This is a genomic window from Bacillus sp. FSL K6-1000, assembly GCF_038630785.1.
GTDB classification, from domain to species: domain Bacteria; phylum Bacillota; class Bacilli; order Bacillales; family Bacillaceae; genus Bacillus; species Bacillus safensis.
On record NZ_CP152042.1, the window covers coordinates 1,439,789 to 1,555,131 of the forward strand.

At 42.4% G+C, this 115,343-nt stretch carries 115 protein-coding genes and 1 riboswitch (2 of these 116 running past the window's edge); of the genes, 110 read left to right on the plus strand and 5 right to left on the minus strand.

Annotated elements, in window-relative coordinates:
* The 3 genes from MHI46_RS07330 to coaD form a co-directional block, all read left to right on the plus strand.
* A protein-coding gene (locus tag MHI46_RS07330; RefSeq protein WP_003212137.1) for a YlbG family protein crosses the window boundary here: on the plus strand, positions 1-244 show its 3' portion. It extends 29 nt beyond the left edge of the window; the window shows 244 of its 273 coding nt (coding positions 30-273); its start codon lies off the left edge, out of view; it ends in the stop codon at positions 242-244.
* A gap of 280 nt (positions 245-524) precedes the next feature.
* A complete protein-coding gene (rsmD, locus tag MHI46_RS07335; RefSeq protein WP_257218367.1) occupies positions 525-1,112 on the plus strand; it encodes a 16S rRNA (guanine(966)-N(2))-methyltransferase RsmD in 588 nt (195 codons plus the stop codon).
* Position 1,113: 1 nt separating this feature from the next.
* Positions 1,114-1,596, plus strand: a complete 483-nt coding sequence (gene coaD, locus MHI46_RS07340; RefSeq protein ID WP_024426917.1) for a pantetheine-phosphate adenylyltransferase — start codon at positions 1,114-1,116, stop codon at positions 1,594-1,596.
* Between the two features lie 13 nt (positions 1,597-1,609).
* On the opposite strand, the gene ylbJ is transcribed toward coaD, so the two are convergent.
* Positions 1,610-2,818 carry a sporulation integral membrane protein YlbJ gene (ylbJ, locus tag MHI46_RS07345; protein WP_313902622.1) on the minus strand — a complete coding sequence of 403 codons (1,209 nt, stop codon included), beginning with the start codon at positions 2,816-2,818 and terminating at the stop codon, positions 1,610-1,612.
* Positions 2,819-2,966: 148 nt separating this feature from the next.
* Between ylbJ and MHI46_RS07350 the strand changes: the two genes are divergently transcribed.
* Both MHI46_RS07350 and MHI46_RS07355 read left to right on the plus strand, forming a co-directional pair.
* On the plus strand, positions 2,967-3,746 hold the full coding sequence (locus tag MHI46_RS07350) for a patatin-like phospholipase family protein (RefSeq protein WP_041084940.1): 780 nt from the start codon (positions 2,967-2,969) through the stop codon (positions 3,744-3,746).
* 4 nt (positions 3,747-3,750) lie between these two features.
* The gene (locus tag MHI46_RS07355) at positions 3,751-4,779 is read left to right on the plus strand and encodes a SepM family pheromone-processing serine protease (RefSeq protein ID WP_260775906.1); all 1,029 of its coding nucleotides are present in this window, start codon (positions 3,751-3,753) and stop codon (positions 4,777-4,779) included.
* Between the two features lie 40 nt (positions 4,780-4,819).
* Here MHI46_RS07355 and MHI46_RS07360 read toward each other — a convergent pair whose 3' ends face one another.
* Positions 4,820-6,064 (minus strand): nucleotidyltransferase, encoded by a 1,245-nt coding sequence (locus MHI46_RS07360; protein WP_342503195.1) that lies wholly within the window; start codon positions 6,062-6,064, stop codon positions 4,820-4,822.
* Positions 6,065-6,270: 206 nt separating this feature from the next.
* Here MHI46_RS07360 and MHI46_RS07365 point away from each other — a divergent pair, with 206 nt between their 5' ends.
* The 3 genes from MHI46_RS07365 to gerR all read left to right on the plus strand — a co-directional run bounded on the left by MHI46_RS07365 (position 6,271) and on the right by gerR (position 7,662).
* On the plus strand, positions 6,271-6,789 hold the full coding sequence (locus tag MHI46_RS07365) for a DUF177 domain-containing protein (protein ID WP_019743276.1): 519 nt from the start codon (positions 6,271-6,273) through the stop codon (positions 6,787-6,789).
* A gap of 21 nt (positions 6,790-6,810) precedes the next feature.
* Positions 6,811-6,984: a 50S ribosomal protein L32 gene (rpmF, locus tag MHI46_RS07370; RefSeq protein ID WP_008354700.1), complete on the plus strand. Its 174-nt coding sequence runs from the start codon at positions 6,811-6,813 to the stop codon at positions 6,982-6,984.
* A 138-nt stretch (positions 6,985-7,122) separates the two neighbouring features.
* Positions 7,123-7,662: a sporulation-specific transcriptional regulator GerR gene (gene gerR / locus MHI46_RS07375; protein WP_039178316.1), complete on the plus strand. Its 540-nt coding sequence runs from the start codon at positions 7,123-7,125 to the stop codon at positions 7,660-7,662.
* A 45-nt stretch (positions 7,663-7,707) separates the two neighbouring features.
* Here the strand turns inward: gerR and MHI46_RS07380 are convergent, their stop codons facing one another.
* Complete coding sequence (locus MHI46_RS07380; protein ID WP_007499784.1) at positions 7,708-8,187, minus strand: N-acetyltransferase; 480 nt, start codon at positions 8,185-8,187, stop codon at positions 7,708-7,710.
* 210 nt (positions 8,188-8,397) lie between these two features.
* Here MHI46_RS07380 and MHI46_RS07385 point away from each other — a divergent pair, with 210 nt between their 5' ends.
* From MHI46_RS07385 to MHI46_RS07675, 59 genes are all read left to right on the plus strand, one after another.
* The gene (locus tag MHI46_RS07385) at positions 8,398-9,297 is read left to right on the plus strand and encodes a 2-dehydropantoate 2-reductase (RefSeq protein WP_285858157.1); all 900 of its coding nucleotides are present in this window, start codon (positions 8,398-8,400) and stop codon (positions 9,295-9,297) included.
* Positions 9,298-9,362: 65 nt separating this feature from the next.
* Complete coding sequence (bshC, locus tag MHI46_RS07390; protein WP_342503196.1) at positions 9,363-10,982, plus strand: bacillithiol biosynthesis cysteine-adding enzyme BshC; 1,620 nt, start codon at positions 9,363-9,365, stop codon at positions 10,980-10,982.
* 128 nt (positions 10,983-11,110) lie between these two features.
* Positions 11,111-11,542, plus strand: a complete 432-nt coding sequence (gene mraZ, locus MHI46_RS07395; protein ID WP_003211163.1) for a division/cell wall cluster transcriptional repressor MraZ — start codon at positions 11,111-11,113, stop codon at positions 11,540-11,542.
* 66 nt (positions 11,543-11,608) lie between these two features.
* Positions 11,609-12,541, plus strand: a complete 933-nt coding sequence (rsmH, locus tag MHI46_RS07400; RefSeq protein ID WP_024426925.1) for a 16S rRNA (cytosine(1402)-N(4))-methyltransferase RsmH — start codon at positions 11,609-11,611, stop codon at positions 12,539-12,541.
* 37 nt (positions 12,542-12,578) lie between these two features.
* A complete protein-coding gene (gene ftsL / locus MHI46_RS07405; RefSeq protein ID WP_039178324.1) occupies positions 12,579-12,926 on the plus strand; it encodes a cell division protein FtsL in 348 nt (115 codons plus the stop codon).
* Positions 12,927-12,933: 7 nt separating this feature from the next.
* Complete coding sequence (locus tag MHI46_RS07410; protein WP_342503244.1) at positions 12,934-15,084, plus strand: penicillin-binding protein; 2,151 nt, start codon at positions 12,934-12,936, stop codon at positions 15,082-15,084.
* A gap of 128 nt (positions 15,085-15,212) precedes the next feature.
* Positions 15,213-17,132 (plus strand): stage V sporulation protein D, encoded by a 1,920-nt coding sequence (locus tag MHI46_RS07415; RefSeq protein ID WP_039178327.1) that lies wholly within the window; start codon positions 15,213-15,215, stop codon positions 17,130-17,132.
* Between the two features lie 211 nt (positions 17,133-17,343).
* The gene (locus MHI46_RS07420; RefSeq protein WP_058837742.1) at positions 17,344-18,819 is read left to right on the plus strand and encodes a UDP-N-acetylmuramoyl-L-alanyl-D-glutamate--2,6-diaminopimelate ligase; all 1,476 of its coding nucleotides are present in this window, start codon (positions 17,344-17,346) and stop codon (positions 18,817-18,819) included.
* A gap of 135 nt (positions 18,820-18,954) precedes the next feature.
* Positions 18,955-19,929 carry a phospho-N-acetylmuramoyl-pentapeptide-transferase gene (mraY, locus tag MHI46_RS07425; protein WP_003211854.1) on the plus strand — a complete coding sequence of 325 codons (975 nt, stop codon included), beginning with the start codon at positions 18,955-18,957 and terminating at the stop codon, positions 19,927-19,929.
* Positions 19,930-21,285, plus strand: a complete 1,356-nt coding sequence (gene murD, locus MHI46_RS07430; protein ID WP_039178338.1) for a UDP-N-acetylmuramoyl-L-alanine--D-glutamate ligase — start codon at positions 19,930-19,932, stop codon at positions 21,283-21,285.
* Between the two features lie 59 nt (positions 21,286-21,344).
* Entirely contained in the window at positions 21,345-22,445 is a 1,101-nt protein-coding gene (spoVE, locus tag MHI46_RS07435) for a stage V sporulation protein E (protein ID WP_024424259.1), read from the plus strand.
* Positions 22,446-22,644: 199 nt separating this feature from the next.
* Positions 22,645-23,739: an undecaprenyldiphospho-muramoylpentapeptide beta-N-acetylglucosaminyltransferase gene (gene murG / locus MHI46_RS07440; protein ID WP_058837741.1), complete on the plus strand. Its 1,095-nt coding sequence runs from the start codon at positions 22,645-22,647 to the stop codon at positions 23,737-23,739.
* Positions 23,740-23,770: 31 nt separating this feature from the next.
* Positions 23,771-24,682 carry a UDP-N-acetylmuramate dehydrogenase gene (gene murB / locus MHI46_RS07445; protein ID WP_041084933.1) on the plus strand — a complete coding sequence of 304 codons (912 nt, stop codon included), beginning with the start codon at positions 23,771-23,773 and terminating at the stop codon, positions 24,680-24,682.
* 127 nt (positions 24,683-24,809) lie between these two features.
* Positions 24,810-25,589, plus strand: a complete 780-nt coding sequence (locus MHI46_RS07450) for a cell division protein FtsQ/DivIB (RefSeq protein WP_342503197.1) — start codon at positions 24,810-24,812, stop codon at positions 25,587-25,589.
* The gene (locus MHI46_RS07455) at positions 25,586-26,275 is read left to right on the plus strand and encodes a DUF881 domain-containing protein (protein WP_039178348.1); all 690 of its coding nucleotides are present in this window, start codon (positions 25,586-25,588) and stop codon (positions 26,273-26,275) included. The genes MHI46_RS07450 and MHI46_RS07455 overlap by 4 nt, the downstream gene beginning before the upstream one ends.
* A gap of 20 nt (positions 26,276-26,295) precedes the next feature.
* Positions 26,296-27,021, plus strand: coding sequence for a DUF881 domain-containing protein (locus MHI46_RS07460; RefSeq protein WP_059377066.1), 726 nt, complete (start codon positions 26,296-26,298; stop codon positions 27,019-27,021).
* Positions 27,021-27,389: a small basic family protein gene (locus tag MHI46_RS07465; RefSeq protein WP_003210988.1), complete on the plus strand. Its 369-nt coding sequence runs from the start codon at positions 27,021-27,023 to the stop codon at positions 27,387-27,389. The genes MHI46_RS07460 and MHI46_RS07465 overlap by 1 nt, the downstream gene beginning before the upstream one ends.
* Before the next feature lie 159 nt (positions 27,390-27,548).
* Positions 27,549-28,871, plus strand: coding sequence for a cell division protein FtsA (ftsA, locus tag MHI46_RS07470; protein ID WP_039178353.1), 1,323 nt, complete (start codon positions 27,549-27,551; stop codon positions 28,869-28,871).
* Between the two features lie 33 nt (positions 28,872-28,904).
* The gene (ftsZ, locus tag MHI46_RS07475; RefSeq protein WP_024424252.1) at positions 28,905-30,050 is read left to right on the plus strand and encodes a cell division protein FtsZ; all 1,146 of its coding nucleotides are present in this window, start codon (positions 28,905-28,907) and stop codon (positions 30,048-30,050) included.
* A gap of 308 nt (positions 30,051-30,358) precedes the next feature.
* Positions 30,359-34,669 carry a S8 family serine peptidase gene (locus MHI46_RS07480; protein WP_342503245.1) on the plus strand — a complete coding sequence of 1,437 codons (4,311 nt, stop codon included), beginning with the start codon at positions 30,359-30,361 and terminating at the stop codon, positions 34,667-34,669.
* Positions 34,670-34,918: 249 nt separating this feature from the next.
* Positions 34,919-35,848, plus strand: a complete 930-nt coding sequence (gene spoIIGA, locus MHI46_RS07485) for a sigma-E processing peptidase SpoIIGA (protein ID WP_064498414.1) — start codon at positions 34,919-34,921, stop codon at positions 35,846-35,848.
* Positions 35,849-35,906: 58 nt separating this feature from the next.
* Positions 35,907-36,626, plus strand: coding sequence for an RNA polymerase sporulation sigma factor SigE (gene sigE / locus MHI46_RS07490; protein WP_007499746.1), 720 nt, complete (start codon positions 35,907-35,909; stop codon positions 36,624-36,626).
* 143 nt (positions 36,627-36,769) lie between these two features.
* The gene (gene sigG / locus MHI46_RS07495) at positions 36,770-37,549 is read left to right on the plus strand and encodes an RNA polymerase sporulation sigma factor SigG (protein ID WP_024424250.1); all 780 of its coding nucleotides are present in this window, start codon (positions 36,770-36,772) and stop codon (positions 37,547-37,549) included.
* 151 nt (positions 37,550-37,700) lie between these two features.
* Positions 37,701-38,639 carry a sugar-binding transcriptional regulator gene (locus MHI46_RS07500; protein WP_039178363.1) on the plus strand — a complete coding sequence of 313 codons (939 nt, stop codon included), beginning with the start codon at positions 37,701-37,703 and terminating at the stop codon, positions 38,637-38,639.
* Between the two features lie 244 nt (positions 38,640-38,883).
* Positions 38,884-40,128, plus strand: coding sequence for an SAF domain-containing protein (locus MHI46_RS07505; protein ID WP_039178366.1), 1,245 nt, complete (start codon positions 38,884-38,886; stop codon positions 40,126-40,128).
* Between the two features lie 12 nt (positions 40,129-40,140).
* Positions 40,141-40,572 (plus strand): transcriptional regulator GutM, encoded by a 432-nt coding sequence (locus MHI46_RS07510; protein ID WP_041084924.1) that lies wholly within the window; start codon positions 40,141-40,143, stop codon positions 40,570-40,572.
* A gap of 18 nt (positions 40,573-40,590) precedes the next feature.
* Positions 40,591-41,118: a PTS glucitol/sorbitol transporter subunit IIC gene (locus MHI46_RS07515; RefSeq protein ID WP_047202115.1), complete on the plus strand. Its 528-nt coding sequence runs from the start codon at positions 40,591-40,593 to the stop codon at positions 41,116-41,118.
* A 16-nt stretch (positions 41,119-41,134) separates the two neighbouring features.
* Positions 41,135-42,145 carry a PTS glucitol/sorbitol transporter subunit IIB gene (locus MHI46_RS07520; RefSeq protein ID WP_024426936.1) on the plus strand — a complete coding sequence of 337 codons (1,011 nt, stop codon included), beginning with the start codon at positions 41,135-41,137 and terminating at the stop codon, positions 42,143-42,145.
* Between the two features lie 26 nt (positions 42,146-42,171).
* On the plus strand, positions 42,172-42,528 hold the full coding sequence (locus tag MHI46_RS07525) for a PTS glucitol/sorbitol transporter subunit IIA (protein WP_007499733.1): 357 nt from the start codon (positions 42,172-42,174) through the stop codon (positions 42,526-42,528).
* A gap of 130 nt (positions 42,529-42,658) precedes the next feature.
* Positions 42,659-43,435 (plus strand): ABC transporter ATP-binding protein, encoded by a 777-nt coding sequence (locus MHI46_RS07530; RefSeq protein WP_342503198.1) that lies wholly within the window; start codon positions 42,659-42,661, stop codon positions 43,433-43,435.
* Positions 43,436-43,514: 79 nt separating this feature from the next.
* Complete coding sequence (locus tag MHI46_RS07535; RefSeq protein ID WP_008344958.1) at positions 43,515-43,751, plus strand: YlmC/YmxH family sporulation protein; 237 nt, start codon at positions 43,515-43,517, stop codon at positions 43,749-43,751.
* Between the two features lie 235 nt (positions 43,752-43,986).
* Positions 43,987-44,826 (plus strand): peptidoglycan editing factor PgeF, encoded by an 840-nt coding sequence (pgeF, locus tag MHI46_RS07540; protein WP_342503199.1) that lies wholly within the window; start codon positions 43,987-43,989, stop codon positions 44,824-44,826.
* A gap of 6 nt (positions 44,827-44,832) precedes the next feature.
* Positions 44,833-45,522 carry a YggS family pyridoxal phosphate-dependent enzyme gene (locus MHI46_RS07545; protein WP_342503200.1) on the plus strand — a complete coding sequence of 230 codons (690 nt, stop codon included), beginning with the start codon at positions 44,833-44,835 and terminating at the stop codon, positions 45,520-45,522.
* A 1-nt stretch (position 45,523) separates the two neighbouring features.
* The gene (gene sepF / locus MHI46_RS07550) at positions 45,524-45,982 is read left to right on the plus strand and encodes a cell division protein SepF (protein WP_024424241.1); all 459 of its coding nucleotides are present in this window, start codon (positions 45,524-45,526) and stop codon (positions 45,980-45,982) included.
* A gap of 6 nt (positions 45,983-45,988) precedes the next feature.
* On the plus strand, positions 45,989-46,270 hold the full coding sequence (locus MHI46_RS07555) for a YggT family protein (RefSeq protein WP_024424240.1): 282 nt from the start codon (positions 45,989-45,991) through the stop codon (positions 46,268-46,270).
* A gap of 53 nt (positions 46,271-46,323) precedes the next feature.
* Positions 46,324-47,100: an RNA-binding protein gene (locus MHI46_RS07560; RefSeq protein ID WP_039178378.1), complete on the plus strand. Its 777-nt coding sequence runs from the start codon at positions 46,324-46,326 to the stop codon at positions 47,098-47,100.
* 26 nt (positions 47,101-47,126) lie between these two features.
* Positions 47,127-47,621: a DivIVA domain-containing protein gene (locus tag MHI46_RS07565; RefSeq protein ID WP_008344947.1), complete on the plus strand. Its 495-nt coding sequence runs from the start codon at positions 47,127-47,129 to the stop codon at positions 47,619-47,621.
* A gap of 356 nt (positions 47,622-47,977) precedes the next feature.
* On the plus strand, positions 47,978-50,743 hold the full coding sequence (gene ileS / locus MHI46_RS07570; RefSeq protein ID WP_342503201.1) for an isoleucine--tRNA ligase: 2,766 nt from the start codon (positions 47,978-47,980) through the stop codon (positions 50,741-50,743).
* Positions 50,744-50,903: 160 nt separating this feature from the next.
* Positions 50,904-51,278, plus strand: coding sequence for a hypothetical protein (locus MHI46_RS07575; protein ID WP_039178384.1), 375 nt, complete (start codon positions 50,904-50,906; stop codon positions 51,276-51,278).
* A gap of 94 nt (positions 51,279-51,372) precedes the next feature.
* Positions 51,373-51,840 carry a signal peptidase II gene (gene lspA / locus MHI46_RS07580; RefSeq protein ID WP_342503202.1) on the plus strand — a complete coding sequence of 156 codons (468 nt, stop codon included), beginning with the start codon at positions 51,373-51,375 and terminating at the stop codon, positions 51,838-51,840.
* Complete coding sequence (locus tag MHI46_RS07585; RefSeq protein WP_041084915.1) at positions 51,837-52,751, plus strand: RluA family pseudouridine synthase; 915 nt, start codon at positions 51,837-51,839, stop codon at positions 52,749-52,751. Before lspA ends, MHI46_RS07585 begins: the two co-directional genes overlap by 4 nt.
* A gap of 170 nt (positions 52,752-52,921) precedes the next feature.
* Positions 52,922-53,464, plus strand: coding sequence for a bifunctional pyr operon transcriptional regulator/uracil phosphoribosyltransferase PyrR (gene pyrR / locus MHI46_RS07590; protein WP_024424234.1), 543 nt, complete (start codon positions 52,922-52,924; stop codon positions 53,462-53,464).
* Positions 53,465-53,619: 155 nt separating this feature from the next.
* Positions 53,620-54,948 (plus strand): solute carrier family 23 protein, encoded by a 1,329-nt coding sequence (locus MHI46_RS07595; protein ID WP_039178389.1) that lies wholly within the window; start codon positions 53,620-53,622, stop codon positions 54,946-54,948.
* Positions 54,949-55,078: 130 nt separating this feature from the next.
* Positions 55,079-56,002, plus strand: coding sequence for an aspartate carbamoyltransferase catalytic subunit (locus MHI46_RS07600; RefSeq protein ID WP_024424232.1), 924 nt, complete (start codon positions 55,079-55,081; stop codon positions 56,000-56,002).
* On the plus strand, positions 55,986-57,272 hold the full coding sequence (locus MHI46_RS07605) for a dihydroorotase (protein ID WP_024424231.1): 1,287 nt from the start codon (positions 55,986-55,988) through the stop codon (positions 57,270-57,272). The genes MHI46_RS07600 and MHI46_RS07605 overlap by 17 nt, the downstream gene beginning before the upstream one ends.
* Positions 57,269-58,363, plus strand: a complete 1,095-nt coding sequence (locus MHI46_RS07610; protein WP_260775911.1) for a carbamoyl phosphate synthase small subunit — start codon at positions 57,269-57,271, stop codon at positions 58,361-58,363. The genes MHI46_RS07605 and MHI46_RS07610 overlap by 4 nt, the downstream gene beginning before the upstream one ends.
* Positions 58,348-61,563, plus strand: a complete 3,216-nt coding sequence (gene carB, locus MHI46_RS07615; RefSeq protein ID WP_342503203.1) for a carbamoyl-phosphate synthase (glutamine-hydrolyzing) large subunit — start codon at positions 58,348-58,350, stop codon at positions 61,561-61,563. Before MHI46_RS07610 ends, carB begins: the two co-directional genes overlap by 16 nt.
* Positions 61,560-62,336, plus strand: coding sequence for a dihydroorotate dehydrogenase electron transfer subunit (locus tag MHI46_RS07620; protein ID WP_260775912.1), 777 nt, complete (start codon positions 61,560-61,562; stop codon positions 62,334-62,336). The genes carB and MHI46_RS07620 overlap by 4 nt, the downstream gene beginning before the upstream one ends.
* Positions 62,330-63,262, plus strand: coding sequence for a dihydroorotate dehydrogenase (locus MHI46_RS07625; RefSeq protein ID WP_260775913.1), 933 nt, complete (start codon positions 62,330-62,332; stop codon positions 63,260-63,262). Before MHI46_RS07620 ends, MHI46_RS07625 begins: the two co-directional genes overlap by 7 nt.
* Entirely contained in the window at positions 63,234-63,938 is a 705-nt protein-coding gene (gene pyrF, locus MHI46_RS07630; RefSeq protein ID WP_260775914.1) for an orotidine-5'-phosphate decarboxylase, read from the plus strand. The genes MHI46_RS07625 and pyrF overlap by 29 nt, the downstream gene beginning before the upstream one ends.
* A gap of 7 nt (positions 63,939-63,945) precedes the next feature.
* Positions 63,946-64,584, plus strand: a complete 639-nt coding sequence (gene pyrE, locus MHI46_RS07635) for an orotate phosphoribosyltransferase (RefSeq protein WP_039178408.1) — start codon at positions 63,946-63,948, stop codon at positions 64,582-64,584.
* A 162-nt stretch (positions 64,585-64,746) separates the two neighbouring features.
* Positions 64,747-64,849, plus strand: a riboswitch (SAM riboswitch).
* Between the two features lie 74 nt (positions 64,850-64,923).
* Positions 64,924-65,070, plus strand: coding sequence for a YezD family protein (locus tag MHI46_RS07640; RefSeq protein WP_073205135.1), 147 nt, complete (start codon positions 64,924-64,926; stop codon positions 65,068-65,070).
* 45 nt (positions 65,071-65,115) lie between these two features.
* Positions 65,116-65,817: a phosphoadenylyl-sulfate reductase gene (locus MHI46_RS07645; RefSeq protein ID WP_047202129.1), complete on the plus strand. Its 702-nt coding sequence runs from the start codon at positions 65,116-65,118 to the stop codon at positions 65,815-65,817.
* Between the two features lie 13 nt (positions 65,818-65,830).
* The gene (locus tag MHI46_RS07650) at positions 65,831-66,895 is read left to right on the plus strand and encodes an inorganic phosphate transporter (RefSeq protein ID WP_039178413.1); all 1,065 of its coding nucleotides are present in this window, start codon (positions 65,831-65,833) and stop codon (positions 66,893-66,895) included.
* Between the two features lie 57 nt (positions 66,896-66,952).
* The gene (sat, locus tag MHI46_RS07655; RefSeq protein WP_039178416.1) at positions 66,953-68,089 is read left to right on the plus strand and encodes a sulfate adenylyltransferase; all 1,137 of its coding nucleotides are present in this window, start codon (positions 66,953-66,955) and stop codon (positions 68,087-68,089) included.
* A 14-nt stretch (positions 68,090-68,103) separates the two neighbouring features.
* The gene (gene cysC / locus MHI46_RS07660; RefSeq protein ID WP_126681790.1) at positions 68,104-68,697 is read left to right on the plus strand and encodes an adenylyl-sulfate kinase; all 594 of its coding nucleotides are present in this window, start codon (positions 68,104-68,106) and stop codon (positions 68,695-68,697) included.
* A 29-nt stretch (positions 68,698-68,726) separates the two neighbouring features.
* Positions 68,727-69,482: a uroporphyrinogen-III C-methyltransferase gene (gene cobA, locus MHI46_RS07665; RefSeq protein WP_047202132.1), complete on the plus strand. Its 756-nt coding sequence runs from the start codon at positions 68,727-68,729 to the stop codon at positions 69,480-69,482.
* Positions 69,483-69,555: 73 nt separating this feature from the next.
* Positions 69,556-70,341 (plus strand): sirohydrochlorin chelatase, encoded by a 786-nt coding sequence (locus MHI46_RS07670; protein WP_260775915.1) that lies wholly within the window; start codon positions 69,556-69,558, stop codon positions 70,339-70,341.
* Complete coding sequence (locus tag MHI46_RS07675) at positions 70,322-70,825, plus strand: bifunctional precorrin-2 dehydrogenase/sirohydrochlorin ferrochelatase (protein ID WP_260775916.1); 504 nt, start codon at positions 70,322-70,324, stop codon at positions 70,823-70,825. Before MHI46_RS07670 ends, MHI46_RS07675 begins: the two co-directional genes overlap by 20 nt.
* Positions 70,826-70,859: 34 nt before the next feature.
* Here the strand turns inward: MHI46_RS07675 and MHI46_RS07680 are convergent, their stop codons facing one another.
* Positions 70,860-72,569, minus strand: a complete 1,710-nt coding sequence (locus tag MHI46_RS07680; protein ID WP_342503204.1) for an NFACT RNA binding domain-containing protein — start codon at positions 72,567-72,569, stop codon at positions 70,860-70,862.
* Between the two features lie 165 nt (positions 72,570-72,734).
* Between MHI46_RS07680 and MHI46_RS07685 the strand changes: the two genes are divergently transcribed.
* The 17 genes from MHI46_RS07685 (at position 72,735) to spoVM (ending at position 90,302) form a co-directional block, all read left to right on the plus strand.
* A complete protein-coding gene (locus tag MHI46_RS07685; RefSeq protein WP_126681793.1) occupies positions 72,735-75,410 on the plus strand; it encodes a calcium-translocating P-type ATPase, SERCA-type in 2,676 nt (891 codons plus the stop codon).
* 83 nt (positions 75,411-75,493) lie between these two features.
* Complete coding sequence (locus MHI46_RS07690; RefSeq protein ID WP_058837724.1) at positions 75,494-76,369, plus strand: YicC/YloC family endoribonuclease; 876 nt, start codon at positions 75,494-75,496, stop codon at positions 76,367-76,369.
* 76 nt (positions 76,370-76,445) lie between these two features.
* A complete protein-coding gene (remA, locus tag MHI46_RS07695) occupies positions 76,446-76,715 on the plus strand; it encodes an extracellular matrix/biofilm regulator RemA (RefSeq protein WP_008344898.1) in 270 nt (89 codons plus the stop codon).
* Positions 76,716-76,724: 9 nt separating this feature from the next.
* On the plus strand, positions 76,725-77,339 hold the full coding sequence (gmk, locus tag MHI46_RS07700) for a guanylate kinase (RefSeq protein WP_024424214.1): 615 nt from the start codon (positions 76,725-76,727) through the stop codon (positions 77,337-77,339).
* 3 nt (positions 77,340-77,342) lie between these two features.
* Positions 77,343-77,546, plus strand: a complete 204-nt coding sequence (rpoZ, locus tag MHI46_RS07705) for a DNA-directed RNA polymerase subunit omega (protein WP_003211647.1) — start codon at positions 77,343-77,345, stop codon at positions 77,544-77,546.
* A 117-nt stretch (positions 77,547-77,663) separates the two neighbouring features.
* The gene (gene coaBC, locus MHI46_RS07710; RefSeq protein ID WP_059375053.1) at positions 77,664-78,881 is read left to right on the plus strand and encodes a bifunctional phosphopantothenoylcysteine decarboxylase/phosphopantothenate--cysteine ligase CoaBC; all 1,218 of its coding nucleotides are present in this window, start codon (positions 77,664-77,666) and stop codon (positions 78,879-78,881) included.
* On the plus strand, positions 78,878-81,286 hold the full coding sequence (gene priA, locus MHI46_RS07715; protein ID WP_342503205.1) for a primosomal protein N': 2,409 nt from the start codon (positions 78,878-78,880) through the stop codon (positions 81,284-81,286). Before coaBC ends, priA begins: the two co-directional genes overlap by 4 nt.
* A 15-nt stretch (positions 81,287-81,301) precedes the next feature.
* The gene (gene def, locus MHI46_RS07720; protein WP_039178446.1) at positions 81,302-81,784 is read left to right on the plus strand and encodes a peptide deformylase; all 483 of its coding nucleotides are present in this window, start codon (positions 81,302-81,304) and stop codon (positions 81,782-81,784) included.
* 5 nt (positions 81,785-81,789) lie between these two features.
* Entirely contained in the window at positions 81,790-82,743 is a 954-nt protein-coding gene (fmt, locus tag MHI46_RS07725; RefSeq protein ID WP_342503206.1) for a methionyl-tRNA formyltransferase, read from the plus strand.
* On the plus strand, positions 82,730-84,073 hold the full coding sequence (gene rsmB / locus MHI46_RS07730; protein ID WP_251180736.1) for a 16S rRNA (cytosine(967)-C(5))-methyltransferase RsmB: 1,344 nt from the start codon (positions 82,730-82,732) through the stop codon (positions 84,071-84,073). The genes fmt and rsmB overlap by 14 nt, the downstream gene beginning before the upstream one ends.
* Positions 84,074-84,076: 3 nt before the next feature.
* A complete protein-coding gene (rlmN, locus tag MHI46_RS07735; protein ID WP_251180737.1) occupies positions 84,077-85,159 on the plus strand; it encodes a 23S rRNA (adenine(2503)-C(2))-methyltransferase RlmN in 1,083 nt (360 codons plus the stop codon).
* 3 nt (positions 85,160-85,162) lie between these two features.
* Positions 85,163-85,933 (plus strand): Stp1/IreP family PP2C-type Ser/Thr phosphatase, encoded by a 771-nt coding sequence (locus MHI46_RS07740; RefSeq protein ID WP_029706534.1) that lies wholly within the window; start codon positions 85,163-85,165, stop codon positions 85,931-85,933.
* Positions 85,927-87,882 carry a Stk1 family PASTA domain-containing Ser/Thr kinase gene (gene pknB / locus MHI46_RS07745; protein WP_342503207.1) on the plus strand — a complete coding sequence of 652 codons (1,956 nt, stop codon included), beginning with the start codon at positions 85,927-85,929 and terminating at the stop codon, positions 87,880-87,882. The genes MHI46_RS07740 and pknB overlap by 7 nt, the downstream gene beginning before the upstream one ends.
* 12 nt (positions 87,883-87,894) lie before the next feature.
* Complete coding sequence (rsgA, locus tag MHI46_RS07750; protein WP_342503208.1) at positions 87,895-88,791, plus strand: ribosome small subunit-dependent GTPase A; 897 nt, start codon at positions 87,895-87,897, stop codon at positions 88,789-88,791.
* Between the two features lie 3 nt (positions 88,792-88,794).
* Entirely contained in the window at positions 88,795-89,445 is a 651-nt protein-coding gene (rpe, locus tag MHI46_RS07755) for a ribulose-phosphate 3-epimerase (protein ID WP_058837718.1), read from the plus strand.
* 60 nt (positions 89,446-89,505) lie between these two features.
* The gene (locus tag MHI46_RS07760) at positions 89,506-90,150 is read left to right on the plus strand and encodes a thiamine diphosphokinase (protein ID WP_058837717.1); all 645 of its coding nucleotides are present in this window, start codon (positions 89,506-89,508) and stop codon (positions 90,148-90,150) included.
* A 71-nt stretch (positions 90,151-90,221) separates the two neighbouring features.
* Entirely contained in the window at positions 90,222-90,302 is an 81-nt protein-coding gene (gene spoVM / locus MHI46_RS07765) for a stage V sporulation protein SpoVM (RefSeq protein ID WP_008354550.1), read from the plus strand.
* A gap of 69 nt (positions 90,303-90,371) precedes the next feature.
* Here spoVM and rpmB read toward each other — a convergent pair whose 3' ends face one another.
* Positions 90,372-90,560 (minus strand): 50S ribosomal protein L28, encoded by a 189-nt coding sequence (gene rpmB / locus MHI46_RS07770; protein ID WP_003212514.1) that lies wholly within the window; start codon positions 90,558-90,560, stop codon positions 90,372-90,374.
* A gap of 271 nt (positions 90,561-90,831) precedes the next feature.
* Between rpmB and MHI46_RS07775 the strand changes: the two genes are divergently transcribed.
* The 26 genes from MHI46_RS07775 to sucC form a co-directional block, all read left to right on the plus strand.
* On the plus strand, positions 90,832-91,194 hold the full coding sequence (locus MHI46_RS07775) for an Asp23/Gls24 family envelope stress response protein (protein WP_008344871.1): 363 nt from the start codon (positions 90,832-90,834) through the stop codon (positions 91,192-91,194).
* 15 nt (positions 91,195-91,209) lie between these two features.
* Complete coding sequence (locus MHI46_RS07780) at positions 91,210-92,901, plus strand: DAK2 domain-containing protein (protein WP_342503209.1); 1,692 nt, start codon at positions 91,210-91,212, stop codon at positions 92,899-92,901.
* Between the two features lie 148 nt (positions 92,902-93,049).
* Positions 93,050-93,712 (plus strand): L-serine ammonia-lyase, iron-sulfur-dependent subunit beta, encoded by a 663-nt coding sequence (sdaAB, locus tag MHI46_RS07785; RefSeq protein ID WP_024424201.1) that lies wholly within the window; start codon positions 93,050-93,052, stop codon positions 93,710-93,712.
* Between the two features lie 20 nt (positions 93,713-93,732).
* Positions 93,733-94,635 carry an L-serine ammonia-lyase, iron-sulfur-dependent, subunit alpha gene (sdaAA, locus tag MHI46_RS07790; protein WP_342503246.1) on the plus strand — a complete coding sequence of 301 codons (903 nt, stop codon included), beginning with the start codon at positions 93,733-93,735 and terminating at the stop codon, positions 94,633-94,635.
* Positions 94,613-96,661: an ATP-dependent DNA helicase RecG gene (gene recG, locus MHI46_RS07795; RefSeq protein WP_064498432.1), complete on the plus strand. Its 2,049-nt coding sequence runs from the start codon at positions 94,613-94,615 to the stop codon at positions 96,659-96,661. The genes sdaAA and recG overlap by 23 nt, the downstream gene beginning before the upstream one ends.
* A gap of 112 nt (positions 96,662-96,773) precedes the next feature.
* Positions 96,774-97,340, plus strand: coding sequence for a transcription factor FapR (gene fapR / locus MHI46_RS07800; protein ID WP_064498433.1), 567 nt, complete (start codon positions 96,774-96,776; stop codon positions 97,338-97,340).
* Positions 97,341-97,355: 15 nt separating this feature from the next.
* On the plus strand, positions 97,356-98,354 hold the full coding sequence (gene plsX, locus MHI46_RS07805) for a phosphate acyltransferase PlsX (protein ID WP_034281756.1): 999 nt from the start codon (positions 97,356-97,358) through the stop codon (positions 98,352-98,354).
* A gap of 15 nt (positions 98,355-98,369) precedes the next feature.
* Positions 98,370-99,314 carry an ACP S-malonyltransferase gene (gene fabD / locus MHI46_RS07810; RefSeq protein ID WP_047202149.1) on the plus strand — a complete coding sequence of 315 codons (945 nt, stop codon included), beginning with the start codon at positions 98,370-98,372 and terminating at the stop codon, positions 99,312-99,314.
* Positions 99,314-100,057 (plus strand): 3-oxoacyl-[acyl-carrier-protein] reductase, encoded by a 744-nt coding sequence (fabG, locus tag MHI46_RS07815; RefSeq protein WP_039178486.1) that lies wholly within the window; start codon positions 99,314-99,316, stop codon positions 100,055-100,057. The genes fabD and fabG overlap by 1 nt, the downstream gene beginning before the upstream one ends.
* A gap of 81 nt (positions 100,058-100,138) precedes the next feature.
* Positions 100,139-100,372, plus strand: a complete 234-nt coding sequence (gene acpP / locus MHI46_RS07820) for an acyl carrier protein (protein WP_008344853.1) — start codon at positions 100,139-100,141, stop codon at positions 100,370-100,372.
* A gap of 181 nt (positions 100,373-100,553) precedes the next feature.
* A complete protein-coding gene (gene rnc / locus MHI46_RS07825; RefSeq protein ID WP_008344850.1) occupies positions 100,554-101,297 on the plus strand; it encodes a ribonuclease III in 744 nt (247 codons plus the stop codon).
* Between the two features lie 105 nt (positions 101,298-101,402).
* Positions 101,403-104,963 carry a chromosome segregation protein SMC gene (smc, locus tag MHI46_RS07830; RefSeq protein ID WP_342503210.1) on the plus strand — a complete coding sequence of 1,187 codons (3,561 nt, stop codon included), beginning with the start codon at positions 101,403-101,405 and terminating at the stop codon, positions 104,961-104,963.
* A gap of 21 nt (positions 104,964-104,984) precedes the next feature.
* Positions 104,985-105,971, plus strand: coding sequence for a signal recognition particle-docking protein FtsY (gene ftsY, locus MHI46_RS07835; protein WP_024424194.1), 987 nt, complete (start codon positions 104,985-104,987; stop codon positions 105,969-105,971).
* 143 nt (positions 105,972-106,114) lie between these two features.
* On the plus strand, positions 106,115-106,447 hold the full coding sequence (locus MHI46_RS07840) for a putative DNA-binding protein (RefSeq protein ID WP_012009935.1): 333 nt from the start codon (positions 106,115-106,117) through the stop codon (positions 106,445-106,447).
* A 13-nt stretch (positions 106,448-106,460) separates the two neighbouring features.
* Positions 106,461-107,801 (plus strand): signal recognition particle protein, encoded by a 1,341-nt coding sequence (gene ffh / locus MHI46_RS07845; protein ID WP_024426967.1) that lies wholly within the window; start codon positions 106,461-106,463, stop codon positions 107,799-107,801.
* A 105-nt stretch (positions 107,802-107,906) separates the two neighbouring features.
* The gene (gene rpsP, locus MHI46_RS07850; RefSeq protein WP_008344841.1) at positions 107,907-108,179 is read left to right on the plus strand and encodes a 30S ribosomal protein S16; all 273 of its coding nucleotides are present in this window, start codon (positions 107,907-107,909) and stop codon (positions 108,177-108,179) included.
* Positions 108,179-108,424, plus strand: coding sequence for a KH domain-containing protein (locus MHI46_RS07855; RefSeq protein ID WP_024424192.1), 246 nt, complete (start codon positions 108,179-108,181; stop codon positions 108,422-108,424). The genes rpsP and MHI46_RS07855 overlap by 1 nt, the downstream gene beginning before the upstream one ends.
* Positions 108,425-108,527: 103 nt before the next feature.
* Positions 108,528-108,914, plus strand: coding sequence for a YlqD family protein (locus MHI46_RS07860; protein ID WP_342503211.1), 387 nt, complete (start codon positions 108,528-108,530; stop codon positions 108,912-108,914).
* Between the two features lie 8 nt (positions 108,915-108,922).
* Entirely contained in the window at positions 108,923-109,447 is a 525-nt protein-coding gene (rimM, locus tag MHI46_RS07865; RefSeq protein WP_268464629.1) for a ribosome maturation factor RimM, read from the plus strand.
* Entirely contained in the window at positions 109,444-110,178 is a 735-nt protein-coding gene (gene trmD, locus MHI46_RS07870) for a tRNA (guanosine(37)-N1)-methyltransferase TrmD (RefSeq protein WP_047202152.1), read from the plus strand. The genes rimM and trmD overlap by 4 nt, the downstream gene beginning before the upstream one ends.
* A 137-nt stretch (positions 110,179-110,315) precedes the next feature.
* Positions 110,316-110,663 (plus strand): 50S ribosomal protein L19, encoded by a 348-nt coding sequence (rplS, locus tag MHI46_RS07875; RefSeq protein ID WP_008354510.1) that lies wholly within the window; start codon positions 110,316-110,318, stop codon positions 110,661-110,663.
* Positions 110,664-110,753: 90 nt separating this feature from the next.
* Positions 110,754-111,602: a ribosome biogenesis GTPase YlqF gene (gene ylqF, locus MHI46_RS07880; protein ID WP_024424188.1), complete on the plus strand. Its 849-nt coding sequence runs from the start codon at positions 110,754-110,756 to the stop codon at positions 111,600-111,602.
* A gap of 76 nt (positions 111,603-111,678) precedes the next feature.
* Complete coding sequence (locus MHI46_RS07885; RefSeq protein WP_260775927.1) at positions 111,679-112,443, plus strand: ribonuclease HII; 765 nt, start codon at positions 111,679-111,681, stop codon at positions 112,441-112,443.
* Positions 112,444-112,469: 26 nt separating this feature from the next.
* A complete protein-coding gene (locus MHI46_RS07890) occupies positions 112,470-114,209 on the plus strand; it encodes a glycosyltransferase (RefSeq protein WP_260775928.1) in 1,740 nt (579 codons plus the stop codon).
* Complete coding sequence (locus tag MHI46_RS07895) at positions 114,206-114,481, plus strand: FlhB-like flagellar biosynthesis protein (protein WP_003211418.1); 276 nt, start codon at positions 114,206-114,208, stop codon at positions 114,479-114,481. The genes MHI46_RS07890 and MHI46_RS07895 overlap by 4 nt, the downstream gene beginning before the upstream one ends.
* 176 nt (positions 114,482-114,657) lie before the next feature.
* On the plus strand, positions 114,658-115,343 hold the 5' portion of the coding sequence (gene sucC, locus MHI46_RS07900; protein WP_024426972.1) for an ADP-forming succinate--CoA ligase subunit beta. Its footprint extends 475 nt past the window's final position; 686 of the gene's 1,161 nt are visible here — the first part of the coding sequence; it begins with the start codon at positions 114,658-114,660; its stop codon lies off the right edge, out of view.

Genomic DNA, 115,343 nt, shown 5'->3' on the forward strand with positions numbered 1-115,343 from the left:
CTGGCTGCATTCGTTAAAGCAGTCAAAAGCGCTAAGAAAATTCGGGAATGTTCACTATATTTCAAGGAAAATGAAATATGCGGTGATCTATTGTGATATGAATGATCTTGAGCGCCATATGGCTAAGCTCAGCTCGTTACCATTTGTGAAACGTGTTGAGCCTTCATATAAACCTTTTATTAAATTAGAGTACGAATCCAAATTGGACAAAGCAAAAGAGTATGATTATAAGGTGGGCTTTTAAAGACACAAAAAAATCCCCGCGGCATCACCCGCGGGGTCCTTCTATTCTTAATGATTCATTAAGGAGAAGGCAAAGGGAGAGGAGAAACCGGAGGAAGAACTTATGGGGAAACGTAAGTCTTCTCCGCGGTTGGCAACAGCACCACATCAGATGCTGTTATAAATAGTATGACCCCGGATTTCTTGATCTATACATAGAAAATGAATGAAAATCCGCGCATTGTTCCTTGAGGAGTGATGTGGTAAGATAATGTTGAATTTTTTGTCATCAACAATGACCAATAGAAGCAAGCAGAAAAAGTGGTGGAAAAATGAGAGTCATCTCTGGAACGAGAAAAGGCCGCACACTTAAAGCGGTACCAGGTCAATCAACAAGACCGACGACAGATAAAGTAAAAGAATCGATATTTAATATGATCGGCCCGTATTTCGATGGCGGATGGGCCCTTGATTTATTTGCAGGAAGCGGTGGTTTAGGAATTGAAGCGCTTTCTAGAGGATTCGATCATTGCATATTTGTTGATCGAGATATGAAGGCGATTCAGACGATTAAAGGCAACTTGAATCAATTGTCGCTAATGGATCAAAGTGAAGTGTTTCGAAATGAAGCAAAGCGTGCACTCGCAGCTGTTGTGAAACGAGAGGAATCCTTTCAAGCCATTTTCCTTGATCCGCCCTATAAAGATCAACAGCTAAAAGCACTTCTTGAAATGATTGACGAGCACGCCTTGTTAACAGATGACGGCGTGATCGTGTGTGAGCACGACAAAGATGTGAAGCTGCCAGAAGAAGCAGGACAACTTCACATCACAAGACAGGAACTGTACGGATTGACTGGTATTACGATCTATAGAAAGCGGGGAAATTAATATGGGGAACATAGCCGTTTGTCCGGGCAGCTTCGATCCAGTCACATTGGGGCATTTGGATATCATCAAAAGAGGTGCAAAGATTTTTGATGAAGTGTATGTATGTGTATTAAATAATTCATCTAAAAAACCGTTATTTACTGTTGAAGAACGGTGTGAGCTTATTCGCCAAGCGACGAAGGAGCTGCCAAATATCAAAGTTGAATCCTTTCACGGCCTTCTCGTTGATTATGCGAAGCAAAAAGAAGCTAAAGTCATTTTACGCGGACTAAGAGCTGTGACGGACTTTGAGTATGAGATGCAAGGCACCTCAATGAACAAAGTGTTAGACGATGAAATTGAAACGTTTTTTATGATGACCAACAATCAATATTCCTTCTTAAGCTCCAGCATTGTCAAAGAAGTAGCGAAATATCATGGGGCAGTCAAAGATCTTGTACCAAAAGAGGTAGAAGCAGCGCTGAAGGAAAAATTTAATGGATGAGTGCACCTGGCACTCATCCATTTTTTAATTTCCGATAGTATAGCGCGATATACACAATCAAGCTGCAAAGTGTGATCAAAGGACCAGCTGTCACAAGCTGATTCCAAAGCACGCTGCTGAACATGACGACCTGCTGGCCTGCATCAAAGGCACCCGCCGGGAGAGCGATGTCTGATCGAGAGACATAAAGAGGCTTGAATAATAAAAAGGCAAAAACAGCTGCATAAATCCCGTGAAGCAAACGGGCGAAGAAAAATGGTTTAAAGCGGATATCGGTTGCCGCTAGAATGCCGGCGACTTGGGCTTGAACAGAAAACCCGCTGAATCCTAAAATAAAGCTGACGACAATGGTTTTAGCGAGAAGGGTGACTTCCTGCGACCCTGTCATCTGGCTTCCTAATGTGATTTCAAATAAACCAGCAATCATGGCAAGGTCTAATTCTGGCGGAAGGTGCATCGTTTGCAGCATATATCCGAGCCCTATGGATAAAAGGTCTGTCACATGGACAACTGACAGCATTTTACTAAACACAGAAAATAAGATAATAAAGCCGCCAATCATAAAGAGTGTTTGGACTGATGACATGACTGCATCACTTAAAATTTGGCCGAGCGGTCTTTTCTCTGCGAGTCTTGCTGTATGAAGAGCATTGAAAGCCTCTTTAAACGGCGGGATTAAAAATTTCTTGCGGCTTCTTAGATGCGCATCATGCCGCGCTTTATATCCCCGCATCGTCACACCAACAGCAAGGTTCCCTAAATAATGTGCGCTTGCCAATACAATGCCTAAAGCTGGGTGATGAAAAAAACCAACAGCCACCGCACCGAAAATAAACAATGGATTCGATGAATTTGTAAAGGAAACGAGACGCTCTGCTTCGATCCGCGTCAGCTGCCTTTCCTGCCTCAGTCTTGTCGTTAATTTCGCACCGGAAGGAAACCCTGAAGCCATTCCCATTGCTAGGACAAATCCGCCTACACCTGGCACCCGGAAGATGGGGCGCATAAATGGCTCTAATAATACTCCGACAAATCTGACAATCCCAAAACTAATTAATAGCTCGGACAAAATAAAAAAAGGAAGCAATGATGGAAACACAACCTCCCACCACATTGCAAGTCCATTTTTCGACGCTTGCAAAGAGGCTTGTGGGTGTGTAATCACAGTGGCTGTTAAAAAAATAAAAAAAGCAGCGATGAACAGAGTGTTCCATTTTTTCATGGAGATTTCGCCCCTTGCCGTTATGATCTATTGGCGAGCTCGTGATAAGAAATTTGCCGAGCCTGTCTTCTATTACTATACGAGCAGTAGGGGCATGTTTAGACCTATAGATTCGTATATATGCATAGAAAGAGGAGGGTGGATTTTCATGAAGCGACCGATCATCGGGCTTGCACTAGGCTCCGGGGGTGCGAGGGGAATGGCGCATATCGGGGTTTTGTCTAGTCTTGAGAAGCAAGGGATACAGGTAGATATGATCGCAGGAAGCAGTATTGGCGCACTTGTTGGGAGCTTTTATGCGGCAGGACAAGACGTAGAAAAAATGAAAAAACTTGCACTTGTCTTCAGAAGAAAGTATTATGCTGACTATACACTGCCAAAAATCGGTCTTTTAAAAGGAAATCGAATTTTGCAGCTGATTCACACGTTTACATATGGGAAAACATTCGAAGAATTAAGAATGCCCCTTGCGGTGGTCGCCTGTGACCTCGAAACAGGGGAAAAGGTTGTGTTTAAAGAAGGGTCTGTCTCACAAGCAGTCAGAGCAAGCATCAGCATTCCAGGCGTGTTTGTTCCTCACGAAATGGGCGGCAGACAGCTAGTGGATGGAGCGGTTGTTGACCGCATTCCTGTGTCTGTGTTAAAAGAAATGGGCGCAGACCTTATCATCGCCTCTGATGTATCAAGGGTGAAAAAAACAGAAAAGGCGACGAGATTATCGGATGTGATTATGCAAAGTTTGGACATCCTTCAAAATGAATTGGTCCGTCATCAAACCATTCATGCAGATCTCATGATTCGGCCGAGGCTTGAAACATTTAGCTCTAGTTCGTTCACACAGGTTCAGGAGATGATTGAAGCTGGGGAGCTCGCCGCAGACCAATTAACAGGTAAACTGAAAGATGTCATTGATAAATGGGAGTGTTAATCGAATGAAAAAATTGAATATTCGCTGGCTCAGCTTTTTTGTCGTTGTTCTTATCTTATTTGGCTTAACTTTTGTCAAACTGCCGTATTACGTGACAAAGCCGGGTGATGCAACAGAAATTGCCCCACACATTCAAGTGGACGGTGGATACGGTGAGAAGGGCAGCTTCTCTCTTATGACGATTAAAGTAGGTCCAGCCAATCCGTATACGTATTTGCTTGCGAAAATGAATAAATATGACGAAATCGTCCCAGAAGAAAATATTAAAGCGGACGGAGAGTCGGATGAAGATTATATGAAAAGACAGCTTCAGCTAATGAAAAGCTCTCAAGAAAATGCCATGATTGCCGCGTATACAAAAGCAGGTAAAAAAGTAGATTATACGTTTAATGGGGTATATGCGAGCTACGTCATGAAAGGCATGCCTGCTTATGGCAAAATTGAAGTGGGTGACCGGATTAAAAGCGTTGATGGCAAGACGTATGACTCTGCTGATAAAATGGTGTCGTATATCAGCCGTCAAAAAGCTGGTACATCTGTCCGTTTTGTCCTTGAACGAAACGGCAAGGATATCACGCAGCAAGTGAAGTTAAAACCTTTTAAAGAAGAGCCGAATCGAGTCGGAATTGGCGTATCATTATTTACAGACCGAAATGTGAAAGTCTCGCCGTCTATTAAGGTGGATATTGAAAATATCGGCGGCCCGTCGGCAGGTTTAATGATGTCACTTGAAATTTATAACCAGCTAACAAAGGAAGACGAAACTCATGGCTATGCGATTGCAGGGACCGGAACGATTGACGCAGATGGCACGGTCGGGCCAATTGGCGGCATTGATCAAAAGGTCGTTGCAGCAGATAAAGCAGGAAAAGATATCTTCTTTGCACCAAACGATAAAGGTGATCCAAACTCAGACTACAAAAATGCAGTGAAAACAGCGAAAGATATTAAAAGTGATATGAAAATCGTTCCTGTGGACACAATGCAGGACGCACTGAACTATTTAAACAAGTTAAAAGAGAAAGCATCTTAACTAAAAAAAGAGCAGCCTTCATCAAAGGCTGCTCTTTTTATCAAGATTGGAAGAGACCAGTCTCTTCATCATAGCGGATCGGTGAGGTTTTAAATTCTGCTTCTGTTAACTTTGTTTGCATTGGTTCGCTGATGGGAAGGCTGAAGACGCGGGAAGCACGAATGTCAAGATCAAGGGCAGGGTGTGAAAAGGAAGACAGCTTGCTGATGAGCGGTACGTCCAATTCTTTTTTGACAAGTGATAAGTATTGCTGTCCTTTCTTTGACATACCAAGTAAACGAATGTATGGCGTGTGTTTCTCGTTTAGCAGCTCATGCATCACAGTTTTCTTTACCCTCATTAAAAGGTGCGTATTCATCCGCTGCAGCCTTGTCCACGTATATCGTTTTGTTTTCAAAAGTGATAGATATTCCTCGTAGGAGGACGCATGCGTGATCGCCTTTTGCATGCGGTGTTCGATGCCTTCTTCAATTTCATAGATGCCTTCTAATTCTGCTGTATCCATTGTGTGAAACACATGTTTTAAGAAGCTGAAATAGTCTTCTTGTGTATGTAAAAGATCATAAGAAGAATAATAGTCATGTAATTGCTTAAGCGAAGCTTCCGGAAGATAAGAGGCGACAGTTTCAAATGACCCATTCTCTTTTAACGCTTTTCGGATGCTTGTTGCGCTTGCGATTTTCTGATGTTTAGGAAGCTCTTGATCATGATAACCTGATGCAATTCTTTGAGAGGTAAAGGGCTCTATGTGAGGAGATCTCTCTAAGATCGCTTTGACATAATGGAAGCCTAAAATGTTATTGGGCTTAGACAGATCCAGTAAGTGTTTAGGATCAATGATCTCTTGAAACGCAGCGGCAGAGGCAGCTGGATAACTAAGCCCTTCTTTGACCTTTGCTTTTGTGAAAAGATCAATTTCTTCTTTTTTCTCATGCCAAGCGTGAGCTGTTCGTTCAAATGTTTTGATATCTCCATCCTCGCTTCCGAAAAAAAGGGAGCGGCATTTTAAAGCGTCTAAAATGGACACAGCGCCGTTTGCAAAGATTTCTGCCTTTTGCACTGCATAGATGTATGGAAGCTCACATACGATGTCTACACCGTTTTGTAATGCCATTTTAGTACGTGCCCATTTGGAGACGATGGCAGGCTCTCCGCGCTGGAGGAAGGAACCGCTCATGACGGCAATGGCTACATCTGAGGAGGTATGTGTTTTCGCCTGACGAACATGATAGGCATGTCCATAATGAAATGGATTGTACTCGACAACAACTCCTGTTGCTTTCAATAGATGTTCCGCCTTTCTTGCTATGGTTAAATGGTCTATGCTACAGTAGCATAAGGGAAAAATGAAGCCCATTTTTTTCAGTGTAGGCATTCCGTGAACTGATGTCAAACAACGCTCTGACATCACAAAGGACTGTAAAGAAAAAATATTGACAAATAGCATGATGAAAGCTATAATCATGTTTGTTGCTCTTAGAGGTGATACAATTGAAATGGACAGTTTATCAGTTACATCAAAAAGCTAAAAACAGCTTCGATTTTCATGAGACGGTTGACTTAAATGAACTTACTAGCCTTCATTCAGATATACGTCGCATTTCACCAGTAGAGGTGAAAGGGACTGGAGTGATCGAATCAAAGCAAGTCGCATTTGATTTAACCATCACAGGTGAAATGACATTGCCTTGTTCAAGAACGCTTGTTGATGTAAATTATCCATTTGCGATTTCAACGAAAGAACTATTTGTACTTCATAAGACAGACGATATAGAAGATGAAGACGTATCTGTTGTAGAAGACGATATCATCGACTTAACGCCTATAGTCAAGGAAGAAATTCTTCTTGAAGTGCCGATGCAAATCTTTTGCGACCAAACAGACGTAAAAGGTGCTGCACCACAGGAAGGGAATGACTGGGCGGTCATTTCGGAAGATGCACATCAAAACCGAATTGATCCGCGTCTGGAAGGCTTGAAGAAGCTCTTAGAAGAAAATAATGAATCTTAACTCTTTAAGGAGGTGGGAATAATGGCTGTACCTTTTAGAAGAACTTCTAAAATGAAAAAAAGATTGCGTCGTACGCATTTCAAACTACAAGTACCTGGTATGGTAGCTTGCCCAGAATGCGGTGAAATGAAAATTTCTCATCGTGTCTGCAAATCTTGCGGAACATACAAAGGCAAAGACGTAAAAAGCAACTAATGCTTGATAAAAAAGCGTAAGGGAATCTTCCCTTGCGTTTTTTTATTTGTCTATTTTTTAGGTTTCTCTCCTGCAAATAGTCTATCTACTCTAGTAAGCGCATATGATGTGGTATTCAGATTCAGGGGGGATGATCAATTGACGATTACAAGGCAGGATGCATGGACACAAGATGAAGATTTACTTTTAGCAGAAGTCGTCTTAAGACACATTCGAGATGGAGGAACGCAGCTTTCCGCATTTGAGGAAGTCGGGAAAGCATTGTCAAGAACAGCTGCAGCATGTGGATTCAGATGGAACTCATACGTTAGAAAACAATATCAGGCAGGCATTGAGCTGGCGAAAAAACAGCGAAAAGAACTGCGTAAAAAGATTGGAATTCATTCCTCAGGTTTACCGCAAAATACGTTAACGATAGAAGAGAAGACATCTTCAGATCAGACTGAATTAACCTTGCGAGAAGTGATTCAGTTTTTAGAGCAGCTTGAAAAAGAACCTGCTGGCTCTGCTTATTTACGCGAAGAACTAGCGGATGCACAGCATCAACTGAAGTCGCTCACGGAAGAAAATGAACATTTGAAGCGGCAATTAAAAATGACAGAAGAAGATTACCGGGCACTCATTGGGATTGTTGAAAGAGTCAAACAGAATATCAACTTAAAAGAATATGCTAAATAAGAAAACGCCCCTCACAGAGAAAGGAGGGGCGTTTTGCCATCAGTATTAAGCAGATTCACCTGTATTCTTTTGAATATGGGCGGGCTCCCAGATGAGTGGATTTTCACCTTTGTCGCGTTCCATATCATATTTCACCGCTTCAAAGCCCATTTTATCCCAAAAACCGGCAGATTTGACGCGTGGATTGGTTCGGATAGGCAACCCGAAAGATTTGGCGAAATCAACAAGTGCCTCGCCGTACCCTTTACGCTGATACCCAGGAAGCACTTCCAGCTTCCACAGCTCTAAATAATCATGATTGTGGTCAAAATACGTTGTCGTCGAGCCGTCCACTTGATAAAGGCTCATACGTGCAACCAGCTTATCTCCAAAATAAATCCCGTAAAATGGAGAGTTGCTGTCATTTTCTATCATATTACTTTCAAGGTCTTCAAGCATGGATAGTTCTTGTATGCCATATTCCTTAAATTGTTTAAATTCCTCTAAAGTTTTGTAATTGATTAGAAGTCGCTTTACTTGTGTCATATGATCTTCCCCCTTACACACATAATGTTGACAGTGATGTCGTTGAAGGCGTTTTCATCCCATCCGCCTCAAAAAGTTTTTACACTTATTATTATAGTTTTTAAATTAAAAAAATTCAATCGCGGCGCGCCATCTGCTTTTTGCATCGCGGCATGAAACTGTTAAAATGGTTGATATGATGAAGTAAACAGAAAAAGGGAAGTGCGGCAGTTGAACATTGGAATCATTGGCGGCGGTGCGATTGGTCTGCTTTGTGCTAGTTATTTATCACAGCATCATGACATCACTGTTTTGACAAGAAGAAAAGAACAGGCAGAGGAGATTCGAACATCAGGAATTAAGCGAACGGTAAAAGGAGAGACATTCTGGTCGTCTGCTGAGGCACGGGCAGGGATTACAGGAGGATTTGATCTGCTGATTGTGACGGTGAAATATCATCATTTGCAAGAGGTGCTTGATGACCTATCGACATTACCTCGTCAGCGAATCTTATTTTTACAAAATGGCATGGCCCACTTATTAGATTTAGAAAACTGGAAAACGGCGCATACAATATATATAGGTGTCGTAGAGCACGGGGCGATGAAGGTATCAGATCATGCGGTAAACCATACAGGGATTGGTGTCATCAAGTGGGGGGCTTTTCATCCTGAGGATGTAGCTGATGTGAGAAATGCTTTAAACGAAACGCCGGCTCATTTTCAGATGATTTATACGGATGAATGGAAAAAAGTGCTGGAGGAAAAACTGCTAGTCAATGTATGCATTAACCCGCTCACGGCTTTATTGCATGTGAAAAATGGGGAATTGATTGCAAATCCTTCATATGAATACATGATGAAATGTGCATTTGAAGAAGCATTGTCCATTTTAGGTCTGGATGAAAAAGAGCAGCTCTGGTCACACGTCGTTTCAATTTGTAAGAAAACGGCCGCCAATCAATCGTCGATGCTTCAAGATATCGTCAAAGGCCGTGAAACCGAAAGAAAAGCCATCGTTGGCTATCTTTTAAAAAAGGCTCAAGCTCAAGAGATTCTGGCGCCACATCTTACTTTCTTCAATCGAAGCTTGGAAGTATTGGAAAAAAAGCAAACAAAATCTTTTGAGTGAGCTCATTTACATGCTATACTTTTTTCGGGAAACTAACTATTTATTGAAGAAAGGAAGTTCTAAACATGCAATTGACTGAACTTTCCATCCGAAGTCAGAATTTATTCATACGTGATTATATAGAAGAAAAAAAAGAGATGACTGCTTTTTTTGATTATGATATACATTCTGAGCACACATGGAAAAAGAGATACGACGATCTCATGGAAATGAGCTTCCCGCGCGAGGCTTTAGCAGATTATATGAGCGCATACCATGCAAAGTTTGAATCGGCAGCGATGCGTCAGAACATTGAAAAGATCCGTGACAAGCGGAGTGTCATGGTGGTTGGAGGGCAGCAGGCAGGCCTACTTTCAGGACCGCTTTATACCATACATAAAATCATATCCATTATTCAGTTCGCAAAAGAAAAAGAATCAGCGCTTGGCGTTCCTGTGATTCCAGTCTTTTGGGTAGCAGGTGAGGATCATGACGTAGATGAAATTAATTTTGTCTACACATCTGGCGACAAAGGTCCAGTCAAGCAAAAGCTGCCATTACATAACGTTAAAAAAACTGCTGCAAAAAGAACACCGCTGCATCAAGAAAAAACAGAGAAATGGCTACGTGACGTGTTTTCAACGTATGAGGAATCTGCATATACAAATGACTTGCTTGATCAGCTTCTTCGATGTTTACGCAAATCACAAACGTTTACGGATTTCTTTGAATGGATTGTATGCGACCTTTTTGAAGAAGATGGACTTCTTCTATTTAATTCAGGAGACTTAGGCGTTAAACCACTTGAGCGTACGCTGTTCAAGCACATTGTCGAGACAAATGATGCGGTCACAGCTCGTTTGAATGAAACGCAGGCTGCCATGAAACGAGCGGGATATCAGCCGATCATTGAAGCTGGTGACAATCAGGCGAACCTGTTTTACGAATATGATGAGGAGCGTTTCCTTATTGAAAAAGAAAACGGCCAGTTTTCTATATCAGAAGTGGGGCTTACATGGACAAAAGAAGAGCTTTTGCAGGAAATTGAGGAGCACGCAGAACGGTTCAGCAACAATGTGGTGACGCGCCCCTTAATGCAGGAAACCCTTCTTCCGACACTTGCTTTTATGGCAGGACACGGTGAAGTCAACTATTGGGGAGAGCTGAAAGGAATCTTTGAGCATTTTAAATTAAAGATGGCACCTGTTCTTCCAAGACTGCATGTGACCATTCTTGAAAGGCATATCGATAAGAAGCTCCCGGTCAGAGAACTTTCTGTAGAAGAAGTGCTCACAAGCGGAGTAAAAGAAAAGAAAGAGGCTCACTTTGAGCAAAGCCTTCCAGACAGCTTTGTTCAAGCCGTTGATCATGCGAAACGTGAATTAGCGAATGTCCACGGTGTATTGAGAAAAGAAGCACTGGAGGTTGAACCAAACTTCGAGCAGCTGCTAGATAAAAATGCCAAATTTATCGAAGACCAGCTTCAATTTGTTTATCAAAAGGTGGCGCAGCGTGTGGAAGAGAAGGAAGGATATATCCTTCGGGATTTTGAACGGATTGAAAACAGCTTAAAACCACTAGATGCCCCGCAAGAAAGAATTTGGAATATCATGTACTTTTTAAACAAATATGGTCCAGAATTCTTCAAAACGTTCAAAAATCTGCCATTTTCATTTCAAAACAAGCAGCAAATTGTCAAACTTTGAAATAAAGTTTTAATGAACCCTGACTAGTTCAGGGTTTTTTTTTATGTAGAAACAGTGTAAAATAAGTTTTGTGGAGAGAAGTGGTGGATAGTGGAGAGTAAGGGTGAGAAAGTGGGGCTCTGATTATCATGTTCATGGGTGAATACCAACATACGATTGATACAAAAGGGCGCATGATCATCCCTGCTAAATTTAGAGACGGTCTCGGAGAACAGTTTGTACTGACGAGAGGGCTTGATCAATGTTTATTTGGCTACCCTATGAGTGAGTGGAAACTAATTGAAGAGAAACTCAAAGCACTGCCGCTAACGAAAAAAGATGCACGTGCGTTTACCCGGTTCTTCTTCTCCGGCGCAGTTGAATGCGATCTGGACAAGCAGGGGCGCATTAACATCGCATCAAACCTACTCCAATATGCAAAACTCGAAAAAGAATGTGTGGTCATCGGCGTTTCAAATCGAATTGAGTTGTGGAGTAAGTCGATCTGGGAACAATATACAGAAGAGCAAGAAGATTCTTTTGCTGAAATTGCTGAAAACATGATTGGGTTTGATATATAATAATCCCTTGTGCAGCAAGCTTTCTACACATTCATTTCTATTTGAAAAAGGTGGGACCATAACATCATGTTTCAACATGAGACAGTATTATTAAAAGAAACAGTTGACGGTTTAAACGTCAAAGAAGACGGTACATATGTAGACTGCACGCTGGGCGGAGCAGGTCATAGCTCATATTTACTATCTCAACTATCAGAAAAAGGTACATTGATTGGATTTGACCAAGACGATGCTGCACTGGATCATGCACGAGAGAAGCTCGCGGATTCTAAAGCGAACATTCTTTTCATAAAAAGCAACTTCCGATATTTAAAAGAACGTCTGAATGAACAAGGCATTACAAGCGTAGACGGTGTGATTTTTGATCTTGGGGTTTCATCTCCTCAGCTCGACACACCAGAGAGAGGCTTTAGTTATCACCATGATGCACCTCTTGACATGCGAATGGATCAAACAGCCGCATTGTCGGCAAAGCAAGTGGTGAATGAATGGCCATTTGAAGATCTAGTTCGGATTTTCTACAAATATGGGGAAGAAAAATTCAGCAAGCAAATCGCACGCAAAATTGAAGAAGCTAGAAAAAAAGCGCCAATTGAAACAACAGGGGAGCTTGTCGACATTATCAAAGAAGGAATTCCCGCACCTGCAAGACGAACTGGCGGACATCCAGCAAAAAGAGTGTTTCAAGCGATCCGAATTGCCGTAAATGATGAATTGAAAGTTTTTGAAGAAGCACTAGAACAAGCAATAGAGTTACTCAATCCGAAGGGGAGAATTTCTGTCATTACATTCCATTCACTTGAAGACCGGATTTGTAAAAGTACATTTAAAGAAATGTCTTCTCTTCCAGAACTTCCGCACGGACTACCAGTGATTCCAGAAGGACTTGAACCAAAGCTGAAGCTGATCACGAGAAAACCAATCGTTGCATCAGAACAAGAGCTGGAACATAACAACCGTGCCCGTTCAGCGAAGCTCCGAATTGCAGAAAAAAAGTAAAACGACACCATAGATGATGATAAAAAGGAGGTTTCTTATGAGTAATTTGGCTTACCAAAGAGAAGTAAAACAATATCAAACAGAGCAGCAAGGCCAATCGGTTGTTATTAAAAGAAGAGGTTCTATCACACTTGGTGAAAAAATCTTACTTGTCATGTTTGTCATGGCTCTTATGTGCAGCTCTATTCTCATCATTTCTAAAGCCTTTGCTGTCTATCACGCCAATATCGAGGTGCAGAAATTAGAGCAGCAAGTATCTTTAGAATCGAAGAAGATTACTGAGCTTCAAAAGGAAAAAGACTTGCTGAGTGAACCAGAAAGAATCATTGAAGCTGCGAAAAAAGCAGGCTTAAGCATTTCGAAAGATGTTAAGAAGGTCGATTAAGATGGCGATGCCTAAAAAGAATAAAATGATGAACAGAGGCGCGGCAATTGCGAGTATTTGCTTCGCCCTGTTTTTCTTTATCATCCTTGCACGTTTTATTTATATTCAGATTACAGGAACGGTCGATGGTCAAGTGTTAGCTGCAAAGGCAAATGAACAATATCAATCGAAGAAAACACTTGAAGCCAAAAGAGGATCTATTTTAGACCGAAATGGGAATGTGATTGCCGAGGATACATCTGTCTATAAGCTGATTGCGATCATGAGCAAGAAAATGACGGTCGATCCAAAGCACCCAATGCATGTCGTTGACAAAGAAAAGACAGCAAAAGAGCTGTCAAAAGTAATTGATATGAGCGAAAGCGAAATTTTAAAGCGTCTGAATACAAAAGATGCGTTCCAAGTTGAGTTTGGTAAAGCTGGGAAAGACATCAGTTTTTCAACAAAGGAAAAAATTGAAAAGCTGAAGCTTCCAGGAATCGCATTTGAAAAAGACACGAAGCGATATTATCCAAACGGCATGTTTGCTTCAAATCTGATCGGTTATGCAAGATTAGATGAGGCGACAAAGGACATGTCAGGCGCGATGGGACTTGAGAAGGCGCTGAACAAATTTTTAAAAGAAAAAGACGGCTATGTGACATATAACAGTGACAGAAGCGGATGGGCTCTTCCAAATAGTAAAGAAGACATTGTCGCTCCGAAGGATGGGAAAAACGTCACGCTGACCATCGATCAAAAAATCCAAGCGTTCCTTGAAGAAAGTATGACGCAGGTTGCTAAAAAATATAAACCGAAGAAAATCATTGCTACAGTCGTTGACCCAAAAACGGGAAAGGTGCTCGCGATGGGACAGCGGCCAAGCTTTAATTTAAATGAATTAGACATTACGAATTATAACAATGATGTCATTTCATATGCGTTTGAACCAGGTTCAACGATGAAAATCTTTACACTTGCTGCGGCAATCCAAGAAGGGGTCTACCAAGGCAATGATAAATATCAATCTGGTACTTATAAAGTAGGCGGCGGCCTTGTAAGAGACCACAACAACGGAAATGGCTGGGGGAAAATTGACTTTCATGAAGGTGTTCTCCGTTCGTCAAACGTAGCCTTTGCAAAGCTGGCAAAAGAAAAGTTAGGCTTCACGCGCTACGAACAATATTTGCAGAAGTTCCATTTCTACGACAAAACAGGCATTGACTTGCCGAACGAAGCGTCTAGTAAAATCAATTACAGATACGAATATGACAAAGCATCGACAGCTTACGGTCAAGCGTCTGCCATTACACCGATTCAACAAATTGAAGCAGCGACAGCGATAGCAAACGGTGGAACGATGATGAAGCCATATGTCATTGATCATATTACAGACCCGAACACAAACAAAACGATTTTACAGCACGAACCAACAGTAGCTGGAAAACCAATTTCCTCAGATACAGCAAAGCAAGTACGTGACATTTTAGGTGAGGTTGTTTCCTCGAAGATTGGAACAGGTCAGCCTTACCAAATCAAAGGCTTTGACGTTGCTGGAAAAACAGGAACAGGACAAATCGGTGGTGCCGGTGGTTATCTCCAAGGAAGAAATGATTACGTCTTTTCATTTATGGGAATGGCGCCGAAAGATGATCCAAAGCTGCTCGTTTATGTAGCTGTACAGCAGCCGCAGCTGTCTGACACAGAAACTGGCTCTGCCCCAGTTGCACAAATCTTTAACCCAGTGATGAAAAATAGTCTGCTATATTTAAATATTGCACCAACAAAAACAGACGATAAAAAATCAGGCGAACAAAAAGTGAAGCAAGAAACAATGCCTTCACTCTTAGATTTAGAAGTGAAGCAGGCGGAAACAGAAGCCAAAAACAAAAACTTAACGCCTGTTGTCATCGGCGATGGCCTCTCCATTAAACGACAGTGGCCAAGTGCAGGCTCTGAATTCTCTGAAAGCCAGAAAGTTTTCTTGAAAACAGCAGGAAAAACCATCAAAATGCCTGATATGACAGGCTGGTCGAGAAGAGAAGTTCTTCAATATGCATCCATTTCCGGTGTGCATATCGAAACAAAGGGACAAGGATATGCTATCAAACAAAGTGTGAAAAGTGGAGCGGAGATTTCAGATAAAGTTGTTACAGTGACATTTAAAAGCCCGAATTAATTGCAAAACCTAGCAAACGACTTGCTAGGTTTTTTCTTTTGCCGAGCGGGATAGACGAGACGTTCTACATAAGGACGGGCCTGCATATGATGGAAACAAGCCATATGTATGTAAGGAGTGAACCGGGCGTGCGAGTATCAAGTGTAACAGTGAGAAAACGATTGCTTTTCGTGCTGCTGATTGGGGTGATCATTTTTTTCATCATAGATACTAGATTAGGATATGTACAGTTTATTATGGGTGAGAAGCTCACAAGCTTAGCAAAAGATTCATGGAGCCGGAACCTCCCGTTCGAACCAGAAAGGGGAGATATTTTGGACCGAAATGGGGTAGAGCTTGCGACGAACAAAAGTGCCCCATCTATATTGGTCGTTCCGCGTCAAATTAAAGATCCCGCAGAAACAAGCAAGAAACTGGCGGCAGTACTGAATATGTCAGAGGAAAAAGCGTACAAGCACGTCACAAAGAAAACATCGATCGAACGAATTTCTCCAGAGGGAAGAAAAGTATCTCATGAAAAAGCAAAAGAAGTCAGAGAGCTTGATTTAGATGGCGTTTATGTTGCGGAAGACAGCATCAGACACTATCCGTTCGGCAGTTTTCTTTCTCATGTGCTTGGCTTCGCTGGAATTGATAATCAAGGGTTACTTGGACTGGAAGCCTATTATGATGATGACCTGAAAGGTGAAAAAGGCTCTGTAAAGTTCTATTCCGATGCAAAAGGGCAGAAAATGCCAGATGAAGCAGATGATTATACACCGCCTAAAGATGGCCTTGATATGAAGTTAACTGTCGATGCGAAAGTACAAACCATCATAGAGCGGGAATTAGACAACGCGCAGGCGAAATATAACCCAGACGGCATGATTGCAATTGCGATGAATCCGAAGAACGGTGAAGTGCTTGGAATGTCGAGCAGACCGGATTTTGATCCAGCGGATTATCAATCAGTTGACTCGAAAGTGTTTAACCGAAATCTACCGGTGTGGAGCACATATGAGCCAGGTTCGACGTTTAAAATTATTACGCTTGCAGCAGCGCTAGAAGAGAAAAAAGTCAATTTAAAACGCGATCATTTTTTTGACAGCGGATCTGTAACAGTTGATGGTGCAAGGCTTAGGTGCTGGAAAAAAGGCGGCCACGGATCACAGTCATTTTTAGAAGTGGTGCAAAATTCCTGTAACCCCGGCTTTGTTGAACTAGGCGACCGTCTAGGAAAGGATAAATTATTTTCCTATATTAAAAATTTCGGGTTTGGCCAAAAAACAGGAATTGATCTTCAAGGGGAAGGGCGAGGCATTTTGTTCCCGCTGGACCGGGTTGGCCCTGTAGAGCAGGCGACAACTGCCTTTGGTCAAGGTGTATCTGTTACGCCGATACAGCAAGTAGCTGCCGTAGCCGCAGCGGTAAATGGCGGAACACTTTACACGCCGTACATTGCAAAAGAATGGATAGATCCAATCACAAAAGAGGTTGTGAAAAAGCAATCACCGATTGCCAAAAAGAAAGTGATTTCAGCAGAAACATCAAAAGAAATCAGATATGCGCTTGAAAGTGTAGTCGCTCAAGGGACTGGCCGAAATGCATTTGTTGAAGGATATCGAGTTGGCGGAAAAACAGGGACAGCACAGAAGGTAAAAGACGGCAAGTACATGGAAAATAACCACATTGTGTCGTTTATAGGGTTTGCGCCTGCTGATGATCCAAGTATCGTTGTATATGTGGCTGTAGATAACCCGAAAGGCACTATTCAATTTGGCGGGACAGTTGCTGCGCCAATTGTGGGTCATATTATGCGGGACAGCCTGCCTGAAATGGGTGTGAAAAAAAGAAAAGGACAAATTGAAAAGAAGTACCAGTGGCTGGACACAAAAACGATTGAAGTACCGAATCTTGTAGGGGGATCTGTTTCAGACCTTGAATCCCTCCTGATTAATCTTAAGATCGATGCTTCTGGAACTGGCAGTAAAGTGGTGAAGCAATCACCTGCTGCTGGGACGAAGGTCAAAGAAGGCTCCACCATCAGATTATACTTAAACGATGAATAATAAAGAATGAACAGAGGGTAGCCGCACTCATTCGGCTGCCTCTTTTTGTTGAAAGAGAAGGTCTGTTTGAAAAAAAGAACCTAAAGTGTGTTTTTTCCAAGAGAAACTTAAGGAATACGCTGGATGTATCCTTTTTTTTACGATAAAATATAGACTGTGTGTTTTTTTCGCAAGACATGCACGTGAACGAATTTGAGAGGTTTGATATGAAATGAAATTACAAGAACTCCTTACATACTTTAAAAGTGAAAACAACGAATTAATAAACGAAAATCCTGATATCACTTCCATCGAAATGGATTCTAGAGAGGTGAAAAAAGGAAGCCTTTTTGTCTGTATAAAAGGCTATACAGTAGATGGACACGATTATGCTGAAAAAGCGGTGAAAAGCGGGGCTGCAGCGATTGTAGCAGAACACCCTCTTAACATAACAGATGTACCAGTCATTATTGTGAAACACTCTCAAAGAGCTCTTGCAAGAATAGCTGATGCGTTTTACGAACAGCCAACTCATAAGCTGAATCTCATCGGGATCACAGGCACAAACGGAAAAACTTCCACAACACACATGATTGAACAAATGATGAGAAAAGCCGAAAAGAAAACAGGCTTAATCGGTACGATGTATATGAAGGTGAATGATGACATTCTCGATGTGAAAAACACGACACCTGAAAGTGTCACACTTCAGAAGACCTTCAAACAGATGCTTGATCAAGATGTAGACACAGCCATTATGGAAGTATCATCACACGCACTGCATCTTGGCAGGGTACATGGATGTGATTATGATATTGCCGTTTTCACAAACCTTTCGCAGGACCATCTTGACTACCACAACACAATGGAAGAATATAAACATGCGAAAAGCTTGCTGTTTTCACAGCTGGGCAGTGCCTTTCATCACGATAAGCCAAAGCATGCGATTTTAAATGCGGATGATGATGCTTCGAGTTACTATGAAAAAGTGACAGCTGCTGAAGTCATGACATATGGCTTAGAGCAAAAAGCAGATGTCATGGCAAAGAATATTCAAATCAAGCCGAAGGGAACTCAATTTGATTTAATCACTCCAATTGGTACCAAAAATGTGACAGTTGCCCTCATCGGTAAGTTTAATGTGTACAACATCCTAGCAGCTGTATCAGTAGGGATCGTATCTGGCTTAACATTTGAAACGATTGTAAGTGCTATTGAAGAGCTGGAGGGAGTCAAAGGCCGATTTGAACTTGTGAACTGTGATCAAGATTTCCCTGTGATCGTCGATTACGCCCATACACCTGACAGCTTAGAAAATGTCCTGACAACGTGTAGAGAATTAACAGACGGCAAAATTTTCTGTGTGATAGGCTGCGGCGGCGACCGTGATAAAACAAAGCGCCCTCAAATGGCCCAAATCGCTGTGAAGTATGCAGATGAGCCTGTATTTACATCAGACAACCCAAGAAGCGAAGATCCTTCAGCTATCTTAAAGGATATGGAAAATGGTGTGCCAGACGCATATTATCATAGCTTTGTGAATCGCAAACAAGCCATCTTTTTTGCAATTGCCAATGCGAAAAAGGGCGATACAGTCTTAATAGCGGGTAAAGGTCATGAGACATATCAAATCGTTGGCGATCAAGTGTACGATTTTGATGATGCAAAGGTTGCTATGGACGCTATTTTAGATCTAAACAAATCTTAAAATGATGAAAAGAGTGTAATGAAATGAAGCATTTTGTACAAAAACAACATACGAAGAACGCGAATGAATACCTTAATAATGAATGCAATTTTCTGATGGAAAACGGCTTTGGAAATTCGGAAGGAGTAAAGAACGATGCTTGAACAGGTGATATTGTTTACAATCATAATGGGATTTTTAATCAGTGTTCTTTTATCCCCGATTTTTATTCCGTTTTTAAGAAGACTTAAATTTGGTCAAAGTATTAGAGAAGAAGGACCACAGTCTCACCAAAAGAAATCAGGTACTCCGACAATGGGCGGAATTATGATTATCTTTTCTATCACAATTACGACGATTGTGATGATCAACAAATTTTCTGAGATTAGTCCAGAAATGTTTTTATTGTTATTTGTCACGCTTGGCTACGGTCTATTAGGATTTTTAGATGATTATATTAAAGTAGCGATGAAACGAAACCTAGGTTTAACATCGAAACAGAAATTAATCGGTCAAATTGTGATCGCAGTGATTTTTTATGCAGTCTTCCATTATTATCAGTTTGCAACGACGATTCGCATTCCAGGAACAGATGTCAGCTTCGATTTAGGATGGGCTTACTTTATCCTTGTCGTTTTCATGCTTGTCGGGGGTTCTAATGCTGTGAACTTAACGGATGGACTGGATGGTCTATTATCTGGTACCGCTGCTATTGCCTTTGGAGCCTTTGCTATACTGGCTTGGAATCAATCACAGTACGATGTAGCGATCTTTTCAGTAGCTGTTGCTGGAGCCGTTCTTGGGTTTCTTGTGTTTAACGCGCATCCTGCAAAAGTATTTATGGGTGATACAGGGTCGCTTGCTTTAGGCGGAGCGATTGTAGCGATTGCCATTTTAACAAAGCTTGAAATTTTACTTGTCATTATTGGAGGAGTATTTGTTGTCGAAACGTTATCCGTTATTCTTCAAGTGATCTCCTTTAAAACAACTGGAAAAAGAATCTTTAAGATGAGTCCGCTTCACCACCACTATGAGTTAGTTGGCTGGTCTGAGTGGAGAGTAGTTGTCACCTTCTGGACAGCTGGTTTATTACTTGCTGTTTTAGGAATTTACATCGAGGTGTGGTTATAATTGAATAAGATGCAAATGTTAAAAAACGAACATGTACTAGTATTAGGTCTTGCAAAAAGCGGATATGCGGCAGCTTCAATTCTTCATGAGCATGGAGTAAATGTCATAGTAAATGACCAAAAGCCGTTTGAAGAAAATGAACCTGCTCAGCTTCTTTCTGAAAAGGGGATTGATGTCATTTGTGGCAGCCATCCTCTTCGTATGTTCGATGATAATGAAATAACGATTTTAATTAAAAATCCAGGAATTCCATATGAAAATGTGATGGTTCAAGAGGCGATTCGCCGCCAAATTCCAGTTTGGACGGAAATTGAATTAGCTTATCATTTAACCTCAGCTCCTTTTATTGGGATTACTGGATCAAATGGAAAAACCACTACCACGACTTTGATTTATGAAATGCTGAAAAGCGATAGTCAAAAAACTTTAGTGGCAGGTAATATTGGCACAGTTGCCAGCGAAGTCGCTGCAAAGGCAGCTGGCGATGAGTGGATTGTAACTGAGCTGTCTTCTTTTCAGTTAATGGGAACAGTTGATTTTAGACCTAAAATCAGCTTAATATTAAATATTTTTGATGCACATTTAGACTATCACCACACTCGTGATGAATATGAAAAAGCAAAGCAGAAAGTATACGCACATCAACTTGAAGATGACATAGCTGTCATTAACCTTGATGATCCATCAGTTGTAAAACTAGCCGAAGCTTCAAAAGCAAAAAAAGTATTTTTCTCGGTAAAAGAGCAAGTAGAACATGGTGCGTATATTAAAAATGGTGCAATTTACTACATGAATGAACATATCATCGATTTAAAGGATGTTGTTCTTCCTGGTGAGCATAACCAAGAAAATATTTTGGCAGCTATATGTGTCGTGAAAAATACAGGCTGTTCAAATGAAGCAATCGCACACGTTCTCACGACTTTTAGTGGAGTGAAGCATCGTCTCCAGTTTGTAGATACAATTCAAAGCAGAAAATTCTATAACGATAGTAAAGCCACCAATATACTGGCAACAAGTAAAGCATTGTCAGCTTTTAAGCAGCCGACCATTTTACTAGCCGGCGGGCTTGATCGCGGTAATGAATTTGATGAATTGAAGCCTTTTATGAAAAATGTAAAAGGAATCATCACATTTGGTGAGACGGCACCTAAGTTTGTGAAGCTTGGTGAAGAACTGGGAATACATCACGTAAAACATGTCGATAATGTTGAACAAGCAGTACCTGCGGCGTTTAACATTTCTGAAGAAGAAGACGTGATTTTATTATCCCCGGCTTGTGCAAGCTGGGATCAACATAAAACATTTGAAGAACGTGGAGACATGTTTGTAAACGCCGTGCATATGCTTAAATAAGGGCTTGTCTCTCATAATGACTGACAGCCCAAATGAATTATGCTTGGGGTGTCGGTCTCTTGACGAATAAGAAAACTTCTCCGGACTTTTTGCTTGTTGTCATTACGTTACTTTTATTGACGATTGGTTTAATTATGGTGTACAGCGCTAGTGCTGTGTGGGCATCGTATAAATTTGATGATTCGTTTTATTTTGCAAAAAGACAGCTTTTGTTTGCCGGAATCGGAGTTATCGCGATGTTTTTCATTATGCGAGTCGATTATTGGACGTGGCGGACTTGGTCAAAGATATTGATTGCTGTTTGTTTTCTCCTTTTACTGCTTGTACTTATTCCAGGTATCGGTATGGAGAGAAATGGATCAAGAAGCTGGATCGGTGTCGGTGCGTTTAGTATTCAGCCCTCTGAATTTATGAAGCTTGCGATGATTGCGTTTCTTGCAAAATTCTTATCTGAAAAACAAAAAAATATCACATCCTTTCGTAAAGGTTTCGCACCAGCATTAGGCATTGTGTTTTCTGCATTTGCCATCATAATGCTGCAGCCAGATTTGGGAACAGGGACGGTAATGGTTGGAACCTGTATTATTATGATATTTGTTTCAGGTGCGAGAATTGCTCACTTTATATTTCTCGGTCTTTTAGGGCTCAGTGGATTTGCTGCACTCGTCTTATCAGCGCCCTACCGCATAAAACGAATTACATCGTACTTAAATCCTTGGGAAGATCCACTAGGCAGTGGGTTTCAAATTATTCAATCCTTATACGCTGTTGGTCCAGGCGGTCTGTTCGGAATGGGTCTCGGTCAAAGTAGACAGAAATTCTTTTATTTACCTGAGCCTCAAACAGACTTCATCTTTGCGATATTGTCTGAAGAGCTTGGCTTTATAGGAGGATCACTCATTTTGCTGCTCTTTAGTGTTCTATTATGGAGAGGCATACGAATAGCACTTGGAGCCCCAGACTTATACGGAAGTTTCCTAGCAGTTGGCATTATTTCAATGGTTGCCATTCAAGTGATGATTAATATCGCAGTTGTTACTGGACTCATCCCTGTGACAGGGATCACGCTCCCATTCCTAAGTTATGGCGGCTCATCACTGACATTAATGCTGATGGCAATTGGCGTACTTCTGAATGTAAGCAGGTACGCTAGATATTAATGTGTTGCTAGTTAATGAAACCATGATGACATTTATTTTGCAAAAGTACAAAAAAATGATTTGAAGAGTGAAAAAGACAGCTTTCGTATTGAAAACATGTTTTTTTGACTCTTCTTTACAGGTTTTAACGGAGCCCTGTTGTTTAAAACAGGGTTTATACTTTGTTCAGAGCAGAAAAAAATTGAGGGGAAATGGTATAATGCGTATAGTAATCAGTGGAGGCGGAACAGGCGGACATATTTATCCGGCCTTAGCTTTTATTAAAGAAGTGAAAAGACTGCATCCTAATGTAGAATTTTTATATATTGGTACTGAAAATGGACTTGAAAAGAAAATTGTAGAAAGAGAAAATATCCCTTTCAAGTCCATAGAAATTTCAGGTTTTAAAAGAAAGCTTTCCTTTGATAACGTAAAAACGGTGATGAGATTTCTAAAGGGCGTTCAAAAAAGTAAATCTTACTTAAAAGAATTCAAGCCAGATGCGGTCATTGGAACAGGTGGTTATGTGTGCGGCCCTGTTGTTTATGCAGCTTCTAAGCTGAAAATCCCGACTATTATTCACGAACAGAACAGTCTGCCTGGAATCACAAATAAGTTTCTGGCGAGATATGTTGATAAGGTAGCCATCTGCTTTGAAGAAGCAAAGGAACATTTTCCTTCTGAAAAGGTTGTATTTACGGGAAACCCTAGAGCCTCTGAAGTCGTCTCTATAAAAGAGGGGAAATCTCTTAAAGAGTTTGGGCTGGATGAAAAGAAAAAAACAGTTCTTATTTTTGGCGGGAGCCGGGGGGCTGCACCGATTAATAGAGCAGTCATTGACATGCAAAATGAATTAAAGGCTAAGAACTATCAGCTTTTATATATCACAGGTGAGGTTCATTATGAAAAAGTGCTGAACGAACTAAAGGAAAAAGATGCAGCACCTAATATGATCACAAAGCCTTTCTTGCACCAAATGCCGGAGTACTTGAAATCAATTGATGTGATTGTTGCAAGAGCGGGTGCCACAACGATTGCTGAAGTGACAGCCCTTGGAATCCCAACTATTTTTATTCCAAGCCCATACGTCACAGCAAATCACCAGGAGATTAATGCAAGATCACTAGAAAAGCATGACGCTGCAATCGTTTTAAGAGAATCAGAGCTTTCTGGAGAGAGTCTTCTTCATGCCATTGATGAAATTGCTGGTAATGAAGAAAAGTTAAACGAAATGAGCCGCTTAACAAAAGAACTTGGAGTACCAGATGCGGCTGGACGTTTATATAATGTATTAAAAGAAATTACGACTACATGATGGAATGATATTAGGTAAGGCGGAGGGTAATATGGAGAACTTGAAGAATGAATTATTAGAAGCGCAAGTCGGTAAAGTGCTTGAAAATGAGCCGCTTGCAAATCATACGACAATGAAAATAGGCGGGCCGGCAGATCTATTGATCGTTCCTAAAGATATCGATGCAGTTAAAACGATCATGGATCAGATAAAAAAACACCACGCGGACTGGACGGTTATTGGGAGAGGGTCGAATTTACTCGTACTTGATAAAGGAATACGTGGCGTTGTCCTGAAGTTAGGCGCTGGACTTGATCATTTAACTGTAAATGATGAAGAAATTACAGTTGGCGGCGGCTATTCTGTTGTAAGGCTTGCAACGTCTCTTAGTAAGCAGGGTCTTTCAGGGCTGGAGTTTGCAGCTGGTATCCCGGGATCTATTGGCGGTGCTGTTTATATGAACGCAGGTGCGCACGGATCTGATATTAGTAAGATCCTTGTGAAAGCGAGAATCTTATTTGAAGATGGAAGCATCGAGTGGCTAACAAATGAGCAGATGAACTTTAGCTATAGAACATCTGTCCTTCAAAAGGAACGACCAGGCATTGTTCTCGAGGCCGTGTTTAAGCTCAAACAGGATGATCGCGAGAAAATCACAAAGAAAATGCAGCAAAATAAAGACTATCGTAAGGAAACACAGCCTTATAATCGACCATGTGCCGGAAGTATTTTTCGAAATCCGCTGCCTGAATATGCAGGACAGCTTGTAGAAAAAGCGAATTTAAAAGGGTACCAAATTGGCGGAGCAAGAATCTCTGATATGCATGGCAACTTTATTGTGAACGCTGGTGGTGCTACTGCTCAAGACGTGCTGGACTTAATTCAGTACATCCAAAAGAAAATTAAAGATGACTACAATGTAGATATGCATACAGAAGTAGAAATTATCGGTGAAGCAAATTAAAAGCTAGTTTTTATGAATGATGGCATCACTGGAAAACAAACGGCATGAAAGAATGCCGTTTGTTTTCTCATCAAAATGATGACCCAAAGGTGTGGACAAGCAGCTTTGAATGGGGTGAAGAATATACATGCGACCTGATCATGAAAATGAAAAGATCGTCAATATAGAAGAACGAATTCCTAAAATTAAAGAACAAAGGAAGCAGAAAGCGAACCGGAGACTAATCTCTTTTATTCTACTGTTTTTTATCATGGTTTTAATCATTATTTATTTGCAGACACCAATCAGTAAAATTTCTTCTTTAACTATTACGGGTAACGAGCATGTCCCTACAAAACAGCTTGTGAAACTTTCTCAAATCAAAGAAGGCGAAACAGAGTTTTGGAATTTAAATAAAGATTTAACAGCAGATCATATTAAACAAAACAAACTGATTAAAAGTGTCAGTATCAAAAAACATTTTCCAAATAAGGTCAGTATTGCTGTCAAAGAATATGCCAATATTGCGTATCTTCAAAAGGGAAATCTATACTATGAGCTTCTTGAAAATGGGACAGCATTACCAGAAGAAGTCACACCAAGTCATGCAGGACCTATTTTAGTGGATTGGGACAATAAAGAGAAGCTGAAGCAAACTGTAAGATCTTTAAATCAGCTGCCAGCCTCTATTCAGGAACTCATCTCGGAAATATATTATGTGCCGACAAGCTCAAACCAATGGCTCGTTAAATTTTATATGAATGATGGGAACACTGTGATTGCATCAATTAAAACATTCGCTGATAAAATGGAAACCTATCCTGCCATTGTAAAAGAACTTTCACCTTCTGAAAAAGGCACAATCCATATGGAAGTCGCGACGTATTTTGAAGCGTTTAAATCTAAGAAAAAGGAAGATGAACGTTGAGAGGCAAAACAGTTATATTCTCAATTGTAATGCTTGTTCTTGGTTTTCTGATTTCTTTTTCATACCAATATACTAAGCAGCATCAGGCAGAGGTCATTCGCACAGAGCAATGGAAAAAAGAATACTCCTTGAAAAGTCAGCTGACAAAGCAAGAAAAGGCGAATCAGAAACTTGAAAAAGAATTATACAGCCTTCAATCACAGGTTCAAGCCACTGAGTCCAATTTGAAAAATGAAAAAGAGCAGTATTTTAATGTATTGGAAGATGTTGAGAAATACAGGATGTTTACAGGAGAGATCGGCGTAAAAGGAAAAGGGGTAAAAGTATCCCTTGAAGATGCATCTTATATCCCGAGTGGACAAAATGTCAATAATTACATTGTTCATGAGAGCCACATTTTTCATGTGATAAACGAACTATTTATATCAGGAGCCTCTGCCGTATCTATTAATGGACAGAGAATTACACACCAATCATACATACATTGTAACGGCCCAGTTGTCACAGTTGACGGTGTTCAGCATCCAGCGCCGTTTGTCATTTCTGCTATCGGTGATCCGGCGGTGTTAATACCTGCATTAAATATTGCAGGAGGAGTGGTCGACCAGCTGACAAGTGATCATATTTCGATGACGATTGAAAAAAAGGATATTCGTATGAATCCTCTTTTAAAACACAAAGATTAAAAGTGAAAAGGTGAGTGGTGTTGAGGAAAAAGAAGCCTTTACTTAGTTTGACAGCCTTAATGGTGATATTCGGCATCATGGTCTCCATCCAATTTAACTCATTGCAAAAGCCCAAAGTTCGTGATACTCGCGATGTGTGGGAGCTAAGAGAGGATTTATCTGCATCTAAAAGTAAAGAATTGGATTTACTGAAAGAAATTGATAAATATGATGAAATGCTGAAAAAGTATGGTCATCAAGGTGATCAATCAAAAGAAGCTCAACTAACAAAAACATTAAAAGATTTAAAAGAAAAGGCTGGTTTTACAGAAGTGACAGGGGAGGGAATTGAAGTTGACATCTCTCAGCTCTTCTCAAAGGATCTGACTGGAGAAGAAGTGAAAAATATCCCGCCTGATCTTCTGAAAAAGCTAATCAACGAAGCCAATATGTATGGGGCAAAGCATATTTCCATTAATGACCACCGTGTGATTAATACTAGTGTGATTCGAGATATTAATGGCACGACAAAAATGGATGGCTACAGCTTAGATGGTGATGAAGTCACTATCAAGATGATCAGCGACCAGGCCGACAAATTATACAGCCGTTTAAATGTATCAGATATTGCTGATTTGTTTGCTCAGGAAAATTTCGGCTTGAGTATTAGCCAGCCAAAGCAACAAATTCAACTAAAAGCATATGACGGTGCAATTCAGGTAAACGAGTTGAAGCCTCTTGACGATGTAAAGGAGGGAAAATCTTAATGTGGCTTCCTGTACTTGGCTTAATCATAGGAGTTGCGATCGGTTTCTTAACAAATTTTACGATACCGAATGAGTATTCTAATTATCTTTCCCTCGCTGTACTTGCTGCACTTGATACATTGATTGGTGGAATCAGGGCACATCTGCAAGGGGCATACGATGAACTAGTGTTTGTATCAGGCTTCTTTTTTAATATTATACTTGCAATAAGTTTAGCTTTTCTGGGCGTCCATCTTGGTGTAGACTTGTACTTAGTCGGAATGTTTGCTTTCGGCGTTAGATTGTTTCAAAATATAGCAGTTATTCGAAGAATTCTACTAACTAAATGGACAATTTCTAGAGAAAAAAAGAAAAAAAGTGAGTCATAAAAAAGGATATACATATGATGTAACGAATATTTTCAGTAATCCTAATAAAAAATGTTGATTTTTTAAGTTTTGTTACACACTTGTAAAAACACATTCATTGTATTGTTGTTCAGCAAATAATAGAATAGAAAGTATTGATATGTGAGGAGGTGCCATAGAATGAACAACAATGAAATTTACGTCAGCCTTGACATCGGTACATCCAATATAAAAGTCATCGTCGGAGAAATGGCGGATGATTCGCTTAACATTATAGGTGTTGGAAATGTCCCTTCAGAAGGGTTAAAAAAAGGATCGATTGTTGATATAGATGAGACAGTTCATTCTATTAGACAAGCATTTGAACAGGCTGAAAGAATGGTAGGTTTTCCTTTACAAAAGGCGATTGTCGGAATTAACGGAAACCACATTCATATTCAGAATACGAGCGGCGTGGTCGCAGTATCTAGTGAAAACAAAGAAATACATGCTGAAGATGTGAGACGTGTCTTAGATGCTGCACAGGTAGTATCTATTCCTCAAGAACATCTCGTCGTAGACGTCATCCCGAGGCAATTTATCGTCGACGGAAGAGATGAGATCACTGATCCGAAAAAAATGCTTGGTGTTCGGCTAGAGGTGGATGGATCGTTAATTACAGGTTCTAAAACGATTCTACATAACTGGCTCCGATGTGTAGAGAGAGCTGGAATTGAAATTATGGATATTTGCTTGCAGCCGCTCGCATCGGGCTCAGCAGCATTATCGAAAGATGAAAAAAATCTAGGGGTAGCTCTCGTTGATATTGGCGGCGGATCTACAACGATTTCCGTATTTGAAAACGGGCATCTCTATTCTACTCACAGTATCCCTTTGGGCGGAGAGAACATTACAAAAGATTTGTCTATAGGACTTAGAACTTCTACTGAAGAAGCTGAACGAATCAAAAAACAATTTGGACATGCGTTTTATGATGAGGCATCGTCTGATGAAACATTTGAAGTTTCTGTCATCGGTACCGATCAGAAACAGACGTATACACAGCTTGAAGCGGCCAATATCATCGAAGCTCGGCTGGAAGAAATCTTGCTCTTTGTGGCAGAGGAATTAAGAAATATGGGTGTCCATGATTTGCCTGGCGGATTCGTTCTAACAGGTGGACAGGCAGCTATACCAGGTATCCTTTCTCTTGCACAAACGGTCTTGCAAAACAATGTTAGAATTGCAAGTCCGAATTATATTGGGGTGAGAGAACCTCAGTATATGACAGGAGTGGGTCTGATCCACTTTGCTTATCGCAATGCAAAGATTCAGGGCAGACAGGTTGGATTCCAAATGCCGGATGAGGCGTTTCATGAAGTAGGCGCATCCATGGAGCCGGTTTCTTCTGCACCACAAGTGAAAGAAGCGCAGCCAAGACCGAAAGTAAAACAAAAAGCACAAGAAGAGACAAATAAAAAACCGGGCAAAATGAAAAAACTATTTAATATGTTCTGGGAATAGAATTAGATTTTCGACGGATTAGGAGGATTCAGCATGTTGGAGTTTGAAACAAATATAGACGGCCTAGCATCAATTAAAGTAATCGGAGTAGGTGGAGGCGGAAATAACGCTGTCAACCGAATGATCGAAAATGACGTACAAGGTGTCGATTTCATTGCAGTCAATACAGATGCACAGGCGTTAAATCTATCAAAAGCAGAAACGAAAATGCAAATCGGTGCTAAGCTGACAAGAGGGCTTGGAGCAGGTGCGAATCCTGAAGTCGGTAAAAAAGCTGCTGAGGAAAGCAAAGAACAGATTGAAGAAGTATTAAAAGGCGCAGACATGGTCTTTGTTACTGCTGGTATGGGCGGTGGAACTGGTACGGGTGCTGCACCTGTCATTGCAAAAATCGCAAAAGATTCTGGTGCATTGACAGTTGGAGTCGTGACTCGTCCTTTCACATTTGAAGGAAGAAAACGTCAGCTTCAAGCAGTAGAAGGAATTGCTTCTATGAAAGAAGCAGTTGACACATTAATTGTGATTCCAAACGATCGCTTGCTTGAAATTGTTGATAAAAACACGCCAATGCTTGAAGCATTCCGTGCAGCAGATAACGTACTACGACAAGGTGTTCAAGGGATCTCAGATCTTATTGCTACACCAGGTTTAATCAACCTTGACTTTGCTGACGTGAAAACGATCATGTCCAATAAAGGTTCTGCTCTTATGGGTATTGGTGTTGCAACAGGTGAAAATCGTGCGGCTGAAGCTGCGAAGAAAGCTATTTCTTCACCACTTCTGGAAACGGCGATTGACGGTGCACAAGGTGTCATCATGAATATTACTGGTGGTACGAACCTAAGTCTTTATGAGGTACAAGAAGCAGCGGACATTGTGGCTTCTGCATCTGATGAAGATGTAAACATGATTTTCGGTTCTGTCATTAATGATAACTTGAAGGATGAAATTGTGGTAACCGTGATCGCGACTGGCTTTATTGAGCAAGAGCCAGAAGTGACAAAACCACAAAGAAATCCATTAGGACAAGGATTAAAGCAAAATCAATCCATTCCTCAAAAGCGTGAAGTGAAACGTGAGGAGCATCAGCAGCCATCATCTCAGCCGAGACAAAATACACAATCAAGCGATGATACGCTGGATATCCCAACGTTCTTGCGCAATCGTAATAAACGCTAATCAAGTATTACTCATCCCCTTCCATTGGAAGGGGATTTTTTCATGTCTCATATATAAAGAAACCAGCATCTCGTCTGAATAAAAAGTCTTGAATGTGTCTGGGTCACTTCATTCAACATGTGTATTTTGGCTTAGGGTGATTAAGTAAAAAGAATCATTTTTAAATCCTATTACAAAAAGCGACAAAATGATGATCTTTATTTGACTACATTAAATAGAACACCATGAATCTTGTCATGAACAAAGGAAAGGGAGGAGTGAGACCCGCACTCTGTTTGACCATTTGAGGAGGAGGGATTTGATTGAAAGTGAAGTTTCACAAAACCGCCGGCTATCGTTTGATGAGTCTTTTGGTGATTGGTACTTTAACGATGACAAGCTTTGGGATGGTTCAAGCAAAATCGACTTCTACCTCATATCAAGAGGAAGCTGTTTCCTCCAAGAAAACAAAAGCCAAGATCTCATCTAGGTTAATGAAACAGTTTCAACAAGAAGACAAGGTGACCTTTTTAGTCAAAATGAAGGAACAAACAAATGTCAAAAAAGTGGCGAAGGATGCTGTGTCAAAAGCAAAAAAACAGAAGTTAACAGCTGCTAAAACGCAGTACACAAAAAGATCAGCTGTTGTATCAGAACTAAGAGCAACATCTGAAGAGACGCAGGAAGCGCTGCTTGCTTATTTACAAAAGGCACAAAAGAAAAAGCAAGTGAAGGATATTCATTCGTACTATATTGTGAATGGTCTCGCTGTGACTGGAACGAAAGAAGTCATGGAAAAGGTTGCTTCCTTCCCAGAAGTAGATCAAGTGTTGCCAAATGAAATCCGTCAAATTCATCGTCCTGTTGATTTGAAGACTTCAAAGCCGAACAAACAAATCAAAGCAGCAGATGGAATCGAGTGGAATATTTCTCAAGTTCATGCACCAGAAGCGTGGGCTTTAGGCTATGACGGTACTGGTACCGTTGTGGCAAGTATTGATACAGGTGTGGAATGGGATCATCCTGCATTAAAAGAAAAGTACCGCGGATTTGATCCTGCACGTCCGAATGAACCTTCACATGAATTCAATTGGTACGATGCAACGACAGGCTCTGAAACGCCATACGATGATTTAGAGCATGGTACACATGTGACGGGAACGATGGTTGGCTCTGAGCCAAATGGAGAGAATCAAATTGGCGTCGCACCAGGTGCAAAATGGATTGCGGTGAAAGCTTTCTCAGAAGATGGTGGATCAGATGCTGATCTGCTTGACGCAGGTGAATGGATTTTAGCCCCAAAAGATGAAAACGGAAACCCTCATCCAGAAAAGGCACCAGATGTAGTGAATAATTCTTGGGGCGGCGGGCCTGGTCTTGATGATTGGTATAAAGATGTGGTCAATGCTTGGAGAGCAGCAGACATCTTCCCAGAGTTTTCAGCTGGTAATACGGATTTATTTAACCCTGGCGGTGAGGGATCTATTGCAAATCCTGCGAACTATCCAGAAGCCTTTGCGACGGGTGCAACAGATCAAAACAACAAATTGGGTTCTTTCTCTTTGCAAGGTCCCTCTCCATATGGCGTTATGAAACCAGATATTGCGGCCCCAGGGGTAAACATTCGTTCTTCTATACCTGGAAAAGGGTATGAGGATGGCTGGAATGGAACCTCGATGGCAGGTCCGCATGTTTCAGCTGTTGTGGCTCTTCTTCGCCAAGTACAGTCAGATCTGTCTGTGGAAGAGATCGAAGAAATTCTCATTGATACTGCAAAGCCGCTGACAGATCAGCAATTCCCGGAATCCCCTAACAATGGCTATGGGGCAGGATTAGTTGATGCAAGAGAGGCGATCACAGCATTAACAGATGGAATTGGCAAGATTGAAGGACAGGTAACAAAAGAAGGAGAAGATACAGAACCACCTGTTTTTTCTCATAAAGGACCGAATGAAATCTTTGCCTCTACGCCAACTCCTCTAAGCATCACAGCCGAAGATGAAGTAGCTGTGACAAATGTCTCCTTGAGCTATCAAGTGGATCAAGGGAAAAGGGAGACGCTGCAAGCAAAACGTAGGGATGGAAATCATTTAAAGGGGACATATGTTGTCCAGCTACCAGAACTTGAGGGAGAAAACGTCACGTACCGATGGATTGTGAAAGATTTTGGAGAAAATGAAGCCGCATCAGAACCGTATACGCTTCCGATTAGAACATCCATTACGACTGGCTACTCGCAAGATTTTGAAGCATGGCCTAGTGGATGGTTCAGTGGTGGAACAAAAGATCCTTGGCAGTGGGGAAAGCCGACCACAGGTCCGAAACAAGCCTTTACTGGAGATCATGTCTACGCCACAAACCTAGACAGTCCTTATGAAAATCAAACAGATGCTCATTTATCCATGCCGATGATTGCTGTACCTGAGTCAGGCTCCTCCTTTTTACAATATCAATACTGGCATGACCTTGAAGCAAATTATGACTATGTGCATATTCATGTGCAGCCTGAGGGGGAAGATGCTGTCCAGGTGGCAGCTTACACAGGCAAAACAAATGGATGGACAGCTGGAGAAGTTGATTTATCTGCCTACAAAGGTCAAAATGTGAGAGTTATTTTTCAGCTCAGAACAGATGGCAGTGTGACAAAAGACGGTTTTTATTTAGATGATGTGAAAATAACAGATGAAGCCTTGCCTCAAAAGGCAAAGAAACAACTTGGCGTCATCAAAAAAGAAAAGTCTCTACAGCAGCATAAGAAACCCGTCGATCCGAAAAGGGCAAAGCCTGCTAAAATAAAAGAAAAACATGTCCAGATGAAAAAGGAAAAAAGCTTAGGTGCTCCGTCTATCAAAGCTCTTCCGATGAAGGCAGAAATCAGTGTTCTTGAAAGCGGCAAGTCCACGTACACAGATGAAGCGACAGGGAGATATCAGCTTTCTCATGGTGCAGGGGAGTTTACAGTGAAAGCTGAAGCATATGGATTTGAATCACGCACCCAAAAAGTCAATATTTCCTCAAATGACACGGCAGAGGCGAATTTCTCTTTGCAGCCACTTGAGAAACGAACGATCTCCGGCACAATTGTAAACGAAACAATGGGTGAAAAAGTCAAGGATGCCACGGTTTATCTTGTAGAAGATGCGAAAATTGAGCCGGTCAAAACAGATGAATCTGGCGAGTTTTCTCTAGAGGCATTGAGCGGTGTGTATACAGTCAAAGTATTTGCGAAAGGGTTTAAAGGATATTCGTTTACAGCGGATGTGACAGAAAAGCCGCTTGAAAAAGCAATTAAGCTTGAACCTTTCATCGGTTTTGCTGGCGAAATTGGCTACGATAACGGAACAGCTGAAAATGCGCGGGCGTTCTATGATCCTGGCAATGGCTGGGCGGTGAAATTTTCATTAGAAAAGGGGAAGAAACAAGCGCAAGTCACAGGTGGGCTTTTCCGTTTCTGGACAACAGAGTGGCCAGCCCCTGGCGGGAATGAATTTGCGGTTGAAGTGTATGATGCGTCCGGGAAGGACGGCGCTCCAGGTGAGAAAATCGCTGGACCTTTCAAAGCGAATGCGCTGCGCAATGGTGAATGGACAAAAGTAGATTTAGAAGATCAAGTCATTACGGTGGAGGGAGATTTCTACCTTGTCTATATTCAAACGAAAAAGAATACGGAATCTCCAGGCCTTGCAACAGATGAAGATGGACCAAATGCTGAAAGAAGCTGGCAGCTGACAAGCGGTGCCTTTTCTCCTTCTCCAAAAGAAGAGGGAAATTATATGATTCGTGCGCTTGTCCAATATGAAGCAGATGTACCAGAAATAGCGTCTCCAAAAGCAGGAACGATCACGAACAAAGATGAACTGGAGATTGAAGGAAAAGCCTCTCCAGGGCTTGATGTAGCGATCTATCAAAATGATGAAGAGATTGCCAAAGTAAAAGCAGACCAGTCAGGTGTTTTCAAAGAGAAGGTCACAGTGTCAAGCGGAGAGCATGTATTCACGGCTGCTACTGTTACGGATAAAGGCGCAACGAAAAAATCCAAATCAGTAAAGGTGATCATTGATCAAACAGCCCCAGCGTTAACGATAGATACACCGAAAAAAGGGGAAAAGTCTAACAAAGAATCTCTCACTGTAGAAGGAAAGGTAACGGATGATCATCTTGATCAAGTCACTGTGGATGGAAAAAAGGCAGCAATAAAAGATGGGAAATATTCTGCAAGAATACTGCTTGAAAACGGGAAAAATACGATCAAAGTAACAGCGAAAGATGCAGCAGGAAACAAAACGACTAAAAAAGTCGATATCGATGTTCAATACGAAGCACCTGAGATTTCAAAGCTGACACCCGCAGAGAATGTCAATCTATCATCAGGTGAGTCTGTTAAAATTTCATTTCACAGCAGAGAAAAGTTAGACGCAACGTTTGTCATTCATATGCCGCTGACAAATGCTAGATCAAAGCTGCAAAATACAACAGAGCTGCCGCTTCGCGAGGTAGCCAACGGAACATATGAAGGCTACTGGACAGCTACCTCTACTGCCAAAGCAAAAGGTGCAGTCATTGAAGTGATTGTGCGGGATGATTATGGAAATGTCACACGACAAAAGGCTCCAGGCACATTAAATATCAATGAAAAATAATCCTTAAAAAAGGCACGACTCCTAGGAGCGTGCCTTTTTCGTTTCGAACAATTGTTTGAAGGCTTGTCCGGGAGAACACTCTCTTGCTTTGCGCTCTCATTCCTCGACAAAAACAATAACAATCCACCAAAAGTTCTCTATCATCCCCAACAAGAATTGACAGACTTCCATCTCATAGCTGTTTTATACTGGTACAAACAAGTGCAAGTACTGCTTTTGATTCTTTGTTTCAGATGAAAGGAGCAGAAGGTGGTCATTTATTTAGATGTGATTTGGCTGTTAAACTTTTGTTTTGATCTATTGCTTCTCTTACTCACTGCATTTATTCTCAAACGACAAGTAAAAAAAAGGCGATATATGTTAGGAGCTCTGATTGGATCGAGCATTGTTCTCTTGCTCTTTACACCATTTGCAATGTTTGTGTCACACCCTCTAGGCAAACTGCTTTTTTCTGTCTTGATCGTGCTTGCAACTTTTGGATTTCAAAGATTTCGTTCCTTTTTTCAAAACCTGTTTGCTTTTTACTTTGTCACATTTTTGATGGGAGGAGGCATGATCGGGGTTCATTCGTTTTTACAAACCAATACTGTTATCCAAAACGGGCTGCTGATTTCACAAAATGATGGCTTTGGTGATCCCATTAGCTGGCTTTTCGTTTTAACTGGCTTTCCTGCGATTTGGCTGTTTTCAAAGAAAAGATTAGGAGAGGTCGGTGCGAAAAAAAGACAGTTTGATGAACAAGTACTTGTGGAGATACACATTCACGGAGAGACCATCCGGCTAAAGGGACTCGTCGATTCTGGCAATCAGCTGTATGATCCTATGACGAAAACACCTGTGATGATCGTTCAGGCCGATCAGCTTATGTCCATTTGCGGGGAGCCATTTATAGAGCTTATGAAGCAGTCTCATCCTGTTGAAGTGATGCAAAAGCTCGATGATCAATTTCCGCTTCTTGATCGTTTAAGACTTGTTCCATATCGAGCGGTCGGTCATGATCACGGGTTTCTTCTATGCTTAAAACCAGATACGGTCATCATTTATTCAAAAACACATATGATCCAACCAGCCAAGTGTTTTGTAGGCATGAGTCTAAGCGGTTTATCAGCAGATCAGGAATTTCAATCCATCATTCATCCAGATATGTTAGACGGAAAAATCATCCAAGGGGTGTCTTAAGTTTTGGTGATGTCTTTTATCTTACGAGGTCAACTTGACATTTAGAAGGGAGAAGAAGATGAAAAAATTAAAATTTAAACTCACTTACTACTGGTATAAACTCCTCATGAAGCTAGGTCTTAAGAGTGATGAGATTTATTATATTGGTGGTAGTGAGGCGCTGCCGCCGCCATTATCAAAGGATGAAGAGCAGGAACTGCTTGTCAAATTACCAAAAGGTGATCAAACAGCAAGAGCCATCCTGATCGAAAGAAATTTGCGGTTGGTGGTCTACATCGCAAGAAAATTTGAAAACACAGGGATTAATATTGAGGATTTAATTAGTATTGGAACCATTGGCCTGATTAAGGCGGTCAATACATTTAACCCAGAAAAAAAGATCAAGCTCGCGACATATGCTTCGAGATGTATTGAAAATGAGATTTTGATGTATTTGCGCCGGAATAATAAAATTCGTTCAGAAGTGTCGTTTGATGAGCCGCTCAACATTGATTGGGACGGAAATGAACTGCTTCTATCAGACGTCCTTGGAACAGATGATGATATTATCACGCGGGATATTGAAGCAAATGTAGATAAAAAACTTTTGAAAAAAGCGCTGGAGCAATTAAATGACCGCGAAAAGCAGATCATGGAGCTCAGGTTCGGTTTGGTCGGCGGTGAAGAAAAAACCCAAAAAGATGTCGCTGACATGCTAGGAATTTCTCAGTCGTATATTTCAAGGCTTGAAAAAAGAATTATTAAACGATTACAAAAAGAATTTAACAAAATGGTCTAAAAAAATTTTTTTGAAAGCTCTGTCCCTTTGCTGTCAAAGGAATCAACTTCTTTTCTCATGATTCTCATCATCACTCGTGCATATTTTTCCATCCCAAGGAGATACTGAACTTTGTACAACAGCTCCTGTAGGGAGGGAAAAAAGTGTCCAGAAATAAAGTGGAAATCTGCGGAGTCGACACCTCCAAACTGCCTGTTCTGAAAAACGAAGAGATGAGAAAATTGTTCAGACAGCTGCAAGATGAAGGTGACGATACAGCAAGAGAAAAGCTAGTCAATGGCAATTTGCGGTTGGTTTTAAGTGTGATTCAGCGTTTTAATAACAGAGGCGAGTATGTGGATGATCTCTTCCAAGTAGGCTGTATCGGATTAATGAAATCAATTGATAATTTTGATTTAAGCCACAATGTCAGATTTTCAACTTATGCGGTCCCTATGATCATAGGAGAAATCCGTCGATACTTGCGTGATAACAACCCGATTCGGGTGTCTCGTTCACTAAGAGATATTGCCTATAAAGCGCTTCAGGTCCGTGAGAGGCTGATTAGTGAGACAAGCAAGGAGCCAACGGCAGAAGACATTGCCAAAGTGCTGGAAGTGCCTCATGAGGAAATTGTCTTTGCCCTAGATGCGATTCAAGATCCTGTTTCTTTGTTTGAACCGATTTATAATGACGGAGGAGATCCGATTTATGTGATGGATCAAATTAGTGATGATCGGAACAAAGACACACAATGGGTAGAGGAATTGGCCTTAAAAGAGGGAATGCGCCGATTGAATGATCGAGAAAAAATGATTCTCCGCAAACGTTTCTTCCAGGGAAAAACGCAAATGGAAGTCGCTGAAGAGATCGGGATTTCTCAAGCACAAGTCTCAAGACTTGAAAAAGCAGCCATCAAACAAATGAATAAAAATATCTTTTAAAGCCGCCGCTTCATGTGCGGCTTTTTTCATTCTTGTGAGAGAGCACGTCTCTAGTATTGACTCTGTTATTTTTTTCATTTAATCTGTTTTTAACAAATGTTATTTTAGATATCATTTGTTAGGGAACACTTAAGCGGAAAGAAGGGTTATTATGACATTCCATGATGAAAGAAGGCTGCTCATAAAGGTTGCGCATATGTATTATGAAGAAGGCGCCACTCAATCTAAAATAGCTGAAGCTGTTGGGGTTAGCCGTTCGCTCATATCGAAATATTTGGCAAAAGCACGTGAAGCAGGAATCGTGGAAATCATTATTCATGATGAAGTGAATCAACAATATGGATCATTAGAAAGAAAAATAGAGCGGAAATATGGGCTGCGAGAAGTCGTCTGTGTGGAAACGCTCAGCCAAGAAACAACCAAAAGCCGAATCGGCGCTGCAGCGGCAGGCTTTTTGTTAAAAGTGATAAAGGATGGACAAGTTATCGGTTTTTCATCAGGAACCACTTTGCATGAAATGGCGAAAGCGCTTACGTCAGTTCAGCACTTTCCATCCGTGACATTTGTTCCGCTTGTCGGGGGTGTGGGAAACGAAGATGTTGATATCCACGCCAACTATATTATTGCAAGGTGCACAGAAGCACTCAAATCTAAATGTGAGTTTTTACATGTGCCTGTTATGCTTGATACGAAAGAAGCGAAGGATGTACTAATCCGGCAGCCATCAATCAAAAAAGTGATTAAACTAGGAGAATCATCAAATATTGCGGTTGTCGGAATTGGCGGGGTTCCGCAGCATTCAACGATGGTGAAATCTTATATGACAAGCGGTGAGGAGGATATTCTTCAAGCGAAGGATGTAGCGGGTGACATTTGCTATAACTTTATTGATCATCAAGGGGAAGTGTATCCCCACCCGTGGAACGACCGGGTAATGGGCATAAGCCCGCAAAAGCTGAAGGAAATCCCGCTAGTCATTGGTGTCGCTGGAGGAGAAGAGAAAATTGAAGCGATCAGGGCAGCATTAGAAGGTGGATTAATTCATGTATTAATTACGGATGAACGAACAGGAGATGCCTTGTTAAAGTAACTACCTAATCATATTAGGTAGTTTTTTTGAGTCTTTAGACTCAAAAAGATTGAAAATTTTATCGATTTTAGCTTGACACAAAGTTGACACATCATATAAACTAAGTTCATAACAAATGATAAATAAAATAACAAATGTTACAAGAAACAGATTTTTGTTAATTTTTATAACATTTGTTAAAAGTTTCAGATTATTTTTCTAGCAATCTACCCGAGAAGCAAGAAAACCTGAAAGGATGATTTAGATGTCAATCTATCAACAATTGTTAGCTCGAGAACGCAGTGGAGATCCAATCAAAGTAGGAATTATTGGGGCAGGCCAAATGGGCTTTGGACTCATTTCACAAATTTCTAAAATTCCAGGCATGATTGTAGCAGGTGTTTGTGATATTCACCTTAGTGCAGCAGAGAAGGCAGCGAATTTTTACAAGCAGCATGCGAAGCCGCATCAAATGGTCGTCACAAATGATTATAGAGAAGTGATTCAATCAGATTTTGTGGAAGTAGTTGTAGATGCAACAGGAGTTCCAGAAGTCGGAGCAAACATTTCTTTGGAAGCGCTTAATTCAAAAAAACATCTCGTTCTTTTAAATGTAGAAGTTGATATTACCATCGGTTTGGTGATGCATAAATTATTCACAAATGCAGGACTTGTTTACTCTGGATCAGCTGGTGACGAACCGGCAGCAACACTAGAATTATATGAATTTGCGAAAACAATGGGACTTGAGGTGCTCGTTGCTGGGAAAGGCAAGAACAACCCATTCTTCCCAGAAGCAAATCCAGATACGTGTAAAGCAGAAGCAGATAGTAAACATATGAGTGCACATATGCTCGCTGCCTTCCAAGACGGAACAAAAACAATGGCAGAAATGAACTTATTAAGTAACGCGACAGGGCTTTTGCCAGATAAAGTCGGTATGCACGGAGTCGAAGCAAATTTAGAGAATGTAGCAGATAAATTGAATCAAAAACAACAAGGCGGCGTGCTCGATAACTTCGGAGTCGTTGAATATGTAAATGGGCTAGCACCAGGCGTATTCGTTATCGTCAAGAGTGATCTTGAGCCAGTAGATGAAGAGCTTCGTTACTTAAAAGTTGGAAAAGGTCCTCACTACACGCTTTACCGTCCCTTCCATTTAGCGAGTCTTGAAACACCTGTTACCATCGCCAAAGCGGTCTTACAGCATGACTCATCGATCCACCCGATTGGTGTACCAGTGTCAGAAACAGTCGCTGTTGCGAAAAGAGATATTCAAGCAGGAGAATCACTTGACGGAATTGGCGGATACTCCGTAAGAGGTGTACTTGAAACGCATCAAGACATGAAATCGAACGGTCATATTCCAATTGGCTTAATCAGCGGAAAAGTCGTAGCGAAAAAAGACATCAAATTAGGACAGTTCCTCACTCATGACGATGTAGAGCTTGATTCAAACACAACCGTTTGGAAGCTGCGTTCATTACAAGATCACTTATTTCAATCATAAGGACGTGAAGCTATGGAAAAATTAGCAATCGTACTTTGTATCATTCTCATCGTGCAGTATGGATTATCTTTTATTCAAATCAAGTATTACCGCAAAAGCATGGACTCACTAATTGATGACTACAGAGGGAAACAGGGCTATCACTTATTTTCAGGAATGGAACGGCGCAAAGTTGGCCCTGGGGCCATTGCGCTCATCATTGTGGATGAATCGTATATCATTCAAAAATGTCATGTGCTTGGCGGCGTGTCGATCTTATCTAAATTTAAAGAAGTTCCTTCATATGAAGGAAAGCATGTAGGGGCTGTGCTGGACGAGCACCACATGATGAAGAAAACATTGAAAAAACGTAAAAAGGCGCCAGCTGTCATGCAAGCACTATCCATGGCGGCTGAGCAGGCACTTGTCTCGATTTCGAAAAAAAATATAACAAATGTGAACTAAAGAAAGGGGAGATGAAACATGGAATGGATTCAATGGTTTGGAGAGCACTTTATCGGAATGTTTGAAGCCGGCGGAAAGCAATTCATGGGTCTTGTTACAGGTATCGTTCCAACGCTTGTTGTGTTACTTACTTTCACTTATGCTGTCATGAAATTTATTGGAGAAGAGCGAGTGAATAGAGCCATTCAGTTTGCAGCGAAGTATACCATTTTGCGCTACACGTTAATGCCGATCTTATCCGTTCTTATTTTGACAAACCCAATGGCTTATACGTTTGGCCGCTTCTTACCTGAAAAACAAAAACCAGCATTCTATGATTCAGCTGTTTCATTTGTTCATCCGGTGACATCACTTTTCCCGTATGCCAACGCAGGAGAACTATTTGTCTACTTAGGAATTGCGAACGGGATTAAAGAAGCTGGATATTCAATGTCAGAGCTTGCTGTTCGTTACTTCTTAGTCGGGATCGTCGTCATTTTACTACGCGGAATCATTACTGAATGGATTACAAAATATTTAGCAGGAAAAATGAAAGCGAATTCATAATAGGGGAGGGTTAGACATGACAAACCACAAAGTATTTGTTGCAAAAGGTGCTGGCGGATGGGGAGAAGGCTTAGAGCTTGAACCAACTGGTAAAAGAAGAAAGGTTGTTTCCATTACAGGGGGAGGCATTCACCCGGTTGCACGTAAAATTGCAGAAATGACAGGGACAGAAGCATGTGACGGCTTTAAAAACTCCATACCAGAAGATGAAATGATGTGTGTTGTCATTGACTGCGGAGGAACAGCGCGAATCGGACTTTATCCAATGAAACGCATTCCTACTGTAGACGTTTTGGCATCCTCTCCTTCTGGACCGCTTGCTAAACATATTACAGAAGATATCTTCGTATCAGGCGTAACAGAAAAAGATATTTCCTATGCAGAAGCATCTGATGGTGAGGCAAAAGCAGAAGGTCAGGAAAACAGTGAGTCGATTGACAAAGAGAATTTCAAAGAGACGTATGCAAAGCTGAAAGAGGAAAATATCGAGCGGCAGGAAAAAGGCAATTTTCTGATGAGATTCTCGCGTGGAATTGGGAAAGTCACCGGTACGTTCTACCAGGCTGGCCGTGATTCGGTTGATATGCTTTTGAAAAACATTATTCCATTCATGGCATTTGTCAGTATGTTAATTGGAATTATCAATTATACAAAAATTGGTGACCTGATTGCCCATTTTCTATCACCTTTGGCAGGATCTCTTTGGGGGCTCTTACTGCTCGTAGTGGTCTGTACATTGCCGTTCCTATCACCAGTCTTAGGACCTGGAGCAGTCATTGCCCAAGTTATCGGCGTTCTGATTGGTAGTCAAATCGCACTAGGAAACATTCCGCCTCAATTTGCACTTCCTGCACTATTTGCCATCAACGGTCAAGTAGGGTGTGATTTTATTCCAGTGGGGCTGTCACTTGGTGAAGCGAAGCCGGAAACGGTACAATATGGGGTACCAGCTGTTTTGTATAGCCGTCTCATTACAGGGGTTCTATCTGTTGTGATCGCATACGTTGCTAGCTTCGGTATGTATTAAACGTATTAAAGGAGGAATCGAGATACATGGTAACACAATCTGTCGTAAAAGAAATTGGGATCTTAGTCCCGCAATTTAAAGAAGATAAGCTGATTGTATTATTTGGACCCGCAGCGCCGCAGGAATTAAGAGATATGTCTGTCATTCATGAGTTCGAACATCTAGAAGAAGAGCCGCTGAAGCTGGGCGGAACCATTCAAGTGGGCGATCAAACGTACACGATCACAGCCCTCGGCAATAAAGCAAATGACAACTTTAAAGAGCTCGGCCATATTTCGATCTACTTCCAAGAGCCGTTTGATGATGTATTACCAGGAGCTGTATTTGCATCCCCGCACACGTTTCCTGATATAAAAGAAGGCGTACGAATTGAAATTTCGTAACCATAAAAAAAAAGCTGTTCCTAAAAAGGAGCAGCTTTTTTACATGAGGTTTACCAGAAAGAGCATTTGCGATATGCTGTAAACATTCATTATTTGTATATTCAGAATTTTTACTCAGGAGGAAGTTATCGTGTCACTTGAATTGAAGAATGTTTCATTAAAACGAAATGGGAAATGGCTGCTTGAGTCTATTGACTGGCAGGTGAACAAGCAGGAACACTGGGTACTTTACGGTTTAAATGGTGCGGGGAAAACCGCATTATTAAATATGCTCTGCTCTTATTATTTCCCCACGTCAGGCGAGATGACAGTGCTGGGACATGTCTTTGGCAAGGAGGCTCTTGGTGAAAAGCTCAGGAGGAAAATTGGACTCATCTCAGCAGGACTTGAAAAGAAATTGCACAGAGACGACAATGCTTTTGAAATTGTGCTGAGCGGCGCATTTGCTTCTATCGGGCTTTATGAAACCCCGACAGATGAAATGAGAGAGAAAGCCATTGATCTATTAAAAGCATTCGGTTCATTCAAATATGCCAACAGAACTTATGAAACACTCTCACAGGGAGAGAAGCAAAAAGTCTTGATTGCGAGGGCTTTAATGAATGATCCGCAGCTCTTGATTTTAGATGAACCTGTGACGGGTCTTGATTTTCTAGCAAGAGAGCAAGTGCTGGAGACCATCTCATTGATTGCAGCAAAGCCTGATGCGCCTACTTTGCTCTATACGACCCATCATGCAGAGGAGATTCTGCCTGTTTTTCAGCATACCTTATTATTAAAAAAAGGATCTGTTTTTGATCAAGGAGAAACAAAAGAGATGATGACAAGCGGCCTGCTTTCTTCTTTTTTTGAATGTCCGGTAGATGTCATGTGGAGAAATGGCCGTCCGCATTTAAGTAAATTGTAGATAAAAGAAACTATTGGTCTGCGTCCCTGCTTTTCCATCATACATATTATAGTAGAAAACGAAAGGCGGGGAAGGACAGATGATCAGCATTTCTGAATTCCAAATCAAGGATGTCGTCGATGTATCCAGCGGGAAAAAACTAGGTACCATTGGGGACATTGATATTAATGTCACAAGCGGCAAAATCCAAGCGATTATTATTGGCGGCACAGGTAAAATGATGGGATTTTTCGGAAAAGAAGAGGAAATGATTGTCCCATGGCGAAATATAGTAAAAATTGGCGAAGATGTGATACTTGTCCGCTTGTCTTCTTAATTCGTATAACTCCTCAATGAATCATTCAATTTTTCCTTAAAATAAACTCTTCATTCTTAGCAAACAATGTCTTTTTCGGGTAAAAAGATTACGTTTTCATATCAATTTGAAAAAAAACCTGCAGAAAGGGCACATTTGAGTGTAATATTTAATGAATCCCACTAACTGTCTATGTATGTCTTGTGGTAAAATAGGAGCGAAATAAAGAGAGATGAATGAAAGGTGGGAGGCAGCTTTGACACACAAATATGACCCCTTTCAGCAGAAATCACCATATGCAATGACCATTCATGATTGGACGAACATGACATGTTCTGGTAAAGAGGTATTGGCTGGGTTTACAACAAAAAATGGCGGCTTCAGCCTTACTCCATATCAATCATTGAACACTGGACTCCATGTAGGAGATGATGCTTCTAGTGTTCAAATGAATCGTCAAGTCATAGCAGATGCTGCTGCTGTGCCGCTCTCTGATTGGGTGTTTGCAGACCAAACACACGAGGATCGCATCCTGAAAGTCACCAAGGAGCAAAGAGGAAGAGGAAGTCTTCATTATGATGAGGCACTGCCTGGTACAGACGGTTTATATACGTCTGAGACGAACATGATGCTCGCTCTTTGTTTCGCTGATTGTGTTCCGCTTTATTTTCTAGCTCCGCAAAACGGAATAATTGGAACGGCTCATGCCGGCTGGAAAGGAACCGTCAAGCAAATTGGTGCAAAGATGGTTGATGTATGGGTCAGCCAAGAAGGTGCCAAGGCCGATCAGATTCAAGTCGTCATTGGACCATCCATTGGCAGCTGCTGCTACATAGTCGATGACGTCGTCATGGATCAAGTGAAACAGCTTCCTTTTTCAACAGAGGATGTGTATTCCGAGATTTCACAAGGACAATATAAAATTGATTTGAAAACACTAAACAAAAACGTATTGCTTCATGCAGGAATAAAAGAAGAAAACATACATGTCAGTTCGATGTGCACAAGCTGCAATGATCAGCTTTTCTTCTCACACCGGCGTGATCAAGGGAAAACAGGACGTATGATGTCTTTTGTCGGGTTTAAGGAGGCATAAGTGCAATTGAATGTACGAGAGAATCTCAGACAAATAAATGAACAAATAAACGAAGCATGTAAAAGAGCCGGTAGACAACCAGCAGATGTATCAGTCGTCGCTGTGACAAAATATGTCTCGATTGAACGAGCACTAGAAGCCAAGGAAGCAGGGATTGTGCACTTTGGTGAAAATCGAGACCAAGGGTTACTTGAAAAGCAGGCGGCCATAACCGATGAAAACATTAGCTGGCACTTTATCGGCAGTTTACAAACACGAAAAGTGAAATCAGTCATTCAGACAATTGACTACTTACATTCGCTCGACAGGATGTCTCTTGCGAATGAAATTGAAAAAAGAGCGAATCACACAGTTCGCTGTTTTGTACAAGTGAACACATCACTTGAGGAGTCAAAACATGGCTTGAAAAGTGAAGACGTCATTCCATTTGTGAAACAGCTCGCTGATTTCAAACAGATTGAAATTGCAGGACTGATGACGATGGCTCCATTTACAGAGGATCACACTGTGATTCGCAACTGTTTTAAAGCATTAAAAAACCTTCAAGAAGAAGTAAAACATCTTAACCAAGTAAATGCACCTTGTCAGCATTTATCGATGGGCATGTCAAATGATTTTGAAATCGCAATTGAAGAAGGTGCGACATTCGTTCGGATTGGCTCTTCACTTGTTGGAAATGAAACAGGAGGTGCGTGACATGAGCATAAAAAATAAGTTTAAAAGCTTTTTCACTCTCGACGATGAAGAGTATGAGTACGAATATATTGATGAAGAAAGAGAACCCGTTCAAGAAGAAAAAGGAACGAAGGACAAAGCAGCATTTCAAGATCGCCCGCAGACAGGAAAACAAAATGTCGTCAGCTTGCAAAGCGTGCAAAAATCCTCTAAAGTGGTGTTAAGTGAGCCGCGTGTTTATGCAGAGGCGCAGGAGATTGCAGACCATATTAAAAACAGACGTGCAGTCGTCGTGAATTTGCAGCGCATTCAGCATGATCAAGCAAAGCGAATCATTGACTTCTTAAGCGGAACCGTTTATGCAATCGGTGGAGACATCCAGCGTATTGGCTCGAATATATTCCTCTGCACACCTGATAATGTAGATGTATCTGGCACAATATCAGAGCTATTGACAGAGGAAGAACCTCAGAGGTGGTAAATCATAGTGATTCTAAATTTCATTTTTAATATTTTAGGAACGGTATTAACGATTTACTCATTCGCGATTATTATTTACATCTTTATGTCATGGGTGCCATCTGCAAGAGAAACTGTGTTTGGCCGTTTTCTGACAAATATTTGCGAACCGTATCTAGAACCATTTCGTAAAATTATTCCGCCAATCGGTATGATTGACATCTCGCCGATTGTGGCATTGCTTGTAATTCGTTTTGCATCATCATATGGACTAACTGGTCTTTACAATATGATTGTGCGCTTCATGTAAACAGGCTGCCGGGCTTGGCACTGCCAGGCTCTTTTACATAAGAGGGGAACAAAATGAGCGATATCTATCAGCATTTTAGAAAAGACGAACAGCCATTTGTCGACCAAGTGTTAGGCTGGAAAAAAATCGCACTCGACCAATATCGAATGAAATTAACAGACTTCCTTGATCCGCGTGAGCAATTTATTACCGAGTCCGTCATCCAGCATGCTGAAGAACTTGGGATCATGTTTTTTGGCGGGTATGAGGGAGCCGAGCGCAAAAGAGCTCTTATTTATCCTGATTATTTAGAACCTTCTATTGAAGATGTTGAGCTGTCATATTTTCAGGTGAACTATGCGAAAAAGTTTATTTCCTTAGAACACCCGAAGCTTCTCGGCTCATTGATTGGGACAGGCTTGAAGCGTCAAAAATTCGGAGATCTATTATTTTCAGAGGAAGATGTGCAGTTTATTTGTACAAGTGATGTCGCTGATTTTGTGCGGGCGCAGCTGACACATGTCGGCAGAGCCTCCGTTTCATTAGAGGAAATCACGCAGGCAGAAATAAAGCCAGTGATGACGAAGACTGATATCAAAGAAGATACCATTTCTTCACTTCGGCTTGATGCTGTATGTGCTGCTGTCAGCCGTCAGTCTCGGCAAAAAGCACAGCTTTTAGTCAAAAATGGACTTGTCAAAGTCAATTGGAAAGTCACTGAGGACCCTTCCTTTACAATCGGTGAAGGCGATCAGCTCTCTGTTCGGGGATTTGGCCGCTTTAGCCTCAAAACGATTGATGGGAAGACCAAAAAAGATAAATTCAAAGTAACATTTGAGCTTATGACATAACGAACTTGAATCTGGAGGTGGCGAGGTTGCCATTAACACCTAATGATATTCATAATAAAACGTTCACAAAAAGCTTTCGCGGCTATGACGAAGACGAAGTAAACGAGTTTTTAAGCCAAGTACGTAAAGACTACGAGATCGTACTCCGTAAAAAGAACGAGCTTGAAGACAAAGTAAACGAGCTTGACGAAAGACTAGGTCATTTTGCAACAATTGAAGAAACATTAAACAAATCGATTCTTGTGGCGCAGGAAGCAGCAGAAGACGTTAAGCGTCATTCTGATAAAGAAGCAAAATTGATTATTCGGGAAGCAGAGAAAAATGCAGACCGTATTATTAACGAAGCGCTGTCAAAATCAAGAAAGATTGCAATGGAAATCGAAGAACTGAAGAAACAATCGAAGGTCTTTAGAACTCGTTTCCAAATGCTCATCGAAGCTCAGCTTGATCTTCTGAAAAATGATGATTGGGATCATTTACTGGAATATGAAGTGGACGCTGTCTTTGACGAAAAAGAATAAGCGCATCATCTTGACATGAAGTGCTCATGTTGCATATAATACCATCATAAATTAACAAGAGATAAACGTTTGAAAGGGACACTCGCAGCTGTCACATGCGTAATTAAGCGAATCAGGGATGGTGGAAGCCTGACATTACGAGACGCTGCAATGAGATCACCCCTTTAGTTCCTTTTCTGAAAAAAACAGTAAGAAAAGGCGTCTGATCACGTTACGATTTTAGAGTGGATAAGCGGCTGCTTAAATAGCGCTTGTCTAAAAGGGTGGTACCGCGAGACAAGCCTTCTCGTCCCTTATGGGATGAGAGGGCTTTTTTTATTGTTTTTTAATCAGAATTTGCATGTGGAGGAATGGGTATGAACTACAAAGACACCTTATTAATGCCGAAAACAGAATTCCCGATGAGAGGGAACTTGCCGAACAAAGAGCCTGAAATCCAAGAGGAGTGGGCAGAGAAAGACATCTATCAAATGGTTTTAGAGCGGACAAAAGGACGCCCGACGTTTATTTTGCATGATGGGCCTCCATATGCGAATGGTGACATTCATATGGGGCATGCACTCAATAAAATCCTAAAAGATTTTATCGTCCGTTTTAAATCAATGAACGGATACCATGCTCCGTACGTACCGGGCTGGGATACACACGGGCTGCCAATTGAAATAGCTCTTACTAAAAATAAAAAAGTAAAACGCAAAGAAATGTCTACAGCAGAATTCCGCAAACTATGCGAGGAGTATGCTTGGAAGCAAATTGAAGGTCAGCGCAGCCAGTTTAAACGCTTAGGCGTCAGAGCAGACTGGGACAATCCATATGTCACATTAAAGCCTGAATATGAAGCGCAGCAAATTCTTGTCTTTGGTGAAATGGCGAAGAGAGGCTATATCTATAAAGGATTAAAGCCAGTTAACTGGTCTCCTTCAAGTGAATCAGCTCTTGCTGAAGCGGAAATTGAATATAAAGACAAACGTTCACCATCGATTTACGTTTCGTTTAAAGTAAAAGATGGCAAAGGCGTTCTTGAAAACGGCGAACAATTCATTATCTGGACAACAACACCTTGGACGCTTCCTGCAAACCTTGGCATTTGTGTTCATCCAAACTTAGAGTACAGTGTTCTTCAAGTAGGTGATGAGCGTTATGTCGTTGCATCTGAACTGGTTGAACAAGTAGTAAAAACACTCGGCTTTGAAGAGTATGAAGTCGTGAAAACGCTAAAAGGAAAAGAATTAGACAACATCGTTGCAGAGCATCCAATATATGGTAGAGATTCTCTTGTGATGCTTGGCGATCACGTGACAACTGATGCAGGAACAGGCTGTGTTCACACTGCACCAGGCCACGGGGAAGATGACTTTATTGTCGGTATGAAATACGGTCTTGATGTGCTCTGTCCAGTAGATGAAAAAGGTGTGATGACAGATGAGGCACCTGGTTTTGAAGGACTATTCTACGAGGATGCCAATAAAGCCATCACAGAACAGCTTGAAGCAAAAGGCGCGCTGAAAAAGCTCGACTTTATCACGCACTCCTACCCGCATGACTGGAGAACGAAAAAACCAACGATTTATCGTGCAACAGCTCAGTGGTTTGCATCCATTAAAGATTTTAGAGAAGCGTTATTAGACAATATTAAAGTAACGAAATGGGTTCCAGCATGGGGTGAAACACGCCTGTTCAATATGGTGCGTGACAGAGGTGACTGGTGCATTTCAAGACAGCGTGTATGGGGCGTTCCAATTCCGGTGTTTTATGCGGAAAATGGTGAGCCGATCATCACGGACGAAACCATCCAGCATGTATCTCAATTATTTAGAGAGCATGGCTCGAATATTTGGTTTGAAAAAGAAGCGAAAGAGCTATTGCCAGAAGGCTTTACACATCCAGGCAGCCCGAATGGTGAATTCACTAAAGAGCAGGACATCATGGATGTATGGTTTGATTCCGGTTCTTCTCACCAAGCCGTTTTAGAAGAAAGAGATGACCTAGTCCGTCCGGCAGATCTATACCTTGAAGGCTCTGACCAATATCGCGGCTGGTTTAACTCCTCTTTATCAACAGCAGTTGCTGTCACTGGAAAAGCACCGTATAAAGGTGTCCTAAGCCACGGCTTTACGCTTGATAAAGAAGGACGTAAGATGAGTAAATCATTAGGCAACACGATTGACCCAACGAAGGTTGCGAAGCAGCTCGGTGCAGAAATTCTTAGACTTTGGGTATCTTCTGTCAACTATCAAGCCGATCATCCAGTGTCTGATGATATTTTGAAACAAGTAGCAGAAGTCTATCGTAAAATCCGTAACACCTTCCGCTTCCTGCATGGAAACCTATTTGACTTTGATCCAGCAGTAAATGCCGTGCCAGTAGAAGAGCTTCGCGAAGTGGACCAATACATCTTGATCAAATTAAACAAATTGATTGATAAAGTGAAAAAAGCTTATGATGATTACGAATTTGCGGTCGTCTATCATGCGATTCACAATTTCTGTACAATTGAGCTCAGCTCTTTCTATCTCGATTTTGCAAAGGATGTCGTCTACATTGAGCATGCAGATCATCCAGACCGCCGCAGCATGCAGACTGTCTTCTACGAAACATTAATGGCATTAGTGAAGCTGACTGCACCAATTCTTCCGCATACAGCAGATGAATTATGGAGCCACTTAAGCTTTGTTGAAGAGCCAAGTGTTCAGTTAACAGATATGCCAGAAGGTGTGGCAGTTCCTCAAGCTGAAGCGACAGAAGCGAAGTTTGACCGCTTTATGGAGGTACGTGACGATGTGCTAAAAGCGCTGGAGATTGCGCGTAATGAGAAAGTCATCGGTCGTTCACTTGAAGCAAGTGTGACGCTTTATGCGACAGACGAAGTGAAAAACCTTCTTGCATCCATTAAAGAAGATGTGAAGCAGCTCTTTATCATCTCTGAATTAACGGTCGAGGATAAGCAGCATGCAGATACATCGGCGCCTGAATATACATCAGGAAGAATTGTGGTTCAAAAAGCAGAAGGAGAACTGTGCGAACGTTCCCGCATTATTTCAAAAGATGTTGGTGCAAATCCGAAATACCCAACATTGTCGCTGAAAAATGCTGAAATCGTGGAGAAATATTACCAAAATTAACAGTGCGATATCACAAGCTGGCGCCCCGTCATATGCGGGGCGTTTTCTTTTTTGAGAAAATGACAGCGTTTAGAACGAAAGGAAAAATCTTATGGCTTTAAAGTAACCAGGCAGGGCAACAATATGATTATCACGACAGGGCAGGAGTTGAAATAGCGACATGAATGGCGATCTAGAGACGATTTACACGGAACTCCTTCAAATAAAAGAAGAGCTGCAATCTAAACTGTTTGAATACGCATCATTTCGTTCACCCGCTGAGCATGTCTCGTTGAATGACGTTAAAACGACCACACTTCTTTATCACATCAAAGAAGAGCTGCAAGATGTGTCTCTCGCTATTGCAAAGATCGAACAAGGGACCTATGGCATATGTGAGGCGACAGGTAATATGATTCCGCTTGAACAAATGAGCATTCTTCCTACCGCCCGCACGGCTGACGACTTTTTATATCATAAGCAATACGAGAAAAAAGCATTCACTCCTTATCCTTCCGAATCAAATGATTCTCATTTTGAAGCCTTCCACATGTAGGGAGGTTTTTGTCTGTCAACTAAAGTTTCTTTACTCCTTCCTGTTTTCTTGATAAAATGCTTAAAGATCAAAGTATGAAGATGGAGGAACGTGTGTGTTCTATTACATAATCGCATTCGTTATCATTTGTTTAGACCAATTAACAAAATGGCTCATTGTCAAAAATATGATGCTCGGTGATTCTGTTCCAGTCATTGATGGATTCTTTTATATCACGTCTCACCGAAATTCAGGAGCCGCATGGGGAATTCTCCAAGGGCAAATGTGGTTTTTCTATGTGATCACACTCGTTGTTATTGCGGGAATTGTTTATTACTTACAAAAACATGGACAAAAGGACAAGCTGCTTGGAGTAGCGCTGGCCTTAATGCTTGGCGGAGCGATCGGAAACTTTATCGACCGTATTTTCCGTCAGGAAGTGGTTGATTTTGCTCATTTCGTATTTGGGGATTATCACTACCCAATCTTTAATATTGCAGATTCTTCTCTCTGTGTAGGGGTTATTCTGCTCTTCATTCAAATCCTGTTAGAGGGAAAGAAAAATAAGGAGTCAACTACATGAATCAAGTAAATATTGCCGTTTCAGAAGAACAAACGAGTGAACGGCTAGATAAATTTCTAAGCACAACAGAACCAGAATGGTCAAGAACCCAAGTCCAGCAATGGGTAAAAGATGGGCTGATCGAAGTAAACGGGAAACAAGTAAAGGCCAATTACAAAGTACAAGCTGGGGATCAAATCAAAGTGGAGATTCCAGATCCGGAAGCGCTAGATGTAGAAGCAGAACCAATGGATCTTGATATTTATTATGAGGATGCAGATGTGTTAGTCGTAAATAAACCACGAGGAATGGTCGTTCATCCAGCGCCAGGTCATGTGTCAGGTACACTTGTAAATGGTCTGATGGCACATTGTACCGATTTATCAGGGATTAACGGTGTGATGCGTCCTGGAATTGTCCACCGAATTGATAAAGATACGTCTGGGCTGTTAATGGTCGCGAAAAACGATATGGCACATGAGTCACTCGTCAATCAGCTGGTGGCTAAAACTGTCACAAGAAAGTATACGGCCGTTGTCCACGGTATTATCCAGCATGATACAGGCACAATTGATGCACCAATTGGCAGAGACAAAAAAGACCGCCAAAGCATGACGGTCACAAAAGAAAATGCAAAACAGGCCGTCACTCACTTTGATGTGATTGAACGCTTTAAAGACTTCACGGTTGTCGAGTGCCGTCTTGAAACAGGAAGAACACACCAAATTCGTGTTCATATGAAATATATCGGCTATCCTCTTGCAGGTGATCCGAAATATGGGCCGAGAAAAACAGTCGATTTTAATGGACAGCTGCTGCATGCAGGTGTTTTAGGATTCGATCATCCTAGAACAGGAGAATATATCGAGTTCACAGCACCAATTCCAGCTGATATGAGGGGCTTTATCGATTCATTAAGAAATAACGATTGACAGGCCGTTCTTTTTTTGAAATAATAAACGAAGAAATTGAGATTCTTTAAAACAGTCCAGAGAGGCTGAGAAGGATAACGGATCAATTTGTGCACGAGTATGCACAAATGAACGCCCCTCTCTGCCCTTTGCAGAAGGGGCTTTTTATTTGTCAAAAAGAGGTGTAAAAGATGGAACAAAAAGCAGTTATTCTTGATGAACAAGCGATTAGACGAGCGCTTACCCGAATTGCACATGAAATGATTGAGCGCAACAAAGGGATGAAGGATGTCATCCTTGCCGGGATCAAGACAAGAGGCATACATCTTGCAAAGCGCCTTGCAGAGCGCATCGAGCAAATTGAAGGAAATCCAGTCACTGTGGGTGAACTTGATATTACGCTATACCGTGATGACCTGACAAAGAAGACAGACAATCAAGACCCGCTTGTAAAGGGAGCAGACATCCCAGCTGACATTAATGACAAAACACTCATTGTCGTTGACGATGTCCTGTTTACAGGCAGAACCGTCAGAGCAGCTATGGATGCCCTTGTGGATGTAGGACGACCATCTTCCATTCAGCTGGCTGTGCTCGTCGACCGGGGACACCGGGAGCTGCCAATTCGAGCGGATTATATCGGGAAAAACATTCCGACATCAAAAGCAGAGACCGTTATGGTTCAACTGAATGAAGTAGATCAAAACGACCTTGTCGCTATATACGAAAAATAACCTTTTTAAATGCATTCCAGAGAGTTTGCAAAGAGGGCAATAACAGAGACACCGAGCACACGGCTAACATGACGTGTCTGGTTTTTCTAGGCCTCTTTGCGCATACTCGCAAAGAGGCTTTTTTAATGAAAAAGGACACATCTAGGAGGAAAATCATGAGTCAGCAAAAAGCCAATTTAGGCATTCGAGATATCCCAAAACCATTCACATGGCTATCACTTAGCCTGCAGCATTTGTTTGCGATGTTTGGTGCAACCATTCTTGTACCAAAAATCATTGATATGAGTCCAGCCGTCGCGCTCATCTCAAGCGGTGTGGGAACAATTGTTTACTTAATCATCACAAGAGGACAAATTCCGGCGTATCTTGGATCGTCCTTTGCCTTCATCGCCCCCATACTGAATGTGAAAGCAACGGGCGGCCCCGGAGCCGCAATGGTTGGCGCCTTCATGGCGGGTGTCGCTTATGCGCTCATTGCCCTGTTCATTAAATGGCTCGGCACAGGCTGGCTGATGAAGCTTCTGCCGCCAGTCGTCGTAGGACCAGTCATTATGGTCATTGGACTTGGACTCGCTGGAACAGCAGTCAACATGGCGATGTATGTTGATCCGAATGCAACCGAGCTTGTTTACAGCCTCAAGCACTTAATGGTCGCTGGCTTCACACTGGCTGTCACGATTATCAGTATGATTTTCCTAAGAGGATTCCTTAGTTTAATCCCAGTATTAATCGGCATTATCAGCGGCTATCTCTTTGCCTTAACACAAGGCATTGTGAACTTCCAGCCGGTCATTGACGCAAAATGGTTTGCTGTCCCAGACTTCGTCGTGCCATTTGTCGACTATACACCTGCTGTGACTTTAAGCATTCTCACAGTGATGGTGCCGGTTGCCTTTGTCACAATGTCTGAGCATATCGGCCACCAAGTGGTGTTAAGTAAGGTCGTAGGACAAGATTTTATTAAAAAACCAGGTCTTCACCGCTCCATTTTAGGAGACAGTGCGGCGACCATCTTCGCTTCACTTATTGGCGGACCACCAACAACAACTTATGGAGAGAACATTGGCGTACTTGCCATCACAAGAGTGTTCAGTATCTTCGTCATCGGCGGAGCAGCAGTGTTTGCGATCTGCTTCGGTTTTGTAGGGAAAATTTCAGCATTAATCAGTACAGTGCCGTCCGCGGTGATGGGAGGCGTTTCGTTCCTGCTCTTTGGAATCATTGCCTCGAGCGGCCTGAGAATCCTGATTGATCATAAAGTGAATTTTGAAGAAAAGCGTAATCTCATTATCGCATCAGTCATCCTAGTCATCGGAATTGGCGGGGCATTCATTGAGGTGAAACAAATCAATCTCACTCTATCTGGAATGGCACTTGCTGCGATTACGGGTGTCCTGTTAAACCTGATCCTGCCGCATCAAAAAGCGGAAGATGACGAGTCAAATGAATCAAATACAGAAAACCTTTTAAAAGAAGTCCAGTGAGGCTGACAAGGGTTCTAAATGGAGCAGAATGCACGAAAGTGCCGCTGCTTCTTTTGGAGAACCCTAAGCTGCCGAGGCTTAGGGTTTTTTTGAACCTGAAAGTGATGAAAAACTAGAGGGGGAAGAAAAAATGAATGATTTATCGACAATGAGCAGCTTGTCTAAAGAAGAGATTTTACAGCTGATTGAAGAAGCAGCGGCACTCAAAAAGGGGAAACAAGAACATGGATTAGCCGGAGAATTTGTGGCAAACCTCTTCTTTGAACCAAGCACAAGAACACGTTTTAGCTTCGAAGTAGCAGAGAAGAAATTAGGGATGAATGTCCTGAGCTTAGATGCAGCAAGCACCTCCGTTCAAAAGGGCGAAACACTTTACGATACGGTAAAAACACTGGAATCGATCGGAGTAAAAGCATGTGTGATCAGAGACAGCACCGATGAATATTATAACGAGCTGATCGGGAAGGTTGGAATTCCCATCATCAATGCAGGTGATGGCTGCGGACAGCATCCAACCCAATCACTGCTTGACCTCATGACCATTTTTGAAGAGTTTGGCGGCTTTGAAGGCTTAACGATTTCGATTCATGGAGACATCAAACATAGCAGGGTAGCAAGGTCAAATGCTGAGGTTCTCTCAAGGCTGGGAGCCACAGTCCTCTTTTCAGGACCTGCTTCCTTCCAGGATGAACAAAACCCTCACGGAACGTACGTTCAAGTAGATGAAGCCATCGCACAATCTGATGTGGTGATGCTGCTCAGAATCCAGCATGAGCGGCACGCTGAAAAAATGGGCAGTGAAGATTACTTATCAACTTATGGATTAACAGTAGACAGAGCAAACAAAATGAAAGAACGCGCGATTATTATGCATCCAGCACCAGTAAACAGAGGTGTTGAAATAGATGATTCATTAGTAGAGTCCAAGCAGTCCAGGATTTTCAAGCAAATGGAAAATGGTGTTTATATCCGAATGGCCGTATTAAAAAGAGCTTTTCAAAATAGCACACTACATCAAAAAGGGAGAGATTCTGTCTATGTCATATCTCATTAAAAACGGTTTTATCTTAACAAGCACAGGTGAAAGAGTGCAGCAGGATATTAGGGTAAAAGGAAAAGTGATTCAAGCGATTGGTCACCTAGAAAGAGAAGACGGAGAAGAGGTTATTGATGCAGCAGGGCTATTTGTGTCACCAGGCTTGATCGATCTGCATGTGCATTTAAGAGAGCCAGGCGGAGAGAAAAAGGAAACGATTGAAACAGGCTCTAAAGCAGCCGCAAGAGGCGGATATACGACGATTGCAGCGATGCCGAATACAAGACCGGTTCCAGATACAAAAGAGCAAATGGAATGGCTGATGAATCGAATCGAAGAGACCTCATCTGTGAGAGTGCTGCCATACGCCTCCATCACAACGAGACAAATTGGGGAAGAGATGACGGATTTTGCAGCACTAAAAGAAGCAGGCGCCTTTGCTTTTACAGATGACGGTGTCGGCATCCAAACAGCAGGCATGATGTACGAAGCGATGAAACAGGCAGCAAGTCTTGATCAAGCGATTGTGGCGCACTGTGAAGATAACTCGCTCATTTACGGCGGGTGCGTTCATGAAGGAGAATTTTCAAAAGCAAATGGGTTAAACGGAATACCGTCCATTTGTGAATCGGTGCATATTGCAAGAGATGTTCTTTTAGCAGAAGCAGCGAACTGTCATTATCATGTATGTCATATCAGTACGAAAGAATCTGTGCGGGTCGTACGCGATGCAAAAAAAGCAGGCATCCGTGTGACGGCTGAGGTGTCACCGCATCACCTGCTGTTGTGCGATACGGACATTCCAGGTCTTGATACAAACTATAAAATGAACCCGCCGCTCAGAGGGAAAGAGGATCGCGAGGCATTGATCGAGGGACTGTTAGATGGAACGATTGATTTCATCGCAACAGACCATGCGCCGCATACAGAAGAAGAAAAGAACGAAACCATGCAGCGTGCCCCGTTTGGAATTGTGGGACTTGAAACAGCGTTCCCGCTTCTCTATACACGATTTGTCAAAACAGGCGAATGGACATTAAAAGAACTCGTTGATTATATGACAATCAAACCAGCAGAAGCCTTTTCCCTTCCATACGGAAAGCTTGAAGAAGGACACATAGCTGATATCACACTCATTGATTTAAACAAAGAAATGGCAATCGATAAAACAAGCTTCTTATCAAAAGGACAAAATACACCGTTTGACAAATTGACTGTATCAGGATGGCCGGTCATGACACTTGCATCTGGGAAAGTCGTTTATGAAGAGGGGAGACTAGTAAAATGAAGAGACGCTTAGTGCTAGAAAACGGAACAGTATTCGAAGGAACAGGCTTTGGTAGCTTAGAACCATCAGTCGGAGAAGTCGTCTTTAATACAGGGATGACGGGCTATCAAGAAATTTTATCTGATCCATCATACTGCGGACAAATTGTCACACTCACTTACCCGCTTATCGGCAACTACGGCATTAACCGTGACGATTTTGAATCGATCACACCGTTTGTGAAAGGGCTGATTGTGAAAGAGCTTTGTGAAAAGCCCTCAAACTGGCGCTCTTCATACTCACTCGATGAATATTTAAAAATGAAAAATATTCCGGGGCTGAGCGGAATCGATACACGGAAGCTGACTAGAATGATTCGAAGTGCAGGGACTTTAAGAGGGGCGTTTGCAGGACCTGATGAACAAGTGGAAGACGTTGTCCGCCGCCTTCAAACATTGCAACTGCCAACTGATCAGGTGAGTCAAGTATCTGTGAAAAATGCGTACCCAAGCCCAGGCAGAGGAAAAAGAGTTGTCCTTGTCGATTTCGGCATGAAGCACGGCATTTTGCGCGAGCTCAATAAACGTGATTGCGACGTCATTGTGGTGCCATACAACATCACTGCAGATGAAGTGCTGCAGCTAAAGCCTGATGGCATCATGCTTTCAAACGGACCTGGAGATCCTGTGGATGTACCAGAAGCCGTTGAGATGATTCAGCAATTGATTGGAAAGGTGCCGCTCTTTGGAATTTGCCTCGGACATCAATTATTTGCTCTAGCGTGCGGTGCAAGTACAGAAAAAATGAAATTTGGTCACAGAGGATCAAACCATCCGGTGAAAGAACTAGCAACTGGCAAGGTAACACTGACGTCTCAAAACCATGGCTACACGGTTAGCAGTATTAACGAAGACGTGCTCGAAGTCACACATATTGCCTTAAACGACAATACGATTGAAGGATTAAAACATAAAGAAGCACCAGCATTCACTGTTCAGTACCACCCAGAAGCATCACCGGGTCCAGAAGATGCAAACTACTTATTTGACCAGTTCATGGAAATGATTCATACGACTGAGAAAGAAGGGGAAGAAGTATGCCAAAACGCGTAGACATCAAAAAGATTTTAGTAATCGGATCAGGTCCTATCATCATCGGTCAGGCAGCGGAGTTTGACTATGCAGGCACACAGGCTTGCTTAGCACTAAAAGAAGAGGGCTATGAAGTCGTTCTTGTGAACTCTAACCCTGCGACCATCATGACAGATACAGAAATGGCTGATAAGGTATACATCGAACCACTGACACCAGAATTTTTAACACGAATCATTCGAAAAGAACGCCCTGATGCGATCTTGCCAACACTTGGCGGGCAAACTGGATTAAACCTTGCTGTTGAATTGTCAGACCTTGGTGTATTAGCTGAATGCGGCGTTGAAGTACTCGGTACAAAGCTGTCAGCCATCCAAAAAGCAGAGGATAGAGATTTATTCCGTAATTTGATGAATGAACTAAATGAGCCTGTACCAGAAAGTGAAATCATTCATAACCTGGAAGAAGCAATGGCGTTTACGGATCAAATCGGTTTCCCTGTCATCGTCAGACCAGCCTATACATTAGGTGGAACGGGCGGCGGAATTTGTACAAACGAGCAAGAACTGAAGGAAATCGTTGAAAACGGCCTGAAGCTAAGCCCAGTTACACAATGCTTACTTGAAAAAAGCATTGCAGGCTTTAAAGAAATTGAATATGAAGTCATGCGGGACAGCGGTGACCATGCAATCGTTGTTTGTAACATGGAAAACTTTGACCCTGTCGGTATCCATACAGGTGACAGTATTGTTGTAGCACCAAGCCAAACGTTAAGTGATCGTGAATATCAGCTGCTTCGCAATGTGTCGCTTAAGCTGATCCGCGCACTTGGCATAGAAGGCGGCTGTAACGTTCAGCTGGCACTTGATCCAAACAGTTTTCAATACTATATCATCGAAGTAAACCCGCGTGTGAGCCGTTCCTCTGCACTTGCGTCAAAAGCGACAGGCTATCCAATTGCCAAATTGGCAGCGAAAATTGCAGTCGGCTTAACGCTTGATGAAATGATGAACCCAGTCACAGGTAAAACCTATGCAGCCTTCGAGCCTGCACTTGACTATATCGTTTCAAAAATACCGCGCTGGCCGTTCGATAAATTTGAATCTGCCAACAGACGTCTTGGTACGCAAATGAAGGCAACTGGTGAAGTCATGGCGATCGGCCGCACATTAGAAGAGTCTCTTTTAAAGGCTGTACGCTCACTTGAAGCCGATGTGCATCACATTGAATTAAAAGATGAAGCAGACATCACAAATGAAGTGCTTGAAAAACGGATTATTAAAGCGGGAGACGAACGATTATTTTATATCGCTGAGGCGCTTAGAAGAGGCTATACAGTCGAACAAATACACGAATTCTCAAAAATTGATTACTTCTTCCTTCATAAACTGGAAGGCATCATCGCCTTTGAGAAGACATTAAAAGAAAACAAAGGCAATACAGACGTATTAAAAGAAGCGAAAGAAAAAGGCTTCTCAGATATCTACATTAGCCGCGAGTGGAATATGAACGAAGCGGATGTCTACAAGCTAAGACAAGAAGCAGGCATTGTACCTGTATACAAAATGGTGGATACATGTGCGGCAGAATTTGAATCAGAGACACCTTATTTCTACAGCACGTATGAAGATGAAAATGAATCAGAACGTACAGACAAGAAAAGCGTTATCGTATTAGGTTCAGGTCCCATCCGAATTGGACAAGGGGTTGAATTTGATTATGCGACCGTTCACTCTGTGTGGGCAATTAAACAAGCAGGCTATGAAGCGATCATTATTAACAACAACCCTGAAACGGTCTCAACAGACTTTAGTATTTCAGATAAGCTCTACTTTGAACCACTCACTGTAGAAGACGTGATGCATATCATCGACCTTGAACAGCCTGAAGGAGTTGTCGTTCAGTTCGGCGGGCAAACAGCGATCAACTTAGCAGATGAATTATCAAATAGAGGGGTTAAAATTCTTGGAACTTCTCTAGAAGACCTAGACCGCGCAGAAAACCGGGACAAGTTTGAACAAACGTTAGAAACACTCGGCGTGCCCCAGCCTAAAGGGAAAACAGCAACGTCTGTGCCTGAAGCAGTAGCGATTGCCAATCAAATTGGCTACCCAGTCCTTGTCCGTCCTTCCTATGTATTAGGCGGCCGCGCGATGGAAATTGTGTATCAAGAAGCCGAGCTTCTTCACTACATGGAGAATGCGGTGAAGGTCAATCCGCAACATCCAGTGTTAATTGACAAGTATTTGACAGGAAAAGAAATTGAAGTAGATGCCGTGTCTGATGGCGAAACGGTCGTGATACCAGGCATTATGGAACACATTGAAAGAGCCGGAGTTCACTCTGGTGACTCGATTGCAGTCTATCCGCCGCAAACATTGTCTGAGGACATCAAAGCGAAGATCGCAGAATACACGATCAAGCTTGCAAAAGGACTCAACATTATTGGGCTTTTGAACATCCAATTTGTCCTATCAAAAGGCGAAGTGTATGTACTTGAAGTGAACCCGCGATCAAGCCGGACGGTTCCTTTCTTAAGTAAAATCACAGGCATCCCGATGGCCAACCTTGCGACAAAAGTCATCTTAGGCGACAAGCTCAAAAATTATGGCTACGAAGAAGGGCTTCACACAGAGCAAGAAGGAGTGTACGTTAAAGTCCCAGTCTTCTCTTTTGCTAAATTAAGAAGAGTCGATATTACACTCGGACCTGAAATGAAATCAACAGGTGAAGTCATGGGGAAAGATGTCACGATCGAAAAAGCCCTATATAAAGGATTGATTGCGTCAGGTATTCAAATTCCTAATGACGGAACAGTACTTCTGACAGTGGCTGATAAGGATAAAGAAGAAGGACTTGAGATCGCAAGAAGATTCCATTCAATCGGCTATTATATTTTAGCGACAGAAGGAACGGCGAATTATTTAAAACAAGCCTCCATTCCATCAAGTGTGGTCGGCAAAATTGGAGAGGAAGGCAAAAACCTTCTCGATGTCATTCGAAACGGGGAAGCGCAATTTGTCATCAACACCTTAACAAAAGGAAAACAGCCGGCAAGAGACGGCTTTAGAATTAGACGTGAATCTGTTGAAAACGGAGTGGCCTGCTTAACGTCCTTAGATACAGCAGAAGCCATTTTAAGAGTGCTTGAGAGCATGACATTTAGAGCAGATGAAATGCCAGAAGTGAAAACGAATGCTGAGGTGACAGTAACGATATGAAAAAAGCATACTTGACGGTCGTCTCGAACCGAGAGATCGCTGATCATATTTACGAAATGACATTAAAAGGAGACCTTGTGGACTCCTTTCAAACGGCTGGACAATTCCTTCATCTAAAGGTCAGTGAATCCATGACACCGCTGCTGAGAAGACCGATCAGTATTGCCAACATTCATGCCGAGCAAAAAGAAGCAACCATCATTTACCGCGCAGAGGGAGAGGGCACAAAGCTCCTCTCCCAAAAGCGGGAGGGAGAATCAGTCGATGTATTAGGGCCGCTTGGAAACGGGTATGATCCTTCAGTCGTCCAGCCCGGAGAGACGGCATTACTAGTCGGCGGCGGAATTGGCGTACCGCCTCTATATGAACTGTCCAAGCGTTTAACGAAAAAAGGCGTCATCGTGAAGCATGTGCTCGGCTTTCAATCGAAAAAGGATGTATTTTACGAGGAGAAATTTCAAGCACTAGGCGATACGTTTATTGCAACGGTTGATGACACATACGGTGCTAAAGGCTTTGTAACAGATGTGATAAAAAAGCAAAACCTGAGCTTTGATGTGCTGCTTTCATGCGGTCCAACACCTATGCTAAAAGCGCTGAAAGACACGTATCCTGATAAGCCCGTCTATATTTCGATGGAAGAACGAATGGGCTGCGGAATTGGTGCGTGCTTTGCATGTGTCTGTCATACCGATCAGCTCGACAAACCTTACGTCAAAGTCTGTCTTGATGGACCTGTTTTTAAAGCAGAGGAGGTGGCGTTGTCATGCTAAACGTTGAGTTACCGGGATTATCTTTAAAAAATCCAATCATCCCTGCATCAGGCTGCTTCGGGTTCGGGAGAGAATTTGCATCCTTATATGACCTATCATTGCTAGGCGGTATCATGATCAAAGCCACAACCCTTGAACCGAGATTTGGCAATCCGACACCAAGGGTAGCCGAGACAGGAGCTGGTATGCTTAATGCAATCGGCCTTCAAAATCCGGGTCTAAAAGGCGTGCTTGAAAATGAGCTGCCTTGGCTTGAACAATTTGATACATCTATTATTGCGAATGTTGCTGGCTCACAGGTTGATGATTATGTGGAAGTAGCCAAGCAAATCAGCCAAGCAAAAAATGTTCATGCCCTTGAACTGAATATTTCTTGCCCAAATGTGAAAACAGGCGGAATTGCCTTTGGTACAGATCCAAATATGGCGGCGTCATTGACAAAAGCGGTCAAGGAAGTCTCGTCTGTACCTGTCTATGTCAAGCTGTCACCTAACGTAGCCAATATTGTGGAGATTGCTCAAGCGATTGAAGCTGCTGGAGCGGATGGACTCACCATGATTAACACATTAATCGGTATGCGTTTAGATTTAAAAACAGGGAAACCCATCCTTGCCAATAAAACAGGTGGATTATCAGGACCAGCTGTCAAACCGGTCGCTGTGCGCATGGTACACGAGGTGAGTCAAGCGGTTTCTATTCCGATTATCGGGATGGGCGGGGTGCAAAGTGCTGAAGATGTACTTGAATTTTTACTAGCAGGTGCAAGTGCAGTAGCTGTCGGCACAGCCAATTTTGTGAATCCATTTATTTGCCCGGAAATTATTGAAGAGCTGCCAAATGTGTTAGCAGCATATGGTTATTCATCTGTAGAGGAATGCATCGGAAGGAGCTGGAAACATGAAGCACTTGCCCATCATCGCGCTTGATTTTCCATCAGGGAAGGACGCGCTTGCCTTTTTAGACCCTTTTGAAGGGACACCATTATTTGTGAAGGTCGGCATGGAGCTGTTTTACCAAGAAGGACCTGCCATTCTTGATGCGCTGAAAGAAAAAAATTGCCGCATTTTTCTTGATCTAAAATTACATGACATTCCAACAACCGTGCAAAAAGCGATGAACCGGCTTGCTGCACTTGGTGTTGATTTGGTGAATGTGCATGCTGCTGGCGGGAAACGAATGATGCAGGCTGCGTTAGAGGGACTTGAAAGCGGGACTCCTGCTGGACAAAGCCGCCCGGGCATTATTGCAGTGACCCAGCTGACTAGTACGTCAGAAGACATGATGAGAAACGAATTACTCATTGACCATCCGTTGCAAGAGACTGTTATCCGGTACGGACAATTAGCATATGAAAGTGGGCTAGACGGGGTTGTTTGCTCTGTTCATGAATCTAAAGCACTTCATGAACATATTTCACCATCCTTTCTCACTGTAACGCCAGGAATTCGCTTACCGAATGATCAAACCGATGACCAACAGCGCGTGGCGACACCGGCCTATGCAAAAGAGCAAGGTGTTTCACAAATCGTTGTCGGAAGATCAATCACAAAAGCTGATAAACCAATAGAAGCCTATCATCAAATTTTGAAAGAGTGGGAGTGACTGCCAGATGAAATCAAAAATCGCGAAACATCTATTACAAATCAAAGCGGTCTCATTAAAACCAGACGAACCGTTTACATGGGCGAGCGGTATAAAATCACCGATCTATTGTGATAACCGCCTGACATTGTCATATCCAGAAGTGAGACACGACATTGCTGAAGGTCTAAAAGATTTGATTCTCACTCATTTCAAGGGAGCAGAGGTTGTTGCGGGTACTGCAACAGCAGGCATTCCTCATGCGGCATTAGCAGCAGACCGCTTGAACATCCCGATGTGTTATGTCAGAAGTAAGCCGAAAGCACATGGAAAAGGAAATCAAATTGAAGGGGCCGTATCAAAAGGCCAAAAGGTTGTCGTCGTAGAAGACCTTATTTCCACAGGAGGCAGTGTGCTTGAAGTGGTCGCTGCTCTTCAAGATGAGGGCTGCGAGGTACTAGGAGTTGCCGCGATCTTCACATACGGACTGCCAAAAGCAGCGGCAGCCTTTCAAGAAAAAAATATTCCATATGTCACCCTAACAGACTATGACACATTGACAGACGTGGCACTTGAACTGAAAGCGATTGAGCCTGCTGCGATGAACAAACTAAAACGCTGGAGACAAGATCCTTCCTCTGAATCTTGGATGGAAGAAACGGTCTGAAAAGTGAAAGCCCATCGTTAACAAAAACTGTGCCTGCCCGCACAGTTTTTTTGTTTAGGTAAAAATAGTAAAATAGACTCAAATTTTAATAAAAACTAATCCTATCAATAAAGTCGGGTTGACTTTTGTTTGAATTGTGTTAATATTTAAGACAAATTGAAACTCTTATCCAGAGAGGTGGAGGGACTGGCCCGATGAAACCCGGCAACCTGCGATTCGCAAGGTGCTACTTCCTGCAAAATGATTCTATTTTGAAAGATAAGGAAATCGTGAGCTTCCTCATCTTTCTTTCGGACTGAAAGAAAGTTTTTTTATTTTAACGGTGAGGAGGAAGAGGAGATGGAAGTGAAACAAAATCAGGATGAGGACTTAGTAAAGCATATGCAAGAACTGATTGGGGATATGAAATTCGGTTCAATAACGTTAATTGTTCAGGACGGTCAAGTGATTCAAGTGGAAAAGAACGAAAAAATTAGATTGAAGTAGTGCGGATAAAAGCAATATGAGCTGTACTCCGGAAGGGGAGAAATCATGTTAACTTATGAAAATTGGCAAGAGCCGTCCATTACATTTCAAGAAGATGATTTGTATAAAGGAGCCCTGTCTGTACTGAAATGGGCGTACGGTCATTATGGTGACCAGCTCGTATATGCGTGCAGCTTTGGGATTGAGGGCATCGTTCTGATTGATCTGATTGCAAAAGTAAAAAAAGATGCGAAAATTGTCTTTTTAGATACAGGTCTGCATTTTAAAGAAACATACGACACAATTGATGCGGTAAAGGAAAGATACCCGGGCTTAGACATTGAACTGAAAACGCCTGAGCTGACGGTTGAACAGCAAAATGAGCAGCACGGTGAACAATTATGGAAAACAAATCCTCAAAGCTGCTGCCATATGCGTAAGGTCATTCCTTTGCAAGAAGCCCTATCTGGTTATCCAGCATGGCTTTCCGGTTTAAGAAGAGAACAGTCACCAAAACGAGCAGGGACGAATTTTTTAAATAAGGATGAAAAATTCAAATCAGTGAAAGTATGTCCGCTTATCCATTGGACGTGGAAGGACATATGGAGATATGCATCTAGAGAGGAACTTACTTATAATCCGCTGCATGACCAAGGATATCCAAGTATCGGCTGTGCACCGTGTACACAGCCAGCATTTACTGCAGATGATCTGCGTTCTGGCAGATGGTCAGGCACAGCAAAGACAGAGTGCGGATTACATGAGTAAGGGAGCATAATGTATGGAAATCGCCGCAATTTTATTTAGTCTATTCTTTGCTTTAAACATAGGCGCAAGCGGAGCAGCTGCTTCTATGGGCATTGCGTACGGGTCAGGTGCGATTCAAAAGCCCATTTATGCGCTCAGCGTTTGTGCAATTGGGATTTTAGCAGGTTCAGTGATTGGCGGCGGTGAGGTCGTCAAAACGATCAGCTCTGGTATTATGCCAGAATCAGTCATTACACTTGAAATCGTTTGTATTATCATTGGTTCTGCTGCACTATCACTTTTCATAGCGAATCTGATGGCGATTCCTTTATCAACAAGTGAGGTCACAGTAGGGGCTGTGGTTGGTGTTGCCGTCGCTTATAAAGTATTGTTTGTGAAATCCATTTTAGTGATTGTGGCATTTTGGGTGATCATCCCGATTTTCGCCTTTCTTTTTACCTTTGCTGTCGTCAAAATCATCAGAATGTTCCCTAAACGGAAGCTGTCTAAAAAAGGCACAGCTATTTTATCTGTCGTGTTAATCCTCAGCGGATTTCTAGAGGCGTTTTCAGCTGGTATGAACAATGTCGCAAATGCGGTCGGTCCGCTTGTCGCGTCAGGCGTTTTGTCAGTCGGGCAAGGAACTCTTTACGGCGGGATCTTTGTTGCACTTGGTGCGCTTTTGCTTGGGAGAAGGGTACTAGAAACAAACGGAAAGAAAATCACCCGCTATCAAACGGGCGAAGGGATTTTACTTTCGAGTACCGGTGCCGGGCTTGTCATCGTCAGCTCTATTTTTGGGCTGCCTGTTCCGCTTACACAAATCACCTCCTCGTCTATTATCGGGCTTGGAATGGCAAAAGGCGGGCCAAACATTTTTCACAAACATGTTGTGAAAAAAATGCTGAAAGTGTGGGTGGTGTCACCCTTCTTATCACTCAGCCTATCGTATTTGCTAGTGAGCCTTTTCTTAAAAGGAGACTATTACTCTATCTTTATCATGATGAGTGTACTGCTTGCCTCACTTGGTGCGCTGAGTCTGATGAAGGCAGTCAAAAATGAGAGCAGCTCTATTCATGAACAGGGCGGCGGGATTTAATCACAAATCCGACTATTAACATCTAATAAATATGAACATTGAGAGGAAGATGAACAAATGAGTTTAACACCACATGGTGGCGTATTAATTAATCGAGTAAATGAAGAATATGATCTCAGCACAGCTGCAAAGGAAATTGAACTAGATGCGATCTCCTTTGCAGACCTTGAACTCATTGCAATTGGCGGATATAGTCCAATTGAAGGGTTTTTAACAAAAGCTGATTATGAAGCAGTTGTGAGCAGTATGCGGCTAGCAAGTGGTGTCGTTTGGTCTCTTCCTATTACATTGCCAGTGACAAAAGAAAAGGCGGCGGAAATCCATCAAGGCGATATCGTGCGCTTATCTTATAATGGAACTGTATATGGGGTCATTGAAGTAGAGGATCAATACACACCAGATAAGGAAAAAGAAGCGGTAAATATCTATAAAACTGATGACCGCAATCATCCAGGCGTGAAAAAATTATTTGAACGCGGTGATACTTACATTGGCGGGAAAATTACACTGACGAAACGCAGTGAAAAACCATTCCCTCAATTTACGTATGAGCCAGAAGAAACAAGACGTCATTTTAAAGAAAATGGCTGGAAAACCATTGTTGGTTTCCAAACGAGAAACCCGGTTCATCGTGCGCATGAATATATTCAAAAAACAGCATTAGAAACGGTCGATGGTTTATTCTTAAATCCTCTTGTCGGTGAAACAAAATCTGACGATATCCCGGCAGATGTGAGAATGAAAAGCTATCAAGTGTTATTGAATGGTTATTATCCAAAAGACCGCGTCTTTTTAGGTGTTTTTCCTGCTGCAATGCGTTATGCTGGACCAAAGGAAGCGATATTTCACGCGCTTGTTCGTAAAAATTATGGCTGCACCCATTTTATTGTCGGAAGAGATCATGCAGGTGTTGGTGACTATTACGGCACATACGAGGCGCAGGAACTATTTGATCAATTTACAAGCGAAGAAATCGGCATTACTCCATTAAAATTTGAACACAGCTTCTACTGTAATACATGTGAAGCGATGGCCACACCAAAAACGTGTCCTCACGACAAAAGCGAGCATGTCATTCTTTCAGGTACAAAAGTTCGAACGATGCTGAGAAACGGTGAATTACCACCAAGCACGTTCAGCCGAAAAGAAGTCATTGAAACATTAATCGAAGGATTAAAAACGACGGTATCTTAAAGGGAGGGTATGACATGAGCAACGAACATATCGTGTGGCATGATGCATCTATTACAAAAAAAGAATATCAACAGAAAAACAATCATACGAGCGGCATTATCTGGCTTACAGGTTTAAGCGGATCAGGTAAATCAACGATTGCAAATGCAGCTGCAAGAGAGCTGTTTGAACAAGGCTATCAAGTCACCGTTCTTGACGGCGATAACGTGCGGCACGGACTCAATAAAGATCTAGGGTTTTCAGATGACGACAGAAAAGAAAACATCCGCCGAATCGGAGAAGTGGCAAAATTATTTGTGGAACAAGGTACGATTGTCATCACTGCTTTTATTTCTCCATTTCAAGAAGACCGCCACATTGTCAGACAGTTAGTCGAAGATGGGGAATTTCACGAAGTGTTTGTCAAATGTGATCTGAACGTGTGTGAAGAGCGTGATCCAAAAGGGTTATATAAAAAAGCGAGAAACGGCGAAATTCCATTTTTCACTGGAATCGATTCACCATATGAAGAGCCAGCTACGCCTGAGCTCATCTTAGATACAGGGGAATTATCCCGTGAGGAATCCAAACAGAGTCTTGTTGATTATGTAAAAGCAACAACGAAATAATCGCCTGATGGCAGGGGGAGAAAAGCAAGATGGGGAAAGTATACATTGTGGGTGCTGGACCCGGAGACCCAGATTTAATCACATTAAAGGCCCATAAGGCGATACAGCAGGCAGATGTCATCTTATATGATCGTCTTGTCAATCAAGACATTCTCGCCCACGCCAAACCAGAGGCGGAATTGATTTATTGCGGAAAGCTGCCAAATCATCATACAATGAGACAGGAAGCCATCAATGAAGCGCTTGTGGCTCATGCAAAGGAAGGGAACGTTGTCGTTCGGCTGAAAGGCGGCGACCCCTTTGTCTTTGGCCGCGGCGGTGAAGAAATCGAATGCTTAGCTGAGCACGGAATTCCGTATGAGGTTGTCCCAGGAATTACTTCTGGTATTGCAGCGGCTGCTTATGCGGGCATCCCTGTGACACACCGTGAATTCAGCTCAAATGTTGCTTTTGTCACGGGTCACTATCAAAAGGATGAACATTTTGAAGAAAAGTGGGAGGCGCTGGCTACAGGGATTGATACTCTTGTGATTTACATGGGTGTCAAAAACGTGGAAAGAGTGCAGCGCCTGCTTTTAAAAAATGGACGGGATCCAGAAACACCCGCTGCATTTATACACTGGGGAACCACGACGAGGCAAAAGACAACTTGCTGCACTGTGGCGACACTGTCTGAAACCGTTGAAAAAGAAGGGATCGAGCATCCAAGTTTAATTGTTGTTGGAGATGTCGTTCATTTTCATCAAAAACTGAACTGGTTTGAACCCGCATTAATCGAGAAATGAGAATGATAGAGAAAAGACACGTACATACATCGTGTCTTTTCGTCTGATGAAATAAGTGAGGGGGAGGAGCCGAATGAAACAAGCTGTCCTTTATGTTGGGCATGGAAGCCGAGTAAAAGAGGCGCAAGATAAGGCCATTTCTTTTATGAAAAGCTGTATGCCGTTAGTGAAAGCAGATATACAAGAAATTTGTTTTTTAGAGCTGACGGACCCTTCTATAGAAGAAGGATTTGAGACCTGTGTGAAAAAAGGAGCGACACACATTGCCATCGTCCCGCTCCTCCTTTTAACTGCCATGCATGCTAAATCGGATATACCTGTCGAAATTGAGAAAGTGCGCGTGCGATTTCCGCAAGTGAAGGTCACTTATGGAAAGCCAATCGGGGTGAATCAAGAAGTAACAAAAGCGGTTGCCGCAAGAATTGAAGAAGCAGGATATCAAGGCGAGCGGGCGCGGATTCTTTTAATTGGCCGCGGGAGCTCTGATCCGGATGTGAAGCGAGATGTGTTTGGCATTGCAGACGATGTCAGAAGTCTGCTTCCGCATGCAGAGGTTTTTCCGTGTTTTATTACAGCATGTGAGCCCAATTATCGAGATGTTCTCGCGCAGTTATCAGCAGATGACGATGGGCCTGTCTATATCGTTCCTTACTTGCTGTTTACCGGAATTTTAATGAAAGAAATTGAAAGTGAAGCCGCTCAGGCGAGAAAGCGGCTGAAAGATGTCCGGGTATGCCGGTATATTGGCTTTCATCCGCATGTCAAAGCGGCTTATATTGAACGTGTGCAAGAAACCATGTTAAATAAAGACGATGCGTTTCGTTTCCGAGGAGAAAGCCATGCTTCCAGTCCATCTTGATTTAACCAATAAACAAGTGGTCATTGCCGGCGGCGGATCGGTGGCGTTAAGAAGAGCAAAGGCACTGTGTACGGAGCCTTGCCATATAACCATTGTGAGTCCTAATCTTTCTGAAGAGATGGCACACCTCATTGATACATACCAATTGAATTGGAAGGAAAAGAAGGTAGATGCTGAAGATTTGAAGGATGCATTTTTCATTGTAGCTGCGACAAATGACCCTTCGGTAAATGAATGGATTGCACAAACAGCACAGCCTCACCAGCTCGTGAATTGTGTGAGCCAATCAGAGCTAGGCAATGTGATGGTGCCGAAGGTTGTCAAAGCAGGAAAAGTGACGATTTCAGTCTCTACAAGCGGTGCAAGCCCCGCCCGGACAAAACAGCTGGCGGCGGCAATTGAATCCTTGCTTGAACAAGAGGATATTGACGCACTTGATGCCCTTTACATCGAAAGAAAAAAGCGACAAAGAAAAAGCCGATAAATCCTCATGTCAGGATTTTATCGGCTTTTCTTATTTATTTTCTCAGCTTGAGCACAAGATCTTCGTCAGGCGTGACAAATAATGTTTGCTGCTGATCATACGTAACAAAGCCAGGCTTTGCTCCATTCGGTTTTTTCACATGCCGGATTTTTGTATAGTCGACAGGAACGGAGCTGGACTCTTTTGCTTTCGAAAAGTAGGCGGCAATTTGAGCCGCTTCAAGCAGCGTTTGTTCATCAGGTGCTTGGTGACGAATGACGACATGTGATCCAGGAATATCCTTTGTATGCAGCCAAATATCATCACGAGCAGCTGCCTTTGTAGTCAAATACTCGTTTTGTTTGTTGTTTTTTCCGACTAAAATTGGAATGCCTTGGGACGACTCGTACGTTTCGAGCTGAATGGCCGCCGGTTTTTTCTTTTTGGCGTGACGCTTTTGTTTGGCGCGCAAATATTTTCCTTCAACAAGCTCTTCTCTCATTTCCTCTAAATCCTTCGGAGAAGCAGAGGACAGCTGCTGAATCAGCTCTTCAAAATAAGCAATTTCTTCATGTGTCCGCTTAATTTGTTCATTTACAGCTTCTACTGCATTTTTTGCCTTTTGATATTTTGTAAAGTATGCTTGTGCATTTTCAGAAGGGGTTTTGTTTGTTTTAAGCGGGATTGTAATTTCTCCGCCGTCTTCATCGTAATAATTGATGACAGTCGCTTCTTTATCCCCTTTTTTGATCGCATATAAATTGGCTGTTAACAATTCGCCATAGAGCTGATACTTGTGTGCATCCTGAGATTCTTCAAGGGTTCTTTTTAGCTTTTTTAGCTTGTTTTCATTTTTCTTTTTTTCATTGACGACAAACCGTTCAAGGTCAGCCGCCTGCTGTTTGACTCTGTCTCTCTCAGCTTTTCCAAAATAAAAGCGGTCAAGCAGCTGGCTGAGTGAGTCGAATGTCTTCATCTCTCCGTGGACATGCTGAAGCTCTAATAAATAGAAATACTCTTTTCCATCTTTTCTTGTAAGCTGCGGCGTAAAAGAATGCATGCGAATGAGCTGGAACATGTCGAGCAGTGTATTTGGGATCGTTTCTTGATTGGCAAGACCGGCCCGGTGTACTGCTTCCTTTGCAAACAGCGGGGAAACCCCAGAGAAGGTATCGACAATTTGATTGGCGATCTTTCCTTCTTGAAAGCGTAAATGCTTCAAAGTATCATCCTTTGTCACGTCAAAAGGATTCAATTTTTGCTGCGCAGGCGGCAGTAGGTATTCATAACCAGGGAGCACCGTTCGATAGCTGTTCACAGATGGAGAAAGGTGTTTCAGACCATCAATGATCTGCTGCGTTCCATCCTCTACAAGAATGAAGTTGCTATGACGTCCCATGATTTCAATGTAAAGCTTACGCGTCTGCTCATCGCCAATTTCATTTCGGCTTCGCACATGAAGCACGATCACTCGGTCAAATCCAATCTGTTCAAAACGTTCAATGAAGCCGCCCTCAAGATGCTTTCTGAGAAGCATACAAAACATTGGCGGCTCACTTGGATTGTCGTATTGATGCTCTGTGAGCTGCACTCTTGCATAGCTCGGATGAGCCGATAAAAGGAGCTTATGATTTTTCCCATTTGCTCGAATATGAAAAATCAGCTCGTGTTTATATGGCTGATGGATTTTTGAAATCCTTCCGCCCGTTAAAGCCTTTTGCAATTCATTTGTCATACCATATGTAAAAATGCCGTCAAATGACATGTTGGATACACCCTCTTCTTTCACACAAATCTACTGAAAGAACCTTCCGTTTTCTCGTTCTTTAGGCAGTCTTATTATTATAGCATGATTTAGGACGAGTCTGAATAAACTGGCTTATAGAACACTGCATATGAGAGAGAACAAAAGAGGAGTGGACGAGGTCAAATGAATTGGCATGAACTGAACCAAACCGATTTATTAAAAACAATGAATACATCGATAGGTGACGGACTGTCAGAAAAAGATGTACAAAAGCGGCTTGAAAAACACGGGCCAAATGAATTGCAGGAAGGAAAAAAGGCGTCGGCTCTGATCATTTTTTTAGCACAGTTTAAAGATTTCATGGTGTTAATCTTGCTTGCAGCAACAATCATTTCTGCCTTTTTAGGAGAATACATTGATGCTGTTGCGATTGTAGCCATTGTTTTGATTAATGGTGTACTCGGCTTTTATCAAGAACGCCGGGCGGAAAAATCCCTTCAAGCGTTAAAGGAATTATCAACTCCGCACGTGTATGCAAGGAGAAATAATGAATGGGTCAAGATCCCGTCTAAACATCTCGTGCCAGGGGATATTGTGAAATTTTCAAGCGGAGACCGGATTGGGGCAGATATTAGATTACTAGAAACAAAGAGCTTAGAAATTGAGGAGTCCGCCCTCACTGGTGAGTCTATCCCAGCAGTCAAACACGCAAGTCCACTTTCAAGCGGCCATGTTTCGCTCGGGGATTTGACGAATATGGCCTTTATGGGGACGCTTGTCACTAGAGGCAGCGGCGTAGGGGTTGTCATTGGTACAGGAATGAATACAGCGATGGGACAAATTGCCGGCATGCTGGATGCAGCAGGTAATATGGAAACGCCGCTGCAAAGGCGTCTCGAGCAGCTTGGAAAAATTCTGATTGTGGCTGCTTTATTTTTAACGGTGCTCGTTGTTGTTCTTGGTGTAGTGCAAGGACATGAATTGTATCATATGTTCCTAGCGGGTGTATCTCTTGCTGTGGCGGCGATTCCAGAAGGACTGCCGGCGATCGTCACTGTCGCCCTTTCCCTAGGGGTACAGCGGATGATCAAACAAAAATCGATTGTCAGAAAGCTCCCGGCAGTGGAAACACTCGGCTGCGCGTCAATCATTTGCTCTGATAAAACAGGAACCATGACGCAAAATAAAATGACTGTGACCCATGTGTGGGCAGAGGGAAAAACGTGGAATATTTCTGGCACAGGCTACGAGCCATCCGGTGACTTTACCTTAAACGGGGAAATCGTCCATGCCGACAAGCATCCAAGCCTGCAAAAGGTGTTATTATACGGGGCGCTTTGTAATACATCGACTATCGTTGAAAAAGACGGGGAGATGAGGCTGGATGGGGATCCGACAGAGGGAGCGCTCCTTACCGCAGCACGTAAAGCGGGTTTTACAGAGCAATTCATTGAAGCTGGATTTCATGTTATTGAGGAGTTTCCTTTTGACTCAGAAAGAAAGATGATGTCAGTCGTCGTTGAAACAAATCAAAAAGAGCGGTATGTCATTGCAAAAGGTGCGCCGGATGTACTAATGAACCGTTCAAGTCATATCATGCAAGGCGGACGCACAGCTTCTTTTTCAGCCACTCACAGGCAAGAAACAGAAGCTGCGATTCAAGGTTTAGCAAGACAGGCGCTTAGAACCATTGCCATTGCGTATAAAAAAGTCGGTCTGACAGAAAAAATCACCTCTGTACAGCAGGCTGAAGCTGATTTAACATTTATCGGATTAGAGGGCATGATCGATCCACCGCGTCCTGAAGTCAGACGAGCGATTAAAGAGTGCCGGGATGCTGGCATTAAAACGGTCATGATTACAGGGGATCACGTGGAAACGGCCAAAGCGATCGCAAAAGATTTAAGCCTTTTACCGAAGCAAGGACAGGTGCTCGACGGAAAAGCACTTGATCAAATGAGCGACAAAGAGCTTGAGCAAACGGCTGAAAATGTATATGTCTTTGCCCGGGTTTCTCCTGAGCATAAGCTGAGAATTGTCAAAGCCTATCAAAAAAATGGTCATGTTGTAGCGATGACAGGTGACGGGGTCAATGATGCGCCTGCCATTAAACAAGCAGATATCGGCATCTCCATGGGCATCACTGGTACAGACGTAGCCAAGGAAGCGTCTTCTCTTATTTTACTTGACGACAACTTTGCGACCATTAAATCCGCCATTAAAGAAGGCCGAAATATTTATGAAAACATTCGTAAGTTTGTCCGCTATTTGCTGGCATCAAATGTCGGAGAAATTTTGGTCATGCTGTTTGCGATGCTCCTCGCGCTTCCGCTTCCGCTCGTTCCTATACAAATCTTATGGGTAAACCTTGTCACAGATGGTCTACCGGCTATGGCACTTGGCATGGATAAGCCAGAAGGCGATGTCATGAAGAGAAAGCCGCGGAATGTGAAAGAGGGCATTTTTGCAAGGGGGCTTGGCTGGAAGGTCATCTCAAGAGGATTCCTCATCGGGCTTGCGACCCTTTTGGCATTTATATTTGTGTATCACCGCGATCCAAACAACCTGCAATATGCACAGACTGTCGCATTTAGTACGCTTGTTTTGGCGCAGCTCATTCATGTATTTGACTGCCGCAGTGAACGGTCCATTTTTGAACGTAATCCATTTGGGAACCTTTATTTGATCGGTGCGGTTTTGTCATCACTTTTACTCATGCTTGTGGTCATTTATTACCCGCCGCTTCAGCCAATTTTCAAAACGGTCGCGATTGCACCAATTGATTGGCTGCTGATCATCGGGATGTCTGCACTGCCAACTTTTTTACTGGCAGGATCACTTTTGACAAGAAAAAAATAATTCATTATGGTATAATTTTGAGGTAATAGTGTCTGCTATTACCTTTTTCATTTTATTAATATGAAAGAATTGGGTGTTTTAACATGATACGCAGTATGACGGGATTCGGCCAAGCGAGTAAAACGGATGGAGAACTGACAGTGTCAGTTGAGCTAAAATCGGTCAATCACCGTTTTAAAGAGGTTCATGCCCGTTTGCCGAGGCCGCTTTTATATTTCGAAGATACATTAAAAAAGATCATTCTTCGTCACGTGCAGCGCGGTAGAATTGAGCTGTTTGTCACGATTGAAGGCGGTAAACTAGCAAGCCGGTCCTTACAGATCGACTGGCCGCTGCTTGATGAATACATGAAAGCCGCAAAAGACCTCGAGGAACGCTATCACATTTCAGGCATTCAGCATGCACATGACTTATTGGGGCTTGAGCTTGCCGTTCAGGTGGAAGAGTCAGCCAGCCGAAATGAACAGCTAGAGCAGCTGCTGATGGAAGCTTGCGAGGATGCTGTCAAGGAGCTTTGCTTCATGAGAGAGCAAGAGGGAGCATCACTTCAAAAAGACTGTGAACTAAGGCTTTCTGAACTAGAGGCCTATACAGAAGAAATCAAAGTCTTTGCACCAGAGGTTGTGAGTCAGTACAAAGAACGATTGAATCAGCGATTGCAAGAATGGATCGGTGAGGCGCTTGACGAGAGCAGACTGACAACAGAGGCTGCCATCTTTGCTGACCGCTGCGACATTACAGAAGAGATTACGAGATTAAAAAGTCACTTTCAGCAATTTCAGCAAATCTTGCTGCAAGGCGGTGCTGCCGGCCGAAAACTTGACTTCCTTGTACAGGAGCTCAACCGTGAAGTGAACACCATTGGATCAAAAGCGAACCATCACCATTTAACAAAGCTGGTGGTTGAAATGAAAAGTGCTATTGAAAAAATAAAAGAACAAGTGCAAAATATAGAATAGTCATTGTGTATGCTGTTTACAGTGCGTCTCTTTCGGCGAGACTAGAGACGTTTATATTACAGGGGGACGAAAGAAGATGACCATAAAGTTGATCAATATCGGATTTGGAAACATCATTTCAGCGAATCGGATGATTTCGATCGTCAGTCCGGAATCAGCACCGATTAAACGAATGATACAAGACGCAAGAGATCGAGGCATGCTCATAGATGCTACATACGGAAGAAGAACCCGTGCTGTTGTCATTATGGACAGTGACCATGTCATCTTATCTGCCGTTCAGCCTGAGACTGTCGCGCAAAGACTTTCTGTAAAAGAAGAAATCATAGATGAAGGGCAGGGGTAATACGCCATTATGAAAGAAAGAGGACTTTTAATCGTTCTCTCTGGACCTTCGGGAGTTGGAAAAGGAACGGTCAGACAAGCCATTTTCTCCCAGGAAGATACGAAATTTGAATACTCTATTTCTGTGACGACACGCAAACCGCGTGAAGGTGAAAGAAATGGTGTCGATTATTTCTTTAAAACCAGGGAAGAATTTGAACATATGATTGAAAACAAAAAGCTGTTAGAATGGGCAGAGTACGTCGGGAATTACTACGGCACGCCTGTTGACTATGTTGAACAGACATTAAGCGAAGGAAAAGATGTTTTCCTTGAAATTGAAGTGCAAGGTGCACTTCAAGTAAGAGAAGCATTCCCAGAAGGTCTTTTTATTTTCCTTGCACCGCCTAGTCTTTCAGAACTTCAAAACCGCATCATTACACGCGGTACAGAATCTGAGGAGCTCATTCGAAACCGAATGGCCGCTGCGAAAGAAGAAATTGAAATGATGGATGCTTACGACTATGTCGTTGAAAACGATGATGTCGAGCTTGCTTGTGAAAGAATCAAAGCGATCGTCCTTGCAGAACACCTGCGCAGAGACAGAGTCGCACCGAGATATAAAAAAATGCTGGGGGTAGAATAAACCATGTTAGATCCTTCAATTGACTCATTGATGAACAAACTTGATTCAAAATATACACTTGTAACAGTGTCTGCACGCCGTGCACGTGAAATGCAGATCCACCAAGATCAGCAGATTGAAAACACAAAGTCTTACAAATTTGTAGGCAAAGCACTAGAAGAAATCGACGCTGGTCTTTTGACATTTGAAAAAGAGGATCAAGAATAACACATCGCTTCTGCAATGCAGATACGATACGTTCAAAAAAGTCAAAACTATGATTGGTTTTGACTTTTTTGAATTGTAGACGAATTTGTGAAAAAGGCCGTTAAGGGGGACAAACAAATGTTACAGTCAAAAAATATTTTGCTCGGTGTCAGCGGAGGAATCGCCGTATATAAAGCAGCAGCACTTACTAGTAAACTCGTACAAGCAGGCGCAAATGTCAGAGTGATTATGACGGAATCTGCTCGTGAGTTTGTGTCTCCGCTTACCTTCCAAGCTCTGTCTAGGCATGAGGTATATGTGGATACATTCAAAGAAAACAATCCAAGAGTCATTGCGCATATTGACGTAGCTGACTGGGCCGATCTCATTCTTGTTGCCCCTGCAACAGCACATACAATTGGTAAAATGGCCGCTGGACTTGCAGATGATATGCTGACGACGACTTTGCTTGCTTCAACAGCGCCTGTATGGATCGCTCCAGCGATGAATGTGCATATGTACGATCACCCGGCTGTGAAACGGAACATTCGCACATTATATGAAGACGGCTACCGCTTTATTGAGCCAAGTGAAGGTTATTTAGCCTGCGGGTACATTGGAAAAGGGCGATTAGAAGAGCCTGAAAAAATTGTGGAACACATCCGTGCTTTTTTTGAAGAGCCAAAAAGCTTACCGCTCTCAGGAAAGAAAGTCGTGGTGACAGCAGGTCCTACACGTGAAGTCATCGATCCTGTCCGGTTCTTTACAAATCGTTCTAGTGGAAAAATGGGCTATGCGATTGCAGAGGCTGCTCAGCAAATGGGGGCAGATGTTACGCTGATTTCTGGACCTGTTTCTTTAACTGAACCTGATCATGTACACGTAGTGCACGTTGAATCAGCTGAAGAGATGTATCAAGCTGTGCTAGAGGTATATGGGGAAGCTGATCTTGTTATTAAATCAGCAGCTGTCGCCGATTACACCCCTGTCACGACCTATGCTCATAAAATGAAAAAACAGGACGGCGCTCTGGACATTGAATTCACCCGGACAAAAGATATTTTAAAAGAGCTGGGGAAAAGAAAAGAGCATCAAGTGCTGGTCGGCTTTGCAGCTGAAACGCAGGATGTAGAATATTATGCGAAAAAGAAAATTGAATCCAAGCATTTAGATATGATTGTTGCCAATAACGTCACAAAAGAGGGTGCAGGCTTTGGCACAGATACCAATGTGGCAGCGATGATCAAAGCAGATGGAACGAAAAAAGAGCTGCCGATGATGAGCAAAAAAGATCTCGCTTTTGAAATTTTAAAGGAGGCAATACAGCTGCTTCCAGAAGAGCGTGATCGAGCATGATTGCTGAAGTCATCGTAGATGTCACAACGAAAGCCATTGACCGGCCATTTGATTACCGTGTACCAGATCGATTCAAAGATCTCGTCAAAGCGGGAATGAGGGTGGTCGTTCCTTTTGGCCCGAGGAAGATTCAAGGTTTTGTGACAAAAGTCAAAGATGAAACAGACATCAAGACAGGAAACATCAAAGAGATTGTCGATTTATTTGATTTATCACCTGTTCTGACAGATGAGCTATTGGAGCTTTCCCACTGGCTGACGGAAAAAACATTGTCCTATCATATCACGGCACTTCAATCGATGCTGCCCGCAGCCATGAAGGCAAAGTATGAAAAAGAAATTCAGGTGCTTTCAGAGGAAGAACTTCCGCAGTCATTGAAAGAGCTTTTCGGTCAGCGAGAAAGCATTCTTTATGCTGACATCCCGGCTGAACTATTAAAACAAATTCAAAAGCATGTCCAAAAAGGTCATCTAGAGGTGAGATACCATGTCTCGCAAAAATCTGGAAAGAAAAAGGTCCGCATGCTCCAGGTGGCTGTATCGAAAGAAAAACTTGCAGAAAAACAGCAGCAGCTAAAGAAAAATGCGGTGAAACAAAAAGCACTGATCTCCTATCTGCTTGAAGCGGGAGAGACAACCTTTTTAGCGAAAGACTTGCAGCAGCAAACAGGCGCAAGTTCTCAAACGCTTAAAACCTTTATTCTAGAAGGGCTGTTAACAGAAAGCTATGAAGAGATCTATCGAGATCCTTATCGTGACCGGGAGTTTACACCATCTGCTCCACTAGATCTCACGCCAGAGCAAAAAGAGGCGACCAAGCATATTCATCAAGCAGTGAGTGATGATCAGCACGAAACCTTTCTTTTGCACGGAGTGACAGGAAGCGGCAAAACGGAGATTTACTTGCAGACAATCGATCATGTTCTTCAAAAAGGAAAAGAAGCGATCGTTTTAGTTCCTGAAATCTCGTTAACCCCTCAAATGGTGCAGCGATTTAAAGAACGATTTGGCTCAAATGTGGCCGTTCTTCACAGCGGCTTATCGACAGGAGAAAAATATGATGAATGGCGGAAAATCCATCGCAAGGAAGTCAAGCTTGTCGTTGGCGCAAGATCTGCTGTTTTCGCTCCATTTGAAAATCTAGGCATGATTATTATAGATGAAGAGCACGAATCCTCTTATAAACAAGAAGAAATGCCTCGTTACCATGCCAAGGATGTCGCCATTGAACGAGCAGGGCGGCATCAATGTCCAGTCGTATTAGGCAGTGCAACACCTTCACTTGAAACCTATGCACGTGCGAAAAAAGGCGTCTATACATTGCTGTCGCTCAAACACCGCGTCAACCAGCAGCAGCTGCCGCACGTTTCGTTAATTGATATGAGAGAAGAACTAAGAAATGGCAACCGCTCCATGTTTTCAGAGGAATTGATGCTTAGGTTAAAGGAAGTGCTTGAAAGAAAAGAACAAGCCGTTTTATTTCTGAACAAAAGAGGCTATTCATCCTTTGTCATGTGCCGTGATTGCGGATATGTAGAGCAATGTCCTCATTGTGAAATTTCTCTTACCTATCACCGCTATCAAAAACGGCTGAAGTGCCATTATTGTGGTCACGAAGCACCAGTACCTGCTGAATGTCCAGAATGCCACAGTGAGCATATTCGCTATTTTGGTACGGGGACGCAGCGTGTAGAAGAAGAGCTGACAAAAGTACTGCCAGAGGCAAGAGTCATCCGAATGGATGTGGATACAACGTCTCGTAAAGGTGCTCATGAAAAGCTTCTTACCTCTTTTGGTAATAAAGAAGCGGACATTTTGCTCGGGACGCAAATGATTGCAAAGGGACTGGATTTCCCAGATGTCACACTTGTTGGTGTTCTCAGTGCGGATACATCCCTTCACATCCCTGATTTCCGTTCAAGTGAAAAAACATTTCAGCTTCTCACACAGGTCAGCGGCAGGGCAGGGCGGCATGAAAAAGCGGGCTCGGTCATTATTCAATCGTATACGCCTTCTCACTATAGTATTGAATTAACGAAGCAGCATGACTACGAAGCCTTTTATGAACAGGAGATGCTGCATCGCCGCCACCAGTCCTATCCGCCGTATTACTTTTTGGCGATGGTGACAGTGTCACACGAAGAAGTGACAAAGGCAGCACATGTGACTGATCAAATTGTCCAGTTCCTAAAAATGAATTGTGCACCGAATACGCGAATCCTTGGCCCGGCTGCATCACCAATCGCTAAGATCAAAGATAGATATCGCTATCAATGCGTGATAAAATACAAAAGGGAAAATGAACTGGCAAGTTTACTACGGAAAATACAAGACCATTATCAAAAGGAAATGGAACAAAAACAATTGATGATTTCAATAGATATGAATCCATATATGATGATGTAAAACGGAGGGCTATAAGTGGCAGTAAAACCAATAGTCATACATCCGGCAGAAGTGCTTGAACAAAAGACAGAGCGTGTCGATACGTTCGATAAAAAGCTGAAAAAACTGCTGGATGATATGTATGATACAATGCTTGAGCTGGATGGAGTTGGACTAGCAGCACCACAAATCGGTGTTTCAAAAAGAATCGCTGTTGTAGATATTGGAGAAGAATCTGGCAGAATTGATTTAGTGAACCCCGAGGTGCTGGAAGTAGAAGGAAGCCAAACAGATATTGAAGGCTGCCTGAGCTTTCCATCTTTATACGGCACTGTAGAGAGACCAAACTATGTGAAGGTAAAAGCCTTTGATAAGAAAGGCAAACCATTTACAATAGAAGCAGATGGATTTTTAGCAAGAGCCTTATTGCACGAAATTGATCATTTAGACGGCATTTTATTTACGTCAAAAATCATTGAAACCTATACAGAAAAAGAACTTGCGGAAATGGAAGGGTGAAGAAAATGGCACGTATCGTATTTATGGGAACCCCTGATTTCTCAGTACCTGTGCTGCAAACACTGATAACAGAAGGATACGAAGTGGTAGGGGTCGTCACGCAGCCAGACCGCCCGAAAGGAAGAAAGCGAGTGCTCACACCGACTCCTGTGAAAGTGGAAGCCTTAAAGCACGGCATTCCTGTGTTGCAGCCTGAAAAGGTACGCTTAGATGAAGAAATTGATAAAGTGCTTGCATTACAGCCGGATTTAATCGTCACAGCGGCATTTGGACAAATTCTACCTAAACGGTTACTCGATGAACCTAAGTTTGGCTGTATCAATGTTCATGCCTCGCTCCTGCCAGAACTAAGAGGCGGCGCGCCGATTCATTATGCGATCCTTCAAGGCAAAAAGAAAACAGGCGTTACGATCATGTACATGGTGGAAAGGCTCGATGCAGGTGACATGATCAGTAAAGTAGAAGTGGAAATCGATGAATTAGACAATGTTGGAACACTGCATGACAAATTAAGTACAGCTGGTGCCGCACTGCTAAAAGATACGGTGCCAAATGTTCTGAGCGGATCTATTTCTCCGATTCCGCAAAATGAAGAAGCGGCCACATACGCGCCAAATATTAAGCGGGAGCAAGAAAGATTAGACTGGACAAAAACCGGTGAAGAGCTTTACAACCAAGTTCGCGGGCTAAATCCATGGCCAGTTGCCTATACTGAATGGAACGGTGCTCATCTAAAAGTATGGGAAGCGAAAAAGGTTCCGCTGCAAGCGCAAGAAGAACCTGGGAAAGTGATTGAGCTTCAAAAAGAAGGTCCGGTCATTGGAACGGGGAATAAGCAAGGCCTCTTATTAACAGGTGTGCAGCCAGCGGGTAAGAAAAAAATGAGCGGCGAAGACTTCTTAAGAGGCGCAAATATCGAAATTGGGCAGAAATTAGGGTTAATGAATGAAGAAAAGTAATGTGAGAGAAGTAGCGCTGGACGCTTTAATCAAACTCGAACAAAACCAAGCTTACAGTAATTTGCTTTTGCAGTCAGTCATGAAAGATAAAGACTTAGCTGACCAGGACAAACCGCTGTTAACAGAGCTTGTGTATGGTACACTGCAAAATAAGCTGGCATTAGATTATATGCTTGCGCCCTTTGTGAAAAAACCGCAAAAGGTGGCTCCGTGGGTGATGCAGCTTTTACGGATGTCACTTTATCAAATGGTGTACCTTGAAAAAATCCCAGATCGTGCAGCCATTCATGAAGCTGTCGAGCTAACGAAAAAGCGCGGGCACAAAGGCATTTCTTCACTTGTGAACGGTGTTCTTCGTTCCGTACAAAGAGAAGGCGTTCCGTCATTTGATGCGATCAAAGATCCAGTAAAGCGGCTGTCCATTGAGACAAGCCACCCATTATGGCTTGTGCAGGAATGGGCTCAGGCGTACGGATTTGAAGCGGCAGAAAACATGTGCCGCATTCATTTAGTCCCGCCAAAGCAAACCCTTCGCGTCAATCGAATGAAAACTGACCGGACGGCACTGCAGCAAAAACTAATGGATGCAGGCATTGAAACGGAGCTTGGCGACTTATCTGAAGATGCACTTAAGCTCATGAAAGGGTCCATCGTCTCAACCCCTTCTTTTCAAGAAGGCTATGTTACGATACAAGATGAAAGCTCGATGCTTGTTGCAAGAGCGCTTGACCCTCAGCCGGGAGAAACGGTGCTTGACGCCTGTGCGGCTCCTGGCGGAAAATCAACACATATTGCAGAACGTATGAATGATGAGGGGAAAATTGTTTCACTCGACTTACATGAACATAAAGTGAAACTCATCAAACAAGCAGCAAAACGTCTGAACCTTACTCACATTGAGGCAAAAGCACTTGATGCAAGGAAAGCAGCAGACTATTACAGCGAAGCTTCGTTTGACCGCATTCTCATTGATGCGCCGTGTTCCGGTTTTGGCGTCATTAGACGAAAACCAGATATGAAATATACAAAGTCACAAGAAGACTCAGAAAGGCTTGCAGCTATCCAGCAGGCCATTTTAAAGGAAGCGGCCCCGCTTTTAAAACCGGGCGGAACCCTTGTATACAGTACATGTACAATGGACCCAACAGAAAATCAACAAGTGATTCATGCGTTTTTACAAGAACACCAAGACTTCGAACCCGATCTATCTCTTAATGAACGGCTGCCTGAGCAGGTTGCTCCGTTTGTTCAAAACGGAAGTGTACAAATTCTTCCTCATTATTTCGGAACAGATGGTTTCTTTATTTGCAGCATGAGAAAGAAGGGATAAAAAATGACAGAACAAAGAGTAAGAAAAGAACTGAAGACAGAAATGCCGTCGATCTACTCATTTGAACTTCACGAAATGAAAGAATGGTTAAAAGAACAAGGCGAAAAGCCTTTCCGCGCAGCTCAAATTTTCGAGTGGCTTTATGAGAAACGTGTGACGTCCTTTGACGATATGTCTAACCTTTCAAAGGATTTAAGAGAAAAATTAAAAAATCAATTTGCGATCACCACATTAAAAACCGTGATCAAACAAACGTCTCAAGACGGAACGATCAAATTTTTATTTGAATTACATGATGGCTATACCATTGAAACAGTGTTGATGCGCCACGAATACGGAAACTCTGTCTGTGTTACAACTCAGGTTGGCTGCCGAATTGGCTGTACATTCTGTGCATCTACACTTGGCGGGTTAAAACGAAACCTTGAAGCAGGAGAAATCGTTGCTCAAGTATTGAAAGTGCAACAGGCACTTGACGAAACAGATGAGAGAGTCAGCTCGGTTGTTATCATGGGAATTGGAGAACCGTTTGATAACTTTGACGAAATGCTTGCCTTCCTTAAAATCATCAACCATGACAACGGCTTAAATATTGGCGCGCGTCATATTACAGTGTCGACAAGCGGAATCATTCCAAAGATCTATCAATTCGCTGATGAGCAAATGCAAATCAATTTTGCTGTCTCCCTGCATGCACCAAACACAGAAATCAGAAGCCGTCTAATGCCGATCAATAAGGCATATAAACTGCCGAAATTAATGGAAGCCATTGAATATTACATTCAAAAAACAGGAAGACGTGTAAGCTTTGAATACGGCCTGTTTGGCGGAGTAAATGATCAAGTTCATCATGCAGAAGAGCTTGCAGACTTATTAAAAGGAATCAAGTGCCACGTGAACCTCATTCCGGTGAACTATGTACCGGAAAGGGATTATGTAAGAACACCGAGAGAACAAATCTTCCTATTTGAAAAAACGCTGAAAGAACGCGGCGTAAACGTAACGATTAGACGAGAGCAAGGCCATGATATTGATGCTGCTTGCGGTCAGCTAAGAGCGAAGGAGCGTCAGGAAGAGACGAGGTGACGAATGTTGATAAGGGCAGCCTTTCAAACCGATACAGGAAAAGTCCGTCAGCATAATGAAGATGATGCAGGTATTTTTGAAGCAAAAGAAGACACCCTTCTAGCTGTTGTAGCTGATGGAATGGGAGGTCATCTTGCTGGTGATGTCGCCAGCAGGATGGCCGTCTCTTCTTTAAAAGAATACTGGGAAGAAACATCTTCAATCCCAGCAAAACCAGCAGAGCAAGAAAGCTGGTTAATCTCAAAAATTAGTGACATTAATGATCAAGTATATGAACATGCGAAAAACAATGAGGAGTGCCAAGGAATGGGGACAACCATTGTTTGTGCGCTCGTTCATTTGCAAACGGTCACAATTGCCCATATTGGAGACAGCCGCTGCTACTTGCTAAGAGAAGGAGCACTGACCCAGCTAACAGATGACCATTCACTTGTAAATGAGCTTGTGAAAACAGGTGAAATTTCTAAAGAGGATGCAGAATATCATCCAAGAAAAAATGTGCTGACAAAAGCATTGGGAACAGATAAACACGTTCAAATCGATGCACATACTTTTGAAGTGGACCCAGGAGATCAAATCCTGCTTTGCTCAGATGGATTATCAAATAAAGTAGAAGAAGAGAATTTGATTCATATTTTAAACCAAACGACCGCACCAGATGAAAAAGTAACAGCATTAATCCAAACAGCGAATGACAACGGCGGTGAAGATAACATTACAGCAGTATTGTTAGAAATCTCCTCCCAGCCAGAGGAGGGTGACAGCAAGTGTTGATCGGAAAACGGATCAGCGGCCGTTATCAGATTCTTCGCGTCATAGGCGGAGGCGGAATGGCAAACGTTTATTTGGCGGAGGATATGATTTTAGATCGCGAAGTCGCGATTAAAATTTTGCGCTTTGACTTTGCAAGCGATGATGATTTTATTAGACGTTTCCGGCGCGAGGCGCAATCAGCCGCAAGCTTAGATCATTCAAATATTGTCAGCATCTACGATGTAGGGGAAGAAGATGACATTTATTATATTGTCATGGAATATGTCGAGGGGATGACGCTAAAAGAATACATACACGCCAATGGCCCGCTTCATCCGAAAGAAGCCGTTCGCATTATGGAGCAAGTCGTTGCCGCAATGGAAGAAGCCCATGCGAAACAGCTCGTCCACCGGGACATTAAGCCTCACAATATATTAATAGACAACATGGGGAATATTAAAGTCACTGATTTCGGGATTGCCATAGCACTGAGCTCAGCGACCATCACCCACACAAATTCGGTCCTAGGATCCGTGCACTATTTGTCTCCAGAACAAGCACGCGGAGGTCTTGCGACGAAAAAATCAGACATCTATTCACTTGGCATTGTGCTCTATGAACTCATTTCTGGACGCATGCCATTTGAAGGGGAATCAGCTGTCAGTGTTGCGCTGAAGCATTTGCAATCAGAGCCGCCATCTGTGAGAAGGTGGAATCCTTCTGTTCCACAAAGCGTGGAAAACATCATTTTAAAGGCGATGGCCAAAGATCCTTTTTATCGATATGAAGATGCATCTGAAATGCAAAAAGATTTACAAACTGCTTTCGACCCTTCAAGACTAAAAGAAAAACGCTTTGTGATTGAAGAAGATCATGAAGCAACGAAAGCGATCCCAATCATTCAAGATCATCAAGTCGATCAAGACAATGAAAAAACAGCTGTCCATCCAGTGCAAAAACCGAAGAAAAAAGAGAAACAAAAGCCGAAAAAGAAACGGAAAAAATGGCCTTGGATTGTGGCATCCATCCTATTTATTCTGACTGCTGCGACCATTTTAGCCATCACTGTGTTTCCGGGACTGCTTTTTCCAAAAGATGTGGAAGTCACTGATGTATCTGGCATGACGATTGATAAAGCCGAGGATACCTTGAAAAACGCTGGCTTTACTGTCGCCTCTGATCCAATTGAGATCGCTGATGAAAAAATTGAAAAAGGGTTTATCGTCAAAACAGACCCGAAAATCGGCACAAAGGTAAAAGAAGGAACCGAAATTCAGCTTTATCAAAGTACGGGCAAGGAAAAGACCGAATTACCTGATGTAACAGGTGAAAAGGTCGATAAAGCAAAAGAATTATTAGAGAAAAAAGGGTTTAAGCAAGTTGTTGTGGAGGAAGTAAATGATAATGACACCGAATCTGGGATTGTCATGGAACAGAAACCTTCAGCGAGTACTGAGCTTGTGGCAGCAGATGAAGAAGTGACGTTGACGGTCAGCATAGGTCCTGCCGATATTACTTTGCGAGATTTAACGACATATAGTAAACAGGCTGCATCGAATTATTTAGAGGATAACGGATTAAAGCTTGATGAAAAAGAAGCGTATTCTGATGATGTGCCAAAAGGTGAAGTGATGAAACAGGAGCCAGGAGCAGGTACTGCTGTGAAACCAGGTGATACGGTTAAGATCACATTCTCACTCGGGCCGAAGAAAAAACCGGCTAAAACAGTGACTGAGAAGATTGCCATCCCGTATGAACCAGTAACAGAAGGGCAAGAGATGACCGTTCAGATTTCCATTGACGATGCTGAGCATAGCATTTCTGATTCATATGAAACCTTTAACATCACTGCACCAACCGAACGGACCATTAAATTTAAGATTGAACCAGGTCAAAAAGGATACTATCAAGTGACGGTTGATGATAAAGTCGTAAGCTCTAAAACAATTGAATACCCTGAAGATGAATAAAGGAGGGACTTTATGCCTGAGGGCAAAATTATTAAAGCATTAAGCGGATTTTATTATGTGCTCGATGAGTCTTTAGAAAGTGGAAAAGTGATTCAGTGCAGAGCAAGAGGTATTTTTCGAAAAAACAAAATCACACCTCTTGTTGGAGATTATGTTGTGTATCAAGCAGACAACGATAAAGAAGGCTACTTATTAGAAGTAAAAGAGCGGACAAACGAACTTGTTCGTCCGCCTATTAGTAACGTCGATCAAGCGGTGCTCGTTTTCTCTGCGACAGAACCAACCTTTAGCACATCGCTTTTAGACAGATTTCTAGTGCTTGTAGAAGCAAATGATATTGAGCCGATTATCTGTATCACAAAAGTGGACTTATTGAAAACAGATGAAGAGCGTGAAAGTATTCAAGGCTATGCAGAGGACTATCGACACATTGGATATGATGTTCATTTAACATCCACGATCGAGGGAGACGGAATTGAAAAGCTGACCCCGCATTTTCACAATAAGATCACTGTATTTGCTGGTCAGTCTGGTGTAGGCAAGTCCTCCCTTTTAAATGCGATGAGTCCTGATCTGGCGCTGAAAACCAATGATATTTCCTCCCATCTTGGAAGAGGAAAACATACGACTAGACATGTCGAACTCATTCGTACAGCAGAAGGGCTTATTGCAGATACACCAGGCTTTAGCTCACTCGAATTTACCGGCATCGAAGCGGAAGATTTAGGTCTTTACTTTTTAGAAATCAAAGAGCGGAGTGCAGATTGTAAGTTTAGAGGCTGCCTGCACGTGAAAGAGCCAGGCTGTGCGGTAAAAGATGCGGTCGAACAAGAGCAAATCAAAGAGTATCGCTATCAGCATTATTTAGAGTTTTTAACTGAAATCAAAGACAGAAAGCCGAGGTACTAAATCATGGTTTATATTGCCCCTTCCATTTTATCAGCAGATTTCGCCAATTTGGAGAAAGATATCCGTGATGTGGAACAAGGCGGAGCGGATTACATTCATATCGATGTGATGGACGGCCATTTTGTACCGAATATCACATTTGGGCCGAATGTTGTGGAAGCAATCAGACCGCATACAAAGCTGCCGCTTGATGTTCACTTAATGATTGAGCAGCCAGACCGGTATATTCCTGCATTCGCCAAAGCAGGTGCTGACATTATTTCTGTCCATGTTGAGGCTTGTCCGCACTTGCACCGAACGATACAGCACATAAAAGAACAAGGTGTAAAAGCAGGTGTCGTCTTGAACCCGCACACACCTGTTTCTCAGATTGAGCATGTATTAGAGGATGTAGACCTTGTCTTATTCATGACGGTGAATCCTGGTTTTGGCGGACAGGCGTTTATTCCTTCTGTCCTCACGAAGGTAAAAGAAGTGAAGTCCCTTAGTAAACAAAAGGGCTTATCAGACTTACTCATAGAAATAGACGGCGGTGTCAATGTAGAGACTGCAAAGAGCTGTAAAGAGGCGGGCGCTAATTTACTTGTGGCCGGCTCAGCTGTATACGGTAAAGACAACCGTGCAGCTGCTATTCAGGCCATTCGAGAAGCGTAAAAAAAGGAACCAAAGTCACTCTGATCTTTGGTTCTTTTTACATGGAGAGGAGCGTATATCATGCACATACATATCGTAGCCGGCGGTCCTTTTGAATACATTCCGCCCCTTGAACATGAAGCATCACAGGATGATATTCTCTGGGTTGGTGTAGACCGGGGAACGCTCTTTTTACTAGAGCATGGCATCATGCCTGCCAAGGCTTTTGGTGATTTTGACAGTGTGACAGAAGAAGAGCTTTGTGAGCTGAAAAAGAAATTGCCTGCCTTGAATGTATTTCAGGCTGAAAAGGATGAAACCGATTTAGAGCTTGCGCTGAACTGGGCCATGCGCCAGCATCCAGCGCATATTTACATCTACGGCATTACAGGAGGAAGGGCTGATCATTTTCTAGGAAATATTCACCTTCTATATCAAGGCATTCAGCACAAGCAGAACATGACTCTTGTAGATAAACAAAATATCATTCAAATGTTTGGGCCTGGTACATACGAAATCAAAGAAGACCCTGATAAAAAATATGTGTCGTTTCTGCCCTTTGGTACATCGGTTGAAAAGCTGACATTAAAAGGTTTCAAATATCCTCTGAAAAATTGTCATATTGAGCCTGGTTCCACACTATGTATTAGTAACGAACTCATCCACTCAAATGGTACTTTTTCTTTTCATGAAGGCATATTAATAATGGTAAGAAGCAAAGATTGACCAACCTATCAATGTGGATGGCTGATTAAGCTCAATTGTGCTGCAAGCGGTACTTTTAGGAGGGGGACAAAATGAAATTTTATACAATCAAACTGCCTAGATTTCTTGGCGGCATTGTCCGTGCGATGCTTGGTTCATTTAAAAAAGATTAATGAGTAATCTCCTTTATTTCCACATAAAAACGCCTGCTACAGTTTATTGTAGCAGGCGTTTACTCTTGCTTATACACGCTCAACTTTACCAGATTTCAAAGCTCGAGCTGATACATATACTCTTTTAGGCTTACCGTCCACTAGAATACGAACTTTTTGAAGGTTCGCGCCCCATGTACGTTTTGTAGAGTTCATTGCGTGAGAACGGTTGTTCCCAGCTTTTGTTTTTCTGCCTGTAATAACGCATTTACGTGCCATTTGTTTCCCTCCTAACTGCGAAAACATCATCATATTCTTCATATACGTACTTAGAGATGCCTCAAGATACTTTAATAATTTACCACAGCTTCAAGGGGTTTGCAAGGATTGTTTACTCCTCTTTCAAGAAAAATACCTTGACATCTTGATAAAAAATCAAGGCTATAGTATAAGTAGGATTGGGTCGGATTGAATGATTTCTTTTAAAAAGAAGGGTCTTATAGTAAAATAGTGATAACTCAGGGCAATTTCTCAAAAAGGGGGAACCAATGTGTCCATTGAACTTAGAACGAAATACGGACAAATTGATATATCAAATGAAGTCATTGCAATGGTGGCAGGAGGCGCTGCGATCGATTGCTATGGTATTGTTGGCATGGCGTCCAAAAATCAAATCAAGGACGGCTTGACGGATATTCTCCGCAAAGAGAACTTCAGCCGGGGTGTTCTTGTGCGTCAAAAAGAAGACCGCATTCATATTGATATGTACATCATCGTCAGCTACGGTACAAAAATATCAGAAGTCGCACATAATGTTCAAACGAAAGTCAAATACACGATTCATCACACAATTGGACTTTCTGTTGACTCGGTCAACATTTATGTACAAGGAGTAAAAGTTACGAACCCGTAGTAAGGAGGAAATATATTGTCTATTAGAAATCTTGATGGCCGCTCATTTGCAAAAATGATTCTTGCAGGTGCTCACCATCTTTCTCAAAACGCACAAATTGTGGATGCGTTAAATGTTTTTCCAGTGCCAGACGGAGACACGGGGACAAATATGAATTTGTCGATGACTTCAGGGGCAAAAGCAGTTGAAGAAACAAATACCGATCATATTGGGAAGGTCGGCGTGGCTCTCTCGAAAGGGTTATTGATGGGCGCAAGAGGAAACTCAGGCGTGATCCTGTCACAGCTCTTTAGAGGTTTCAGTAAACATATTGAACAAAAAGAAACGATTGATGCAAAAGAATTTGCTCTTGCCTTACAGGCGGGTGTTGATACAGCATATAAAGCCGTGATGAAACCAATTGAAGGAACCATCTTAACGGTTGCAAAGGATGCAGCAAAGAAAGCGGTTGCTGTTTCAGCGGCAGAAGATCAAATTGACCGCGTTCTAGAGTTAACGATTGAGGAAGCAAGAGCATCACTTGATCGAACGCCAGATCTGCTTCCTGTCTTAAAAGAAGTGGGTGTTGTCGATAGTGGAGGTAAAGGACTTCTATGCGTATATGAAGGTTTCCTTGCTTCATTAAGAGGAGAAGAGCTTCCTCCTAAAGCTGCTTCTTTACCGACGCTAAAAGAACTTGTCAGTGCAGAGCATCATAAAAGTGCGCAAAGCCATATGAACACAGAAGATATCGAATTTGGCTATTGTACTGAATTTATGGTGAAATTTGAAGAAGACAAACAGTCCTTTGATGAGAATGCCTTCAGAGAAGACTTAAGTGAATTCGGAGATTCACTTCTTGTAGTGTCTGACGATACACTTGCGAAAGTTCATATTCATGCAGAGCAGCCGGGAGATGTTTTATCATATGCACAGCGCTACGGCAGCTTGATTAATATGAAAATTGAAAACATGAGAGAGCAGCATAGCTCAATCGTAAACGAAGAAAGAGAACATGCACCTGCTGCACCAAAAGCACCTGCTGCACCAAAAGCACCTGCTGCTGAAAAACAGCGCTTTGGTGTCGTCAGTGTCGCAATGGGAGAAGGAATTGCTGACTTGTTCAAAAGCATCGGAGCTTCCGTCGTCATTGAAGGCGGGCAGACGATGAATCCGAGCACAGAAGACATTGTCACAGCAATAGAAAGCGTACATGCCGAAACCGTCTTTATCTTACCTAATAATTCTAATATTGTCATGGCAGCTAAACAGGCGGCAACTGTCTCAAACCGTGAGGTCGTTGTCATTCCGACGAAGACCGTTCCTCAAGGAATGTCGGCACTTCTTTCTCTCAATGAAGCAGCTTCAAATGAAGATAACGAAAGAGCGATGCTAGAAGCGATTGACCATGTGAAAAGCGGGCAAATTACCTTTGCAGTGAGAGATACCCAAATTGATGGAATCGACATTGCGAAAGGTGACTATATGGGTCTGTTCAACGGGAAAATCACCTTAACAGCGAAAAATCAATTAGATGCAGCAAAAGAACTTCTCGCCAAAATGGTGACAGAAGATGATGAGATTGTCACCATCATTAAAGGGGAAGATGCATCATCTGATGAAATGGATGCGTTACAAGCCTTTATTGAAGAAACATTTGAAGATGTAGAAGTTGAAGTCCACGATGGAAAACAGCCGCTTTATTCATATATTTTGGCGATTGAATAACGAAAGAAGGGCAAATAAAGCCCTTCTTCTTCTTTTGCAATTTTTTACTAGCCATTCCACGGTGAAATGAGTTGCGGGAAACGAATGAATCCATTAGTCTAAAGAAAGAACCAAACCATACGTGAGTGGTGATGAGAGGGGAAGACCTATGAAATTTAGAAGTGTGTTTGATATTATTGGACCTGTCATGATTGGGCCATCAAGTTCGCACACAGCGGGTGCGGCTCGTATCGGGAGAGTAGCTCGCAGCTTATTTGGAAGAGAGCCGAAACGAATTGTCGTTTCATTTTATGGTTCCTTTAAAGATACGTATAAAGGGCATGGTACAGATGTCGCCATTATCGGCGGTGTTCTTGACTTTGATACATTTGATGAACGAATCAAAACAGCGATCGATATTGCTAAAAGCAAAGAGATCGATATTGAATTTAAAGAAGAAGAGGCAGTGCCGGCGCATCCAAATACAGCAAAAGTAGAGATTTCAGATGCGAACGGAAGCCTTGAATTAATCGGCATTTCCATCGGCGGAGGTAAAATTGAAATCACAGAATTAAATGGCTTTGAGCTCAGGCTTTCAGGGAATCATCCTGCCATTCTTGTGGTTCATAACGATCGCTACGGGACGATTGCGGCAGTTGCCAATGTATTAGCGAAATTCGCCATTAACATCGGTCATATGGAAGTAGCGCGTAAAGATGTCGGGCAAGAGGCACTGATGACAATTGAAGTGGATCAAAATATTGACCCAGCTGTCCTATCAGAGCTTGAAACGCTGCCAAACATTATTCAAGTCACACAAATTGCAGAGTAACAACAAGGAGGTTATGAATGATGTTTAAAAACGTCAAAGAACTCGTGCAGCTAACAGAAGAACGGAATACCTCCATTTCAGAAATTATGATTGTGCAAGAAATGGAAGTGACAGGGAAGTCACGTGAAGAAATTTTCTCCCAGATGTACCGCAACCTAGAAGTGATGGAGCAGGCTGTTGAAAACGGGCTGAAGGGTGTGAAATCATTATCAGGGTTAACAGGCGGAGATGCAGTCAAACTTCAAGCCTATATCGCATCAGGCAAAACGCTGTCTGGTCATACAATATTAGATGCTGTTAGTAAGGCTGTTGCAACAAATGAAGTCAATGCCGCAATGGGAACCATTTGTGCAACGCCTACAGCAGGCTCAGCAGGTGTTGTACCAGGTACGTTATTTGCAGTAAAAGAAACATTAAAGCCAACAAAGGAACAAATGGTCAGATTCCTGTTTACTTCTGGCGCATTTGGTTTTGTTGTGGCGAATAACGCCAGCATTTCTGGTGCAGCAGGCGGCTGTCAGGCAGAGGTAGGTTCTGCATCAGGTATGGCAGCAGCAGCTATTGTCGAAATGGCAGGCGGTACACCGCAGCAATCTGCAGAAGCGATGGCGATTACACTCAAAAATATGCTTGGACTTGTTTGCGATCCAGTAGCAGGACTTGTCGAAGTGCCGTGCGTGAAACGAAATGCAATGGGTGCATCTAACGCTATGATCGCAGCAGACATGGCGCTTGCCGGCATCACTAGCCGCATTCCTTGTGATGAAGTCATTGATGCGATGTACAAGATCGGTCAAACGATGCCAACAGCTCTTCGTGAAACAGCACAAGGCGGACTCGCTGCGACACCGACAGCAAGAGAGCTTGAAAAGAAGATTTTCGGAGGTGTGACCTCATTTCGTGATACAGAAACTGCAAGATAATGTCTCTGTCCTGAAGGGGATTGGAGAGGAAACCGAAAAAACACTCAATGAACTTGGAATCTACACAGTAGCCGATTTACTCGGCTACTTTCCTTATCGATATGACGACTATGAGCTTCGTAACTTAGAAGAAGTAAGGCATGACGAACGAGTCACAGTTGAAGGGAAAGTACATAGTGAGCCCGTTCTCACCTATTATGGAAAAAAACGAAGCAGGCTGACATTCAGGCTGCTTGTCGGGCGTTTTCTCATTACAGCGATTTGTTTCAATCGTCCATATTTAAAACGAAACCTTGTGTTAGGTGATACAGTTTCCGTCACAGGAAAATGGGATAAAAACCGCCAATCTATCATGGTCCAGGAATTTAAAAAAGGAACGCACGAGCAAGATGGCAGTATAGAGCCCGTTTATTCAGTAAAAGAAAATGTGACCGTGAAAATGATGAGACGCTTTGTGAAACAAGCCTTGTCACTTTATGTAGACAAAGCTGAAGATCCATTGCCAAAGCAGCTTGTCTCTGCTTATAAGCTCATGTCCTATCAGGAAGCGTTAAAAACCATTCATCTCCCAGAGACAAGAGACTCGCTCAAGCAATCAAGACGACGTTTTGTGTACGAAGAATTTCTCATCTTTCAGCTGAAGATGCAGGCGATTAGAAAGAAAGAACGAGAGAGAACATCAGGCATCCAGCATCCGTTTTCCAAAGAGGCTGTTTTTGAGTTTGTTCACAGCCTGCCATTTCCACTGACGAAGGCACAATCAAGAGTGCTTGATGAAATCATGTCAGACATGGCGTCTCCATATCGAATGAACCGTCTGCTTCAAGGAGATGTAGGTTCAGGGAAAACAGCTGTTGCAGCCATTGCGCTTTATGCCGCTCATTTATCAGGTTTTCAAGGTGCATTAATGGTCCCAACAGAAATTTTAGCAGAACAGCATGCGGATTCGCTTTACCAGCTGTTTGAAAAATGGGGACTGAATATCGCCCTTTTGACAAGCTCTGTGAAAGGAAAGCGCCGCAGAGAATTGCTTGAACGTCTAAAAGAAGGCGAGATTGACATTTTAGTCGGTACCCACGCACTCATCCAAGACGAAGTCGAATTTCAGCAGCTCGGTCTAGTCATCACAGATGAGCAGCACCGGTTTGGCGTAGAGCAGCGGAAAAAACTGCGAAGTAAAGGGCAGGATCCGGATGTCTTGTTTATGACTGCTACACCTATTCCACGAACACTTGCGATCACTGTCTTTGGAGAAATGGACGTATCCGTCATTGATGAATTGCCAGCTGGCAGAAAACAAATCGAAACGTATTGGGTGAAGCATGACATGCTTGAGAGAATTCTTGCTTTTGTGGATAAAGAGCTGAGAAAAGGCAGACAGGCATATATTATTTGTCCGCTCATTGAAGAATCAGACAAGCTTGATGTCCAAAATGCGCTTGATGTCCATAGCATGCTGACTGAAGCATACCGCGGTAAATGGTCAATCGGTTTAATGCATGGGAAACTGGCAAGTGATGAAAAAGATCAAGTCATGAGAGCCTTTACCGCAAATGAAGTGCAAATTCTTGTTTCAACCACAGTCGTTGAAGTCGGGGTCAACGTGCCGAATGCAACCATCATGGTTATTTATGATGCAGACCGCTTCGGATTGTCTCAGCTTCATCAGCTAAGAGGGCGGGTCGGCCGGGGAGAGCATCAATCATTTTGTATTTTAATGGCTGATCCAAAGTCAGAAACGGGAAAAGAGCGGATGCGGATCATGTCCGAAACAACCGATGGCTTTGAGCTGTCTGAAAAGGACTTAGAACTAAGAGGGCCCGGCGACTTCTTCGGTAAAAAACAAAGCGGGATGCCCGAATTTAAGGTAGCAGATATGGTTCACGACTATAGAGCGCTGGAAACGGCTAGAAAAGATGCGGCAGACCTTGTCCAATCGGACGCCTTTTGGACTGATCCCGAATACAAAGAACTCCGGCAAACGCTGATAGACAGCGGTGTGCTGGGAGGAGATAAATTAAGCTGATCAAACGCTGGAGGAATTTTCTTGTCTTTTTGAAACAAGGATTGATTTATCATCTATGAGATTATATACTACTATTAGTACCTAGTCATAAATGTACGGATGGTGTCTGCATATGAAACTAAATAAAAAAGAACGTCAAAAGCTCCTCCAGCAAACGATCAGCTCGACTCCATTCATTACTGATGAAGAATTGGCAAGTAAATTCGGTGTCAGCATACAAACGGTTCGTCTTGATCGTTTAGAGCTGTCGATCCCTGAATTACGCGAAAGAATTAAGCATGTGGCCGAAAAGACATTAGAGGATGAAGTAAAATCACTTCCACTGGATGAAGTGATTGGAGAAATGATTGATGTAGAACTTGATGACCAAGCCATTTCCATTTTAGAAGTGAGAAAAGAGCATGTATTCAGCCGCAACCAAATTGCCAGGGGACATCATCTCTTCGCCCAGGCAAATTCGCTGGCAGTTGCCGTCATTGACGATGAACTGGCTTTGACAGCAAAAGCGAATATCAGGTTTACAAGGCAGGTGAAACAAGGCGAAAGAGTCGTCTCTAAAGCCAAAGTAGCCTCACATGATAAAGAAAAAGGAAGAACCGTAGTTGAAGTAAGCAGCTATGTTGGTGAGGAAGTTGTCTTCTCAGGTGACTTCGTCATGTATCGCTCAAAACAAAAGTAAAAGGTGGCACGTAATATGAGAATTGCAGTCGATGCAATGGGGGGAGATCATGCCCCTAAAGCCATTATTGACGGTGTGCAAAAAAGCTTAACAGCATTTTCAGATATCGAGATTACACTTGTCGGCGATGAAAACAAAATCAAACCATACATAACAAACAACGATCGCATCACGATTTTAGATGCAAAAGAAGTCATTGAACCGACGGATGAACCAGTGCGTGCAGTCAGACGTAAAAAGGATTCATCTATGGTGAAAATGGCGCAGGAAGTTTCCGAGGGACGAGCAGATGCCTGCATCTCAGCAGGAAATACCGGTGCCCTCATGACAGCTGGGCTGTTTATCGTAGGCAGAATTGACGGTATTGACAGACCAGCCCTTGCCCCAACTTTGCCAACACTGGATGGCAGCGGCTTCTTATTACTAGATGTTGGTGCCAACGTTGATGCAAAACCAGAACATCTCGTGCAATATGCCATGATGGGATCCATCTACGCAGAGCGTGTCTTCCCAAAGAGCAATCCGCGTGTTGGACTGTTAAATGTAGGAACAGAAGATAAAAAAGGCAACGATTTAACGAAAAAAACCTTTGAATTATTAAAAGCATCAGACTTGAATTTCGTAGGAAATGTAGAGTCCCGTGACTTATTAGAAGGTGTTGCTGACGTTGTTGTCACAGATGGTTTCACAGGAAATATTGCGCTTAAAACAATTGAAGGCACAGCCCTTTCTGTCTTTAAAATGCTGAAAGAAACATTAACATCCAGTTTCACAGCAAAAATAGCAGCAGGCATGATGAAGCCGAAATTGATGCAGATGAAATCTAAAATGGATTACTCTGAATATGGCGGTGCCGCTTTATTTGGTTTAAAGGCACCTGTTATTAAAGCGCACGGCTCCTCTGATGAAAATGCCATTTTCCATGCAATTCGTCAGGCACGTGATATCGTCGAAAAAGACGTTTCAGCTATCATTCATCAAGAAGTCCAAAAAGAAACGACGAATGAGTCTTAATGGAGGTAAAGCAGCATGACTAAAATTGCATTTTTATTCCCTGGCCAAGGCTCTCAAAAAATTGGCATGGGAAAAGATTTATTTGACCAAGAAGCAGTATCTAAAGCTGTATTTGAAGAAGCAGACAACACCCTCGGGTTTGATTTATCTTCTATGATTTTTGAAGGGGATGCAGAAGAACTGACGCTCACTTATAACGCGCAGCCAGCTCTTTTAACGACAAGTATCGCCATCTTAAAGAAATTTGAAGAGAGCGGAATCAAAGCAGATTATGCAGCAGGACACAGTCTTGGCGAATACACTGCCCTCGTTGCAGCAGGCGCACTTTCGTTTAAAGATGCTGTTTATGCAGTCAGAAAGCGCGGAGAATTAATGAATGAAGCTGTTCCAGCAGGAGAAGGCGCCATGGCAGCGATTCTCGGCTTAGACAAAGCGGCACTTGTCGAAGTGACAAAAGAAGTGACAGAAAGCGGTCACCTTGTAGAGCTCGCTAACTTAAACTGTCCTGGTCAAATCGTCATCTCTGGTACAGCAAAAGGGGTAGAACTTGCTTCAGAGAAAGCGAAAGAAAAAGGCGCAAAACGTGCAATTGCTCTTGAAGTGAGCGGACCTTTCCATTCTGCATTAATGAAACCAGCTGCTGAAAAATTTACAGATGTTTTGTCAAAGCTGGATATTGCGGATGCCAAAACTCCGGTCATCTCAAATGTAACAGCAGACATCGTGACATCTCGTGATGACATTGAGACAAAGCTCATTGAACAACTGTATTCTCCAGTTCGTTTTGAAGAAAGTGTGGAACGTCTTATTGATCTAGGCGTCACAACATTTATTGAAATTGGTCCTGGCAAAGTGCTTTCAGGTCTTGTGAAAAAAGTGAATCGCCGCCTGACGACGATTTCCGTTTCAGATCAAGAAACAATTGAAGCAGCCATTCAAACACTCAAGGGGGATTCTTGATGCTTACAAATAAAACAGCCGTTGTAACAGGAGCATCACGCGGGATTGGCCGTTCCATCGCGATCGATCTAGCGAAAAGTGGTGCAAATGTTGTCGTGAACTATTCTGGAAACGAAGCAAAAGCAAATGAAGTCGTAGATGAAATCAAAGCACTCGGCCAGCAGGCATTTGCTGTGAAAGCTGATGTCTCAAATGCTGAAGAAGTACAAGCTATGATGAAACAAGCGATTGATACCTTTGGTTCAATTGACATTCTTGTGAATAATGCAGGCATTACAAAGGACAACCTGCTCATGAGAATGAAAGAGAATGAATGGGATGATGTTATTAACATAAACTTAAAAGGTGTCTTTAACTGTACAAAAGCCGTGACACGTCAAATGATGAAGCAAAGAAGTGGAAGAATCATCAATTTGGCTTCAGTCGTTGGTGTGTGTGGAAACCCTGGACAAGCAAACTATGTTGCAGCAAAAGCTGGCGTCATCGGATTAACGAAAACAACAGCAAAAGAGCTGGCAACTCGTCACATTACAGTGAATGCAGTAGCACCAGGCTTTATTTCAACAGATATGACAGACAAGCTTGATGACAATGTACAGACGGAAATGCTTAAACAAATCCCGCTCGCACGCTTTGGTGCACCTGAAGATATTAGCAACGTCGTTGTCTTTTTAGCTTCAGAAGGAGCAGGTTATATTACAGGCCAAACCATCCAAGTAGATGGCGGAATGGTCATGTCCTAAGAAATATCAAAATTTCATTAGGTTTTCTCTAGTTTTTTAAAAACGAATCAACTATAATACTTTGAGGGGAGGTGAAAGGCAATGGCAGACGTATTAGAGCGTGTATCAAAAATTATTGTAGACCGCCTTGGCGTTGATGAGGCTGACGTGAAAATGGAAGCTTCATTTAAAGAAGATTTAGGCGCTGATTCCCTTGATGTAGTTGAGCTAGTTATGGAACTTGAAGATGAGTTCGATATGGAAATTTCTGACGAAGATGCTGAAAAAATTGCAACAGTCGGTGACGCTGTGAACTACATAAATAACCAGCAATAAGCGTAACAAAGTCCCGTCTACTTTCGACGGGACTTTGAAAATTTATGTTAGTTTCAACACATTCAGCTGATCAATTGTCAGCCTTTTTCAGATGCTGGGAGCAATGTTTCCCTGCATGTAGAAAGAGAGACTCCATATAATCAGTATCCTTAAAGGCGATTACGCCTACCTGGAGGTTGCTATGCCAAAACAATATAAAGACAAACAGAAACAGAGCAAAAAACTAGAGCAATTTAGAGAATTCCAGCAGCGCATTTCTGTACATTTTAAAAATGAAAAGCTTCTATACCAAGCTTTTACCCATTCCTCTTATGTGAATGAACACCGGAAAAAGCCATACGAGGACAATGAAAGACTTGAATTTTTAGGAGATGCTGTTTTAGAATTGACCATCTCTCAATTCTTATTTGCAAAATATCCAGCGATGAGCGAGGGAGATTTAACGAAACTAAGAGCGGCGATCGTATGTGAACCGTCACTTGTATCACTCGCACATGAGCTGTCCTTCGGTGACCTTGTTCTTTTAGGAAAAGGCGAAGAAATGACAGGCGGCAGAAAACGCCCAGCACTCTTAGCTGACGTATTCGAGGCGTTTATCGGTGCACTTTATTTAGATCAGGGACTGGAGCCAGTTGAACGGTTCCTAGAAGCGTACGTTTATCCGAAAATTAATGATGGAGCGTTCTCGCACGTCATGGACTTTAAAAGCCAGCTGCAAGAATTTGTGCAGCGCGATGGAAAAGGTGTGCTTGAATACCGTATCCTGCATGAAAAAGGCCCTGCACATAACCGGGAATTTGAAGCAAATGTATCCCTTCGAGGTGAAGTGCTCGGAATCGGAAATGGACGCTCTAAAAAAGAAGCAGAACAGCACGCTGCACAGGAAGCACTTGCTAAATTGCAGAAACATCATATGAACCAATAAAATCCCCCTCGTTATTCAGGGGGATTTCACTCTGTTTTCCATCATCTTTTTACACTTCATATGGTAAGATGATAGTACTTTAAATACATAAGGAGGATCACTCTCATGTTCCTCAAACGTTTAGACGTGATAGGATTCAAATCATTTGCACAGCGAGTGACCGTGGACTTTGTCAAAGGGGTCACAGCTGTTGTTGGACCAAACGGAAGCGGCAAAAGCAATATTACCGATGCCATCCGCTGGGTACTTGGAGAACAATCAGCGAAAAGTCTCCGCGGAGGAAAAATGGAAGATATCATTTTTGCAGGAAGTGACTCAAGGAAAAGAGTCAATCTAGCAGAGGTTACTTTAACATTAGATAACGAAGACCACTTTTTACCGATCGATTTTCACGAAGTCAGTGTGACAAGAAGGGTTTATCGTTCAGGAGAAAGTGAATTTCTCATCAACAATCAATCTGTCCGCTTAAAGGATATTATTGATCTTTTCATGGATTCAGGTCTTGGAAAAGAAGCTTTTTCAATCATCAGCCAAGGAAAAGTAGAAGAAATTCTATCAAGTAAGGCAGAAGAGAGAAGAAGCATCTTTGAAGAAGCGGCTGGTGTTTTGAAATATAAAACAAGAAAGAAAAAAGCCGAGAATAAACTGTTTGAAACGCAGGACAACTTAAACCGAGTAGAAGATATTCTGCATGAGCTAGAAGATCAAGTAGAACCATTAAGAATGCAAGCCTCTATTGCAAAGGACTATTTGCAAAAAAAAGAAGAGCTTGAAAATGTCGAAATCGCCCTCACTGTCCATGACATCGAAGCACTTCATGAAAAATGGACAACACTTGGTGAAGCAGTCGAGCGCTTCAAACAAGATGAAATGAAGCAGTCTACAGATATCCAAGCAAAAGAAGCCAAAATTGAAGAATCGAGAGACCGCATTCAAGCGCTTGATGAATCAATTAATGACCTGCAAGAAGTTCTTCTTTTCACAAGTGAAGAGTTAGAAAAACTTGAAGGAAAAAAAGAAGTGCTAAAAGAACGGAAAAAAAATGCCGCCGCAAACCAAGGGCAGCTAGAAGAAACGCTCGTTCGCTTAACTGAAAAGCAGGCACAGTTAACCGAAAAGATTGAACAGCAGAAAATTACGCGGGACAGCCTGCAAAAAGAAGTGCAGCAGCTAAAAGATGAAGTGAAAACAAAGCAGCATCAACTGTCGCTTCATAGCGAAGATGTGGAAGGTCAAATTGAACAGCTGAAAAGTGATTATTTTGATCTGCTCAATGAACAGGCTTCCATCCGAAATGAACGTAAATTACTAGAAGAACAGCAGCGCCAAGCGGCGATGCAGCTAGAGCGGCTGACGCAAAATAACCAAAAACATATCGAAGAACGAGTGTCTGTCAAAGAAAAGAAAACAGAGGCTGAGCAGAAGCTTTCAGCACTGGAAGATGACATTCTGGCTCAAGTCAAACGTTTTAGAGAAGCAGAACAAAAGCTTGAGCAAATGAAACGTCAATACGAGAAAAAAGAAACGGCTCTTTACCAAGCCTATCAATACGTACAGCAGGCAAAATCCAAAAAAGAGATGCTTGAATCCATGCAGGAAGACTTCTCAGGCTTTTTCCAAGGAGTGAAAGAGGTCTTAAAGGCAAAAGAACGGTTAGGCGGTATTCACGGTGCCATTGCAGAGCTGATTCAAACGGATCAGCAGTATGAGACAGCGATTGAAATTGCGCTAGGTGCAGCAACGCAGCACGTCGTCACAGAAAATGAAGCAGCTGCGAGACAAGCGATTGGATACTTAAAGCAGCATTCCTTTGGACGTGCAACCTTCCTGCCAATGAACGTCATCAAAGAAAGAACCATTCAGCTCAGAGATGTCCAAACAGCAGAGCAGCACGCTGCATTTATCGGTGTAGCGAGTCACCTCGTTTCCTTTGACGAAAAGTATCAAAAGGTAATTCAGAATTTACTTGGAACTGTGCTGATCGTTAGAGACTTAAAAGGCGCCAATGAATTGGCAAAAATGCTTGGACATCGTTATCGTATCGTGACCCTTGATGGAGATGTCGTAAACCCCGGCGGTTCAATGACCGGTGGCGGCGTAAAGAAAAAGAACAACTCTCTTCTTTCAAGAAACCGGGAGATCGAAACGTTAACAAAGCAGCTCTTTGAAATGGAAGAGAAAACAACGATCCTTGAAAAAGAAACAAAAGAAACAAAGCAATTGATCGGAGCAAACGAAAGCCAATTAAACGAACTGCGCCAGCGCGGCGAAACGCTTCGTGAAAAGCAGCAAGAACTCAAAGGGAAGCTATACGAACTGCAAGTCGCAGAAAAAAATATCAATGCTCATCTTGAACTCTATGATCAAGAAAAAGAAGAATTGCAGCAGCGTTCTACTGAACTTGCGGATAAGGACAAAAAGCAGGTTGCTCTTGAAGCCTCTATAGGTGAAAAATTGACGGATCTTGATCAAGAGATCAATACATTAACAAAGCGTAAGCAAACGCAAAGCTCAACGAAAGAAACCATTTCTGCCGAATTAACAGAGCTGAAAATCTCGCTTGCCAAAAAAGATCAGTCCTTAGCCAATGAACAAGAAAAGCTTTCGAGCTTAATGGCTGAATTAGAAGAGGCTGAACAGACACTGATGGAAACAAAAGAAGATCTGTCACTCTTAACAAGTGAAATGTCATCTAGTTCAAGCGGAGCCGAACAACTGGAAGAAGCGGCAAAAGAGAAGCTGGAAAACAAAAACAAAACAACCGCACTCATTTCAGAGCGGCGTAAGCAGCGTCTCGCTCTTTCTGAAACATTAGAATTCGCTGAACGTGAACTTAAAGAACAAAAGCGCTTGTACAAGCAGCTCACCACAAGCTTAAAAGATGAAGAGATTAAGCTAGGCCGTATGGAAGTCGAGCTTGATAACCTGATCGCTTATTTGAACGATGAATATGCTCTTTCGTTTGAAGGAGCAAAAGAGATGTATCAGTTGACGTTATCGCCAGATGAAGCAAGAAAACGAGTGAAGCTGATCAAACTAGCGATTGAAGAGCTTGGAACAGTAAATCTAGGCAGCATTGACGAGTATGAACGTGTCAATGAACGCTATCTCTTCTTAACAGAGCAGCGAAATGATCTGACAGAAGCGAAAAATACATTATTCCAAGTCATCGAAGAAATGGATCAAGAGATGACAAAGCGCTTCTCTGAGACATTCTCTCAAATTCGCGGGCACTTTGAATCTGTATTCCAAGCATTATTTGGCGGCGGAAGAGCTGATCTTAAGCTGACAGATCCAAATGATTTGCTCAACTCTGGCGTTGATATTGTCGCGCAGCCGCCAGGGAAAAAACTGCAAAACTTAAGCCTGCTTTCAGGCGGAGAGAGAGCCTTAACAGCGATCGCTTTACTATTCTCTATTTTAAAAGTGAGACCTGTTCCATTCTGCGTATTAGATGAGGTAGAAGCGGCGCTTGATGAAGCAAATGTTTTCCGTTTTGCGCAATATTTAAAGAAATACAGCCAGGAAACACAGTTCATTGTCATTACGCACCGCAAGGGAACAATGGAAGAAGCAGATGTGCTCTACGGCGTAACCATGCAGGAATCAGGTGTTTCTAAGCTTGTATCTGTCAAACTAGAAGAAACAAAAGAGCTTGTCCAGTAATTAAAGGAGGTTTTTGAACCAATGAGCTTTTTTAAGAAATTAAAAGAAAAATTTACGCAGCAAACCGATTCAGTATCTGAAAAGTTTAAAGATGGACTCGAAAAAACGAGAAACTCCTTCCAAGGAAAAGTAAATGAACTGATTTCTCGCTACCGCAAAGTCGATGAAGACTTTTTTGAAGAGCTGGAAGAGGTTCTAATCGGTGCTGATGTCGGTTTCACAACTGTGATGGAACTGATTGATGAGCTGAAAAAAGAAGTGAAATTAAGAAACATTCAAGACCCAAGTGAAGTACAAGCGGTGATTTCTGAAAAACTGGTTGACATCTACAATAGCGGAGAGGAACAAATTTCTGCGCTGAACATTGAAGACGGGCGTTTGAATATCATTTTGTTTGTAGGCGTCAACGGTGTTGGGAAAACAACGACGATCGGCAAGCTTGCAAACAAGCTGAAAAATGAAGGGAAATCCGTCATTTTAGCAGCAGGTGATACGTTCCGTGCCGGTGCGATCGAGCAGCTTGAAGTTTGGGGAGAGCGTTCAGGTGTTCCTGTCGTCAAACAAACAGCAGGCTCTGATCCAGCAGCGGTGATCTATGATGCCGTCCAATCAGCAAAAGCGAAAAATGCAGATGTCCTCATCTGCGATACAGCAGGAAGACTTCAAAACAAAGTCAACTTGATGAAAGAGCTGGAGAAAGTCAAGAGAGTCATTGAACGCGAGGTTCCAGATGCACCTCATGAAGTATTGCTCGCTCTTGATGCGACAACAGGTCAAAACGCCATGGCACAAGCCAAGGAATTTTCTAAAGCGACAAATGTGACAGGGATTGCTTTAACAAAGCTTGACGGTACTGCAAAAGGCGGAATTGTTCTTGCGATTCGAAATGAGCTGAACATCCCAGTAAAGCTTGTCGGTTTAGGTGAAAAGGTGGACGATTTGCAAGAGTTTGATGCAGAATCGTATGTGTATGGATTATTCTCAGACGTAATTGATCAACAAGACTAACAAAAAAATGCCGGCAAAACTGCTGGCATTTTTATTTATACGTAGCTTCATGAAGTGACAAGATAAAAACTTGACACACAGAAGAGAACCGTGTAAACTTAGTTGATGTAAAGGGAATGAACTTAACAAAGGGGAGAGAGCCCATGACGCTTGAAAAAACAACGAGAATGAATTACTTGTTTGACTTCTATCAATCGTTGTTGACCGCAAAGCAAAAGAGCTACATGTCGCTTTACTACCTAGACGATTTTTCCCTCGGTGAAATTGCGGATGAATATGAAGTATCAAGGCAGGCTGTTTATGATAATATTAAACGGACTGAAGCGATGCTTGAACAATATGAAGAAAAGCTGCTCTTGTTTAAGAAATTTAAAGAGCGTAAAGAACTTCTCAAAAAAATGAGAGAGCTTGTAGCTGATTCTGCGCAAACGGAAGAAGCAGAAGCTTTAATTGAATCGCTTGAGAAATTAGATTAGGAGGCGGCACAGTATGGCATTTGAAGGATTAGCCGACCGACTGCAGCAGACGATTTCAAAAATCCGCGGCAAAGGAAAAGTGTCAGAGCAAGATGTAAAAGAAATGATGCGCGAGGTACGCCTTGCCCTTCTTGAAGCTGACGTCAATTTTAAAGTAGTCAAAGACTTTGTGAAAAAAGTAAGTGAGCGGGCAGTTGGACAAGAGGTCATGAAAAGCCTTACCCCTGGACAACAGGTCATTAAAGTTGTAAAAGAAGAACTCACTGAATTAATGGGCGGAGAAGAGAGTAAGATCGCTGTAGCGAAAAAATCTCCAACAGTCATTATGATGGTTGGTCTTCAAGGGGCAGGTAAAACAACCACAACTGGGAAGCTTGCCAATTTACTTCGCAAAAAACATAATCGCAAGCCGATGATGGTGGCTGCTGATATTTATAGACCAGCAGCGATCCAGCAGCTTCAAACGCTTGGGAAACAGCTTGATATGCCGGTGTTTTCATTAGGTGATCAAGTCAGCCCTGTCGAAATTGCCAAACAGGCAATTGAAAAAGCGAAAGAAGAACACCATGATTATGTCATTTTAGATACAGCAGGACGTCTTCATATCGATGAAGAATTAATGGATGAACTTCAAAAAGTAAAAGAAGTAGCGAATCCAGAAGAAATTTTCCTAGTTGTTGACTCTATGACTGGTCAAGATGCTGTCAATGTCGCAAAAAGCTTTAATGAACAGCTTGGTTTAACAGGTGTTGTTCTCACAAAACTAGACGGTGATACAAGAGGCGGTGCAGCCCTTTCTATTCGAGCTGTCACCAATACGCCGATTAAATTCGCTGCACTAGGAGAAAAGCTTGATGCGATTGAACCATTCCATCCGGAGCGGATGGCATCAAGAATTCTTGGCATGGGAGATGTGCTCACGCTGATTGAAAAAGCACAGGCAAACGTCGACCAAGATAAAGCGAAAGAGCTTGAGCAAAAAATGCGGACAATGAGCTTCACGCTCGATGATTTCCTCGAGCAGCTTGGCCAAGTTCGCAATATGGGTCCTCTTGATGAACTGATCCAAATGATGCCGGGAGCCGGTAAAATGAAAGGGCTCAAAAACGTCCAAGTGGACGAAAAGCAGCTCAATCACATTGAAGCGATCATTAAATCAATGACGACTCAGGAAAAAGAACAGCCAGAGGTCATCAATGCAAGCCGAAGAAAACGGATTGCAAAAGGAAGCGGAACATCTGTACAGGAAGTCAATCGACTTTTAAAGCAATTTGATGAAATGAAAAAGATGATGAAGCAAATGACCAACATGTCCAAAGGAAAGAAAAAGGGCTTTAAATTACCATTTATGTAATTGGTTATACATGATAAAACCGTTGTTAAGAAAAAACACTTTACAAACCCTTTTATCATTGTTAATATACTATCTTGTTGAAATATTTTCGGAGGTGCTAGTAAAATGGCAGTAAAAATTCGTTTAAAACGTATGGGAGCAAAAAAATCTCCTTTCTATCGTATTGTTGTAGCAGATTCTCGTTCACCACGTGACGGTCGTTTCATCGAAACAGTTGGAACTTACAACCCAGTGGTATCACCAGCTGAGGTGAAAATCAACGAAGAATTAGCGCTTAAATGGCTTCAAAATGGTGCGAAACCATCTGATACAGTTCGCAACCTTTTCTCAAGCCAAGGAATTCTTGAAAAATTTCATAATGCGAAAAACAGCAAATAATGAATGAGCTGTCCTTGGAAGAATTGATTGTGTCCATCGTCGAGCCACTTGTTGATTTCCCTGAAGATATTCACGTATCTTCATTAGAAAAAGATGAGCAGGTGATTTACACACTGTCTGTCAATGCTGAAGATACCGGAAAAGTGATCGGAAAGCAGGGACGTACAGCAAAAGCGATACGAACAGTCATTTTTGCAGCAAGTGCAGAGTCTTCTAAGAAAGTTCAACTTGAGATTGCTGACTAAAAAGGGAGAGGGCTTAGGACCTCCCCTTTTTTTACACGTTTAAATCTATTTTTCGTTATACTGTAGAGGACAAATGCCTTCGGATAGGGGGACAAAAAGGAAGATGCAGATCATTCAACATGTCACCGTGATGCAAGTATTAACTGAAAGCAGTAAGGACAAACTGTTAACGACTTTTTTGGAGAAAAAAGAAAGACTAGAACGTGAATGCAATCAATTATATTTTCAACTAAAAAAGCATGAAAAAGAACCACATCAGCAAGAAGTCATCCCTCAATTTCAAAAAGCGATCGATAAAAGGCAAGAGAAAATTAGGCAGATTGATTTTCAAGTAGATCAGCTTCATATTTTGCCGCTTGGAAGTGAAATGAAAGAAACAGAAGTGGATGCACTGGTTGAAGTAAAAATAGGTGATAAATGGGATGACAAAATGCAAGATAATGTCATCGTCGTGAAAGACGGCACCATTGTGGAAATACGTCAGGGGTGATTGAGAACATGGAGCTAGAATGGTTGAATGTTGGAAAGATCGTCAATACACACGGAGTGCGCGGAGAAGTACGCGTCGTGTCAAAAACGGATTTCCCAGAAGAGCGTTACAAAAAGGGAAGCGTGCTCTATATTTTTAAACAAGGTCAAAAAGAGCCGCTGAAAGTGACTGTCGCATCACACCGCCAGCACAAACAGTTTGATTTGCTCACATTTGAAGAAATCAACTCATTAAATGAAGCAGAGCTTCTGAAAGAGTCAATCTTAAAGGTAGAAAAAGAACATCTTGGGTCATTAGACGAAGGAGAATTTTATTTCCACCAAATCATTGGCTGTGAAGTATACGATGAAGAGGACAAGCTGATCGGCCAAATCAAAGAAATCCTTACGCCAGGGGCAAATGATGTGTGGGTGATTGGAAGAAAAGGCAAAAAAGATGCCCTCATTCCATATATTCCATCTGTCGTCAAAAACATTGATATCTCATCCAAAACTGTTCGCATTGAAATGATGGAAGGACTCATTGACGAATGAAAATCGATTTCTTAACTCTTTTTCCTGAAATGTTCGAAGGTGTGCTTCACTCATCCATCTTAAAAAAAGCACAGGAGAAAGATGCCGTCTCATTTCAAGTCGTCAATTTTAGAGAGTATTCAGATCATAAGCATAAAACAGTGGATGACTATCCGTATGGCGGCGGTGCTGGTATGGTACTGAAAGCACAGCCCGTATTTGATGCGGTAGAAGATTTAACGAAGAAAGCAAGCACGAAGCCCCGAGTTATTCTTGTCTGTCCTCAAGGGGAAAGATATACACAAAAAAAGGCAGAAGAACTTGCAAAAGAAGAGCATCTTATGTTCATTTGCGGCCACTATGAAGGCTACGATGAGCGCATCAGGGAGCATCTTGTCACAGATGAGATCTCAATCGGAGATTTCGTCCTCACAGGCGGAGAGCTGCCAGCGATGATGATTGCAGACAGTGTGGTCAGGCTTTTGCCTCATGTGCTTGGAAAAGAAGCGTCTCACATCGAAGATTCATTCAGTACAGGTCTGCTTGAGCACCCGCACTATACAAGGCCAGCGGATTATAAAGGACTAAAAGTGCCGGATGTGCTCCTCTCTGGAAATCATGCCAAAATAGAAGAGTGGCGGCGCAAAGAATCATTGAAGCGAACCTATACAAGACGGCCAGATTTGATCGATTCTTGCAAAACGTTAACGAATGAAGAAAAAAGATGGCTTTGGCAGCTTCATAATGACTAGATTGTATTGCACACGGCATAGAGGTATGGTATGATACTACTTGTGACTTGGACGGCTTGCTGATCCAAGTTTGAAAACGATGTTCCGCTGCAATGAAGAAAGAGGACATGAGCATCTGTTGGAAGGAGTTGAAAACGATGCAACATTTGATTGAAGAAATCACAAAAGAACAATTACGCACTGATCTTCCTGCGTTCCGTCCTGGTGACACTTTACGTGTACACGTTAAAGTTGTCGAGGGTACTCGTGAGCGTATCCAGATCTTTGAAGGTGTTGTAATTAAGCGTCGTGGTGGTGGAATCAGCGAAACTTTCACAGTTCGTAAGATCTCTTACGGTGTAGGCGTTGAGCGTACATTCCCTGTACACACACCAAAAATCGCTAAGATCGAAGTTGTACGTCACGGTAAGGTACGTCGTGCGAAACTTTACTACCTACGTGAACTTCGCGGTAAAGCGGCTCGTATCAAAGAAATCAGACGATAATGATATCAAAGGAAAGAGCTTGTTACCTGTAACAGGCTCTTTTTTTGTACAATGTATAAAGATAACAGGTAGAAGAGAGAAGGTGCACATATGACGATTCAATGGTTTCCAGGCCATATGGCAAAAGCAAGACGTGAAGTCACAGAAAAATTAAAGCTCATCGACATCGTATTTGAATTAACCGATGCAAGAATTCCGATGTCCTCTAGAAACCCAATGATCGAAGAAATCCTTCAAAATAAACCCAAAATCATGCTATTAAACAAAGCTGATAAAGCAGATCCTCGTATGACAAAGGAGTGGCAGGCGCATTTTGAGCAGCAAGGCGTTCGGTCACTGGCTATTAACTCTGTCGATGGACAAGGGTTAAATCAGATCATCACAACTTCAAAAGAAATTTTAAAAGAAAAGTTCGACCGCATGAAAGCAAAAGGCGTCAAACCACGTGCCATTCGAGCACTGATTATCGGGATTCCCAATGTCGGAAAATCGACCTTAATCAATCGTTTAGCGAAAAAGAACATTGCCAAAACAGGAGACCGTCCTGGTATTACGACATCACAGCAATGGGTAAAGGTAGGGAAAGAACTAGAACTGCTCGATACCCCTGGAATCCTCTGGCCGAAGTTTGAAGATGAGCAAGTAGGACTTAGACTTGCGGTGACTGGAGCGATCAAAGATTCGATCATCAACTTACAGGATGTCGCTGTGTATGCACTTCGTTTTCTAGAAGAAAACTACCCAGAGCGATTAAAAAAACGCTATGACCTAGCGGAGATACCTGAAGATACGGTTGAGCTGTTTGATGCAATTGGCACTAAGCGCGGCTGTCTAATGAGCGGGGGATTCATAAACTATGACAAAACCACCGAAATCATTATTCGGGATATTCGAACAGAAAAATTTGGTCCCCTCACTTTTGAGAAGCCTGAAAGCTAAAAGACACGCAGCTCATGCGGGTCTTTATTTTTTGCGAAAAACTGCCGATATAAAGAAGGAGGCTGCGAAAAAGCCTATGTACACGGTGAAACAAATAAAAGAACTAATTGAAAATCATGCAGGTGACGAGTCATACATTCGTGAGCTTGTGAAAGATGATACGAGAAAAAGTGTCCAAAAACTCATAGAAAAGTGGCACAAAGAGAGAGAAAAGCAGCAAGCACTTCGCGTGGCATGGGATGACATGCTGCAATTTGAAAACAAAGCAAAGGCGCAGGGATACACATGTATTGCTGGAATAGATGAAGCAGGAAGAGGACCGCTCGCCGGCCCAGTTGTGGCAGCAGCCGTCATATTAAAGGAAGATACAGTCCTGCTCGGTTTAAACGACTCAAAGCAATTATCTGAGAAAAAAAGATTGGCTTATTATGATTTAATTCAAAAAGAAGCACTTGATATCGGAATCGGCATTGTTGATGCGGCTACGATTGACGAAATCAATATTTACGAAGCATCAAGACTGGCGATGGTGAGAGCTGTGGAACAGTTAACTCATACACCAGATTATCTACTCATAGATGCCATGACACTCCCGCTTTCAACTCACCAAGAGAATATCATCAAAGGAGATGCAAAAAGTGCATCCATTGCAGCAGGTGCATGTATTGCGAAGGTGACAAGGGATCAGATGATGGAAGAGTATGGGCGTAAGTATCCTGAGTATCAATTTGAAAAACATAAAGGGTACGGAACGAAAGAGCACTTGGCTGCGATTCAAACATATGGTGCGGCCCCAATCCACCGATTATCGTTTGCGCCAGTAAAATCTGTTATATCATAAATTTTAATCTAAGGAGGCTGCCTGTGATGACAAGAGTTGAGGACATACATACAGCACTGAATAGCCGGCTGAATACGGCTGAATCTGTTCCATTAAACACCGAAGGGAAGGAAAATGTTCATCGGCTGATTCTCGGTAAAGTACTAAAAATGCTTGGAGATGATACCGCCCTTGTTCAAATAGGCTCAACGAAAATAAAAGCGCAGCTGGCGGCCCAGCTTAAAGCAGACGCATTTTATTGGTTCCAATTTGAACAAGAGGGCGGCGGCAGCCTCAATAAACTAAGACCCGTTCAGCAATTTGATCAAGATCCTAAGACGTTAAAGGATGCAGCAGCCAAACTATTAGAAGGACTTTCACTGAAAAATGGGCTTGAAAACATGCTGACAGCTACAGCTTTTTTAAAGGAAAAGTCCGTCATTAACGAAGGAGAGTTAAAAACGGCAGTGAAATGGATCGAACAGCTTCAAGGAGCTGATGTGAAGAAAGGGCTCCAAGCACTCCTCTTTGCTTTAAAGAAAGATTTACCGATCCAGCAAGGGGTGCTTCAATCTATTTTAGCCGTAAAATCATCCTCTGCTCTTCATCAGGATATAACAGCGCTGCTAAATCAATTAACACAGCTTCCGAAGCACACAGATGCTACACAGACCCTTACACAAGCCGTTCGGTCAGTTGTAGATGCAGAGACAGCCGTCCATGCAGAAAAGCTCTTATCAGTCCTTATAGCAGCGAGAGAAGGCGAGGCGAAGCAAGGCGGTAGTTTACCAGTAACGACACTGCTCAATCCGTCTCAGCAAAAAGAAAATAGCCATGCCCCAATCGTTCAAGAGCGTCAGCCGTCCCAAGTTCTTCAGCCAAACGTGCAGCAGCAGTCAACAAGTCCAAAAGAGCTGCAAATCCCGCTTCAGCAAATTGAGCGGATACTGGCCAGCTTGATGAAACAAGGTGCAGATGGGCAGCAAGAACCCAACTTAAAACAGCTCACAGCATTGCTGCACGGACTCCAGCAGGCAGGCACTCAGCCTGACGCAAAAGCAGCTGTACTGCAAAAAGAGTTCCCATTCCTTTCGAAACCGGAGGCGAAAGCATTGGCTCAGGCGGTGCAGCAGACTGAACCAACATTAAGCAATAAAACTGATGTGCTCGATTTACTAATGACGATGAAAAAGGCAATCGGTGTGCGTGATGAAATTGGTATGCTGAAACTGCTTGAAAAAGGCAGCCAGGATGTCAAAAGTCAGGAGCTGCACCAATTAAAGCTTACCTTAAATGATGTGAGACAGGCTGATTTACCAGAGCACGTTAAAAAAGAAGTGGATCAATTATTTCATAGATTGAATGGACAGTTATTTGTGCAGCAGGAGAACCAAACCGTCAGTCAAATGATGGTTTCCTATCCTCTTTTCTCAAAACATAGTGTTCAAGATTTAACCTTTATACTAAAGGGACATAAGAAAAAAGATGGTTCTATTGATATTTCTCAGTGCCGCCTGATGTTTTATTTAAACATGGAAAACCTTGAAGAAACCTTAATAGACTGTACGATTCAGCAAAAGGTCATGTCCATTACTGTCGAGACAGCTCATGAACTGCAAGGAACCATTAATCCGATGATTCCGGCTGTACGGGAGAATTTAAATGCTCTAGGATACAGTTTAACGGGAATTACAGCAAAAAAGAGACAAGAGCCAGTAGATCCGTCTCAATTTCTAGATGAACACTTTCATAAAATCAGCGAGAAAGGGCTGGACTTACGAGTATGAAGGATTCAAAACCGCTTAGAAGAGCGGTCGCTCTGCATTACGATGAAGAAAAACAAAAGGCGCCAAAAGTCGTTGCAACAGGCAGCGGCTATGTGGCAGATCATATTATTGAAGAAGCAAAAAAGTCGGGAGTCCCTATCCAAGAAGACCGTAATTTAGTCGAACTCATGCGCCACTTAACGTTAGATGAGGAGATCCCTGAAGCGTTATACGATACTGTAGCAGAAATTTTTTCGTTTATCTACAGGTTAGATCAAAAAATGAAAAAATAAGGTAAAATAAGTGATTTGACTGAAAAATTTATATTTTTAATAAAATAAAAGTTTGAATGTTTAGAAGGATTTTACGATTTTACATAGAACCCTAGACATTCTCTTTTTTATTCTTTAAAATGAAAGCGCAGTCTATTTTATAATTTTTGTTTCTACATATGTTGGGAGGATGGGAAATGAATATCCATGAGTACCAAGGAAAAGAAATCCTAAGAAAATATGGGGTTTCAGTTCCAAATGGTAAAGTAGCATTTACACCTGATGAAGCAGTGAAAGCATCAGAAGAGCTAGGGAGCTCTGTATATGTCGTAAAAGCACAGATTCATGCAGGCGGCCGTGGTAAAGCAGGCGGGGTAAAAATTGCAAAAACGAAAGATGAAGTGAAAGGGTTTGCAGAGGAATTGCTCGGCAAGACACTTGTCACACATCAAACAGGGCCTGAAGGGCGCGAAATAAAACGCTTACTTATTGAAGAAGGCTGCGATATTCAAAAGGAATACTATGTTGGACTAGTTTTGGACAGAGCGACATCAAGAATTGTATTGATGGCATCTGAAGAAGGCGGTACTGAAATTGAAGAAGTAGCAGAAAAAACGCCAGAAAAAATCGTGAAAGTTGTCATCGACCCAGCGATTGGCCTGCAAGGCTATCAGGCGAGAGAAGTAGCATTTAAAATTAATATTCCAACAAAATTAGTTGGCCAAGCTGTTAAGTTTATGACAAGTCTTTACAATGCGTTTATTGAAAAAGATTGTTCAATTGCTGAGATTAATCCACTGGTTGTAACAGGCGATGGAAAAGTCATGGCACTTGATGCAAAATTAAACTTTGATAGCAATGCCTTATATAGACAAAAAGATAT

Coding starts and splice junctions, on each gene's coding strand:
- coaD (WP_024426917.1), top strand. CDS start 1,114: ATGGGGAACATAGCCGTTTGTCCGGGCAGCTTCGATCCAGTCACATTG.
- ylbJ (WP_313902622.1), bottom strand. CDS start 2,818: ATGAAAAAATGGAACACTCTGTTCATCGCTGCTTTTTTTATTTTTTTA.
- MHI46_RS07350 (WP_041084940.1), top strand. CDS start 2,967: ATGAAGCGACCGATCATCGGGCTTGCACTAGGCTCCGGGGGTGCGAGG.
- MHI46_RS07355 (WP_260775906.1), top strand. CDS start 3,751: ATGAAAAAATTGAATATTCGCTGGCTCAGCTTTTTTGTCGTTGTTCTT.
- rpmF (WP_008354700.1), top strand. CDS start 6,811: ATGGCTGTACCTTTTAGAAGAACTTCTAAAATGAAAAAAAGATTGCGT.
- MHI46_RS07380 (WP_007499784.1), bottom strand. CDS start 8,187: ATGACACAAGTAAAGCGACTTCTAATCAATTACAAAACTTTAGAGGAA.
- bshC (WP_342503196.1), top strand. CDS start 9,363: ATGCAATTGACTGAACTTTCCATCCGAAGTCAGAATTTATTCATACGT.
- mraZ (WP_003211163.1), top strand. CDS start 11,111: ATGTTCATGGGTGAATACCAACATACGATTGATACAAAAGGGCGCATG.
- rsmH (WP_024426925.1), top strand. CDS start 11,609: ATGTTTCAACATGAGACAGTATTATTAAAAGAAACAGTTGACGGTTTA.
- ftsL (WP_039178324.1), top strand. CDS start 12,579: ATGAGTAATTTGGCTTACCAAAGAGAAGTAAAACAATATCAAACAGAG.
- MHI46_RS07410 (WP_342503244.1), top strand. CDS start 12,934: ATGCCTAAAAAGAATAAAATGATGAACAGAGGCGCGGCAATTGCGAGT.
- MHI46_RS07420 (WP_058837742.1), top strand. CDS start 17,344: ATGAAATTACAAGAACTCCTTACATACTTTAAAAGTGAAAACAACGAA.
- mraY (WP_003211854.1), top strand. CDS start 18,955: ATGCTTGAACAGGTGATATTGTTTACAATCATAATGGGATTTTTAATC.
- murG (WP_058837741.1), top strand. CDS start 22,645: ATGCGTATAGTAATCAGTGGAGGCGGAACAGGCGGACATATTTATCCG.
- murB (WP_041084933.1), top strand. CDS start 23,771: ATGGAGAACTTGAAGAATGAATTATTAGAAGCGCAAGTCGGTAAAGTG.
- MHI46_RS07450 (WP_342503197.1), top strand. CDS start 24,810: ATGCGACCTGATCATGAAAATGAAAAGATCGTCAATATAGAAGAACGA.
- MHI46_RS07465 (WP_003210988.1), top strand. CDS start 27,021: ATGTGGCTTCCTGTACTTGGCTTAATCATAGGAGTTGCGATCGGTTTC.
- ftsA (WP_039178353.1), top strand. CDS start 27,549: ATGAACAACAATGAAATTTACGTCAGCCTTGACATCGGTACATCCAAT.
- ftsZ (WP_024424252.1), top strand. CDS start 28,905: ATGTTGGAGTTTGAAACAAATATAGACGGCCTAGCATCAATTAAAGTA.
- sigE (WP_007499746.1), top strand. CDS start 35,907: ATGAAAAAATTAAAATTTAAACTCACTTACTACTGGTATAAACTCCTC.
- MHI46_RS07500 (WP_039178363.1), top strand. CDS start 37,701: ATGACATTCCATGATGAAAGAAGGCTGCTCATAAAGGTTGCGCATATG.
- MHI46_RS07505 (WP_039178366.1), top strand. CDS start 38,884: ATGTCAATCTATCAACAATTGTTAGCTCGAGAACGCAGTGGAGATCCA.
- MHI46_RS07510 (WP_041084924.1), top strand. CDS start 40,141: ATGGAAAAATTAGCAATCGTACTTTGTATCATTCTCATCGTGCAGTAT.
- MHI46_RS07515 (WP_047202115.1), top strand. CDS start 40,591: ATGGAATGGATTCAATGGTTTGGAGAGCACTTTATCGGAATGTTTGAA.
- MHI46_RS07520 (WP_024426936.1), top strand. CDS start 41,135: ATGACAAACCACAAAGTATTTGTTGCAAAAGGTGCTGGCGGATGGGGA.
- MHI46_RS07525 (WP_007499733.1), top strand. CDS start 42,172: ATGGTAACACAATCTGTCGTAAAAGAAATTGGGATCTTAGTCCCGCAA.
- MHI46_RS07535 (WP_008344958.1), top strand. CDS start 43,515: ATGATCAGCATTTCTGAATTCCAAATCAAGGATGTCGTCGATGTATCC.
- sepF (WP_024424241.1), top strand. CDS start 45,524: ATGAGCATAAAAAATAAGTTTAAAAGCTTTTTCACTCTCGACGATGAA.
- MHI46_RS07560 (WP_039178378.1), top strand. CDS start 46,324: ATGAGCGATATCTATCAGCATTTTAGAAAAGACGAACAGCCATTTGTC.
- ileS (WP_342503201.1), top strand. CDS start 47,978: ATGAACTACAAAGACACCTTATTAATGCCGAAAACAGAATTCCCGATG.
- MHI46_RS07575 (WP_039178384.1), top strand. CDS start 50,904: ATGAATGGCGATCTAGAGACGATTTACACGGAACTCCTTCAAATAAAA.
- MHI46_RS07585 (WP_041084915.1), top strand. CDS start 51,837: ATGAATCAAGTAAATATTGCCGTTTCAGAAGAACAAACGAGTGAACGG.
- pyrR (WP_024424234.1), top strand. CDS start 52,922: ATGGAACAAAAAGCAGTTATTCTTGATGAACAAGCGATTAGACGAGCG.
- MHI46_RS07595 (WP_039178389.1), top strand. CDS start 53,620: ATGAGTCAGCAAAAAGCCAATTTAGGCATTCGAGATATCCCAAAACCA.
- MHI46_RS07600 (WP_024424232.1), top strand. CDS start 55,079: ATGAATGATTTATCGACAATGAGCAGCTTGTCTAAAGAAGAGATTTTA.
- MHI46_RS07605 (WP_024424231.1), top strand. CDS start 55,986: ATGTCATATCTCATTAAAAACGGTTTTATCTTAACAAGCACAGGTGAA.
- MHI46_RS07610 (WP_260775911.1), top strand. CDS start 57,269: ATGAAGAGACGCTTAGTGCTAGAAAACGGAACAGTATTCGAAGGAACA.
- carB (WP_342503203.1), top strand. CDS start 58,348: ATGCCAAAACGCGTAGACATCAAAAAGATTTTAGTAATCGGATCAGGT.
- MHI46_RS07620 (WP_260775912.1), top strand. CDS start 61,560: ATGAAAAAAGCATACTTGACGGTCGTCTCGAACCGAGAGATCGCTGAT.
- MHI46_RS07625 (WP_260775913.1), top strand. CDS start 62,330: ATGCTAAACGTTGAGTTACCGGGATTATCTTTAAAAAATCCAATCATC.
- pyrF (WP_260775914.1), top strand. CDS start 63,234: ATGAAGCACTTGCCCATCATCGCGCTTGATTTTCCATCAGGGAAGGAC.
- pyrE (WP_039178408.1), top strand. CDS start 63,946: ATGAAATCAAAAATCGCGAAACATCTATTACAAATCAAAGCGGTCTCA.
- MHI46_RS07640 (WP_073205135.1), top strand. CDS start 64,924: ATGGAAGTGAAACAAAATCAGGATGAGGACTTAGTAAAGCATATGCAA.
- MHI46_RS07645 (WP_047202129.1), top strand. CDS start 65,116: ATGTTAACTTATGAAAATTGGCAAGAGCCGTCCATTACATTTCAAGAA.
- MHI46_RS07650 (WP_039178413.1), top strand. CDS start 65,831: ATGGAAATCGCCGCAATTTTATTTAGTCTATTCTTTGCTTTAAACATA.
- sat (WP_039178416.1), top strand. CDS start 66,953: ATGAGTTTAACACCACATGGTGGCGTATTAATTAATCGAGTAAATGAA.
- cysC (WP_126681790.1), top strand. CDS start 68,104: ATGAGCAACGAACATATCGTGTGGCATGATGCATCTATTACAAAAAAA.
- cobA (WP_047202132.1), top strand. CDS start 68,727: ATGGGGAAAGTATACATTGTGGGTGCTGGACCCGGAGACCCAGATTTA.
- MHI46_RS07670 (WP_260775915.1), top strand. CDS start 69,556: ATGAAACAAGCTGTCCTTTATGTTGGGCATGGAAGCCGAGTAAAAGAG.
- MHI46_RS07675 (WP_260775916.1), top strand. CDS start 70,322: ATGCTTCCAGTCCATCTTGATTTAACCAATAAACAAGTGGTCATTGCC.
- MHI46_RS07680 (WP_342503204.1), bottom strand. CDS start 72,569: ATGTCATTTGACGGCATTTTTACATATGGTATGACAAATGAATTGCAA.
- MHI46_RS07685 (WP_126681793.1), top strand. CDS start 72,735: ATGAATTGGCATGAACTGAACCAAACCGATTTATTAAAAACAATGAAT.
- MHI46_RS07690 (WP_058837724.1), top strand. CDS start 75,494: ATGATACGCAGTATGACGGGATTCGGCCAAGCGAGTAAAACGGATGGA.
- remA (WP_008344898.1), top strand. CDS start 76,446: ATGACCATAAAGTTGATCAATATCGGATTTGGAAACATCATTTCAGCG.
- gmk (WP_024424214.1), top strand. CDS start 76,725: ATGAAAGAAAGAGGACTTTTAATCGTTCTCTCTGGACCTTCGGGAGTT.
- rpoZ (WP_003211647.1), top strand. CDS start 77,343: ATGTTAGATCCTTCAATTGACTCATTGATGAACAAACTTGATTCAAAA.
- coaBC (WP_059375053.1), top strand. CDS start 77,664: ATGTTACAGTCAAAAAATATTTTGCTCGGTGTCAGCGGAGGAATCGCC.
- priA (WP_342503205.1), top strand. CDS start 78,878: ATGATTGCTGAAGTCATCGTAGATGTCACAACGAAAGCCATTGACCGG.
- fmt (WP_342503206.1), top strand. CDS start 81,790: ATGGCACGTATCGTATTTATGGGAACCCCTGATTTCTCAGTACCTGTG.
- rsmB (WP_251180736.1), top strand. CDS start 82,730: ATGAAGAAAAGTAATGTGAGAGAAGTAGCGCTGGACGCTTTAATCAAA.
- rlmN (WP_251180737.1), top strand. CDS start 84,077: ATGACAGAACAAAGAGTAAGAAAAGAACTGAAGACAGAAATGCCGTCG.
- MHI46_RS07740 (WP_029706534.1), top strand. CDS start 85,163: ATGTTGATAAGGGCAGCCTTTCAAACCGATACAGGAAAAGTCCGTCAG.
- rsgA (WP_342503208.1), top strand. CDS start 87,895: ATGCCTGAGGGCAAAATTATTAAAGCATTAAGCGGATTTTATTATGTG.
- rpe (WP_058837718.1), top strand. CDS start 88,795: ATGGTTTATATTGCCCCTTCCATTTTATCAGCAGATTTCGCCAATTTG.
- MHI46_RS07760 (WP_058837717.1), top strand. CDS start 89,506: ATGCACATACATATCGTAGCCGGCGGTCCTTTTGAATACATTCCGCCC.
- spoVM (WP_008354550.1), top strand. CDS start 90,222: ATGAAATTTTATACAATCAAACTGCCTAGATTTCTTGGCGGCATTGTC.
- rpmB (WP_003212514.1), bottom strand. CDS start 90,560: ATGGCACGTAAATGCGTTATTACAGGCAGAAAAACAAAAGCTGGGAAC.
- sdaAB (WP_024424201.1), top strand. CDS start 93,050: ATGAAATTTAGAAGTGTGTTTGATATTATTGGACCTGTCATGATTGGG.
- sdaAA (WP_342503246.1), top strand. CDS start 93,733: ATGTTTAAAAACGTCAAAGAACTCGTGCAGCTAACAGAAGAACGGAAT.
- fapR (WP_064498433.1), top strand. CDS start 96,774: ATGAAACTAAATAAAAAAGAACGTCAAAAGCTCCTCCAGCAAACGATC.
- plsX (WP_034281756.1), top strand. CDS start 97,356: ATGAGAATTGCAGTCGATGCAATGGGGGGAGATCATGCCCCTAAAGCC.
- fabD (WP_047202149.1), top strand. CDS start 98,370: ATGACTAAAATTGCATTTTTATTCCCTGGCCAAGGCTCTCAAAAAATT.
- fabG (WP_039178486.1), top strand. CDS start 99,314: ATGCTTACAAATAAAACAGCCGTTGTAACAGGAGCATCACGCGGGATT.
- acpP (WP_008344853.1), top strand. CDS start 100,139: ATGGCAGACGTATTAGAGCGTGTATCAAAAATTATTGTAGACCGCCTT.
- rnc (WP_008344850.1), top strand. CDS start 100,554: ATGCCAAAACAATATAAAGACAAACAGAAACAGAGCAAAAAACTAGAG.
- smc (WP_342503210.1), top strand. CDS start 101,403: ATGTTCCTCAAACGTTTAGACGTGATAGGATTCAAATCATTTGCACAG.
- ftsY (WP_024424194.1), top strand. CDS start 104,985: ATGAGCTTTTTTAAGAAATTAAAAGAAAAATTTACGCAGCAAACCGAT.
- MHI46_RS07840 (WP_012009935.1), top strand. CDS start 106,115: ATGACGCTTGAAAAAACAACGAGAATGAATTACTTGTTTGACTTCTAT.
- ffh (WP_024426967.1), top strand. CDS start 106,461: ATGGCATTTGAAGGATTAGCCGACCGACTGCAGCAGACGATTTCAAAA.
- rpsP (WP_008344841.1), top strand. CDS start 107,907: ATGGCAGTAAAAATTCGTTTAAAACGTATGGGAGCAAAAAAATCTCCT.
- MHI46_RS07855 (WP_024424192.1), top strand. CDS start 108,179: ATGAATGAGCTGTCCTTGGAAGAATTGATTGTGTCCATCGTCGAGCCA.
- MHI46_RS07860 (WP_342503211.1), top strand. CDS start 108,528: ATGCAGATCATTCAACATGTCACCGTGATGCAAGTATTAACTGAAAGC.
- rimM (WP_268464629.1), top strand. CDS start 108,923: ATGGAGCTAGAATGGTTGAATGTTGGAAAGATCGTCAATACACACGGA.
- trmD (WP_047202152.1), top strand. CDS start 109,444: ATGAAAATCGATTTCTTAACTCTTTTTCCTGAAATGTTCGAAGGTGTG.
- rplS (WP_008354510.1), top strand. CDS start 110,316: ATGCAACATTTGATTGAAGAAATCACAAAAGAACAATTACGCACTGAT.
- ylqF (WP_024424188.1), top strand. CDS start 110,754: ATGACGATTCAATGGTTTCCAGGCCATATGGCAAAAGCAAGACGTGAA.
- MHI46_RS07885 (WP_260775927.1), top strand. CDS start 111,679: ATGTACACGGTGAAACAAATAAAAGAACTAATTGAAAATCATGCAGGT.
- MHI46_RS07890 (WP_260775928.1), top strand. CDS start 112,470: ATGACAAGAGTTGAGGACATACATACAGCACTGAATAGCCGGCTGAAT.
- MHI46_RS07895 (WP_003211418.1), top strand. CDS start 114,206: ATGAAGGATTCAAAACCGCTTAGAAGAGCGGTCGCTCTGCATTACGAT.